The sequence below is a fragment of the Sorangium sp. So ce448 genome, from assembly GCF_051520915.1.
In the GTDB taxonomy this organism is placed as follows: Bacteria; Myxococcota_A; Polyangia; order Polyangiales; family Polyangiaceae; genus Sorangium; species Sorangium cellulosum_B.
Genome location: NZ_CP150343.1, coordinates 2073321 through 2188327 on the forward strand (window position 1 = coordinate 2073321; position 115007 = coordinate 2188327).

Sequence of the window (115007 nt, forward strand, 5' to 3'; positions counted from 1 at the left end):
AGGAGATCGGCGTCATCGAGAAGAGCTCATGGATCGAAGGGCGCGACGGTGGAGACAGCGCTGTCGTGTGGGGCAAGTCGGTCTGGGTCTACGGCGATACCGTCCTCACGCAGGCCGACGAGGCCGGGACCAACTGGCACCATAACTCGTTCGACATCTCGGACGATCTCGACGCGTCCGACGGCATCGGTGGCTTCTCGTCCCCGGCCGACGGCGCGGGGGCGCCGGGGTATTTCATCGCGCCCACCGCGGACGAGCAGGCGTTCAACGACGCTCACGCCGGCGATGACTGCGCCGAGGCGCCGTGCGGCGCCCGCTGGGCGGTGTGGCCCGGGGCGCCGGTGTTCGACGCGGCGCGCGACCGCGCCTTGATCCCCTATGGCCTCATCTATGCGGAGCCGGGCGACTTCAACTTCCGCGGCGTGGGCCAGTCGTTCGCGATCTGGGAGGGCCTCGACGAGGCGCCGGTGCGGCCGATCGTGGACGCGAGCGCGGAGCACCCCGATCTTCTCTTCGGGGAAGGCGAGCCCGGCTGGGGTGCCGCGCTGGTCGCCCACGGCGACGACCTGTACACCTTCGCGTGCGACGGCAGCCTGTCCAAGCCGTGCCGCCTCGCGCGCGTGCCGCTCGAGACGCCCCTCGACCGGGGCGCCTTCCGCTACTTCGACGGCGATGGCTGGAGCGACGACGCCGGGGATGCCGCGGAGCTGTTCGACGGCGCGCCCATCATGTCCGTCTCGCACTGTGAGCACCTCGGCGCGTGGCTGGCGGTCTACTCGCCCCCGTTCGAGCACCGGATCGTGGCGCGCACCGCCCCGGACCTCACCGGCCCATGGTCGGACGAGGCCACCCTCTATACGGCCCCGGAGGAGCGCGCGCCGTACGACTCGGTTCATCACGCGGAGTACGAGGAGGACGGCGGCCGGGTGCAGTACATCACGTACTCGCGGCCGACGAGCGGCTGGTTCGGGTCGGAGTTCGCGCTCGTCCGCGTCGTGCTGAAGTGACGGGCGAGCGCTCGCCCCTGACAAGCAATCTCCTGCGGGAGATCAGCGGGTGAAGCGGCGGATGGCGTGCCGGATCTGCTCGGGCGCCATGGGATCCGTCGACAGGGCGCTGTGCAGCACGAGGCCCTCGATCAGCGCGTCGAGCTCCCGCGCGGTCACCGGGTCGAAGTGGAGCTCCAGCGCGCGCCGGCTCCGCAGCATCCAGGCCTGGGTGACGGCGCGCAGCGCGGGCCTCCGGGCGGCGGCGACGTAGAGCTCGACGCTGAGCACCAGGTCGCGCTCCGAGCCGAGCAGGGCCGTGGTGAGGTGCTCGACGAGGAGCTCGACCGCGGCCCCGCGGTCGCACGCGGCGCGCATCTGCTCCTCGAAGCGGGCGGCCATGTCGTCCGCGTGCCGGGTGAACGCCGCGGCGAGCAGCTCGTCGATCGAGGCGAAGTGGTACGTTGTCGAGCCGAGAGGCACGTCGGCGGCCCGGGCGATCGAGCGGTGGGACGCGCCGGCGACGCCCTGCTCGGCGATCACGTCGAGCGCGGTCGCCAGGAGCCGCTCCCGGCGCCCTGGGTCGTGGCGGCGGGCCCGCCGCGCGGGGGCGGCGCGCCTCGCCCTGGCGGCGCTCATCGCGCCTCCGTCACCCTCGCGCCCCGGCCGGTGCCTGCGCGGCCCCCGCGGCGTCGAGGACGCGGATCACGCGGGCGGGGTTTCCGACCGCGACCACGTTGGCCGGCAGGTCGCGCGTCACGACGGAGCCCGCGCCGACCACGGTGTTGTCGCCGATCGTCACCCCCGGAAGCACGATGGCGCCGCCGCCGATCCACACGTTGTTCCCGATCGTGATGGGCTTGGCCGCCTCCCATTTCTGCCGCCGGGGCTCGGGCTCCACCGGGTGGGTCGGCGTGAGCAGCTGCACGTTCGGGCCGAACTGCACGTCGTCGCCGATCGTGATCGACGCGACGTCGAGCGCGACCAGCCCGAAGTTCGCGAAGCAGCGCGCCCCGAAGGTGATGCGCGAGCCGTAGTCCACGCAGAACGGCGGGCGGATCTCGGTGCCCTCGCCGATCGCGCCGAGCAGCTGCTCCAGCAAGCGGCGGCGCAGCGGGCGCTGCCGTACCGACGTCGCGTTGTACGCCGCCATGAGATCGAGCGCAGCCGCGCTCTGCTCGGCGATCTCGGGATCGTCGGCGATGTAGAGGTCGCCGGCGAGCATCCGCTCGCGCATGGACCGGGGATCGTGAGAGGTCGACATATGGACGAGTGTACACTTCATAGGAACGGGTGTCCACATCGGCGGACGGGACGGATGCGTCGGCGCTCGGGCGAGGAGCTCGAGCGCAGCCAGCCAGCCAGCCAGCGCCTGCCTGGCGGACGACCCTGCTGCGATGTTCCATCAAACCATGTGCGCAGGATGAGCCGGTGGGCGCGGCGCTCGCTCACACGACCGGTGCCTGAGGCGGAGTGCCGGCAGCAACACCTGTCCGGGCGGCGGCTGCCCGTGAGCGCGCCCCCTCACCGCTTCAACGCGCCGGATTCATCAGGGGTAGACATACGGCGCGTCCAGCCCGAGCGGGAGCCCGAGCTGCCAGTACGCGAGCAGGAACAGCGTCCAGGCGACGAGGAAGGTCACCGAGTAAGGGACCATCAGGGCGACGAGCGTGCCAATCCCCGTGCCCTTCACGTACTTCTGGCAGAAGACCACGACGAGCGGGAAATACACCATCAGCGGCGAGATGATGTTCGTCGTCGAGTCCCCGATCCGGTACGCCGCCTGCGTGAGCTCCGGCGAGATGCCGAGCGACATGAGCATGGGCACGAGGATCGGGGCGAGCAGCGCCCATTTCGCCGACGCGGATCCGATGAGGATGTTGGTGAGCGCCGTGAGCAGGATGACGCCCACGATGGTCACCGCGCTCGGGAGCGCCAATGCCTGCAGCCCCGCGGCGCCCTTCAGCGCGAGGAGCGCGCCGAGGTTCGAGCGGTTGAAGAGGTAGATGAACTGCGCGGCGAAGAAGGCCATCACCAGGTAATAGGCCATCGTGCTCATCGTCTTGCTCATGCCGTCGATGACGTCGCGGTGGCCCGTGAACGTGCCGGCCGCGTAGCCGTAGACGAGCCCAGGGACGAGGAAGAAGAGGAAGATGAGCGGCACGATCGCGCTCATGAGCGGCGCGCCGCTGACCGTGAGCTGCCCGCTCGGCGCGCGCAGCGGCGACGCGGCCGGCGCGCTCGCGGCGACCAGCAGCGCGACGCTGGCCGCCATCGACGCGAGGGCCAGCCAGAGCGCGCGCGCCTCGCGGGGCGTGAGCGCCGCCGTCATGCGCTGCTCCGCCTCGGGCGCGGCGTCCACGGGCGTCCGGGCGACGCGCGGCTCGATCACGCGGTCGGTGATGTACCAGCCGACCGCGACGATCACGAGGCAGGAGGCGCTGCAGAAGAACCAGTTGCAGAGCGGGTTCACGGTGCGCTTCGGGTCGAGGATGCTCGCGCCGGCCTGCGTGAGGCCCTGCAGCAGCGGGTCGAGGCTCGACGGGATGAAGTTCGCGCTGAAGCCGCCCGACACGCCCGCGAACGCCGCGGAGATGCCCGCGAGCGGGTGCCGGCCGGCGGCCTGGAAGATGACGCCGCCGAGCGGGATGACGAGCACGTACCCCGCGTCCGCCGCGGTGTGGCTCGCGATGGCCACGAGGATCAGCATCGGCGTGAGCAGCACCCTCGGCGTGACGGCGAGGACCTTCTTCAGGCCGGCGTTGATGAAGCCCGAGCGCTCGGCGATGCCGACCCCGAGCAGGGCCACGAGCACGACGCCGAGGGGCGGGAAGCTCGTGAAGGTCTGCACCATGGTCGAGAGGAACTCCGTGATCGCCTTGCCCGAGAGCTGGCTGTGGATCACGAGCGGCTGCTTCGTGCGCGGGTCGATCTCGCTGAACGTGAGCGTCGCGAGCGCCGCGGAGAGGACCACGACCACCGCGGCCAGCAGGACGAAGAGCACCGCCGGATCAGGCAGCTTGTTGCCGGCGCGCTCCAGCGCGTCGAGGACGCGGCTCGCCCCGCGGAGCTCGGCGCGGGGCAGGGGAAGGGACTGCTCGGGTTGCTCGCTGGACATGCGCTCATCTTAAAGCGATCACCCGGCAGCGCGTGACGCGTTGAGCCGAGATCGGCGGCTCGGGCCGGCGCCGGTGTGCTCGTGCAGGAGCAATGGATCAGCACCGATTGCTGCTGGAGCAGCAATGGGCGCCGGGGCCGCCGCGCAGATCAGAGCAAATGGCGCGCTTTGATCTCGAGATACCGGTTGATGAGCTGCCCGGTGAGCTGGCCGGGTGCGACGTCGAGCACCAGCGCGCCGTGGTTCTTGAGGTCGCGCACGAGCCGATCGCGGAAGCTCGAGAGCTCGGCGGCGGCGCCGCGCGTGTACGGGTCGGCGTCGCCGCCCTCGACCAGCGCGTCGATCTCCACGTCCCGCAGCAGCACCATGAGCGGCAGGTGGCGCGGCATCACCCCGCGCATCAGGCGGAGCAGCTCGCTCGCGGCGACGTCGTCGACGACCTGCGTGAAGAGCACGATCAGGCTCCGCTTGCGCACGCGCAGGCCCACGTGCTGGAACGCCGCGCCGTAGTTGGTCTCGACGAGCTCGGGGTAGAGGTCATAGCCCGCGGAGAGCACGTGCTTGGCCGCGCCCGCGCCGCTCACCGGGGGCGCGTAGCTCTTGATGCCGTCGGCGAAGGCGAGCAGGCCCACGCGGTCGCCGCCGCGCGCGGCGACGTGCGAGAGCATCAAGCTCGCGTTGAGCGCGTGATCGAAGAGCGAGAGCCCCTGCGTCTGCGCGGTCATCAGGCGGCCCGCGTCGAGGAGGAAGAGCAGGTTCTGGTTGCTCTCGAGCTGGTACTCGCGGCTGATGATCTTCTTCTGCCGCGCGGTCGCCTTCCAGTCGATGGAGCGGAACTCGTCGCCGCGGCGGTACTCGCGCAGGCGCTCGAACTCGCTCTCGCCGCCGCGCTTGCGCGAGGCGCGCAGCGCCGACGGATCGCGATCCTGGCGCGCCATGAGCTCGAAGGCGCGCACGGCCTGCACGTCGGGGTACACCTTGACCGGCGTCTCGGCCGGCACCGTGACCTGCCGGATCCAGAGGCCGAACGGCGAGAGGTAGCGCACGTGGTGATCGCCGATCGCGTGCGCGCCGCGGCGGGTGGGCCGCACGTGGTAGCGGGCCGTCGCGCGCTCCCTGGGCGGGAGCTCGAGCCTCACCGGCAGGTCGTCGCTCTCGGCGTGATCGAAGAGATCGTCGGCGACCTCGATCGAGAGCTTGCGGCGCGAGAGCGAGCGGATCTCGAGCGTGATCAGGTTGAGGCGCCCGATGGAGAGCACCGCGGGGGCGTGGCGCTTCACGGTCACGAGCGGCCTCCGCGCGAGGAGCGCGTCGATCGCGGCCCAGAGCGCGATGCCCGCGTCCGCGGCGAGCATGGGCAGGAGCAGCGTGCGATCGACGAGCGTCGCCACCGCGAGCCCGAGGGGCACGATCGCGAGCAGGACGAGGGCGCGCGAGGGGATCATCGCGCTCAGGCCGCCGTCTTCGGCACCTTGGCCTCGCGGAGGATGTCGTCGACGCAGTCGTCGGCGCTCACGCCCTCGATCTCGGCGTCGGGGTGCAGGATGAGCCGGTGGCGCAGGATCGCGGGCGCGAGCGCCTTCACGTCGTCGGGGATGACGTACTCGCGGCCCTCGCTCGCGGCCAGGGCGCGCGCGACCGCGAGCAGGCCGATCGACGCGCGCGGCGAGGCGCCGAGGTAGACGGAGCGGTGCACGCGGCTCCGGCCGACGATGTCGGCGATGTACTCGATGATGCCGTCGTCCACGCGGATCCGCGCGATCCCCTCGCGCATCTCCACGAGCTCCGCGGCGGTGGCGAGGCGCTGGATCTCGAAGCGATCGAGGCGCGCCGCGTGGAAGCCGTTGACGTGGTTCTTGAGGATCAGCCGCTCGACCGCCTGCGAGGGGTGCTTGACGTTGACCTGGATCAAGAAGCGATCGAGCTGCGCCTCGGGGAGCGGGTAGGTGCCCTGCGACTCGATGGGGTTCTGCGTGGCGATGACGAAGAACGGATCCGGCAGCGCGCGCGTGATGCCGTCCGAGGTGACCGCGAGGTCCTGCATCGCCTCGAGCAGCGCGCTCTGCGTCTTGGCGGGCGCGCGGTTGATCTCGTCGGCGAGGAGCAGCTGCGTGAAGATCGGCCCCTCGTGGAAGACGAAGCGGTCTTCCTTCTGGTTGAAGACGTTGCCGCCGGTGACGTCGCTCGGCATCAGATCGGGCGTGAACTGGATGCGCTTGAAGGTGGCGCCGAGCACGTGCGCGAGGGTGCGCACGAGCAGCGTCTTGCCGAGGCCGGGCACGCCCTCGATGAGCACGTGACCGCCGGCGAGGACGGCGACGAGCGTGTGCAGGATGAGATCGTCCTGGCCGAGGAGCACCTTGCCGGCCTCGCGGCGGAGGAGATCGAAGCGATCGCGGAATTCAATCGGGTTCATGTCGTCTTTCGATCGGAGGTTCGCTGACCGGTCGCGTCGAGGAAGCCCTGGAGCTCGCGCACGAGCTCGAGATCGGCGGCGGCGCCGTCGCGCGCGCGAGGCGAGGGCCGCGCGCCGCGCGCGCTCTCGGGCCCGCGGAGCGACGAGGCGGGCACGGCGTCCTCGCGGGCGCCGGAGGCCTCGACCAGCACGCGCATCACCTCGGCCTCGGGGCGGCCGGTGCGCGCGGCGATCGCCTCGGCGAGCGGGATGAGGCCCCGCCGGCCGGACCGGTGCACGCGCTCGCGCAGGCGATCGAGCGCCCAGCTCGCGTAGAGGCCCGCGGCGTGGCGCGAGGCGCGCGCGCGCCGGTAGGCGAGGCCGAGCGCGCGCGCGTGATCGGCGAAGGCGCGCCGGCCCGCGGCGGGCGGATCGCGGAGGCGCGCGAAGGCGCTGCCCTTCCAGAGGTAGAGCAGCGCGAGGAGCAGGAAGAGCTGCGCGATCACGGGCCAGAGGTTCGCCTCGCGCACGGCCTCGAAGGGCGTCTCGGCGCCGACGCCGGTCCACTCGTCGACGATCTCGATTTCGGTCGCGTACGGCGCGAACCGGAGCAGATCGAGGAAGAGCTGCGCGTTGTCGGGGGCCGCGAGCGAGACGTTCGACACGAGGCGATCGTCCGCGACGACGACGACCTTGCCCTCGCCGAGGCGGCGGACGACGCCCGCGGTCGAGGACGACTCGCCCCGGAAGATCATGTAGAGGTCCTCGGGCTCGTCGCCGTTCGCCTCCACGAGGCGCTTGCCGGGCGGGAGCGAGGCGCGGAGCCCGCTCGACCAGTCCGCGGCGAGCGCCGTCGACGTCTCGGCGTCCTGGGCCACGCGCAGGCCGAGCTCGACCTCGTCGGGCAGGCGCGGGAGCCCGGCGAGGAAGAGCGTGCCGCCCTTGCCGCGCACCCACGCGAAGAGGTCCCTCCACGTCGCGTCGTCGATCGCCGCGCCCGGCAGCACCACCAGCGCGAGCGCGCGATCGGGCGCCGTGAGCGCCTCGCCGCGGCGCCGCGCCTTCAAGCCCTGCTCGTCGAGCACCTCGAGCACCGCCTGGGTGCCCGAGGGCGACCGATCGCCGCCGCCCTCGTCGCCGCCGCCCCCGTGCGGCGTGCAGGAGAGCGCGGCGGAGAGGCCGAAGGCGACGAGCGCGAGCGCGAGCGCGCGGCTGACGAGCGGGACGACGCGGTCCATCACGGCGCGGAAGACCGGCTCGGAGGGCGGCGTGACGCCGAACTGCACGTCCTCGACGTCGCGCACGATCGATCGCATCGCGCCCTTGAGATCGGGCCGCTCGCGCAGGCTGCGCACGTAGTCGCCGTTGGTGCGAGAGGGGTGGATCTCGATGAGGCCATCCCCGTCGAGGCGGCGCAGGAGCGCGGCGTACGCGTCGTCGATCGCGCGCGCGTGGTCGCCGCGGGCCGCGTGGGTGCGCGCGCGCGCGAGCAGGCGCTGCACGTCGGTCTCGACCTCGCGCCTCGCCGTCTCCTCGGGCGTGGGGCCGCGCGCGGGCGCCTTTTCCTCCTTGGCCTCGTCGGCGGGCGCGCGATCGCGGAGCAGGTTCTTCAGCAGCGCGTGGATCACCCCCCCGAAGAAGACAACGAGCAGGCCGATGAAGAGCGCCGACGCGAAGAAGCTCATCCCCGAGAGATCGACGCGCATCTCGGGCCAGGGGCGGCGGCGCTCGTCCTCGCTCGGGCCGCGATCGGTCGGCGGGCCGCCCGCGGGGTGCTTGCCGGACGCGTCCCGGCCGCCGCGGCCGCCGCGGCCGGACGCGGCCGATCGCGAGAGCTCGACCGGGGGCAGCTTGCACGCGGCGGGGAGCTCCGGGCACACGTCGCTCGATCCGGCGATGATCGGGCACCACGCGTGCTCCTCGGGCGTGAGCGGGTAGTCGTCCTCGTGGCAGAAGCGGTAGCGATCGTCCTCGAGGACGTCGCGCACGCTGAAGTGAACATTCTCTTCCACGTCCTCCGCCCGGGCGTCCCGCGCGAGCAGCGCGCCGGCGGAGAGGGCGATGAGGGCGGCGAAGAGGCGCGCGCGGCGGCTCACGCGGCGGCCCTCTTCTCGCCTTCGCGCGCGGCGATCGCGAGGAAGCGGAGCTGGATGTCCCAGCCGTCGGCGCGCGTGCGCGCGTCGATGTAGTGGAGGAAGCGCGCGGTCGCGACGTACGGGATGCCCGCGAAGAAGCCCGCGAGCGCGAAGGGCGAGCCGCCGTCGTCGAGGAGCGCGCCGAACGGCTTGCCGAGCTGGAGGATCGCGTCGACGAGCGACTGGCCGAGCAGCTCCGCCGTGAGCGCGACGCCGGCCTGCGCGAGGAGCAGCGCGATCAGCGCGCCGAGGACCGCGGCGACGCGGCCGGCGATGAAGCGGCTGCTGCGCTGGATGGCTTCGCCGGCGTCCGCGGCCTCGAGCAAGCTGGCCTCGTGCACGAAGACGAGGCGCGGCCAGGCGAGGGGGAGGCCGAGGAACATCGGGAGCGCGGCCGCGGCGAGCAGGAGGCGGCTCAAGAAGAGCATCCACAGGTACGACGAGAGGCGCGCCCTGAACAGGCGGAGCACCTGGCCCGCGCCGAGCTCCTCCGAGAAGAGCAGGCGCCCCACCGCGACGGTGAACACGCCTTGCGCGACGCCGCCGAGCGCGATCGCGACGCCCCACACCGCGAGCCACGACCAGCCCGCCGCGTGCCGCAGCGCGAGGCAGCCGGCGAGCATCGGGAGGAAGAGGATCGCCGAGAGTCGCGCGTAGAGGCCGAGCGCGCGCGACATGGAGAGGCGGCAGGCGAGATCGAGGATCTCGGAGAGCGCGCGCGGGCGCAGCACGATCGCGGAGGCGCCGAGGTTCATCGCGGGGCCTCCTTCGCGGGGCGACCCGCGAGCGCGAGGTAGAGGACGATGAGCAGCGAGGAGACGCCCGAGGCCGCCCACTTCACCGGCGGGGGGAGCCCCGAGGGGGACCAGAAGCCCTCGATCCCCGCGGCGATCAGCAGCATCGCCGCCGCGCCGAGGACCTGGCGCACGATCGACGGCGCCGCGCGGCGCAGCGAGCCGACGCGCGTGCGGCCGCGCGTCTCGACGAGCGCGTAGCCCATCTCGAGCCCCGCGCCGCCGGCGATCACGATCGCGGTGAGCTCGAAGGGCGCGTGGCTGCACATGAACGTCCAGATGTTGCCGCCGTGGCCCACGCTCATCACGTGGCCGACGACGGTGCCGGTGAAGAGGCCGTTGTAGATGAGGAAGAAGATGCTGCCCGCGCCGAAGAGCACGCCGGTGGCGAAGCAGCGGAAGGCGATGCCGACGTTGTTGAAGACGTAGAACCCCGCCATGCCCGTGTCGGTGCCCGCGTCGCGCCCGTCGAGGCCCTCGCTGTACATCTGGGCCATGCCCTGGAGCACCGGGCTCGGGAGCACGTGGGAGGCGAACTCGTCGGAGGCGAGCGCGCCCGCGATGCCGACGAGCGAGGGGAGGAAGAAGAGCGCGCAGGCGATGGCGAAGAAGCGGCCGTTCGCGCGCAATGCGCGCGGGAAATCGCGGGTGAAGAAGGAGACGATGTCGGGGAGGCGGAAGGGCTCCGCGCCGTAGAGCGCCGCGTGCGCGCGCGCGGCGAGCGCGTCGAGGTACGCGGTGAGATCGGGCGTGTAGCGCGCCGCGCGCGCGCGCATCAGATCGGTGCAGAGCGAGCGGTAGAGCGCGGCGAGGCGCGAGATGGCGGCGCCGTCCTTCTTCGCGAGCGAACCGCTGTCGTGGAGGAGGAGGCCATCGAGCTCCTGCCAGTCCGGCCTGCGGGCCGCGACGAACTCGTCCTGGGAGCGGGCGCCGATCACGCGCTCACCTCCTTCTTGCGCTTGCGGCGGGGCCTGGGGTCGCTCGCGGCCCCCTCCTGGCCGCCGCGGTGCGCGTGCGCGCGGTGGTGGAGGACGCCGAGGAAGCGCGTGGCGTCCTTGTAGCGGACGCCCATGCGCCGCGCGAACACGGGCGCGGTCATCTCCGCGAGCTCGCTCGCGCGCGCGGGCGAGAGGCGATCGAGGCGGCGGAGGAAGAGCTCGATGGCGTCGAGCTCCTCGCCGGAGAGCGGGAGGCGCGCGGGCAGGCTCGAGAGCTCCGCGGGGCTCGGCGCAGGTCGGAGGAAGAGCGGGCCGGCGACCGTGTGGCGCGCCTCGACGATCACGAGGGTGCCGCCCACGAGATCGCCGAGGCGGCGGAAGCGCGGATCACGGCCCATGACGGCGAGGCCGACCGCGTACGTGCCGAGGAACGAGAGCGGATCGATGAACGGGGGGAGGAGATCCGCGGCGCGCAGCAGGTTGCGCAGCAGGCTGTCCCCGAAGCGGAGCGGCTGGCCGCCGTCGGTGACGACGCGCAGCGAGAGGGCGCGCTTGCCGGGCGTGCAGCCGCTCCAGAGGGTCTCGAAGAAGACATAATACCCCCACTCGATCGCGAAGAGGACCAGCAGCACGAAGCCCGTCGACGCGCCGCGCAGCGCTGGCCCCACGGCGATGCCGCCGATCGCGGCGAGCATCCCGACCGCGAAGACGATGACGCCGCGCACCACCAGATCGATGAGGTACGCGAGCGCGCGCCGCGCCGGGCCCGCGATCTGGTGGCGGAACCGCACGTGCTCCGGCGTCTCGATCTCGGCGCTCGTGTCGAGCGGCTCGCGGAGCGTCTCGCGGCGGATCATGCGGCGAGGAGGGCGATCAGGATCCCGCCCTGGGCGGGGCGAGGACGACCTTGGTGCCGGCGATGCGATCGTGCAGGCAGCGGCGGTCGTCGTCGAAGATCATGAGGCCGTTCATCACGTTGAAGATCGCGTGGAGCAGCCGGCCGACGCCGGGGACGAGGCCGGGGAGCGCGATGAGCCAGTTGCGGAGGACGACGCCGGACGCGAAGTCGACGCGCGAGCCATCGGTCTTGATGATCTTGATCTTCGTCCACTTCTTTCCGAGCGTCTGCCCGCGCGTGGCGATGAGGTACCACTGGTAGATGACGAGCGGGAGCGGGCCGAGGAGCGCGCCGACGCTGAGCACCAGGTAGGCCCTCTCCTCGTTGTGCGCGGCGTAATCGAGCGCGCCGGTGGCGAGGAGGAGGAGCACGGCGGGGATCATGGAGCCGACGAGCAGCAGGTTGTCGAGGATCCGCGCGCCGAGCCGCGTGCCGCGCTCGGCGAGGACGTGCTCGTCCGGCTCGTTCTCGCCATGGGAGTGCGCGTCGCCGGTCGTCGGCGCAGCGTACGGGTTGTACTCGTGCCTGGGATCGTCGAGCTGCATGCCCCCTCCTCCTCGTCGGAATTGCATCACCCGAGCGGCAGCGCGTCAATCGGCCGAGCCGCTCGGCCCCACACGGCGCGCGCGGGATCGCGGGGCGCGCCCGGCCACGGCCTTCCCTGAAAGACGAGCACCGTCGGCGAGCCGAGGGCCGTCGCCCCCGCCGGTCGCCGTGGACGACCTCCTGACTCCACCGCATGGGATCACGTGTCGAGATCGCCGACGATTCCACAGGTCGTCGATCGGCCCCGCCGGCTGGGGACATCGATGGTTCATGCAACCACGGAGTCCTTCGCGTGGACTCCGTGCCATGGCATCAGGGGCCCACGCAGGCCGCGGCGCGCGATTTGCGCTCTGCGCCTGCTAGGGCGGATATCGGTCGGGCGCGCTCACCCCTTGTTCCGCCCACCCCGCGACCTCCGGTACTCGTCGAGCTCCTCGCGGCCCGCCTTCCCGTTTCGCTCGAGCGTCTTCAGCCAGCTGTCGCGGTATTCCCGCATCGTCTCCGCCACGGTCTCGGCGACCACGAGGTTGCGGTACCACTTCGCGTCGGCCGGCACGACGCACCAGGGCGCGTGCTTGGAGGAGCAGCGCCGGAAGACCTCGTCGTAAGCCTCTGTGTACTCGTCCCAGTGCTCCCGCTCCTTCCAGTCGTTCACGTTGAGCTTCCACGCGGTCGACGGGTTCTCCTCGCGCTCCAAGAGCCGCTTCTCCTGCTCCTTCTTGCTGATGTGCAGGAAGAACTTGATCACGATGGTCCCGTGCTCGGCGAGCAGCTCCTCGAAGTCGTTGATGTGATCGTAGCGCTCCCCCCAAAGCGACTTGGGCTCGAGGTCGTGCACGCGCACGACGAGCACATCCTCGTAGTGAGAGCGGTTGAAGATGGCGAACTCCCCCGCGCGCGGCGCCTGCCGGTGGATACGCCACAAGAAGTCGTGCTCCCGCTCCTCCTTCGTGGGCACGCCGAACGAGCTCACCGTGACGCCGCGCGGGTTCAGCGCGCCGACGACGTTCTTGATTGCCCCGTCCTTGCCGGCCGCGTCGCGGCCCTGAAGGACGATGAGGATGCTGTGCGTCCTCGCTCCCCACATCAGCTCCTGCAGCTCGAGCAGCTCTTCGCCGAGCTCCTTGAGCCGCTCCGCTGCCTCCTGCTTCGTCGCGTCCCGAGGCGGATCGGTCGAGACGTCATCGAGGCGAAACTTCGAATCAGGCTTCGTGAGTCGCGTGATGGGCATGCCCGCGAGCCTACACGATCCCGCAGCGTCGCCATCGCCGGAGTGACGCGCGACGTCATGGCGCCGCGGCGGCGGCGAGCAGCCGGATACGGACGAGCGGGGCGCCAGCGTGGAGGCGAATGCGACAATCCCCTTCACGCTTGGCGAGCGAGCCCTCGCGCTCCTTGCCATCCGCGCGGAGCGGCGGAGACCGGAGCAGGCCGCCGGGCCGATGACGGGGTGGCCGGTGACCGGTGACCCGGTCGACCCGTTGACGTGTGACCCCGCTGACGTGTGACCCCGCTGACACGTGGACCCGTTGACGCGTGGACCTGTTGACGCATGGACCCGTTGCCGATGACGCGACGAGCGGACAGCCACATCGGCGATGCGCGAGGAAAATCCTGTTGCAGAAATGAAATGAACTACGTACCGTCGAGGTCGGAAGGGCATCGCCATGCGCCTGTCCTCGTCCCTCGGATGCTTCCGATGGTGCGCCTGGCGAAGCTTCTGCCGTGGAGGGGCGCGGATGACGCACGCTCGTGGATTCGACCATTTCTTGGCTCGGATACGGCCTGCCGCCCCGAGCGCGTGATGCTGGTCTCTCCCCCTGTCTCCCGGCCCCCAGCGGCTCACCGGCGGCGCTCCGGTGTTCACCTCGGCATCGGGGTCAAGCTCGCCGCAGCGACCGTGGCGGTCCTCACCAGCGTCACCGTGCTGGTGGCCAATCAGGTGATCCAGAAGACACGAGATGATCTCGTGTCGGCGAAGGCGAACGCCGCGTCGATGATGGCGGATCTGCTGTCCGGTTCCCTGACCGCGTCGCTCGATTTCGGCGATCGGGACACGGCGCAGGGCGACCTCGACCAGCTCCGGTCGAACCGCGCGCTCATCGCCGCGGTCGCGTGGGGCAGCGACGCCGAGCCCGTCGCCAAGATCGGTCAGCCGGAAGGCGGCCTGTCGGCGTTCACCGCGCGTGGCGCCGAGAACCAGGTCCTGGAGCGCGAGATTCGCGTCGCCCGCCCGGTCGTGCGCGACGACGGGCGGCGCCTCGGGACGCTCGTCCTCGTCTTCTCCCTCGAGCCCGAGAACGCCGCGTTCGCCGCGGCCCGCCGCAACATCCTCGAGTTCGCGGGCATCGTCGGCGCGATGACGGCCTTCCTGCTCCTCGCGTTCGCAAGGTGGCAGATCGTGCGTCCGCTCTCGCGGCTCGTCGACGCCGCGCGGCGCGTCGGGGAGGGCGACCGCGCCGTCCGCGTGAACGTCCGCACGAACGACGAGCTCGGCCGGCTCGCCGACGTCTTCAACGCGATGAGCTCCGCCATCATCGAGCGCGAGGGCAAGCTCGAGATGGCCACCGAGAGCCTCCGCGAGCTCTTCGACAACATGCGCGAGGCCATCGTGGCCTTCGGCCCCGACGGCCGGCTGGGCAGCGAGGCCTCGAAAGAAGCCAGGCAGCTCTTCGGCGACCGCGCCGCGGAGGGCAACCACGTCGCGGAGCTCCTCTACCGCGGCGGGCCGCTCTGCGTCGAGAGCCAGGCGCTCCGGCAATGGGTCGACGCGGCGTTCGACGCCGAGGTCGACGCCTTCCCGGAGGTCGCCGAGCTCGCCCCGCGCGAGGTGTGGTTCGAGCGCGCGCCGGGCGACCGGAGGTTCTTGCGGATCGAGTTCTGCCCCATCGTCTCCGGCCAGAAGATCGCGCGCATCATGCTGCTCGCGACCGACCAGACCGAGCTCAGGCGCCTCACGGAGAGCGTCAAGACCAAGGACGAGGAGCACGCCCGCCAGATCGCCGCCATGCGCCGCCTCATCGCCGGCGGTGGCCAGGTCTTCGTCCGCTTCATCGAGATCTCGCGCGAGCGCGTGGCCCGGTGCAGCGAGATCCTGAGGCCCGGCGGGGAGCTCTGCCCCGCGGACATCGACGAGCTCTTGCAGCAGCTGCACACCATGAAGGGCGAGGCCCGGTCGTTCGACCTGGAGCGCCTCGCGGACGAGATCATGGCGCTCGAGGACGAGCTCTCCAGGGTCCAGGGGCGCGCGCGCTCGGAGGACAGGCCCTCGGTCGAGGGGCACGCGGCGTCGTGGCGCTCGCGGCTCACCCGCGTCGCGGACGAGCTCACGCGCGCGCAGGAGACGTTCGTCGACGCCTCGCCCGTGGGCAGCGCGATCCTCGACCAGATCACGGTCCGCCGCACGGACGTCACCCGGCTCGGCGAGCTCGTCGGCCCGCAGGGCGGCGAGGCCGCCGAGATCGTCCGCCGCCTCGCGGCCCGGCCGTTCGGCGAGGTGCTCGCGCCGCTCGTCGAGCGCGTCCCCCGCTGGGCCGAGCGGGAGGGCAAGCGCGCCCGCCTCGAGATCGACGGCCGCGAGGCCTCCATTCCCTCGGATCTCGCCCGCTTGCTCCCGGGCGTGTTCCTCCACCTCGTGCGGAACGCGATCGCCCATGGAATCGAATCCCCCGACGCCCGCACCCGGGTGGGCAAGCCCGAGGTGGGCGTGATCCGCGCCAGCTGCATCGAGGACCGGCCGCTGCCCACCCTCCTCGTCGAGGACGACGGTCAGGGCATCGACTTCGACGCCCTCGCGACGAGCGCCGGCGTCGATCCGAAGGATCTGCGCCGGACACGCGAGCTCCTGTTCACCCCCGGCGTGAGCACGAAGGGCGACGTGAGCGACCTCGCGGGCCGCGGCATCGGCCTCTCCGCGGTCCGCGCCGATCTCCTCTCGGTCGGCTGGCTCATCGAGGTGGACGCGTCGCGCCAGACCGGCGCGGCGTTCGTGATCCGCCCCCAGGCTGCCCCTCTCAGCAACGGAGAATGACTCGATGTCACACGGCGGACGCATCCTGGTGATCGATGACAGCGAGATCGTGCTGATGCGGATCCGCGTCGAGCTGTCGAGCGCCGGCTACGAGGTGGTCACGACGACGCAGCTCGTGGGCACGGCCCGTCACCTGCGCGGCTGCGATCTCGTCATCGTCGACTTCTTCATGCCGGGCCTCGACGGCGCCGCCGTCCTCCGCTCGCTCAAGGCCGCGGTGCCCGAGGGCGAGAGGCCGCCGCTCTTCTACCTCTACACAACGGACGCCGAGGCCGGATCGCGGTACGCGGAGCTCGGCTTCGACGGCGTCTTCAGCAGGAAAGGCGATCTGCTCGCCCTCACCCCGCAAGTGCAAGCGGCGCTCCGCATCCGCAAGCTCGCCGGCCTGTCGCGCGGCAAGGAACGCAAGACATGACGCCTCGCCGGCGCGCCCTCGTGCTCGGCCTCTTCGTCGCGGCCGCCCTCGCCCCATTCCATGTCATGGCGGAGCCGGCGACGGCGCCCTTCGCCGTGCAGGCGGAGATCGTCACGCGCATCCTGCCGTACGACAGGGGCTTTCCAGAGCGGGTGAAGGGACAGGTCTCTTTCCTCTTGCTCTCTCGCGCGGGCGACGCGGATTCGGCGAGCGCCGCGCTCCAGATGAGGAGGGCCTTGAACGACATCGGCAAGGTGCGTGACAAGCCGATCCGCGTGGAGAGCGCCGAGTACTCGGGCGCGTCCGAGCTCGCCGCGACGTGCCGCGCGCGCGACATCAACGTCGTGTACATCTCCTCGGGGCTCGGCAGGGAGGTCGCCGCGATACGCGGCGCGCTCACGGACACGGGCATCCTGAGCTTCGCGGCCGTGGAGCCCTATGTCTCGCAGGGGGCCGTGCTCGGCGTCGACGTCGCGGACGGCAAGCCGCGCATGAGCATCAACCTCGCGCAGGCCCGGGCCCAGCACATCGACTTCCCCGCTCCCATCCTCAAACTGGCAAGGATCTATTGACGTGAGCTCGACCCGTCTCGCACTGATCTGCGCCGCGTCGCTCGCGTGGTCGACCGCCGCCCCGCGCGAGGCGCGGGCCGAGGACGTCAGCTCGCTCCTCGAGATCCTCGAAGAGAACGTCGTGTCCGGCGCCTCGCGCTCCGCGGAGCGCGAGAGCGACGCGCCCGCCATGTCGTCGGTGATCACGGGCGCGCAGCTCAAGCTCTTCGGCATACGGCGCCTCGCCGACGCGCTCACCTTCCTCGCGAGCGGCGTCTTCGCGCACGACCGCATGTCGGTCCCGGAGGTCGGCGCGCGCGGGGTCGCCCTGACCCGGGACGCGAACAGCCACGTGCTGATCGTGCTCGACGGCATGGTCGTGAACGAGCAGGGCGGCGGCGCCGTCTTCCTGCACGATATCCCGATCGAGATCGTCGACCATATCGAGGTGGTCCTGGGCCCTGGCTCCGTGCTCTACGGCGCGCAGGCCATGCTGGGGGTCATCAACGTCGTCACGAAGAAGGCCGCCGATCACCAGGGCATCCGCGCCTCCCTGACGCTCGGGGCTTCGCCGCCGCTCGATGAATCGGGCGACATCAAGGCGCCTACCGTCAAGGGCGTCGGGGGCGAGGGCACGGTGGCGCTCGGCTTCGGGCGCCGTCTGACGCTGCTCGGGCAGCCCGCGGGTGTGGTGGCGGCGGTCGACATGCACCGCTTCGAGGGGCCCGAGGTGACCTTCCCGAAGCAGCGGCTCCCGGTCCTGGCGGACGGCGTGTCCGTCATGGATCTCGGCTCGCACGCCGAGCCCGGCTTCTGGGGCGGCACGGTGGAAGAGCAGTGGTTTCGCCGCAAGGCAGGCGCCTTCGTGCGCCTCGACGTCGGCGACCTGAGCGCCGTCGCCCAGGCGACGCGCTCGTCGTGGGCCGCGCCCTTCATGGATCTCCACGAGAACCGCGTCGGGGCCTTTGACGACGCGCGCAACGACAACACGCAGTCGCTCGTCCTGACCAGCGTGCGTTACCGCGACCGCCTGAGCGAGCGGCTCGAGGGCGTGGCGCGCGGGTACTTCGGGTACAGCCGGATCGAGCGCTCGCGCTACGTGGTGGGCCACGACCCGCTCGTGCCGCACGTCCCGCTCGACGTGCTCGATCCGGAGCAGTGCCCGCGCGGCCCGTCCGGGCCTTGCCGGAAAGAGGCGCTGTTCCTCTCCCGCTGGTTCGGGCTCGAGCTCCAGGCGCGGTACGACTGGGCGGGCGACGGCGCCTTCACGACCATGGCGGGCCTCGATGGGCGCCTCCGCACGTCGGCCTACGAGTTCGTCGCGTTCGACGAGCTCACGGGGAAGAGTTATGGCTCCGACCCGGCGCGCACGCGCTGGCACGGCGGCGGACACCGTCTCGAGGACGAGGCCGCGCTCGGGGCCTATGTGCAGCAGACGCTCCGCCTGTTCCGGCCCCTCTCGCTCAACGCCGGGATCCGGGTCGACCTCGACTCGCGTATTCCCCTCGAGTACGTGGCGAACGCGATCTCGCCGCGCGCAGCGCTGATCCTCACGCCGGACGAGCGCGTGTCGCTCAAGCTCATCTATTCGAGCGCGTTCCGCGCGCCCAGCTTCGTCGAGCTCTACACCGTGAGCGGCAGGCTCCTGCCGAACCCGGACGGCCTCAAGCCGGAGAAGGTCTCCTCCCTGGAGGCTGTCTCGTCGTTCCGGAGCGGCGCGTACTCCTTCACGGCCGGCGGCTTCTACTCGGACTGGAAGGATGTCATCGAGCTCCAGATCCTGAGGGCAAAGGCGCCCAGCGTCTCCAGGTACAACAACGTGCCAGGCATCGAGAACTACGGCGCCAACCTCGGCTTCGAGACGAGCTTCCTCGAGCGGAAGCTGCGCGTCGGCGTCAACTCGACGTTCGCCGCGACGCGACGCCGCATGTCCGCCGAGCAGATCACCCGGAACGCGCGGTTCGGCACCGGCGACGATGTCCCCATCACGGTCGCGCCGCAGGTGTACGGCAACGCCCGCGTATCGTACGAGGTCGGCGCCGGCGCGGTGTCCCTGGCGGCCGCCTACATGGGCCGGCGGATCGCCGACCAGGCCTACTATGGCGGTGATCCATCCAACATCGCCCCTCGCCCCGAGGTGCCGCCGCAGGTCGAGCTCCGCGCGGCGGTGACGGGCGCGATACCCGGGGTGAAGGGCGCCGGGTACATGCTCGGCGGGCAGTACGCGTTCTCCGCCCATGAGCCCTACGTCGTCGGGCCCAACCAGGGGCAGCCGCGCTACCTCGTCGAGAGCGGCCCCACCGCGGATTTCGCGTTGAGGAACCGCCTAACGCTCTTCGCCGGGATCGAGCTTCACCTCGACGACGACGCCGCCGCGGGCAGCCCGGCCGCGGCGGCCAGGCCCTCCTCGATCGCGACCGTCGGGCGCGCGAGCCACGGAGCTTCACCGTGAAGAGCACACGTTTTCCCGCGCTCCTCCTCCGCTTGTCGGCCACGACAGGCCTCCTGGCGGGGGGCTGCATCGAGGTCGGCCACCCCATCGAGGTGGGCTGCTTCGTCGAGGACGACAACCCGAACTGCTTCGACACGGGCGTCTCCGCGAGCTCTTCTCAGGCGAGCGGGACCACCGGGGCCGGCGGGGCGGGTGGAGGCGGCGCGAGCGCCGATGGCGGAGGCGGCGCAGGCGCGAGCGCCGACGGCGGGGGCGGCGCAGGCGGTGACGGCGGCTCCGCGGGCTCAGGCGGCGCTGGGCTGTGATCGCGGGCGCTCTCTCGCTCCATGACGCTCGATTGCGTCAGCCTGTCCGCCGGATGAGGGGCCGAATGGTCCACCGTGGAGTCATCTCCGACGGTACCCTACTGGTGACTGGCATGCTCTCCTGCTGGAACTGCCACGGTCGGCATCGTCATGAACGAGGACGGAAAAGGCATTGACAGCCGATTCTGGTTCACCTAGTCGTAATAATGAAGCCGAGCTGGAGCGCCGATCAGGCTGGAGCCAGAGAAGCGAACCGCCAAGGCGCCAAAAGACGCCAAGAGACGCCAATATTTATGTTTTTCTTGGCGTCTTTGGGCGCCTTGGCGGTTCAACTTCTTGCCGTTCTGCATGCGGTTTCAACCAGCTTGTCGCTCTAGACCGTTGTAGCGCCATCATGGAGGGGGATCGTGCGCTATCGAGATTTGTCTGATGGCATTCAGGACGACCGGACGCCTCTGACGAAGTGCGACCTCTTGCCCTGACCGGGCAGAAAGCGCTCGATGGAAGTTCCTGTGATGCCCGCGATGAACGAGACCGAGGCCAGCCGGATGCAGGGCGCGACGATCTCGCGAGCCCAGCGGATACTCGACGCCTTGCCGGCGATCGTGTGTGTCCTGGACCTCGCGGGACCGCGGCTCACGGGGCACAACGCCGCGCTCGTCCGGGCGCTCGGCTGCACGGAAGAAGAGCTCCTTTCGCGGGGCGTCGAGGCGCTCTCGGCGCGCATTCACCCCGACGATGTCGCTGGCCTCTCGGCGCGCGCGGCCGAGCTCGCCGCGGCGCGCGACGGCGGGGTCGTCGAGGGCGAGCTGCGGGCGCGGAGCATCGAGGGAGGGCGGTACGAGCGCGTCTTCGCCGTGCGCGCGGAGGTCTTCACGCGAGGGGACGACGGCGCCGCGCGCGAGGTCGTCCTCTTCGCCGAGGACGTGACCGCGCGAAAGCGCCGCGAGCAGGGCGGCCGCAGGAGAGACGCGGTGCTCGCGGCGCTCTGCGACCGCGCCCCTGTCTTCATGTACGCGAAAGACCGTGACGGCGCCTTCCTCCTGGCGAGCCGCTCGACGGAGGAGCTCGTCGGGGCGACCCCGGGCAACATGCTCGGAAAGACCGACAGCGACTTCTGTCCGGCGGAAGTTGCGTCTATTTACAAGGACGTCGATGACCTTGTGCGCAGGACCGGCGCCCCGTTCGAGGCCGAGGAGATCGTCCCGCAGGCCGAGGGCGATCGGACCCTGTACACGATCAAGTTCCCCCTCCGCGGCGAGGGCGTCCCGGAGGGCGCGGTCGCCGGTGTCTCTGTCGACATCACGCGGGTCAAGGCGGCGGAGCGCGAGCGGGAGGCGGCGCGGGACGAGCTGATCGCGGCGCAGCAGGACACGATACGTGAGCTGGTGACGCCGCTGTTGCCGATCGCCGAGGGGGTGCTCGTGATGCCGCTCATCGGGTTCTTCGACGGCGCGCGGGCGAGCCGTATCATCGAGACGCTGCTGCAGGGGGTGGAGAGGCACGCGGCCCGGATCGCGATCATCGATATCACCGGGGTCAAGGCGGTGGACGTCCAGGTGGCCGAGATGCTCGTGCAAGCCGCGCGCGCCGTGGGGCTGCTCGGCGCGCAGGTGGTGCTCACCGGCATCCAGCCGGCGATCGCGCGGACGCTCCTCGAGCTCGACGTCGACCTGCGGGGCCTGGTCACGGCGGGGACGCTGCGGGGCGGCATCGCGGTTGCGGTTCCGGTCGGGCAAGCTCGCGGCGGACAGGAGCCGCGCCACTTGCGCCGTGAATGAGGGCGAGGCGCGCCGAGCGCGCGCCATCGCGGGGGTCCCGGAGGTCGGCGCGCGCACAGCCGCGCTGAGCCGTCAGGGGACGCTGAAACGGGTCGAGCAATATCGAGAAGAGGAGGGGATTCATGGTCGATCGCGCCATCATCGGGGGCATCCTTCTGGCGACCAGCGTGCTTGCCTGCAGCTCGAGCGAGAGCACGGCGGAAGCGCCGCTGACCATCGCTTACATCACCCACAACAAGTGCAATCGGTTCCACGATCTGGGTCGCGCGGGCGCCGCGCAGGCGCAGAGCGAGCTGTCGACGACGAGCGCGCGGCCGGTCAACGTGATGGTCCTGGACCCTGAATGTCCGGAGCTCACGGACGACGGCAAGCCGCTGGACCCCGACGACGCCTGCTACCTCTCCCGGCCGCAGATGGCGGTGCTGCAAGAGGTCATCGACATGAAGGTGGACGCGATATCCATCGATGTCTTCAGCGGGGAATGCGAGAACGACCTCATCAACAAGGCGGTGGACGCCGGCATCAAGGTCGTCACGTACGGCGGCGACGCTCCGGCCAGCAAGCGCCACACCTACTACGGCATGGACAACAAGGCCGCCGCCGCCTTCCTCATGGATGCGCTCGCGACCATCAACGGGAAGACCGGCAAGATCGCCTTCCAGACGATGATGGATGATGACGGTCACGGAGGCTACACCCCCACCCCCGCGGGGACCTTCATCGACCGGCTCGCCGGCTTCTCCGAGGCGCTGAAGAAGTACCCGGACATGAAGAACGTCGTGAACCTCCCTTGCGTGTGCTGCGATTACGCGATCCCTTTCTGCGCGGGGACCGCGGAGGAGGCCTTGGAGAACGACCCGGAGATCACGGGCTTCTTCTTCTCCTACAGCAAGCTCCTCGGCGAGCCCGACCTCGCGGCGAACGCGAAGACGCTCACCGCGAGAGCGAAGGAGAAGACCATCCACTCGGTGGCCTTCGACACGCTGCCGGAGTACATGGATCGCATGCGCGCGGGGTACGTGGACGTGCTCCTCGGCCAGAAGCTGTTCGGCTGGGGCTACGATACCGTCATGCTCGCGTACGATCTGGCCACCACCGACCGGCAAGTGAGCGCCTTCACCGACGCTGGCTGGTACGTCGTCTGTCCGAACAACCTGGAGGAGTTCGAGCGCAACACCCAGGCGATGGACTACCGGACGCCCCTGTCGGAGTGCAGCTTGCTCCACTGAGCCCGGCGTTGCTCAGCGCGGCAGGCCGCGTTGCGTGACGCGCGCCGCCGCTGTCGCTTGCGCGGGTAGGCCAGACTACTGCGCTGCGCCGGCCGGCCAGCCGCGACAGCGAGGCGGCGCAGCGTCTTCGGTTTCGCCGCGCGCGCGCCGTGGCTATCATGGGTCGAGCTCTGGTCCGCGCGTCCGCCGCCGGGCCTGGAAAGAGCCGCCATGAGGAGAGGCCTGCCGCGATGAACGAGACCAGGGCCAGGGAGCAGCAGGACGCGCTCAGCGCGCGAGCCCGGAGGATGCTCGACGCGGCGCCGGCGATCCTGTGTGTCGTGGGCCTCGACCAGCGGCGGCTCATCGCGCACAACGCCGCGCTCGCACGCTCGCTCGGCTGTACGGGCGAAGAGCTCTCGACACGCGGCGTCGAGGCGCTCTCGGATAGGATCCACCCGGACGACATGGCCGGCCTCGCCGCGGGCGCGGAGCGGCTGAAGGCGGCGCGGGACGGCGAGGTGATCGAGGGCGAGCTCCGGGCGCGAGGCCGAGAGGGAGACGAGCGCATCTTCGCGGTGCGCGCGGAGGTCTTCGGGCGGAGCGAGGATGGAACCGCGCGCGAGATCTTCCTGTCGGCCGAGGACGTGACAGAGCGAAAGCGCCGCGAGCAGCGCCTCCACAGGAGCGAGGCGCTGCTCGCGACGTTCTGTGATCACGCGCCGGTCCTCCTGTATGCAAAGGACCGGGAAGGCGCCTTTCTCCTGGTGAGCCGCTCGGTGGAGGCGCTCGTCGGGGCGACCCCGGGCAGCATGCTTGGAAAGACCGATAGAGACTTCTTTCCATCGGAAGTTGCTTCTATTTACAATGACGTCGATGACCTGGTGCGCAGGAACGACGCCCCGTTCGAGGCCGAGGATCCCGTCCCTGACGCCGGAGGCGAGAAGACGTTCTACTCGATCAAGTTCCCCCTCCGCGGCGAGGGCATCCCGGAGGGCGCGGTCGCCGGTATCTCCATCGATATCACGCGGGTCAAGGCGGCGGAGCGCGAGCGGGAGGCGGCGCGGGACGAGCTGATCGCGGCGCAGCAGGACACGATACGTGAGCTGGTGACGCCGCTGTTGCCGATCGCCGAGGGGGTGCTCGTGATGCCGCTCATCGGGTTCTTCGACGGCGCGCGGGCGAGCCGTATCATCGAGACGCTGCTGCAGGGGGTGGAGAGGCACGCGGCCCGGATCGCGATCATCGATATCACCGGGGTCAAGGCGGTGGACGTCCAGGTGGCCGAGATGCTCGTGCACGCCGCGCGGGCGGTCGGGCTGCTCGGCGCGCAGGTGGTGCTCACCGGCATCCAGCCGGCGATCGCGCAGACGCTCATCGAGCTCGACGTCGACCTGCGAGGCCTGGTCACGGCGGGGACGCTGCGGGGCGGCATCGCGTACGCGCTGAAGCGAACGTGACAGCACGGCGCCCCGCGCCTGGCCCCGCTGCGCGGGCGCCTGCCGGACAACGGGTCGCTCGATCTGGCCGCGCCGGTCGGCGCGTCATTGCAGCGTGCAGATGAGCCGCTGGCCGCGCACGGAGTAGGCGCCGTCGCGCTGCTCGATCCAGGCGACGAGCAGCTTGACGCCGAGCTGCGCCACGGTCGAGCCGAGGATCTGCGCACCGCTGCCGTCTGGAAGAGAAAAGATGAGCTGGTTGGGGAGCACGTTCTCACCTGTTCGCGTGAACCAGCCCAGGCTCACGCTCTTTCCAGGGGGCGGCACCAGCGTCAAATACACGTTCTCGCCGTCGCTCGCGACGGGGCCCGGGGGGTTGTACTCATTTACATTCTGGAGCTTGAAGACAGGGGTGAAGCCGGGCGGGGGAACCTGGCCGAGCGACAGGAAGTCCCTTACGACGCCTACCTCCGCCGAGAGGGCGAGCCTCGGCGGAGGGACGAGGTGCACCATCAAGAGCGTGACGCCATCGCCCTCGGGCAGCGGGAACGCCCCGAAGAAGGACTCCACCTCGTCGGGAGATGGGCTGAACTGGATCTGGTGCGCCACGCCGAGATCGGCCCGGGAGGCGCCCGTTCTGAAGAACGCCTCTCCGGTCGCGTTGTCATCCAGCAAGAGGAGGTGCCGGCCGTTCGTGACGGTGTAGTAGCGAACGTTGAGCGAGGCATCGGTACGTGCGCCCTGGGCCACCAGGGTCGGCGCAGGCTCGGCCGATCCACCGACGACGAGCGCTCGCGTCGAGCCGCCCGGCGCCGCGCAGGTCGCGGCGTAAAGGGTGTTATCGCCCGCCGGGACGAACGCCATCGACGTCGCCACGCTGGGGCTCGAGCACTCCGGTGCGAGCGCGGGAAACCGCTGGAACGTGCCCTCGGGCGAGACGCCGTCGGCGGTCGTGGGGAAGACGAGCTGCCCGATCTCGTACCCCACCCTGCCCTGAAGGATCACTCGCCCTCCGGATTCGCGGCCGGTGACGAACGCCGCGCCGTCGGTGAACGGGAACTCCGCCTTCGACCCGGCTGGCTCCCCGATCTCGTGCACCGTCCCGATCACGAGCCGGCTGGCAGTCTTGTCGATGATCGAGGCAAATACGCCATCGGGTCCGCTTGCCAGCACGAGCGAGGAGGTGTCGACCTCGTGGCCGCCGAGGTCGTCGGACGTGAGGATGTCGAACGGCTCGAGGTCGAGCGCGCACTTCGCCTCGGCCGGCTTGCAGACGCCGTCCTGACAGACGCCGCTCGGGCACCCGTGAGAGACGCTGCACGCTTCGCCGCCGTCGCCTCCTTGGCTCAGCTCCGCGTCGGTGCGCACGCCCGCGATGATCTGGCAGCCGGCGACGAGCAATGCGCCCCCGGCGACGACGAGCCCCCATGGTCGCATCTCTCGCATCTCAAAAGGTACCTCGCAACGACAGCCCCGCTGTTCCCAGCTCGGCCGGAGGCCCCAGGCGCACCTCCAGCGCCGTCGACGGCACGGCCTCGCTCGACGGCGCGGTCAGGAACACGACAAGGCCTGTGATGAGCGCCGCGCCTCCCGCCGCGAACGCCACATTGGAGATGTTGGCGGTCGTGTTGGCGTCCTGGTGGAGCTTGACCCCCTCGGCGCCACAACGGGGAGGGTCGTCGTCGGTACACCCGTGCTGATTGCGCGCCTCGCTCATCTTCGAGAGCGTCTCGACACCGAACACAGCGCCTACCGCGATCCCGGCCAAGCTCACCCCGCCCAGCACGAGCCCGACGGTCCGCTGCGCGCTCCACGAGCTCGCCGCGGGCGCTGCGCTCGTGGCCGCAGGCACGCGCGCTTCCCGCCGTGGCGCGGGCGCGTCTTCGAGCAGAGGGACGTGTACCGTTCTCTGCCCTGGCTTCGGCTCGACGACCACCTCCGTGCTCCATGCCTTCTTGCCAGGCGCCACCACCTCAATCGTATGCTCGCCCGGATCGACCGGGATCGCCGAGCCGAACATCGCCGCATCGAGCGGCTTCGCGTTGCGCCGCACCTCGAGCCCCTCGACCCGGGCCTCCGGCGCCACCTCGATGACGAGCCTCGAGAGCCGCGGCTCGAGGAGGCTCGCCCGCCGTCCCGCTTCCCTCGAGCGCGGCCGATCGCCCGCTTTGCGCGCCATTGCCTCGGCGTCGTTGAAGGTCGCCCAGGCGCTCGCCGTCTCACCATTGAGCTCATAGCAATCCGCCAGGGCGAGCAGCGTCCCGGCCATTGGGTCCAGCTTCTGGCTGGCGACGAGCTTCGAGCACCCCGGAGCGTAGCTGCCCTGCTTGACGAGCGCGCGCCCCTCGCGGAAGAGCACATCGGCGGCCGCCCGGTCCTCGGCGGTCGGGTCCGCGAGGGCGCGCGGCGCGAGCGATAACGATAGGATCAACGCACCCGCAGCGATGATACTGCGCTTCACACGCATCGGTCCTGGGCCACGCACCGATCCCACTATATCGGCACCCCTCGCCGTTGTCCCCGGGTTAGCGACGCTCGTCGTACAAGAACGCCGGCTCAGGCTTCGGGGCAAGACGGTCCTTGGCTGGGGGCTTCGCCCGCGGGGAGGGCTTCGTCGCTTTCCGCGTGGCCGTCGCCGCCGGCGAAGGCGAGGTGGGCTCCGCCTGCGCTTTCGCGCTCGCGGCGGGAGAGGCGGGCGCGGAAAGGGGAGCTTCGGGCTCGACGGGCGCGGGTGGGGCCGCGTTCGGCGCGCCGATGGAGGCAGCGGGCCGGTCTGTCGGTGCCGGGGAGCGCGCGCCCTCCTGTCCCCCCGCATCCTGCCCCCCCCAGGCGATCACCGCCACAGCAGCGCCCGCGAAGAACGCGCCGCCGAGGAGAAGGGGAGCCCGATAGCGCGGCTTCGACATCAGCACAACGAGGGGCGATAGGGCTCTGCAGGGCCATGACGCGGCGGGCGCTGCTTCCGCCATGGCATCCGGCGGGCGCGGCGCGATCGACCTTGCTTCGCCGGCGCTGGCCGGCGGCGAGGAGGCCTCCACGCGGCGCGGCTCCGGCGTGTCTTTGCCTCCCGGCGATGACGACCGCGACATGGAGAGCACCCGCGAAACCCGCTCCGGATAGCTCGGTGCCCGCGCGGGCGCGTGAGGCGCAAGGGCGCCGGCGAACGCCGCGACGTCGTCCCAGCGCTGCTCGCGATCGTGCATCAAACACCGCTGGATCACCGCGTCGATCTCCGGCGGCACGTCGCTCCGGCGCTCGTGGAGCGGCGTGGGCTTGGCCGCGAGCATGCGCCCATAGAACTCCGCCATGGTCTCCGCGTGAAATGGCGTCTGCCCCGCGATGAGCTCGTACAGGAGGACGCCGAGCGCCCAGACGTCGCTGCGCGCGTCGACATCCTTCGGCGAGCTCATCTGCTCGGGTGACATGTAGTAGGGCGTGCCAAGCTGCTGGTCGTCGTCTGTGAGGGCGAGCTCCGCGCCGCTGATCTTCGAGATCCCGAAGTCGAGGACCTTGATGCACGGCGCGCCGCTGACGTCCTGGGTGACGAAGAGGTTCGCCGGCTTCAGGTCGCGGTGCACGATCCCGGCGGCATGCGCCTCGCCGACGGCTTCACACGTCTGAAGAACGTACTCCACGGCGTCGTCGAGCGAGAGACACCCACTTTCCTTGAGCAACGCGGCGAGATCACGCCCTTCGAGGAATTCCATGACGATGTATGGCGCGCCGCTTTCGAGGGTGCCGACGTCGAACACGCGGGCGACGTGCTGGCTGCGAAGCCGCACCGCCGCGCGCGCCTCGCGCAAGAAGCGCGCGCGCGCGTCGGCGCTGACGTGATGGGCCGAGCGCATGAACTTGACGGCGACGTGCTGGCCGAGCTCGACGTGGACCGCCGCGACGACGACCCCCACCGCCCCCGCGCCGAGCAGACGCTCCACGCGGTACTTGCCCGCCACGACGTCGCCGGCCCGGACCGGGGCGTTGATCATGGCTTCCCATGTGGTCTCAGCGGCTCCGGGAGGTCAAGCGTCGCTTGACGGGCTCGCGCGGGTCGGCGAGATCACGAGAGCGTCGTAGTCAACCCACCGCTCGGGCCGAACACGATGAGGGCAAGCGCGCTCATCGTGCCGCCTCCTGAACCGTCCACGTCGCGTGGAGGTCCGTCACGGCCGCCTGAGCAGCCGTTGATTGGCCATCTTCATGCTACCCCGCGCGCGTAGCGACCCGGGGGCTGGCCCACGTGACGGCTGAACGCGGTGCTGAAGGTGCTCGCCGAGCCGTAGCCGACGCGCTCGGCGACGTCGGCGATCCCGAGATCGTGGCGGCGGAGCAGATCCCTCGCGACGGCCATGCGCCAGGCCAGCAGGTATTCCATGGGCGGCAGGCCCACGGTGCGGGTGAAGCGCTCGAAGAACGCCGAGCGTGAGAGGGCCGCGGTCCTGGCGAGCTGGGCGACCGTCCACGAGCGCGCGAGCTGAGCGTGCATCTGCCGTATCGCCGGCGCGAGCCGCGGATCGGCCAGCCCGCGCAGGAGCCCAGGAGGGGCGTCTTCCGCCGAGGTCGACCGCAGCGCTTCGATGAGCAGCACCTCGACGAGCCGCGTGAGCACGAGGTCGCGCCCCGATCGCTGCTCGCTGGATTCGTCGCCCACGAGCCGTACGAGCACCGAGAGGCGCTCGACGCCGCGCACGTGCAGCACCGCTGGCAGCAGCGACACGAACAGGGCCGCGTCGGGCGAGTCGAAGAGGAAGTAGCCGCCGAGCAGCCGCACGTCCGGGCGTCCACCGCGCGTGCCGTGGCGGACCTCGCCCGTCGGCGCGGGCGTCACCTTCGGGTCGACGCGCTCCGGCCTCACCGGCTCGAAGCCCGACAGGGTGAACCCCGGCGTCGCCGGCAGGAGCACGAAGTCGCCCGCCTCGAGCGTCAGGGCGCGCTCGCCGTCGACGGCGAGACGACAGCTGCCCTCCAGCACGGCGCAGAAGCTCGGCTGGCCGAAGTCCGCGTAGCGGACCCCCCAGCGACCGGCGCCGCTGATGCGCTTCGAGAACACGGCGCGCGGCTGGAGCAGCGCGATGACCTCGGAGAGAGGGTCGTTCATGTCTGGACTCTAGCAAACGAAACGTGGACTACCAATGGTAGATAGTCCAGCGCGCCGTCGCTATCTTCCCCTCATGAACACTGTGCTCATCACCGGTTGCTCCTCGGGTTATGGCCTCGAAACCGCGCGCCACTTCCACGCGCAGGGCTGGAACGTCGTCGCCACCATGCGAACGCCTCGAGAGGACGTGCTGCCTCGGTCGGACCGGATGCGTGTCATCGCGCTCGACGTGACGAAGCCCGAGAGCATCGCTGCCGCGCTCGAGGAGAGCGGGCCCATCGACGTTCTCGTCAACAACGCCGGCGTCGGGCTCCTGGGCGCCTTCGAGGCCACGCCGATGACCACGGTGCGCGAGGTGTTCGAGACCAACACGTTTGGCGTGATGGCGATGACGCAGGCCGTGCTGCCCCAGCTCCGCGCGCGGCGATCGGGCGTGGTGGTGAACGTGACGTCGAGCGCGACGCTCGCGCCGATGCCGCTGGTCGCCGTGTACACAGCGAGCAAGATGGCCATCGAAGGGTTCACCGCGTCGCTCGCGTTCGAGCTCGAGGCCTTCGGCGTGCGCGTGAAGCTCGTCGAGCCGGGCTACGGCCCGACGACGCGCTTCACGAGCAACGGGGGATCCCGCATGGAAGGCCTGATCCCCGACGCCTACGCGCCTCTCGCACAGCGCATCTTCGCCTCCTTCGGGCAGCCGGCCCTGGTGACGAGCGAGTCCGACGTGGCCGAAGGGGTGTGGCGCGCGGCGAACGACGCGTCGGGGCAGCTCCGTTTCCCTGCCGGTCCCGACGCGGTGGCGCTGGCTGCGGCCAGATGAGCGACCACGCGGTGTCGGGGTTGCGCTCGATGGGAACGATGGGAACGATGGAGATTCATTCCTCCGGGAACTCGCCGCAGCGGCCGCTCCCGCGGCAGACGCCGCTCGCGCAGCTCTCGTGTCGATGACATCGCCGGCCGGGCGCCAGCTTGCAAGCGCCCGCGCCATTGCAGATCTTGTCGTCCAGCACGCAGTGCGGCTCGTCCTCGACTCCAGGGCCGAGGGGCGAGCACGTGCCCACCGACCGCTCGACGTTGCAGGCCATGCAGGTCTCGTCGCAAGCGGTGTCGCAGCAGACGCCGTCGACGCATTTCCCGCTCGCGCAATCCCTCGGCCCGCCGCACGCCTGGCCGTTCGCGCCCCTGCACGTGCCCGCCCCGTCGCAGACGCGGCCCTGGCCGCACGCCGCGCCTGCAGCCACGACGTGCGTGGCGACCCCGCGTTGACACCCGTCGCTCGTGCATGGGTCGCCGTCGTCGTCGGCGTCGGCGTCGTCCGGCGCAGGATAGGGCTGCCCCCCAGCGCAGGTGAGGATCTGGCAGTCGCCCGCGATCTGCCCGGACGGCAGGGCCGGCACGCCGTCGAGCGGGACGTTGACGCATGCGCCTCTGGTGCACGCGTCCGCGGTGCATGGATTGTCATCGTCGCAGTCGGTCGCCTGCGTCTCGGCGGCGCACGCAGGGGCCTCTCCGTCCCAGCCAGCGCCGGGGTCACCGGCCCCGACCCCGTGATCCCCGCCGCCGCCGGCGCCCGCGCCGCCGGATCCCTGGAAGCTGCGGGCCCTGGGCGAACAGCCCGCCAGCGCGACGACGAGGCACAGCGGCACCGATGTCGCCTGCACGCGGCCCGTGCGGCGGAGCGGAAGTGCTGAGATGTGAAATGTCCACATGCGCCGAACTCTACTGTCGGTCCAGCTCACCCGCTAATCAGACTGCTTCTTTCGAGCGGCCATGGACGAACGGCGCGCGAGGTTTGCTGGCGGCGGAGCTCGCAGGTGGGCTCGCGCTCCGTTCGAGGCGCGTCACCGCCGTCCGGCTCACCACCCCACCGCATCTGCCCGCCGTACATCCGTGCTCCGCGCGCGGCGCACGCAACACCGCTTCTCCTGATCTTCTCTCTGACGCGCAAGAACGGAGAACTTGAGTACGGCCCTCGGACGAGGCGCGGCATCTCGCCGATCTAGCCGCCGCGCCGCGCCGCGAGCGCCTCCACGAACGCGATCCACGCCCCGGGGCCATCGAGCGTCAGGTCGGGCTCGACCGCGGTGTTCGGCCGCTCGGACGAGGCGATGTAGACGCCCACGCCGCCGATCTCCCGGGCATGGGCGATCGCCGGCTCGTCGGTCGTGTCGTCGCCCGCATAGACCACCAGCGTCCCCGGCGGCAGCCGCGTCAGCAGGAACGCGAGGGCGCGGCCCTTGTCGTGCGCGGCGTCCCGGGCCTCGTGGATGCTGCGCCCCCGCATGACCACGAACCCCCGCCGCGCCGCCGCGTCCGCCCACGCCCCGAGCGCGTCGAACGCCGCCGGCCGGGCCTCCGCCGGGACGAGCCGCCAGTGGACCGCGATCGAGCAGCGCTTGCGCTCGACCCACAGCGAAGGGACCCGCCGCACCGCCTCGTCCGCCTCGCGCTCCAGCGCGTCGAGCGCCTTGGTCGGCGACTCCGCCAGGTACACGAGCTCCCCGCCCGGCGCCGCGATCTCCGCCCCGTGCTCGCCCACGCGCCACGCCGCGCCGACCGCCGCCGTGCGCGCCGCGACGTCGTGGATCGTCCTCCCCGTGACGATCGCCACGGTCGTGCCCGGCGCCCGCGAGAGCGCCTCCAGCGCCCCGAGGGCGCCCGGCGCCGCCACCGCCCCGCCCGAGACCGCCGTGATCTCGGAGATGGTCCCGTCGAAGTCCGTCGCGAGCAGCAATGAGGGCGCGGCCGCCGCGCGTTCGACCAATTCAAGAACGTCCATGCTGCACCAGATCTACCACTGGGCAGGCCAGGAGCACGATGGCAAAGCCGGCGCGACCGGGAGCGGCCCGGTGGCCGGCTTTGCTGCTCCACGACGGACAGGTCGCCGCCGCGCGCCGCGCGCGTCAGAACCGGATGATCACCTCGTGGACGCGGCGCCCCTCGGTCTTGCCCTCGGTGGCCTCCGCGGGCGCGGCGTCGCCCGCGGGCGCCCCCTCCGCGGCGGCCGCCGGCTCGTCCGGCTTGCACTCGTACTTCACGCGCCACTCGGTCTTCTGCACCGTGTGCGTGCTCTCCTGCTTCCGCTTCTTCGGCCCGAAGAAATCCTTCTCGCGGCGCTCGTTGGACTCCGACACGGACTCTTCCCCGACCACGGTCTCGCCCTCTTCGACGATCTCGTAGCTCTCGGGTCCGCCGCAGGTCGTGGCCATCGTCTGGCTCGCCTTCTGCATGGCCACCTCGCGATCGCCCAGGATCGCGAGCTCGCCCCCGACCTTCGTCCGCCTCACGACGCGGACCTCGCCATACGGCTGCCACGAGCACGCGGCCGCGGAACAGAGCGTACACGCGGCGATCAATGCATGAATCGCAGGGAATTTCATGCCGTGCATCAGTACCACCCTCGAAATGACGAGGGCAACAACAAAGCGTGGGCGGTTCTGCGCAAAACCTGCTACCGGCGGCGCGCGCGCCTGGTCGATTGGTCGCCTGGTCGGTTGGTCGCCTGGTCGCTTGGTTGCTTGATCGCGTCGCGCCGTCGTAGCGGTCCAACGTTGCGCGGTCGCTCGAGCGCGCGCCTGCTCGCGCCGGGGCACCGGATCACCACCCGCTGCTGCCACGGCAGCAGCGAGGGAGCTCTCGGCCCCGCGTTCCGGCCCGCTCCGGCGCGGCATGGGGGTTGCTGACCGCGGGTGTTCACCGGCGCGGATCAACAGGCTTGATCCGCGCCGTGCACCGAGGTCCAACTGCGCTCCTTCATCGACAAGAACCGCTTCCTGCTGGTGTTCGCGGCGCTGTCCTCGGTCATGGGCCTCAGCGTCGGCGTGGCCAAGCATGGCCTTGCCGGCGGTCCCGTCTCCGGTGTTCCTGCTGGCCTTCACGACGGCGATCAGCTTCTTCATGCCGATGCGCTTCGTCTCGCTGAGCACCGTGTTCATGCAGCAGCTCGAGACGGTGGGCGAGGGCAAGGCCGGCTGGTACCGCGGCACCCAACTGGTCGGCATGTTCCTGCTCGGCCCCATGCTCGCGGCCAGCCTCACGAAGGCGCTCGGCTTCTCGGGCACCTACCGGCTCATCGGGCTCTCGTTCCTGATCACCGTGCTCATGTCGCCGATCGTCTTCGGCCCTTACACGGCGCGGTCCGCGCACCCTCGATCGCTCCGCCTCTCCGGCGTCCGCTCCGACCTCGCCCTGCTCGCGCAGGACGTCGAGCTGCGCAGCGTGTGCCTGATCGAGTTTGCGGCCCAGTCGATCAACTCGTTCTTCATGTTCTTCATCATCCCCATCGGCATCGCGGTCGCCCACCTGACGGCGGCCGAGGCGTCGGGGCTCCTGGCCTGGCAGGGCGTGACCTTCATCTTCGCGCTGTTCGCGCTGGGGGGCCTCGTGGGCCGGGTGGGGCACGAGCGCGTCTACCTCGCGAGCCTTGTCCTCGTCCCGAGCGCGCTCCTCCTGCTCGGCCTCTCGCGCGATCTCCTGCTCCTGCGGGCCGGCGGCCTGCTGCTCGGCCTCGGGCTCGGCATCCTCCAGATCGCGAACCTCACCCGCATCGCCCGGATCGGCGCGCGGGCGGGGCGGGGCAAGGTGGCCGGCTTGCAGGCGCTCGTCGGGCCGTCCGGCGGCCTGTTCGGCAGCGCCGTGGGCGGCCTCCTGGGCCCGAGCCTGGGGCTCCAGGCGATGTTCCTGCTCCTGTCCGTGTTCTTCGGCGTGCTGCTCGCCGTGGCGCGCAGGACGTCGCTCGCGGCGGCGGCCGCGAGCCCCGCGCCCGCCGAGCCCGCCGCCGCCGAGTAACGGCCGAGGAGAGACAACCACCATGCGAGAGCTCGACAAGCCATCTTCGATCGCCACGACGCGCCGCAGGCTCGCGGCGGCCCTCTGCGCCGCGCTCGCGCTCGCGGCCTGCTCGAAGGGAGACCACGGCAGCGGCGACGGCGCCGCCGGCGACCACGAGGTGCAGGAGCTGCGCTATCAGGGGTTCTCGGGCATGGTCTCGGTGCCCGAGCTGGCGGAGGATCTCGGGTACCTCGCCCCGATCAAGCTGAGCTACGTCGGCAACACGATCAGCGGGCCGCAGGACATCCAGGCCGTGGTCACCGGAGACACCGATCTCGGGCAGGCGTTCAACGGCGCGGTGATCAAGCTGATCGCCGCCGGCGCGCCGCTCCGGGCGGTGGTGGGCGGCTACGGGATCGACGCGAAGCGGTGGAGCGGCTTCTACGTGACCGAGGACAGCCCCATCAAGTCGGCGCGGGACCTGATCGGCAAGAAGGTCGCGATGAACACGCTGGGCGCGCACCACGAGCTGATGCTGAAAGAGTACCTGTCGCGGCAGGGGCTCACGAGCGCCGAGATCGCGCAGGTCACGCTGGTTGTGCTGCCGCCGGTGAGCGCGGAGCAGGCGCTTCGACAGGGGCAGGTGGAGGTCGCCGTCCTCGGCGACATCCTGCGCGACAAGGCGCTGGAGCGCGGCGGCGTCCGGTCGCTGTTCTCGGATCATGAGCTGTTCGGCGAGCTCACCGCCGGCAGCTACGTGCTGAGCAAGCGATTCTTGAAGGAGAGCCCGAACAGCGCCCGCAAGTTCGTGGAGGCCGCGGCGCGCGCCATCGAGTGGGCCCGGAGCACGCCGCGCGAGGAGGTGGTGGCCCGCTTGCAGCGCATCATCGAGCGGCGGGGCCGCAACGAGGACGCGTCGCTCGTGAAGTACTGGACCAGCCTGGGCGTCGCCGGCAAAGGCGGGCTCCTGTCGGCCGGGGAATACCAGATCTGGATCGACTGGCTCGTGAAGGACGGCGATCTTGAGGCGGGGCAGATCAAGGCCGAGGACCTGTTCACGAACGAGCTCAACCCGTTCGCGGCGACACAGGCACCGTGACGGCGCCTGCCCCGGCGCGTCCCTCTCGCCACCGCTTGTGGTAGAGGAGGAATTTACCGTGGTTCACGGCCCGCGCGCGGTGGCGCTCTCCTCTCCTACGATCGCCGCCGGAGGATGTGCTGGAGCAGCTGGCGCGAGACGTTCAGGAGCTTTGCCGCCTTCCGGCGGTTTCCCCCGGCGCGCGCGAGCGCCTCGTCGACCATGACGGTGCGCACCTGCTCCTCGACGTCCTGGATCGACGCCCGCCCCACCGCGGCGCGCACCTGCGGCCGGAGATCGGGCGGCCGGGCCAGCGCGTCGTCGATCGTGCGCTCCAGCTCCTCGAGGCGCAGCGGCTTCTCCAGGAACGAGCGCACTCCCATCTGGGCGAGCCGGAACGAGACGGCCGGGCTCGCCGAGCCGCTGATGGCCACGATGGTCGGCGCGACAGCGCAGGTCATGGCCCGCTCCACGACGTCGACGGCGTTCCCGTCCGGGAGCATCACATCGGCGATGATCCCTTGAAACGCCCCGTCTGCGAGCGCGCGGTGCGCCTCGGCCACCGACGCGCACGCGACGACCTCGGCGCCGCGCGCCTCGAGCGCCTCGTGCAGAGCGCGCCTGAGCCTCGCGTCATCCTCCACGACCAGCCAGCGTAGCATCGTGTGGTAGCATGCCCCCGGTTCATGGGGGCGCATAGTCTCAAGAGGGCGGAGCTGGCCAGCCTCCCGGCGGTGTCGGCGGTATCGGCGCTGTCAGCCGTGTCGGCCGTGTCGGCGGTGTCGACTGGCGCGCAGCTCGACGCCCTCATCACGCGCGAGGCGCTGCGGGGTGAGCGCACCGCCTCGATCGCGCGGAGCGTCTTCTGCGCGGCCCTCCTCGCGCGGTTCCTCGCCGTCGGGGGATTGACGCCGTCAGGCTCTCACGCGCGCTCGCTCATCGAGGTTCCCCTGCTCCTCGGCGCCGTTGTCGCCTCGCTGTACGTGTGGTGGCGGAGCCGGAGGACCGATGCCCCTCCTTACCTGATCCTCGTCTCGGTCGGCCTCGACGCGCTCCTGTGTTTTCTGGCGCTGCTGCCGAACGTGCTCTGGCCCTGGGACGGCTACCCGGGAATCTTGCACCTGCCCGATATGGCCGCGCTCCTGATCACGGTGTCCGTGAGCGCGTTCCGGCTCGTCCGCCGGGCGGTGCTCCTCGCGACGGCGGCGAACGCGCTCTCCGCGCTCGTGCTCATCGCGCTCGACCGCGCGCTGAACGGCGGTCACCACGGCGACTTCTGGGCGCCGGCGTCGCTCTTCTTCATCCTGCTCCTGACGGCGGCCAGCGCGGCGCTCCTCGCCACGATGCGCACGGTCCGCGTCGTCGAGCTCGGGGCGCGCTCCACGCTGCGCGCCGAGCGCGCGCAGCGGAACCTGAGCGTCATGCTGCACGAGCACCACGACGTGAAGACCTCGCTCTCGGCCGCCCTCATCGACACCGATCTCCTCCGGCGCGAGCTCCTCCGGGTCGAGTCCGCGAGCGCCGAGCGCATGTTGCGAAAGCTGGAGCAGCTCCGCGAGAGCATCGAGGATGTCGCGTCGACCATGGGGCACATCCGCGATCGGACGATGCGTGAGCTCGACGCGCTGCGCGCGACCGCACCCGCCGAGATCGGCGAGGCGACCCGCGGCGCGCTCCGGGTCGTCCGGCGGCGCTACCAGGCCGTGAAGGTCGACGTCACGGATCGCGCGGAGCGCACAGCGGTCCTGTTCGCGGGGGGGCACGACGTGCTGGAGCGCGTGCTCCTCAACCTCCTCGTCAACGCGTGCGAGGGGACGGGCGAGCGCGGGGCGTCCAGCGTGACGCTGGACGCGCGCCCGCTGGGCGGCGGACGGGTGGCCATCGAGGTGAAGGACGACGGCCCCGGGTTCCACGACACGCCGAGCCCGAAGCCGGGCGGGTCCGGACAGGGGCTCGGCTTCGTTGCCGGCATGGTGGAGTCGAGCGGTGGGCTCGTCCTGCGCGCCAACCTCCCGGAAGGCGGCGCCAAGGTCACCATCGAGCTGCTCGAAGCGCCTGTGTGACGGCGGAGCGCGCGGCGCGCGGACAGGGTGGCAAGAAGATTTGCCCTCATCGCGCCGCCGGCCGTGCGGTACGCCTCGATGGCGAAGTGGGTGCTCGCGTGGGCTCCGTCGCTCGCAACCCTCGGGAGGATGACTCGGTATGAAGAGAACCAGCCCAATGACAGGTCCTGCATTGGCTCCGACCTGGATTGCGATCGCCGCGGCCGCAATGACGTGCGCGGCCTCCGGCCCGGCGGGCGCGCAGGCGCGGCGCTCACCGATCTTCGATTCCGCGCTCAACGCTCCCGGCCGGCCGCTGCGCGGGTTCGCCGATCTCCACACCCACCCGATGGCGCACCTCGGCTTCGGGGGGCACGTGCTCCACGGCGCTCCCGACGTCGACGTGCTCATGGCGCCGGGGACCCTCTACGACCCCAGCGGTCAAGGCGTGTCAGGCGCCACGTGCAATGCATCGGCGCGCCGCGCCGCCAGCATCGCGGAGGCGCTGGGGACCAGCTACAGCACCCACCGGGGTCACGATTTTCTCACGAACAAGTGCGGCAATCATGTCCGCCAGCTCGTGCTCGGGGAAATGGCGAAATCCCACGGCATCCGCTCGTTCGAGGTCGAGCGCCCCGTGGGCTATCCGACGTTCGCGCACTTCCCGGCGCACAACGATATCTTGCACCAGCAGATGTGGGTCGACTGGATCCGCCGCGCGAAGGAGGGTGGCCTCCGGGTGATGGTCGCGCTGGCCGTCAACAGCCGCACGCTCGCCCACGGCATCGAGGCAAACCCGCCCATCGACGACAGGGCGTCGGGCAATCTCCAGATCGAAGAGCTCGTCCGCTTCGTCGGCAAGCACGACGCGTGGATGGAGATCGCGCGTTCAGCCGCCGATCTCCGGCGCATCGTGGAGAAGGACAAGCTCGCGGTGATCGTCGGTGTCGAGCTGGACGACATCGGCAACTTCGTGTGGAACAGAGCGTCGCCGACGGAGGCCCAGATCCGCGCGGAGATCAAGCGCCTCCACGTCCTCGGCGTGCGCTACGTGTTCCCTGTCCACCTCACCGACAACCTCTTCGGCGGCACCGCCGCTTACGAGGACGAGGTAGCGCGCGCCAACCGCTTCCAGACGGGGAAATGGTGGGACCTCGAGTGCTCCCGTGGAGAGGGCATCACGAAGCAGATCCAGTCGGGGAACGACCTCTTCAAGCTGATGAAGCTCGGCGACGCCGGTGGTCACATCCCGCTCCCGAGCTGCCAGGTGGGGGAAGGCCACAAGAACCGGCTGGGGCTCCTGCCCATGGGCCGCGTCGCCCTCGACGAGATGATGAGGCTCGGGATGGTCATCGACATCGATCACATGTCGCAGCGGATGGTGAGCGACGTGCTCGCGTTCACCCGGACGACGCCCGGCGGCGCGTATCCGCTCGTCTCGGGGCACAACGGGCTCCGCGGATCGAGCGGCAACGAGAACGGCCGGACCAGCGCCCAGTACACGGAGCTCGCCGCGCGCGGCGGGCTCGCAGGCGTCGGCTTCGGCGACTCCGATGCGCGGACCTTCCTGCGGAGCGCGGCCGCCGTCGCGGCGATCACGTCAGGCGGCAAGGCGCTTCAGATCACCCTCGGATCGGACATCAACGGGATGGTCGTCATGCCGCGCTCTCCCGAGTGCCAGGCGCCCCGGGACCAGGTGGTGACGGTGCCAGGCGACGCCTGGAACCACCCGTCCGCGCAGCTCCGGTGCACAGGGGCCGAGATCGACGTGCGCTCCGCGCGCATCGGCTGCCTCGACATCCAGACCAGCGGAAACCTGACGGGCCTCGTCGGCCGCGCCTGCAATGACAGGACGTCCTGCTCCTACAAGGCGCCGACTCCCGACGAATACAGCCGCGCCGGCGTCCAGGCCGCCACGCGCGCGTTCTGTACGCAGGCCATGGAGATCGTGTACAGGTGCGTCGATCCGGCGGCCGAGGCGTGCGTCGATTACTCCAGCTTCCCCAGGGCCCGGATGGGGAGCCGATCGTGGGATTACAACGAGGAGGGGGTCGTTCACATCGGGCTCTTCCCCGATTTCCTCAAGCACGTCGAGGCGCTTGCGGGCGGAGAGCAGCTCATCGACCGGCTCTACGGCGGAGCCGAAGGCTTCGCGCAGATGTGGGCGAAGGCCGAGACGGTCGGCCGCTCCGTCCCCTGAGCCGCGCACGTCCGTCCCGGGGTCGGGGGAACCCGACCCCGGTTGGCCCCGCGCGGTAAAGCTGCGCCGCGCCGCCGACCTGGGTCGGGACCTCGTCCCGCTCTTACTGGCGCATCCACGCCACGAGGAACTTGGTCGTGTTCGCCCCCGGGTTGAACGCGTCGCCCTCGCGGATGCTCGCCGAGAACTCGATGGTTTTGGGCCCGGTCTGGGACGCGCTGAACCCGACGGCGCCGTTGTGGCCATCGACCTGCACGGTGATCGTGCCGGCGACGATGTTCGTCGCGCTCGTGATCTTCTTGAAGCAGCCCCGCGTGCCCGGCCAGCCGCTGTTGCAGGTCACCGACGTGAGGCCGATCTGGAGCGCCTGCTCCGCCTCTTCCACGGTCTCCTCGCTCAGGTCCTCGTCGCTCAGGGCCTCGTCGCCCTCCTGCGCGATGCAGCCCGCGAGCGCCATGGAGGCGAGGACCGCGATCATCCCGCCGAGCTTCGCGAGAACCCTCATGCCTCGGCCCTTCCCGCCCGACCGAGCTCGCCGGTCATCTTCGGGTCGGGCCGCGGCGCAGCCGTCCTGGCCTTCGAGGAGTGTGCCTTGTGCGCTCTTGATGTCGTGTGTCATGTTCCGCCTCCATTCATGCTTTCGGTGTCTGTCGCTCCGGCGGGGTGGTTGCGCTGCGGAGCTCGTACGACGACCGTGACCTGGTACGGAGGTGGTACCGCACGGTCAGAGACGCGATAAGGGCAAACGTTCTTGCCCCACCTGGCAAACTTCCTTGCCCCTCGAAGGCAAATGCATTGCTTATCCGCCACGCGCGGCGTGCGCCATCGAATGGGCCCGGAGCACGCCGCGCGAGGAGGTGGTGGCCCGGCTGCAGGGGTTCGGCCCGCGCGTCGTCTCCGCGGGCCGGGTCACCAGATGATGGACCCGTGGACCTTGTTCATGACCTCGAGGGCCCGGATGTCGTTGATCATCCAGTTGAACTCCGGCCACTCCATCTTGCCCGTCCCATCGACGGTGAACTCGTCGAACTTCGGCAGCCCGTGGTTCGTCAGCAGGATCGCGAACATCTCGCGGCGCGGCTCGGGATCGATCACCATGAGCGTCCCTGCGCCGCCCGTCTTGCTGTAGGCGACGCTCGAGGTCGCCTCCCCGCCGGGCCACGAGCCCCCGTCCCACATCTCCCAGCCGTACCCCTTGCGCGAGTAGAGCAGGTTCTCGGAGTACGTCCAGGCCGGCCTGAGGAGATGGAGCGAGCCTGTCCGGATCGTGCTCATGTCGAGCACGGCCTGGGCAGTGAGCAGGGTCGTTTCGCAGATGGAGGTAGAGCCGGGGGTGCACGGGTAGCGGTGCTTGCCCCGGTTCAACATCATCTGGGCGAACTTCGCCAGATCCATCGCGGTCGAGAACAGGCCGTCGCACCCGGTGAGGTGATCTGCGGGGGCGGGGCCGTCGCCTTCGAGGAAGTAGTCGGTCTCGTCCTGCACCTCGCCCCGGAGGTACCGCCCGCGCGTCGCGGACCATGCCGTGCCGACGAAGCGGTCCTGCTTCGCCGGCATGTTGAGCCACGGCTGAAAGCCGGTGTCCGTCATCTGCAGCGGGCCGAAGATGTAGGTCTGCATCAGGTCCTGGAGCGACTCGCCCCCGACCGTCTCCAGCACGTGGCCCAGGATCCGATAGCCGAGATCGCTGTAGACGACCTTCGTCGCCCGCGGGTGGGCCAGCGGCGCGTCGAGCAGCGTGTGCCACGGGTCGGCGTCGTCGAAGATTCCACCCGGGTCGGTTACGGGGGGGAAGTAGTCGAGATCTTCGCCCGAGATGTAGGCCATCAGATCCTTGACCGTGACAGAGCTCTTGTTGTTGACCGAGGAGACGGCGAACTCCGGGAAATACGTCGCGACCGTGTTGTTGATGTTGAAGCCCGGGTAATTCCCGGACTCCTGCATCTTCATCGCGAGAAAGACGGTGAACGGCTTGGTCATGGATTGGAGATCGAAGATCCCGTCGGCCGGCATGGGCACCGATGGCATGCTCGGGTTGTTCTCGTTCAGGCCATCTCTCGTCCCCAACGAGTTATAAAGCACGATCCGGCCCCGGCGGGCGACCAGGAGGACGGCGCCCTTGATGTCCCCGTCATCGACCGCCTCCTGCAGCTCCCCGAGGGCCTGATCGAGCATGATGCTGGCCAGACCCACCGATGCCGCTGTGTCAGGGCGGAGGTGTTCGTTCTGCGTCGACGCCAGAGGGTACGTGTGCGGTGTCACCTGCGCGTGAGCCGACGGCGCCATGCCGACGAAGGCGGCGGCCGCGGCTCCACAGAAGATCAAGCTACTGGCTCTCATGTTCGCGATTCCTTCCTTGAATGGTGCTGCGGCCTCCGCAGCGCGGGGCGGGGCGGGGCGAAGGGCCGTCGGGATCATCGGCTGAGGTCTCGGAGCGCCTCTTCGCCCGCGCCCCGTCAGGGGCTTATCCACCCTTCGTGCCAGCGGGCCGCACGGCGCTCCGGCGAGCAGCGCACCCCGCGCGGCGCGCGCGTCGTGATGGCCGCGGCGACGGCCGGGCGCCCCTCAGGGGCGGCCGCGGCGCCGCCTGGAGCCGGCGGAAATGCATTGCATATCAGCCACTTGCGCGCTCATGACGCCCCCCCGGCAGCGCCGCGCCCGGCGTCGCCTCCTGGCGCCGCGCCGCGCGGCTCGCGAGGAGGAGGGGAGAGGCTCGGCGCGCCGCTGCGCCGCACGAAGGCACGCTCGCGGAGCGTGACATCGTGACGTTGTCACGGCGTGACATCGTGACATTGTCACGGCATGACATCCAGATCTTGGCGTCTCATGGCGCCTTGGCGACCCCATCGTTCCGGCAAGGTGGGGTAAGTCCCCCACCACCCGGCGTTCTCCAGGGCGCTGCTTGCCCAGGAGATCGACGCGAGCGAGGCTTACTTCAACGGGTAGGTCCGCCCGGAGGCGGGGGCGGCGGGCCTTCAGGGAGGATCTCGACCGCCATCCCCTCGGTCAGCTCCGCGCTCGCGAGCTTCACGATCCGCTCGCTCCCGTCGAGCCCGGTCGACACGTGGATCGTCGCGCCCGTGTCGCGCTCGACGACGATCGGCGCGAAGCGGATCCTGCTCCCGGGGTCGATGACGGCCACGCGGAGCCCCCTGGCGTCGTTGTAGAGCGCCGTTGCCGGGATCTCGAGCACGCGGTGCGGCGTGGGCAAGGTCAGCGCGACCTCCGCGTACATGCCCGTGAGGAGGCGGCCGTCGGGGTTCGGCACCCGCACCTCCGTGTTCATCGTCCGGGTCGCCGCGTCGAGCGCGCCGGCCGTGCGCGCGATCGTGCCCTGGAACGGCTGCCCCGCGAACTCGCGCACCGTGACCTTCGCGGGCGCGTCGACCCGCACGCTGGGCGCGACGTCCTGCGGGACACCCACGAAGACGCGCACGGGGTCGGTCGCCGCGACGGTGAAGAGCGGCGTCCCGTTGCCCGCCGTGACCAGCGCCCCGCGCTCGATCGTGCGCGAGGTGACCGTCCCCGCGAACGGCGCGGCGACGTTCGCGAACTTCTTCTGATCCAGGATGCGCTGGACGTTCGCCTGCTGCGCGGTGATCGCCGCGCGCGCCACGGTGACGCTCGCCTCGGCGACGTGCGCCTGCCCCTGCCGCTGCTCGAGCTCCTCCTGCGGCGCCACGCCCGCGGGGACGAGCTGCTCGTAGCGCTTCACGCTCGACCTCGACAGGTCGCGGTTGGCCTCGGCCTGCACGAGGCCGGCGCTCGCCTGCACCAGCTGCGCGCGGGCCTGCGCGAGCTCCTGATCGAGCTCGGGCGTGTCGATCTCGGCGAGGATCTGCCCCTCCTCGACCTTGTCGCCGATGTCCGCCGTCCACCTCCGCACGTAGCCGCTCACGCGCGGGTAGACGACCGTCTCCGCGAGGGGCTGGATGCTCCCGGGCAGGACGAGCGCCCTGTCGCTCGACACCGGCTGCGGCGCGACGACCCCCACGCGCGGGGCCGCGCCCTCGGCGGCCCGGGCGCCCTGCTCGAGCGCGGCGCGGGCGCTGCGGCGGGGCAGGTAGGCCGCGGCGAACGCCGCCCCGAGCACGACGACGATGCCCACGCCGAGGGCGAGGCCGCGGGTCCTCGTCAGCACGGCGGGCGGCGGCAGATCGAACCCGAGGTCGTCGGCGGGGCTGCCCTGAGGCGGGGGAGCGGAGGTCGGGGGGGCAGCGGAGCGGCGGGCGGGGGAGCTCATAGGTCCTCTGCGAGCAGGTCTCTGGCCGGGGCCTTGTTCCGGAGGAGGCTGTACATCACGGGCACGAAGAAGAGCGTGCTCAGCGTCGCCACGAGGAGACCGCCGATGACCGCGCGCCCCAGCGGGGCGTTCTGCTCGCCGCCCTCGCCCAGGCCGAGCGACATGGGCAGCATGCCGAAGATCATCGCGAGCGCCGTCATGAGCACCGGCCTGAGGCGCGTCATGCCCGCGGCGAGGGCCGCGGTGCCCGCGTCGCGGCCCAGCTTGCGCTGGTCGTTCGCGAACGTCACGACGAGGATGCTGTTCGCCGTGGCGACGCCGACGCACATGATCGAGCCCATGAGCGCGGGCACGCTCAGCGTCGTGTGCGTCACGAACAGCACCCACGCGATGCCCGCCACCGCGCCCGGCAGCGCCATCAGGATGATGAGCGGGTCGAGCCACGACTGGAAGTTCACGACCATCAGCAGGTAGACGAGCACGACAGCGAAGAGGAGCCCGTAGCCGAGCCCCGTGAACGAGGTGTCCATGCTCTCGGCCTGCCCCTTGATGGTCACCTTCGTCCCGCGCGGCAGCTCGGGCCTGAGCTCGTCCACGACACGCGCGACGGCGCCCGCGACCGAGCCGAGGTCGGTGCCGTCGACGTTCGCCTGGACGTCGAACGTCCTCGCGACGTTGTAATGGGTGATGTTCGCCGGCCCGCTCGCGCGCGACATCGACGCGACGTTGGACAGGAGCTGGGGGCGGCCGTCGCCCGTCGACAGCGGCGTGGCGTTCACGTCGTCGATCGACCCCATCGCGTACTGGGGCGTCTGCACGGCGACGAGGTACTGCACGCCGCGCTTGTCGAGCCAGTAGGTCGGCGACGTCTGCCCGCTCGACGAGAGCGAGACCAGCACGTCGCTCGCCACGTCGCGCTGGCTGAGCCCCAGCTGGTCGGCCATGGTGCGGTCGACGTCGATGCGGAGCTGCGGCCTCGCCGGCACCTGCGCGAGGTGGACGTCGACGGCGCCGGGGATCTTCTCCATGCGATCGGCGATCTTCAGCGCGACGGCGTAGGTATCGTCCTCCTTGCCGATCGGGCCGACCACCTGGACGTTGATGGGCGCCGCGAGGCCGAAGTTCAGCACCTGCGTCGAGATGTCGGGGGCGAGGAAGAAGAACGTCGTGTCGGGGTACGCCGCGTTGAGCCTCGCGCGGAGCGTCCGGACGTGGTCCGCGGTGGGCCGGTGGTGCTCCGCGAGCGCGATGAAGATCTGCCCGTCGGCCGACGAGATCTGCGCGCCCTCGCTGAGCGACAGGTTGATGCCGCTCGCCGGGATCCCGATGCTGTCGAGCATCGTGCGGATCTCGCCCGGCGGGAGCGCCCCGCGGATGGTCTCCTGGATGCGGGCGAAGCGCCGCTCGCTCTCCTCGAGGCGGGTGCCCGGCGGGCCGCGCACGTGGAGCTTGATGAGCCCCGCGTCGACGGTCGGGAAGAAGTCGCGGCCGAGGAGCGGGATCAGCGCGACCGAGGCGGCGACGAGCGCAAGGAACGCCCCGACGAACAGGGCGCGGTGCGCGAGCGCCCAGGCGAGCCACCCGCCGTACGCCGCCCGCAGCCGGTCGAAGCCGCGGTTGAACGCGGCGAAGACGCGCCCGAAGAGGCCCTTTGGAGCGGCGTGGCCGTGCGCGTGCTCCGCCGCCTCGCGCTCGAGCAGGAGGCGCACGAGCGTCGGGACGAGCGTCCGCGACAGGAAGTACGACGTGAGCATGGCGAAGACGACCGCCATGGCCATCGGCACGAAGAGCGACCGCGCGGCGCCGGTGATGAAGGCGACCGGCACGAAGACGATGCAGATGCAGAGCGTGGAGACGAGCGCCGGGACGGCGATCTCCTGCGCCCCGTCGACGATGGCGCGGAGGAACGGCTTCCGCTGCCCGAGGTTCCTGTGGATGTTCTCGATGGCCACGGTCGCGTCGTCGACGAGGATGCCGACGGCGAGCGCCATCCCGCCGAGCGTCATCACGTTGAGCGTGTGGCCGAGGGCGTTCAGCGCGATGATCGAGACGAGGATCGAGAGCGGGATGCTGAGGACGACGATGAGCGTGCTGCGCCAGCTCCCGAGGAACAGCACGATCATGAGCGCCGTGAGCCCCGCGGCGATCAGCGCCTCGTGCACGACCCCGGAGACCGCGGCGCGCACGAACACCGACTGATCGAAGAGCAGCGAGACCTTGAGCTCCTTCGGGAGCTTCTCCAGCGTGGCCGGCAGCATCGCGTGGATGCGCGAGGCGACGTCGAGCGTGCTCGCGCTCCCGTTCTTGAGGATGCTCAGGAGGACGCTGCGCTTGCCCTCCACGTGCACCATGTTGGTCTGCGGCGCGCTCCCGTCGCGCACGCTCGCGACGTCGCGGAGGGTGATGGTCCTGCCGTTCACGGTCCTGAGCGGCAGCTTCCCGAGCTCCTCGAAGGCCGCGGGGCTGCTGTTCATGATGACGGGGTACTCGTTCTCCCCCATCTTCGCCGTGCCGGAGGGCAGGATGACGTTCTGCAGCCCGAGCGCCGCGTTCACGTCGCGCGGCGACAGCCCCCAGGCGAAGAGGCGCTGCGGGTCGATGTCGACCATGATCTGGCGCTGCTTGCCGCCGTAAGGGAACGGGATCTGCGTGCCCCGGATCGTGGCGATGTCGGCGCGGATGAAGTTGACCGCGTAATCGAAGAGCTGCTGCTCGCTCAGCGACTCGCTCTCCAGCGCGGCCTGGAGGATCGGCACGTTCGAGGCGCTGTAACGGATGATGAGCGGCGGGCTGATCCCGGGCGGCATCTGGCGGATCGCGGTCTGCGAGATCGCCGTGACCTGCGCCGTCGCGGCCTCGATGCTGGCGCCGGGCTGGAGGAAGATCTTGATGATCGAGATGCCGGTGAGCGACTGGCTCTCGATATGATCGATGTCGTTGACGGTCGTGGTGAGGAAGCGCTCGTAGTTGTTGACGATGCGCTTCTCCATCTCCTCGGGGGGGAGGCCGCCGTAGTTGAAAATGACGGACAGGACCGGGATGTCGATGTCCGGGAAGATGTCCGTCGGCATCCGGGCGACGGTGAACACGCCCAGGATGACGATCAGCATCGACATCACGATGAACGTGTACGTGCGTTGAAGCGCGATCCGGACGAGCCACATGGGCCAATTCCCGTCCCCCTCCGGAGCGCCCCGGCCCGGGGTGGCGCCTGAGGGCAGGCTCCGCATTTAGGGTGCCCTCGACGTTCGTCCAATCTATTCTTTCGTATCACACGATACCTTCAAGGTATGGATCTACGCCACCTCCGGTACTTCACGGCCGTCGCCGAGGAGCGGCACTTCGGCCGCGCGGCGCAGCGGCTCGGCATCGCCCAGCCGCCGCTGAGCCGGCAGATCCAGGATCTCGAGTCCGAGCTCGGGTTCTCGCTCTTCGATCGCTCGCGGCGGCGCGTCGAGCTGACGCCCGCGGGCGCGGTGCTCCTCGCCCATGTCCGGCGGGTCTTCGACGCGCTCGAGCTCGCGGTGCACGAGGCCCGGCGCGCGAGCGTTGGCGAGACCGGGCGCCTCGTCGTCGGGTACCTGTCGTCGCTCGCCTACAGCGGCATCACCGAGCTGGTCCGCACCTTTCGCGGGGAGCTCCCCGCTGTGGAGCTCGCGCTCCGCGAGATGCCGCCGCAGGAGCAGATCGAGGCGCTGAAGGACGGGCGCATCGACGTGGGCTTCGTGAGGGCGCCGCTCCACGACGCCCGGCTCGCGTCCGAGTGCGTCCGGCGCGAGCCGCTCCTCGTCGCCCTGCCGGCCGATCACCCGCTCGCCGCGCGGAAGCGCATCCCGCTCGAGCTCCTGTCGCGCGAGCCGTTCGTCGTGTTCCCGCGCCAGCGCGGGTCGGCCTTCTTCGACCTGGTGATGGGGCTCTGCCGCGCGGCGGGCTTCTCCCCGCGCATCGCGCAGGAGGCGCTGCACCTCGACATCCTGAGCCTCGTGGCGGCGGGCTTCGGCGTCTCTATCCTGCCGGAATCCATCAAGAATGTCGGTCGCAAGGGGCTCGCGCTGCGGCCGATCGTCGGGGCGCCGTCGACCGATCTGCTCGTCGCGTGGCGCGCCGACGACGCCTCCCCCACGCTCGAGCAGTTCCTGTCGTTCGTGCGGCGGGTCGGCGTCAGCAAGGGCAAGCCGCGCGCGGCGCGCGGCGCGCCGGGGGAGCCGGGGGAAGGCAAGCGCGGCCGCCGTACCCGCGGGTCCGCCGCGGCGCGGCCGGACGCAGCGGAATAGCGGCGCCGAGGCGCGGCGCGCGCCGGGGGCTCAGGCCCGGGGGACCCGCGGCGCGTCGAGCGGCTGCCGCTTGCGGCGCAGCGCCGAGAGCGCGCTGCCGAGGGTCTGGTGGAGCGTCATCCCCTGGAGGTCGATGCCGAGGCGGATGAACCCCTGCGCGACCTGCGGCCGCATCCCCACGACGATGACCTCGGCGCCGAGCAGGAGGGCGGCGCGGGTCGTCTTCATCAGCGACGCCGCGACCTGCATGTCGGCGAAGGGCACGCCGGTGATGTCCATCAGCAGCACCTCGGCTTCCTGGCGGCCGAGCTCCGCGAGCACCACCTCGAGCACGTGGCGCGCGCGCTCCAGATCGATGGCGCCGACGAGCGGCACGAGCAGCACGCCCTGCTCGAGCGGGATGACCGGGCACCCGAGCCGGCGCACGTCGTCCGCGAGGGCGCGCTCGCGCTCGTAGGCGGCGCGCGCCTGCTGCTCCTGCGCGATCAGCGACTCGATCAGCGACGCGCGCTCGAGCGCCGCGGTGAGCATCGCCACCCACATCTCCATGTCCCGGTGATCCAGCCCGAGCGGGCTGCTCACCGGCGCGCAGACGGCGAGGATGCCGCGATCCTCGCCCTCGCTGCGGAGCGGGATGAGCCGGAGGACGTGATCGTCGCGCCGGGCGGCGGCAGGCAGCCAGTCGCCGCGCGGGAACGCCTCGGCCGCGACGCGCGCGCCCGCTTCCGGCGTGGCCGCCGCCGCGCCGGGGGAGCAGCTCTCGACGACCCGCAGCAGGGGACCCGTGTCCCCGGGCGCCTCCCATACGGCGAGGCAGCCCCAGCTCATCTGCACGGCGGAGAGCCAGCTCAGCTTGCTCCCGCCGCCGCCCGCGTCCTCCAGGAGCGTCTCCCGGATGACGAGGTTGATGTCGAGCAGGCCGTTCAGGTAGTCGGCGCGGGCCGCCTCGATCGCGACCCGGCCCTCCATCACGGCGCGCCGGGCCGCCCGGATGTACACAGCGACGCGCCGCTCGGCGGCGGCGTCGCGCGCGCCGCGGAGCATCTTCTGGCCGGCCCGCTCCAGCCGGTCGACCATCTCGAGGAGCTGGTCGATGTCGGGCATCTGCTCCGCGGCCTCTCGCCAGGCCCTCTCCAGCGTCGCGGCAGCGGGGCCGGGCCTGCCCCAGACGGCCGCCTCGAGCCCGAGGACCACCTCCATCGCCCCGGGCCAGGCCTCTTCCGGCGGCGCGCTCGCCTCGAGGGCCGTCGAGGCGCTCGCGAGCGCGGCGAGCTCCCGCGCGAGCGCGCCGGCCAGCGCACCGGCGCTGCGGGCCGACGCGGGCGCGCTGGCCGGCGCCGCGGCGCTGCGGGACGACGGGGGCGCGTCGCGCTGCGCCGGGGCGGGGGAGCAGCCGCAGGAGCGGCGCAGGACCAGGGTCGTCGGCGCGATGTGCCCCGCGCAGGGGAGCTCCCGTCCGGCGAGGAGGTCGAGGAGCAGCTCGGCGGCCGTCCCGCCGAGCCGGTCGAACCGCTGGCGGACCGTCGTCAGCGGCGGCGAGGCGTACCGCGCCGCCTCGATGTCGTCGAACCCGACGAGCGCGATGTCCTCGGGGACGCGGATGCCTGCCTCGGCGAACGCGTCGAGGACCCCGAGCGCCTCCTTGTCGGCCGACAGGAACATCGCGGTGCAGGTGACGCCCTCTTCCAGCAGGCGCCGCACGGCGAGCCGGCCGCTCGCCCGCTCGTTGTTCGGAAGATCGAAGACGAGGTCGGGGTCGAACGAGATGCCGCGCTCCTCGAGCGCGTCCCGGTAGGCCTGGAAGCGCTGCCGGATGTCCTCGTGCGCCATGTGGCCCGCGAAGACGATCCGCTCGTGGCCGTGGTCGAGCAGGTGGCGTACGGCCGAGAGGGCGCCACCGTGGTTGTCGGGCAGGACGTAGGGACAGCGCGCGTCCTCGTTTGCGCGCGCGCTGAGGGTCACGACGGGCCGGCCGTCGTCGAGGAAGGGCTCGAGTTCCGCCGCGTCGATGAGCGCGATCCACCCGTCGATCTGGTCTCGCGCGAGCCGCAGCCTGTGGACGTCTCGCGGGGACGCCCGGATGGCGATCACCCGATATCCGGCGCGCGCGGCGGCCGACTGGATACCGCCGAGAAGCTCGCAGACGTAGCTGCCCCAGATGTCGGGGCACATGATGCCGATGGCTCTATCGAGCGACATGGTGGCAGCATCCTCGGTGGTCCTCAGCGCCCGCGTTCCGTCGTGACGCGATCACAAGCGCAACCTGGTAGCACGCGACACCCGTGTGGCCATGCGGCTCGCGGCGGGAGCGGATGCTCGCCGTCTCGAGCTCCGGCGTCCCCGCGTCCTCACGTCCGGCTCCCGGTCGCCTGCTGATGGCCGTGCTGTGCGGCAAGCGGCGCGAGTATCGGATGGATGGCGAGGCTTGTCAGCCCCGATTGTCGCGCGCCGGAAGGGCGCCGCGGCGGGCGGCCTCATGGGGCCGGCGCCCCCGCCGGCTCATGTCATGGTCTCCCCTGCCCGGACTCCGGACCGCACGTGTCGTCCTCGGACGAGCACACTTTGCCTGTGCGCAGGTCCACGAAGTACCACGCGAGCGTCATCAGCATCGGGGAGGTGTTGCACGGGGGGGCGAGGTGCATCCGGACGTGCGCGCTGGCCCTGTCGACGCTCTCGGGCCGGAAGGCGATACAGGCGGCGCCGGCGGGCCCTCGTTGCTTCAGCGCCCAGGCCCTGGCCAGGACGACGGCCCTTTGCCCCTTCCGCTCCAGGTCCTGAAGAAACCGCTCGATGGGCACGTAGGCCTTGCCGTCGTGCCACATCGCCGCGCCGCGCCGCATATCGACGCGGAATCGCTCCGTGGCGCAGATGCGGCTCGCCGGGGAGCACGTCTCTCCCGCCCGGGCGACGAGATCGAAGACGTGGCCGTGTGACGCCTCCAGCGTGAGCGAATCGACGCCGGACCACTTCCATTCGAGCATCTGGCCGAGCGCGGTGACCGCCGGGGGATGGTCCCGGTACCAGCTCGCCTTGAACGCCGCGTAGTCGCGGAGCTCGCCGTTGTCGTCCCACGCGAGCTCGTGCGTGCGCCTGTCGACGCGGAAGCGCGCGAGCCGTTTGCGGCTGTCGGGCGAGAGCACGGACACGTGGAGGTGCGTGGCCGTCTCGTCCTCGACGTGCAGCGCGGTCGTGCCTCCCCAGGCGATGGCGTCGTCGATGAAGCGCTTCTCCAGCGCCGAGACGGCTGCTCTCAGGGACTCCTCGCGCGCGGCGAAGAACTCGCGCATCGGCCGGGGCGTAGCTTCGTCCCACCAGCGCACGGTGCCAGCGCGCCTGTCGACGGCGAACGTGGCGAACGGCGCGAGGCGCGCGCTGAACGGAGCGCACTGGACGGGGCCGCGCTCGCGCCGGTGCAGCGCGACCCTCGCCAGTCCGGCTGCGTCCTGCTCCGGCGCGAGCTCCCAGCACTCCGCCGGCAGCTTCTCCACGCTCACCCGCGGCGTCAGCCACGTGTCCTGATCGTCGGCCGTGCCCGATCTCGGGGTGGCGAGGAACGAGGCGAGCGCCTCTCTCACGAGGTCCGTGGCGTCGTCCGCCGGGGGGGCTGTTGGGGGGGCCGTTGAGAGGGCTGTGGGAGCGATGTGCTGGATGGGTCGCGCCATCGTCCGCGGCGCCAAAGGTCCTCTCGCCTCGGGCGCGGGTGCCGCGCACGCCGTGAGCGCGAGCGACAGGCACGCCGCGCAGGAGAGGGCCAGTCCGCGCAGGCGCCGCCACGCCGGCCGCTCGATCGCCGCCGCGACCCTCCTGCTTTCGACCGAGCCGCTGCCCGGACCTCTCATGGCTTCACCCTCGACAACACGCGCTCGACGCAGCGGTCCGCGCCCTGCTTCGCCAGGAGGACGTGGGTGGTCGCGTTGGACCGGGCGAGGCCCGGGCGCGTCAGCCACAGCTCCACGTCCTCGCACTTCGTTGGATCCTCCCCGTCGGGGCCCCCGCACGCGCCGAGCTGCGGTGTGGACGCGAGCCCTGGCAGCGCTGCGCGCAGCTCGCGGTGCCAGCGCTGGCCCGCGGACGGCGATGCCGCCGGGCAGAGCCAGCGCTCGGCCTCTGCCCACTCGAGCCCGAGCCAGGCGTACACGAACGACTCCGCGTCAGGCGCGAGGGGCGGCGCTCGACGCACGCTGTCGCCTTCCACCGTGTAGCGCGCGGCGAGGGCGTCCCAGCGCGGGTACCATGGGAGGAAGGTCGGGTCGCCTGTCCAGCCCAGCGTGAAGCCCCCGGCGGACACCGCGAGGGTGTAGCCGGCCGGCATGTGGAATCGGAGGCTGTTCGCGAAGGCCGCGCGCGGGTGCAGCGGGTCAGTTCCCTCCAGCAGCACCCTCGTTGTCAGCGTCCTCCAGAGCGAGACACAGGACGACTCCGCGCTCGAGACGGCCAGCGCCCAGCGCCCCTTCGGTCGGCCCGCAAGGAAGCCATAAGACAGCCGGTTTCCCTCGGACGTCCACTCCGACGGATCGCTCTCGTGAGCGAGCGCGAGGCGAAAGCCCGCCGGGCCCCGCTCGAAGACGTAGAGAGACGCGTCCTCGCCGCACGGGACCGCGAGCGTGAGGAGCGCGACCCGGAGCTCGGGGTGCGCCGCGGGCTGCTCGATGCGGAGGTCGAGCAGGCTGCCCCACCGCCGTTCCTCGCCGGCGGGGCGGACGCCGAGCCGCTCGAGCTCCGCCATCGCGCGCGTGCGTGCGGCGGCCGGCGCGCCCTCGGCCGCGTCGAGCGCGCGCCCGACGACGCCTCGGAGCTCGGCCTTCAAGGCGCGGAGCAGCGCCGGAGCTCCCGCGGGGGGCGCGCTCAGCCCGATGCCGTCCGCGCTGGTGTCGAGCGCGGCGAGCGCCTGCATCGTGGACACGACATCGGGCGGAGGCTGCGCTTCGGTCGCGGCTGGCTCCGGCGGCGGAGCAGGCGTCCTCTCGCGCTCCGCGGGCAGCGGGCGCGGTGGTGTCGCGTCTTCCTGCCGAGGCGGCGCGGGTGACAGGCGCGCTCCGGTCACGGGCAGAGTTCCGGGTGGAGCTCCTGCCGTGCAGGCGAGTTGCCAGAGCAGCGCGGCGGCCAGAGCGCCGCCTCCGGCGCGCAAGCGAGGAGTTCGGGACGGGCTCGGGGACATCGGCGCAGCCTAACGCCGATCCCGGGTCTCCGATTCCTTCGGCAGCGCCCTGGTCGCGGCTCAGGTCCCGTGCGGCGGGTGCTGCTCGGAGTCGCTCGAAAAGAGAAACGCCTGCTGCTCGAGGGCCACCCGCCCCTTGCGCTTCGGCCGGCGCGGCGGCGCCCCGGACTCCGCCGGCTCGCCCTCGGTCTGCTCGGCGCAGCGCGGGCAGACGGCGGGCGGCGCGGGCGGCTCCGGCGCCGCGAGCTCGAGCCGGGGCGGCGAGGGGGGTTCCGGCTCCGCCTCGGGCAGCGGCGGTTCGACCGGATCCGCCCGCTCGATCTCGGCGCGACCGCGCGCGTGCTCGGCGGTGACCAGGGCGCGGAGGGCGCGGGCGGCGGCGCGGTGCTCGGCGGCGGCCCGGCGCAGGCGCGCGACGAGCTCGATCGCTGCCCGCGGCGGCGCGTGGAAGCGGGCGCGCTCGCGGTGCGCGCAGCCGTCATGACCGCGGCCGCTGCTGCCGCAGTCGATGCAGAGGAGATCGAGCGCGAGCGGCTCCCGGACGGCGGAGCTCGGCTCGTCCGCCGCTGTGTCGTCGGGCGGGAATGCGTCGATGGGTTCCTCGACGGGCGGCAGCTCTTCGACGACGGCGGCGGCGGCCTTGCGGGGGCGCATGCCGATCGGCTAGCAGATCATTGAACGGATGTACAGGTGTGCCTGGTGCTCGCGGCGTGGTGGGCCGTCCGGGCTGGCGGATGCCCGGGGAAGGCGGACCACGTCACGAACCGGACGAGGAGGCGCGCCATCTCCTCCGCTTCCTCCACCTGGCAGAGACGCTCGTGATGAGGCGGGGTGGAGGGCTCTATCTTGCGAGCGGAGAGAGATTCAACGCAAAGACGCAAAGGCGCAAAGACGCAAGAAGGCATGGAACTTGTTTTTTTATTGCGCCTTTGCGTCTTTGCGTCTTTGCGTTGAAATTTCTCCTCGGAGCCCTGGCTGGACTCCTGATGGGTGCAACTACGCGCGCTTCGCCGGGCTCGAGCCCGATCTCTCGCCGACGAACTCTTACGCCTGCTATCAGGGCTACTTCAACACCAAGCGGTTCTATCCGGGGGCGGTTGAGACGTACGGCAGGCTCGGGAACCTGTACCGCGCAATCTCTCCGAGCGCGTGACCCCGACGCCGTCGCGGCGCTGCGTCCGGCTGGGAGCTGACGTGGTAGCCTGCCGGCATGATCCTCCCCCTCGCACAGAGGAGCGCGCCACCCCCGCAAGCCCGCGGCGTCCGGTTCGCGCGCGGGGCCTTCCTCGCCGGGGCGGCCGCGGCCTGTCTCGCGCTCGGCTGCCAGGGCATCCTCGGCATTCACGACGTCTCGCGCGACGGGGCCGGCGGTGACGGCGGCGCCGGGGCCGGTGGGGCCGCCGCGTCGGGCGGAGGCGGTGGCGGCGACCTTTCCGCGCACGGCAGCGGCGGCGGGGCGCCGCAGGCGGGCTTCTCGATCGCGCTCGACCCGGCGGCGGCGCGCGTGGTGCGCGGCGGCTCGACGTCGCTCACCGTCGCCGTCACCCGCTCGGACGACTTCGTGGGCGACGTCGCGCTCTCGCTGTCGGGCCTGCCGAGCGGCGTCACGGCGAGCCCGGTCGTGGTCTCGGAGGGCGAGGCCTCGGGCGTGCTCACGCTGACCGCGGAGCCGCTCGCGGAGGTCGGTGGTGCCGCGCCCTCGCTCGTGGCCAGCGCACCCGGGCTGGAGGATCGGGTGGTGCCCGTCTCGCTGCTCGTCGCCGATCCGCCGGGGACGCTCGATGCATCGTTCGACGGCGAGGGCATCGCCACCAGCGGCACGCCCCACGAGGCGCGCGCCGTCGTCGTCCAGGAGGACGACAGGATCCTCGTCGCAGGGGTCGACGGGGACACCTGGGGGCTCGCGCGCTTCCTGCCGAGCGGCGTGCTCGATCCGGAGTTTGGCACAGGGGGCCTCGTCGTCGGCCAGAAGGGGACGATCGAGTCGCTGGCCCTGCAGCCGGACGGGCGCATCCTGGCGGTGGGGACGCGCGACGAGCAGCTCGCGGTCGTCCGGTTTCACGCGAACGGGGGGATCGATCAAGCCTTTGGCGCCAGCGGGGTCGCGAGGCTCGAACCTGCCTTGATCAGCGGCTCGGACGGGTTCGATGTCGCCGTCCAGAGCGACGGCGGGATCATCGCGGCCGGCGTCGGCAAGCCGGGCAACCGTGGCATCGTCGTGCGGTTCTCCGCCACGGGCGACCTCGATCGCGATTTCGGCGGTTCGGGCATCTTCTCGATGGATGAGCGGCCGCTGCACTCCGTCGCGATCGATGGAGACGACCACATCATCGCCGGAGGGACGGAGCGGGACGCGGGCCCCACCTTCCTTGCGGCGCGGCTCGATGGCGACGGGGTCCTCGATCCTGGCTTTGGAACGGGCGGCATCGCCTATCTCACGCAGACGCCCTACAACGACTCCGACCTCGCCCTCGGAGGCGACGGTGAGCCGGTCCTCGTGGGATATGCGCTCGACGGCGTGAATCACTATGCCTTCGCGCGCTTCAACGCGGACGGCTCGGTGGACACGACGTTCGGCGGGACTGGCATGGTGAACGCGAGCGGCGAGGAGAAGCCCTATGTGCGGGGCTACGGTGTCGCCCTCCAGGCCGACGGCAAGATCCTCGGCGCGGTCGCGGGTGGCACCGTGAACTCGGGCATCACGGCCTCGATCCTGCGGCTCCTGCCGGACGGCTCCAGGGACGCCGGGTTCGGCGCCTCGGGCGCCGTCGTGCTCGACGACCATCCGGACCAGAACTACCTCTACGCCGTCACCGTCCAGCGCGACGGCCGCATCGTTGCCGCGGGGAAGCGGTCGAACCTCGGGCTCATGGTCGTGCGTATCTGGGATTAGCCCCCTCGCTCGGCGTGGGGCGGCTGGTCGCGGGCGCCCTGTTCACGCTGGCCTGACCCTCACTCCTTCCGCAAGAGCCCGTATCGCGCGAGCTTCCGGTACAGCGTCATCCTCGGGATCCCGAGGCTCCTCGACACCTCGCTCACGTTCCAGCGGGAGAGCTCGAGCGCGGCGCGGATCCGCTCCTCCTCGGCGCCCTGGTGCTCGGCGCGCGACCGGCCCCGCGGCGCGGGCGCCGCCGCCGGCAGCTGGATGTCGGCCGCGCCGATCTCCGGGCCCGGCGAGAGCACGCACGCGCGCGAGAGCACGTTCTCGAGCTGCCTCACGTTGCCGGGCCAGCCGTACGACGAGAGCCGCCGGAGCGCGCCCCGGGACAGCCGGAAGGCCGGGCGGCCCTGGCGCGCCGCGAGCTTCTCGACGATCGCCTGCGCGATCGCCGGGATGTCGTCCGGCCGGTCGCGCAGCGGCGGCAGGCGGATCTCGATGACGCTGACCCGGTAGTAGAGATCCTCGCGAAAGCGCCCCCGGGCGACCTCCTCCCGCAGATCCCGGTTCGTCGCGCAGACGACCCGCACGTCGGCCACCGAGACGCTCCGGTCCGACCCCACCGGGCGGATCGAGCGCTCCTGGAGCGCGCGGAGCAGCTTCGCCTGCACGCCGAGCGGCACCTCCCCGAGCTCGTCGAGGAACAGCGTCCCGCCCCGCGCCGAGACGAACAGCCCGCCGTGATCGCGGACCGCGCCGGTGAACGCGCCCTTCACGTGGCCGAAGAGCTCCGACTCGAGAAGCGCCTCCGGCAGCGCGGCGCAGTTGACCGCCACGAACGGCCCGTCCCGCCGGGGCCCGCCCGCGTGGATCGCGCGCGCGACGAGCTCCTTGCCCGTGCCGCTCTCGCCGGTCACCGTCACGGTCACGTCGCTCTCCGCGACGCGCTCGCAGAGCGCGAGCACCGCGCGCATCGGCGCGCTCCTCCCCGCGATCTCCGGGAAGTCGCGGCGCGCGTCCGCCCGGGTCCGCTCGAGCTCGTGCGAGAGCCGCTCGATCTCGTCGGCCTGCGAGCGCATGAGCTCCGCGACCCGCCGCTGCTCCTCCTCCAGGGCCCGCGTGCGGTCCCGGAGCTCGGCCATCAGCCTGCCGTTGTGCAGCGCGACCGCGATCTGGTCGGCGAACGCGCCGAGCAGATCCGCGTCGCCCTCCGCGAACTTGCCGCGCTGGAACCGGTTGTCGAGGTAGACGGCGCCGAGCACCGCGCCGTGCGCGCGGATCGGCACGCACACGATCGACCGGAGCCGCAGGCCGTGCACGGACGCGTTCCCGTGGAACCGCTCGTCGGCCAGCGCGTCGACCGTGAGCACCGCCTCCCCACGCTCGACCACCCGCTTCGCGATCCCGTGGCTGAACTTGAGCTGGCTCTTGCCGACGCGCTCGCGATCGAGGTTCCGCGCGACAGCGACCTCGAGCTTGCCCTTCGCGTGGCCTCCCGGTTCCGGCGACGGCGACGGCGACGGCGAGGCGAGGATCACGAACCCCCGCTCGGCGCCGGTCAGCTCGATGGCCGCGTCCATGGCGAGGCGGAGCACCTCCTCCGCGTCGAGCGTCGAGCTCAGGCGCCGGTTCACCTCGAGCAGCTTCAGCACGAGCTCCATGCGGGCCCCCGGCGGCGCGGGCCCGCCGCGGAGCGCGGCCCGCCGGGGGTGCCGCCAGAAGACCTCGGCGAGCTCGGCGGGGAGCGTGCTCCCGATGCGCTCCCAGCACTCGAGCGCGGCCGTGCGGTGCCGCTCCGCCAGCGCCGTCGCCGACCGGAGGCGGAGCACCGCGGCGGACACCTCCTCGTGCTTCGCGTGGAGCTCGAGCTGCGAGACCCTCGCCACGAGTCCCGCGCCCCGCTGCACCTCGGCGAGGGCCGCGTCCGTGTCGCCTCGGGCCAGCGCGAGCTCCGCGCCCGCCGTCGCGTGGCGCAGCGCGAGGTCCGCCGCGTCGGTCTCCCGGAGCAGCGCCGCGGCCTCGGCCAGCCGCGCGCCCGCCGCGGCCCTGTCCCGCGCCGCGAGCGCGACCTCCGCGGCGTGGATCACCGCCTCGCACGCCTCGCGCTTCGATCCGCGCGCCGCGTGGCCGGCGCGGGCCTCCTCGAGCAGCCGCGCCGCCTCGCCGAGCGCGCCGCGCGCGGCGGCGATCTCCGCGGCGAGCCCGAGCGCCGCCACGGCGATCTCCTCGGGGGCCCTCGGGCCCTCGGGCGCTCGCATCCGCGCGACGGCGAGCTCGGCGCGCTCGAGCAGGCCGACGTCCGCGTGGATCTTGGCGAGGTTGAAGCGCAGCGTCGCCTCGGTCCGCTCCTTGGCGAAGGCGATCGCCGCCCGGAGCCCGCGCTCGTAGCAGCGCAGCGCCGCGCCCCAGTCGCCGAGCTGGTGCCTCGCCGTCCCCAGGTTGAGCGCGGCCGTCGCGAGCAGGTCGCCGAGGCCCTCGGCCTCGGCCAGGTCGAGCGCCTCCTGGAACCCGCGCGCCGCGAGGGCCGCGTCGCCGGCGCGGTAGGCGTGGAGCGCGTGGTAGCTGAGCGTGCGGGCGCGGGCGCGGGGCGAGCCCGACGCCGGCCGCAGCGCGACGGCGCGCGCCAGGCTCTGGAGCGCCCCGGCCTGGTCGCTCAGGTACCCGAGCGCGAGGCCCAGCGTCTCGGCCAGCTCCGCGGCGGTCTCGCGCGCCTCGCCGCTCGCGGGCGCGCTGTCGGCCTCGCGCGCCTCGCGCGCCTCGCCGCTCGCGGGCGCGCCCTCGACCTCGCGTGATCCGAGCGCCGCGAGCGCCCCCTCCGCCTCGCGCCGGGCCTCGTCGTAGCGGCCGAGGCGCAGCAGGCAGCGCGCGGAGAGGCTCGCGAGCCGCCCGCCCCAGGGCCCGGGCGAGAGGGCCCGCGCGCGCCCGAGCTGCCAGAGCGCCCGCTCGACCTTCCCGAGCTTCTCGTAGCAGCGCGCCGCCCGGTACGAGAGCTCCGCGCCGACGTCGGCGGGCGGCCGCGCGCGCCTCGCCCGCGCGAGCAGCGAGAGCGCGCGCCGCGGGTCGCCGGCCGCCTCGATCGCGGACGCCGCGGCCACGAGCGTCCGTGGCGCCGGCAGGACCTCGCAGGCGGCGTCCGCCGCGCGCACCCAGGCGCGCGGCGCCCACTCGAGCATCGGCCCGGACGCGGCGAGCGCCCGCCGCGCCGCCTCGTGGTCGCCCGCGAGCACGAGCGCCCTCGCCCGGTCCGCCGCGCGCTGGCTGCGGACCGCCGGGCCGAGGGCCGCCTCGTCGGCGCCGGCGAGGTGGGCCGCCATCGCGGCCGCGACCTCGCGCACGACGCCCGCGTCGAGCCAGGGCAGGATCGCCCTGGCTTGCCCGGGCTGACCGAGGCGGAACCCCTCGCCGTCGAGCCGCGCGAGCCCCGCGGCCTCGAGCGCGTCGAGCGCCGCGCGCCCCACGCCGAGCGCGGCGGCGGCCTCGGGCCCGAGCGGGTCCGCGACCGCGAGCGCCGCGAGGGCGCGCGCCTCGCCGAGGTCGAGCGCCGCCACGCGCCGTCGCCAGAGCTCCGGGGTGCCCGTCGTGTGGACGAACCTGTCGAGCTCCGCCTCGCTCAGGCCGCGCTGCGCCAGCGCGGCGCAGAGCTCCTTGAGCGCGCGCGGCCGGCCGCCGCTCGCGCGCAGGAGGTCCGACGTGCGCGCCGCCGTGGCGAGGGGCGCTGTCCAGACCCGGACCGCGTCCTCGCCGAGCGGGCCCAGCGGCAGCTCGACGACCGCGCCGCCGCCCACGTCGAGCCGCTCCGCGGAGGCGATCAGCCAGAGGACGGCGTCGGTCGGCCCGGTCGATCGCACGAGCGCCTCGAGCAGCGCCCGGTCGTGCGCGCCCAGCCTGTGGGCGTCGTCGATCGCGAGCACGCGCGGCCGGCGCGGCGCGGGCAATCCGTACGGATCGCGCAGATCGCGCGAATCCCGCAGATCGCGCGGATCCCGCGGCGCGCGCCCCGCCTCGCCCTCGCGCCCGCGCGCCCCCGCGAGCTCGCCGCGGGCCCCGAGCAGCGCGTCGACGCCGGCCGGGAGCGCCGCGCCGCCGAGCGCCCGGACCAGCAGCGCGCGCAGCGGATCGTCGCCGCGGGGCGCGCCCTCGACGACCTGCGCGCGGAGCTGCGCGCGCCACTTGAGCTCGCGGAACAGCCGCGATTTGCCCGCGCCTTCCTCGCCCGTGACGATCACCGCGCGCGGCCCGCGCTCGCCGCGGAGCAGCGCCTCGAGCGCCGCGCCGAACGCCTCGACCTCGCGCTCCCGGCCGACGATCTCGCCCGGCTCGCTCACGACGGCGGGCGCGCGCCGCGGCAGGCCGCCCGCGGAGAGGGCCTCGAGGACCTCCTCGACCCCGGAGGGGCGGCTCGCCGGATCCTCCGCGGTGAGCCGCTCGGCGAGGCGGCGAGCGGCGGCGGGCGGCGCCCCGGAGAGGAGCGGGAACAGGGCCTCGAGCGTCCGCCCCACCGCGAAGAGGTCCGAGCGCGCGCTCGGCGGGGCCCCCCGGAGGAGCTCCGGCGCGAAGAACCGCGCCGTCCCCGAGAGGTCCCCCGCGCCCGCGCGCATCCTCCGCGCCGCGCTGAGGTCGATGAGCACGCCCGCGCCGTCGTCCCGCACGAGGACGTTCTCGGGCTTGAAGTCGCCGTGGACGATGCCGGCGCCGTGGAGCCACCCGAGCGCGTCGAGCGCGTCGAGCAGGACGGGCAGGGCCGCGCGGAAGGCGCGCCCCCGCGCGTGCTCGGCCAGCGTCCGGCCCCGGATGAGCTCCGTCGTGGCGTACGTGAGCGGCTGGCCCGGCGCGCCGCCGGACGTCGTCCGGGCGAAGTCGTACGCGCGCGGGAGGCGCGGGTGAGCGCAGGCCGAGAGCAGCGAGAACTCCCGCCGGAACGCCTCGAGCGCGCCCGCGGAGCCGAAGCTCAGCGATTTCATCGCGACGTCGCGATCGAAGAGCCGGTCGCGCGCCTCGTAGACCGAGGCGAGCCCGCCGCGCCCGAGCGCGCGCACCACCTCGTAACGGCCATCGACCACGGCCCCTGGCGCAATGCCGTGGTGTACCATCGGTACAATATGGTACAGAATGGTACAAAAGGGGCCCACGATCTCCGCGGAACGCAGCGGATCCCATTGGCGCGACTCTTGAACAGAGGGGCGGCGTGATGCGCTGGCTTGCTGTCCTTCTCGTCGCGTGCGCCGCCGGGTGCGGGGTGAACCCCATCCCGGAGCCGCCCTTCGAGCGGCCGCCGGCGCTCGCCGGCGACGTCGTCGGCGCGGTGTGCGACGAGTGCGACGGCGCCCCGCTGGAGCTCACCGGGGCGCCCGGGAGCGTGACCGACGCCGACGTTGTCTGGGCGGTGAACCTCGATGGGACCGCGCCCCCGGTCGTCGCGCCGGTCGCGGGCGACGGCAGCTTCGCGCTCGACATCGACGGCCTCCGCGGGAACGAGCTGCGCCTCCAGGCGCGGCGCGGCGCGCTGCGCTCCGAGCCGGTGGACCTCGTCGCCGGGGTCGGCGCCCTCGATCCGTCGCCTCGCCCGCTCGCGGACTGCTTCGAGGTCGAGCGGGAGCTCGCGCTGCCCGAGGCGGCCTCCGGCGCGACGTCCAGCAGCGCCGTCGCGCTCGCGCACGCCTGCGGCGCGCCGCTCGCGATCGACAGGATCGCGCTGCGCGCCCCCGCGCCCGAGTACAGCCTCGAGGGAACGGCGGCCCCCGTGGTCCTCGAGGCGGGGAGCGCCGGAGAGCTCCGCGTTGTGTACCGGCCGACCGGCGCCGCCGCGCGCGAGGAAGTGGCGCTGATCGAGGTGTCTTCACCGGAGGTCTTCCGGAGGGCGGTGACGCTCTTCGTGCCCGGCGCTCCCTGAGTCGATTCCAGCTCTCCGCTCCTCCGGGAGGCTCGAGACGGGCCTCGAGGGGGAGCTCGCATCTCCCAACCCACACGAGAAAGATACGGAGATCACCATGCGAACCTGTGCCTTGTTGCTTCTTGCGGCCTCTTCGATCGTCGGACTGCTCGGCTGTCACCCTCCCACGGGCGGCGGCGGCGGGGCGTGCCCGGATCCGGACGATCCGGGCGTCCACTACGTCTCTCAAGATCCGGACGAGTGCGCGCTCATCGACTTCGTCTGCGCGGAGGGACAGCGGCTGATGACCGAGCCAGGGTGCGGCTGCGGCTGCATCGACGAGGAGTCTCCCCCCGCGTGCCCGGACCCGGGTGATCCAGGCGTCCGTTACGTCTCTCACGATCCGAACGAGTGCGCGCTCATCGACTTCGCTTGCTCGCCGCCAGAGGAGCTCTTCGGCGGCGAGTGCGGCTGTGGCTGCGTCGGCCCCGCGCCGGAGACCTGCCCTGACGCCGCGGATCCGGACGTCCGCTACGTCTCTCACGATCCGGAGTACTGCCACCTCGTCGACTTCATCTGCGCGCCGGGAGAGGCGCAATTCTCCGACGCGTGCGGCTGCGGCTGCGTCGGCCCGGCGCTCCCCGTCGGGCGCACTCAAGGCAAGTGACCGCGCCCGCGGCTACCCGCCCTGGCCGACGCGCTCGCCCGGCCGGCCGGCGCGCTCCGCAGGGAGAGCCCGCCGCGCCCTGAAGCGCCCCCCGTCTCCGCCCTCGCCTCTCGCCTCCTGCGTAGGGCTCCCCACAATATCGATTCACGGCTGGCCCGCTCGGCCCGCGCCGCGCGGAAGCTGCTGTGGAAGCGAGCGCTGCGGGGCGGCCGTGTGGAATTGATTACATGCGCGCACCTGAAGCGCGCTCCGGATCGATGTCCGACCGGTTGCTCGGAAGTTCTCCAGTTGTTTCGTCGACGACGGTGATAGGCTCGCCTGTGCGACGTGGGGGGAGGACGCGACCGGGATGAAGAGTGGGCCTGTCGAACAGCGCACGTCGAAGGCGATCGGCGTCGCGGCGGTCTTCCTGGACAACTCCTTCAACGCAGCGGCCTTCGCCGGCATGCACCGCGCCGCGCGCGCGCGCGGCTACGAGCTCCTCCTGATCCGCGCGACGCCTCGGGACGTCCTCGCGCGCGGGATGGCGCTTCACCACGTGGCCGGCTGGATAACGATGTACACCATCGACGGCCTGGAGGAGCTGCTCTCCGATGGGAAGCCCGGCGTGATCTTCTGCGCGCCCGCGCTCGGCCCGCGCTGCCCGGTCGTTCGGGCGGAGAACCACGCTACGATTCACCAGCTCGTCGACCACCTCGCCCGCCTCGGTCATCGCCGTATCGCCTACATCGGCAAGGCGACGTCGGACGACTTCATCGAGCGGGCCGGCGCGTTCGAGGAGGCGCTGCGCGCGCGCGGCCTCGAGACCGGCCTCAACCTGCTCTCCGAGTTCCAGGAGTGCACCATCCTGTACACCGAGCAGCGCGTGCGGGCGCTCATCGAGCGCGACGGCAAGTTCTGCACCGCGCTCGTGGCAGGCAACGACGAGATGGCGATAGGCGCCATCAACGCGTTTCGGGCGCGCGGATACCGCGTGCCCGAGGACATCGCCGTGGTGGGGTTCGACGACATCAGCGCCGCCCAGCACTGCCAGCCGCCGCTCACCACGATACGGCAGGACCCGGTGCTCCTCGGGAGCACGGCTGTCGAGCGCCTCATCGATCTCCTCGACGGCCGCCCTCCTCCGCAGCTCGTGACCCGCGTCCCCGCCGAGCTCGTGGTGCGGCGCTCGTGCGGCAGCGCTGCGTGGGAGGCCGCGCCGTCCGTGCCGGAGCTCGACGCGCCGCCCTGCGACTGGGAGCGCGAGCTGCCCCGGCAGCTGAGCGGCCTGATCGAGGGGCCGAGGTGCTCGCAGCCCGCCGAGGCGCCCCTCGCCTGGCCGGAGGCCGAGGTGATCGTGCGGGGTCTCGGCGCGGCGCTCACCGGGGCGGAGCTGCCGGACGTGGAGACGCTCGATCGCGCCTTCGGCGCGGCGGTCGCGCGCAACAACAGGATCGACGTCCTCCTCGCGGTGGTGAGGCACATCGAGGCGACCGCCGCGCGGCAGCTCGCCGGCGCCTCGGATCCGGACGCCGCGCGCCGGCTGGAGACGTTCCTCGACCGCGTGCGCCTCTCGCAGCAGCGGGCCCTCGTGGCGGCGGAGCGGTACAGCGTGAAGAGCCTCGAGCGGCTGGTTCGCGCCAACGTGAACATGAGCAGGCTCCTTGTCTCGAAGCAGGTATGGACCGACGAGCGCCTCGGGTGGCTGGCGCACACCACAGTGCGCGTCGCGTGCGTCGCGCGCTGGGCGGACGATCCGGGCGCGGACGGGCCGGAGGCCGTCATCGAGAGCGTGCACACCTGCGATCCGGACGTGGCCGCGCTCGTGGGGCGACGGTATCCGGCTGGCCTCTTTCCGCCGCCCGCCCTGCGCGCGGCCGCGTTGCCGGACGAGCCGAGCGGTTTTCTCGTGATTGTCCCGATCGTGAGCGCGCAGCGCGACTGGGGGACCCTGGTGATGGGGGGGCTGCACACGGAGAGCTTCGCGGACAACCTCCACCCGCTGTCCATGTGGGTGTCGCTCCTGATCGCCGCGTTCGAGCAGCAAGAGATGGCGGTCGCGCTGCAGGCGGAGCGCGACATGCTGGCCGCCGCCTACGAGCGCGAGCGCGCGCTGGCGAGCACGGTGCGGGAGCTCGGCTGTCCCGTCATCCCGCTGCTGCCCGGGGTGCTGCTCATCTCGCTGATCGGCGCGATCGACGCAGCGCGGGCGCAGCAGATCACGGCGGCCGCGCTCTCGGGCGTCGCGCGGGAGGGGGCCCGGTGGGTGCTGCTCGACGTGACCGGCGTGCCGTTCGTCGACGAGGCGATCGCGGCGGCGCTGGTGCAGACGGCGCAGGCGACCCGGCTGCTCGGCGCGCGCGTGAGCCTCGTCGGCGTCGGGCCCACGATGGCGCAGGGCATGGTCGGCCTCGGGATCGAGCTGCGCGGCATATCCATCTTCCAGTCGCTGGCGGCCGCCATCAGCGAGCTGACCAGGCCAGAAAAGAAGACGAAGACGAAGGCGAGGCGGGCAGAGTAGCGCCGCCTCGCGCCATCCTCGGACGCTCGTCCGCGCGCTGCGGCCTCGCCCGTTCGATCGCTTGATGGCGCGATCGCTCGAATCACTTCATCAGGAGCGTCACCGCCGCGCGCCCGGCGGCCTCGGTCAGCCGCCGCATGTAGTCCCAGTTGAGCTGATCGACCCGGTCGCAGCGCTGGTGGTAACAGGGGTTGCCGTCGTCGCCGAAGAAGTCCTGCGATATGGCCACGGCCGGCGCCCCGTAGCGCCAGAACGCCGCGTGATCGCTGCGGTTCGTGCAGGCGTCCACCCGGGTCAGGCCGAGGTCGCCGCGCGACGCGGCCTCCTCGACCAGCGCGGCCAGATCGGACGACGTGTTCTCGTTGCAGTGGATGACGTGATAGTGCCCGTCGTCGTTGGAGTCGTAGCCTGTCATCTCCAGATCCAGGACGCCGACCACCTGCTTCATCTGCCCGTTCCGGTAGAGCTTGCTCGCGTAGGCCCGTGAGCCGAGGAGGCCGTCCTCTTCTTGGTCGAAGGCGACGACGCGGAGCCCGATGCTCAGCTTCACGTCCTTCAGCGCGTGGGCGATGGCGAGCGACGACACGATGCCTGAGCCGTCGTCGTCGGCGCCCGCGTTGCTCATGGAGTCGTAGTGCGCCGAGAGGATGAGGACGCGCGACGGATCGGCGCCGGGCCTGTCCGCCGTCAGGTTGACGCCCCGGCTCCAGCCGCTCTGATAAGCGTGCTCCTCGACGGTGAGCCCGATCGCCTCGAATTGCTGGCGCATCCAGGCGCGGGCGAGCGCGCGCCCGTCCTCGGAGCCGCGCTCGCGGATGACCGCCGAGCGGCCGCCGACGGTCACGGGCGCGGCGCCGGAGAGCTCCTTGAGCCGCGCCTCGAGGAACGCGGCGTCGATGTGGAGCTCGGGGAGATCGGCGGCGTCGCGCCCGTGATCGTCGCGCGGCGCGCGCGTCCCGGCCGGAGCGCGGTCCGCCTGTCGTCCCGGAGCGCGCGACAGGACCACCTCCTGCTCCCCCAGCGGCTCCGGGTGAAGGCGGTGCGAGCCGAGCCAGTCATGGGGGTCTCGGCCCGTCGGGACGGCGACGGCGGCGATCCCGCCGACGCGCGCGCGCTCGCCCGGGAGCGCCGCGCTGGGCAGCGGCCCCTCCACGAGGTAGAGCGAGGCCCCGCGCTCTTCTTTCAGAGTGACGCTCTGCCAGGCGTCATCGACGCTGGCGCGGGTCACGACGACCTGGCCAGTCTCCGTCGCGAGCCGGTTCAGGAACGTGCTGACCGTATCCTTGCCCACGTGCGAAACGTGGATCTCTCCGGCCGCCGGCGCGCCCGGATCTCCGGACGCGCACGACGTCGAGGCGAGCGCAAAGGCGGCGCCCAGCGCGGCGAGGGCGCTCGAACGATTGCGGCAGGTTGTCATGGCGTCTTCCCCTTTCGGCGACACCGTACGGATCTCAAACGAATTATCCAAGCACTATCTCGCGGTGAGTCGAGCTTTGGATCGAATCGCGTCAAATGCAATGAGGGACACACGCGCGCTCCACCGGAGCTCTGGAGTCATGGTCCAGCTCGTCAGTCCGTGAGTGATGACGAGGCCGCTCGTCCTGTTCGCGCAGCCGCGCGGCCCGCCGTCTCGTGGTCGCTTACGTGAACGTTGACGCGAACGTTGGTTCGGTCACTGTTCGGGGGGGGTTCCGTCTCGCAGCGCGAGCTGCCCTCGACGGCAGGTATCGATGGCCGACGCGAGGATGCGCATCGCCTCCTGCGGCGCGTGGAAGCCGGACGAGTTCTCCGCCTCCGCGAAGTCGACGAAGAACTGACATTTCCGCTGCGCCGCGCGCGGCCCCGCGAGCGCTTCTTCGGCCATCCCGGCCTCCTTCGCCCGGCGGATGTCGCCGATGAGCGCGGTCACGGCGTCCATCGCCCGGTTGCGCGCCTCGAAATGGCGCGACTGGATCGTCTCCACGCGCTGCCGGAGCTCGTCCTCGGGCCACTTGTGGCACGTCTGGCACGCGCGGTTCACGTTGAGGAGCGGGCTCTGCACGTGGTGATCGCTGATCTTCGTCGCGCCGACCCGCTGGTAGGGCATGTGGCAGTCGGCGCAGGCCACGCCGGAGCGGGCGTGGATGCCCTGATTCCACATCTCGAACTCCGGGTGCTGCGCCTTCAGCACCTTCGCGCCCGACTCCGCGTGCGTCCAGTCCGAGTGGCCGTTCTCCTCGTAATAGGCGTAGATCTCGTCGACCTTGAGGCCCTTCGCCCACGGGTACACGAGGCGCTTCTCCGGACCCTTGAAGTAATACTCCACGTGGCACTGGCCGCAGACGTACGAGCGCATCTCCTGGCGCGTGGCCATCGTGTTGACGTCGTAATTGGCCTCACCCGTCGACGCCTTGAGCGCGCGGATCCCCTCGATGAACCCGGGCCGCGTCACCCGGAGCTGCATCGACTCCGGGTCGTGGCAATCGATGCACGAGACCGGGTGCGTCACCAGCTTGCGCGCCTCGGGGAAGGGCATCTGGTTCATCGCCTCCCACCCGCGCATCAGGTCGCCGCCGCCGAGCTTCTTGTACGGCACGTACACGGACGCATGGCAGTGAATGCAGGTGCCCGGCTGCTTCGTCGCGACCTGACGCTCGGTGTACACCTGATCCTCGAGCATGTGGGCGTGCCCGCGCTCCTCCCGGAAGTCGCGCGCGAAGGCGTAGCCGGCCCACATCGTCTTCAGCCGACCGTCCTCCTCGAGCTTCGATTGCGCGACCACGCTGCGCGGATCGGCCTCCGTCGGCGTGCGCGGCACCGCCTCGCTCCCGCCGAAGCGCGTGCGCTTCTGGTCGACCGTGCGCCGGTAGCCGTCGTACTGGAGGGGGAAGTTCTTCCCCCAGACGGCCGGGTCGTCTATCGTGTCGTCAAGCTCGACGACCCGATAGAACGGGCTCTTCGCCTCCTGCTTGTGCTCAAAGATGTTCACCAGCAGCGCGGCGATCCCGGCGGTCGCCGCCGCCGCGGCGAGCGCCGCGAGCGGCAGGTAGCGCCAGCGCGCCGGCGGCCTGCCGGCGCGCTCGCTCTTCTGCGTGGATCCTTCGTCCTTCGGCTCCGTCATCGATTCCATCCCTCGTGCAGGGGGCGCCCCTCAGTGCAGGTGGCCCACCGATTCATGGCAGCGCACACACGAGAGCCCCGCGGCGCCGTGGTGCTCGCTGTCGATCGCATCCACGACGTCGCCGTGACACCCGCGACAGGCCTCCTCCGTGATGCGTAGATTGCTGGGCTTGATCCGGATCGGGTCCGGGAAGCGGCCCGAGGTGAAGGCGAAGGAGTGCCAGAACCCGTTCGACGCCTTCGTGGCATATTTCCCCAGGAACGTGTGCGGAGCGTGACAGTCGTTGCACCCTGCCACCGCCCGGTGGCTGGAGCGCTGCCACCCGGCGAACTGCTCGTTCATGATGTGGCAGTTGGCGCACGCCGACGGATCGCTCCCCAGGTACGAGGCCCCCTTCGCATAAACGAAGGTGTACCCGCCGAGCCCGGCGGCCACGCCGAGCGCGACGCAGAGCGCGAGGAGCAAGGCTCCTGTGGAGCCACGCCCGCCGCGCGCTCGCTCGCGCGCCCGCGGCTCCGGCGGTTCATCTCGCCGTTGCGCTTCCGTCATGGGATCTTGTTCGTGGGTCATCTATCGCCGGACCGGTTCATCGATTCTCGATCCTCGACCCGCCGCTTTGCAAGGCAGGTGCCGCTGCGTCTCGGCCGGAGCGGCGATCGATGGCCCGGCGGCGGGACGAGCCGACTCGGCGCGAAGGGCGACCGCGGGACGCCGCGGCGGGCCGGCGCACGCGGCCGCAAGGCGTGCGCAGCGGCGCAGATTCCGCGCTGGCGGGCGCTCCCTGCGGCCGCTGTTCCCGCCGCGGCCCGTCTGCGCTAGGGAGCTGGCCAGGAGACGTCACGTGACCCTCGACGAGCACGGGTTCCACCAGAAGACGCCGTTCACGCCGTACCAGCGGCGGCTGTTCTGGTTCCTGAGCGTGGCCTCGTTCTTCGAGGGCTACGACTTCCTGGCGCTCACGCAGATATTGCCCAACTTCGGCGCGCAGATGGGCCTCTTGCCCCGCCACGAGGGGCTGCTCGTCGGGGTCATCAACTCGGGCACGATGATCGCGTATCTCCTCGTGCGCAAGGCCGACCAGTGGGGGCGGCGGCGGGTGCTATCCGTCACCATCGCGGGGTATACGATCTTCTCCGTGCTGACGGCGTTCGCGCCGAACGTCTATGTCTTTGCCGTCTTGCAGCTCCTCGCGCGCATCTTCCTGCTCGGGGAGTGGGCGGTCAGCATGGTGTACGCGGCCGAGGAGTACCCGAGCGATCGGCGCGGGATGGTGATCGGCGTCATCCAGGCGTTCTCGAGCCTGGGATCCATCGTGTGCGCGGGCGTCGTGCCGCTGCTCCTCGCGACGCCGTACGGGTGGCGAAGCGTGTACCTCGTCGGCGGCATCCCGCTCGTGCTCATCGCGGTCGCGCGGCGCGGCCTGCGCGAGACGGCGCGGTTCGAGCAGGTGGCGGCCGAGCGAAAGGGGGAGGGGACGCCGCCGTTCACGCGCATCCTGCGCACGCCGTACCGCAAGCGGATGCTGCAGCTCGCCTTGATCTGGGGGCTCACGTACGTTTGCACCCAGAACGCGGTGACGTTCTGGAAGACGTTCGCGCTCCGGGAGCGCGGGCTCAGCGACGGCGAGGTGGGCGGCAGCATCACCTTCGCCGCGCTCGTCTCGATGCCGCTCATCTTCGCCTCGGGCAAGCTGCTCGACGTGGTGGGCCGCCGCAAGGGCGCGGTGATCATCTATGCGCTGGCGGCGGCCGGCGTGCTCGGCGCTTACTCGCTGGGCTCGCGGGGCGCGCTCACGGCCGCGCTGGTCTTCGCCATCTTCGGCGCGAGCGGGGTGCTCCCCGTGCTGAACGCCTACATGACCGAGCTCTTCCCCACGCACCTCCGGAGCGACGCGATCGCCTGGTCGAACAACCTGCTCGGCCGGATCGGCTACATGCTCTCTCCGATCGCCGTCGGCTTCGCCGCGGAGGAGATCGGCTGGGGACCGGCGGTGTCCGCGACCGCGCTCTTCCCGCTGGTCGCGCTCGCGCTCATCCTGTGGCTCCTCCCGGAGACGCGCGGCAAGGAGCTCGAGGAGACGGCGCGGGTATAGCCTAATTTCGTGTGTCAGAAATCCGGCCAAGGATCGCCGAGACGCCACGAAGAACACAAAAATCCTGGCGTCTCGTGGCGCCTTGGCGGTTCCGGCATCCTGGCAGGGCGGGGCAGGTACCACACCACCGGGCGGTGAGGGCAAACGAGCGGGCTGACTGAAACGTGCTTGCTGTCGCGGGCTCACCGGCCGCGGGCCGGCTCGGCGGGTGATCGTGTCATGACGGAGCCCGCCCGCGGAGCTCAAGCGGTCGCCGCGGCGCCCGCGCGGTTCCGCACCAAGCAGCAGCTGTGGAGTTCCTGCGGTCTGGAGTTCGTCACCAGTTAATTTGGTGGGAGCGCTGGGCTGAACTAGATCCGCCCCGTCCGAACGATCCCGATCGGTCTGTACGGAAGAGCCTCACCAACGCGTCGTCGTACGTCTGCGTGCGAGCGGCCGAGGTGCGTCCGGAATGCGGACCGCCAAGACATTCAGGTCGCCCGCGTCGCCCATACCGACGTCGCGCGCGAGAAGTCAGCGAATATGCAACCTTTCACGCTGCCCGACTTCTACATGCCGCATCCGGCGCGCCTCAATCCGCACCTCGAAGGCGCGCGCGCGCATACCAAGGCCTGGTCCTACGAGATGGGTATCCTGGAGGAGAACCCGAAGGAAAAACCCATCTGGACCGAGAGCGACCTCGACGCGCACGACTACGCGCTGCTCTGCGCGTACACCCACCCCGACGCGCCCGCGCCCGAGCTCAATCTGATCACGGATTGGTATGTCTGGGTGTTCTTCTTCGACGACCATTTCCTCGAGATTTACAAGCGCACCAAGGACATGCGCGGCGCCAAGGCGTACCTCGACCGCCTGCCGCTCTTCATGCCCGTCGTGCCCACGGGGACGCCGCCGGAGCCGACGAACGTCGTCGAGCGCGCGCTCGCGGACCTCTGGGCGCGGACCGTCCCGCTCACCTCGGTGCACTGGCGCGAGCGCTTCCTCGAGGCGACGAAGAACCTGATGCTCGAATGCATGTGGGAGCTCGCCAATATCCAGGAGAACCGCGTCGCGAACCCGGTCGAATACATCGAGATGCGCCGCAAGGTCGGCGGCGCGCCCTGGTCCGCGGGCCTCGTCGAGATCGCCGTGGGCGCCGAGGTCCCGGCCGCCGTCGCCGCGACGCGCCCCCTCGAGGTCCTGCGCGACACGTTCTCGGACGGCGTCCACCTGCGCAATGACCTGTTCTCGTACCAGCGGGAGGTCGAGGTCGAAGGGGAGAACGCCAACTGCGTGCTCGTCCTCGAGCGTTTCCTCGGCGTCCCCACGCAAAAGGCGGCCGATCTCACGAACGAGATCCTGACGTCGCGGCTCCAGCAATTCGAGAACACGGCGCTCGTCGAGGTGCCGGCGCTCTGCGTCGAGTACGGGCTGACGCCGGCGCAAGCCCTCGACGTCGCCAGGTACGTGAAGGGGCTGCAGGATTGGCAGTCCGGCGGCCACGAATGGCACATGCGGTCGAGCCGCTACATGAACGAGAACGCGGACAAATCCGCGGACGTCCCCGATTTCCCCGGGACGCCGACGGGGCTCGGCACCTCGGCGTTCCGGATCAGGCTCACGCCCGCCGCCCTCGGTTTGCAGCGGATCAAGACCCTCACCCACGCCCCGTTCCAGCCTGTGGGCAGGATGCCGCTCCCGAAGATTCACATGCCGTTCAAGCTCCGCTTGAGCCCGCATCTGGCCGCGGCGCGCCGGAACACCCTCGAGTGGGCCCGGAAGTTCGCGATGCTCGACGTGGTGCCGGGCGTCTTCGGGTCCGGGATCTGGGACGAGCGCAGGTTCATCGGCTTCGATTTCCCCATCTGCGCCGCGGGCATTCACCCGGACGCGTCCCCGCACGAGCTCGACCTGAGCTCGGCCTGGCTGACGTGGGGGACGTACGGCGACGATTATTTCCCCCTCGTGTTCGGCGCGACGCGGGACATGGCGGGCGCGAAGCGGTTCAACGCCCGGCTCTCGATGTTCATGCCCCTCGACTGCGCGGGCGCCCCGGTGCCCGAGAACCCGGTGGAGAGCGGCCTGCTCGATCTCTGGATCCGCACGGCCTCCCCCATGTCGATGAATTCGCGGCAATCGCTCCGCCGCAGCGTCGAGACCATGACCGGGAGCTGGCTCTGGGAGCTCCTGAACCTGACCCAGAACCGGATCCCGGATCCGGTCGATTACGTCGAGATGCGCCGCAAGACGTTCGGCGCCGATCTCACGATGAGCCTGTCCAAGCTCACGCTGGGCGATGTGGTCCCGGCCCCGATCTTCCGCACGCGGACGATGCGAGGGCTCGACAACACGACGGCCGACGTGGGCGGGTGGATCAACGATCTCTATTCGTACCGCAAGGAGATCGAGTTCGAGGGCGAGCTCAGCAATTTCGTGCTGGTCGCCGAGCGGTTCCTCGAATGCGACGCGCAGCGGGCCAAGGAGGTCGTCAATGACCTGCTCACGGCGCGCGTGCTGGAGTTCGAGCACATCGTCGCGACCGAGCTGCCCCGCATCCTCGACGAATTCGAGCTCGACAAGGCGGCCCGCGAGGCCGTGCTCGGATACGTCGAGAAGCAACGATTGTACATGGCTGGCGTCCTCAACTGGCACGTCGTGACGAGCCGGTACGTGGACGCGGAGCTCGAGCGCCAGCCGATCGAACGGGCGATCGATGGCGCGCGTGGGTTTGGCGCCTCTGCGGCGCGTATCAGCAGCTTCTTCGGCGCCGGAAGAGCCGGCGCCGGGGCTCCTGCTGCGAAGGCGGATCTTTCAATGGGTACGGCGCGGTCCGTGCCGGTGAAGCAGGGGCGGCCCTAGCCGTCCGGGAGAGAGGGACTCATGTCTATCACAGGGAATCTGGGTTCGATCGATCAGCACCAGACCAGCCTCGCGACGGCGGCCGCGAGGCAGCTCGCGACGACGACCAAGTCGGCGCCGCAGATGCAGGGCATCTCGTCGCGGTGGCTGGTCAAGCTCCTGCCGTGGGTGCACGTCAACGGCGTGTACCGCGTGAACCGCCGCCTGAGCTATGCGGTGGGCGACGGGCGGGTGACGTTCACGAACACCGGCGCGAAGATCCAGGTCATCCCGCAGGAGCTCTGCGAGCTGCCGCTCCTCCGCGGTTACGAGGACGTCGAGGTCCTCACCGCGCTGGCGAACCGCTTCGTGCAGCGTGAATTCAAGCCCGGCGACGTCATCACCGAGCGCGGCAAGGAGGCCGATCACATCTGCCTCATCGCGCACGGCAAGGTCAACAAGATCGGCGCGGGCAAGTACGGCGATGAGACGGTGCTCGCGGTCCTCGCGGACGGCGACCATTACAGCTACCAGGCGCTCCTGGAGACGCAGGATTACTGGGCGTTCACGGCCAAGGCCGTCACGGCGGTCACGGTGCTGACGCTCCAGCAGAACGTCTTCGATGAGCTCGTCGCCCAGCACCCGTCGCTGAAGAAGCACATCGACAGCTTCAAGGCGCTCGCCGCGAAGAAGCAGGACAACACGGGCGAGGCGGCGATCGAGATCGCGGCGGGCCACTCCGGCGAGCCCGTCCTCCCCGGCACGTTCGTCGATTACGAGACCTCGCCCCGCGAGTACGAGCTCAGCGTGGCGCAGACCGTGCTCCACATCCACACGCGCGTGGCGGATCTGTTCAACGAGCCGATGAACCAGACGGAGCAGCAGCTGCGCCTGACCATCGAGGCCCTGAAGGAGACCCAGGAGCACGAGCTCATCAACAACCGCGAGTTCGGCCTCCTGCACAACGCCGACCTGAAGCAGCGCATCCACACCCACAGCGGCCCTCCGACGCCGGACGACATGGACGAGCTCCTCGCCACGGTCTGGAGGGAGCCGTCGTTCTTCCTCGCGCCCCCGCGGGCCATCGCGGCGTTCGGCCAGGAGTGCAGCCGCGTCGGCGTCTATCCGCAGAGCATCGAGGTGAACGGCCACCGCGTCCCGGCGTGGCGCGGCGTGCCGATCTTCCCGTGCAACAAGATCCCGGTCTCGGACACGCGGACGACCTCGATCCTGCTCGTGCGCGCGGGCGAGAAGAACCAGGGCGTCATCGGCCTGCACCACGCCGGCATTCCGGACGAGGTCGAGCCGAGCCTCAACGTGCGCTTCATGGGGATCAACGACAAGGCCATCATGTCGTACCTCGTCAGCCTCTATTACTCGACGGCCGTGCTGGTCCCGGACGCGCTCGGCGTCCTGGAGAGCGTCGAGATCGGGCGCGCCCACGAATGATCCGCGAGCGGTAGGCGCTCCGCGTGTGCCCCGTGCAAACGCGGGGGACACGCGGAGCGCTCTGCTCTCCGAAGCCCGCAGAAGGAAAGGTACATCATGGCAAACGCCGAAAACCCTGGGATCGGGAACGATGGTGAGCGTTCGAGCCTCGGGACGCTGGGGGCGCGAAAGCTCGCGACGACGACCAAGTCGCAACCGCAGACGCAGGGGATCACGTCCCGGTGGCTCCTGCGGGTCTTGCCCTGGATCGAGGTCACGGGCGGCACGTATCGCGTGAACCGCCGCCTGAGTTATGCCGTCGGCGACGGGCGGCTCAGCTTCGGCAACATCGGGGCGAAGGTGCAGGTGATCCCGCAGGAGCTCTGCGAATTGCCGCTCTTGCAAGGCTTCTCGGACGACGCCGTGCTCGACACCCTGGCGAGCCGGTTCATCCAGCGGGAGTACAAGCCCGGCGCGCTGATCGCCGAGCGCGGAAAGCCGGCGGAGACGATCTTCCTGCTCGCGCACGGAAAAGCCCAGAAGCTCGGCGCAGGCAAGTACGGCGCCGACACGATCCTCGACGTCCTCGCGGACGGGGACCATTTCGGGGACCAGTCCGTCATCGAATCGAACGACGTATGGACCTATTCGGTCAGGGCCGTCACGCCGTGCATCGTGCTCGAGCTCCCGCAGCGCGTCTTCGAGGAGCTCATCTCGCGATCCCCGGCGCTCCACGCGCACGTCGAGTCGCTCAAGGAGCGGCTGAAGAAGCCGCAGGACAAGCTCGGACAGGCGGCGATCGCCCTCACCGCCGGTCACAAGGGCGAGCACGCGCTCCCGAGGACGTTCGTCGATTACGAGACCGCGCCGCGTGAATACGAGCTCAGCGTCGCGCAGACGGTCCTCCGGCTCCACACGCGCGTCTCGGATCTCTTCAATGATCCGATGGATCAGCTCCAGGAGCAGCTCCGCCTGACCGTCCAGGCCCTGCGCGAGCGTCAGGAGTACGAGCTCATCAACAACCGTGACTTCGGCCTCCTGCACAACGCCGACCTGAAGCAGCGCCTCCATCCCCGGAGCGGCCCCCCGACGCCCGACGACATGGACGAGATCCTCTGCCGGCGCCGCAAGTCGCAGTTCTTCCTGGCGCACCCGCGCACGATCGCCGCCTTCCACCGGGAGTGCAGTCGTCGCGGCATCTACCCGACCACCGTCGAGCTCTCCGGCACGCCGGTCGCGGCGTGGCGCGGCGTCCCGATCCTGCCTTGCGACAAGATCCCGATCAACGAGGACAAAACGAGCTCCATCCTCGTCATGCGCACGGGGCAGGAGCATCAGGGCGTCATCGGCCTCCACCGCACGGGCCTCCCCGAGGAGATCGAGCCCGGCGTCTCGGCCCGCAGGATGGAGACCGACGGCAAGGCCATTACCTCGTACCTCGTGAGCACCTATTACTCTGCCGCGGTGCTGGTGCCGGACGCTCTCGGCGTCCTTGAGAACGTCCAGATCGGGCGGTAGCCTCGGCGGCCTCGATGACGCTGCATCTCGACCTGCTCCTCCACAACCTCGTCGCGCTGTGCATCGCGATCGTGGCGCTCCTGCTCCTCTCGGAGCTCGTGGTCAGGCTGATCCATCGGGGCTACGCCTTCGCCTTGCGCTCGCCGACGCTGGAGCACGTCACGGCCGACGAGCGCAAGTCGTTCCGGCGTCGCGTCCGTCGCCGCGCGCTCGTCTGGGTCGCGCTCGTCGGGGTCGTGCTCATGGGCGGCGCGGCGTTCGCCGTGGTTCGCGGAATTCGCGCCCTCGACGTGGTGAAGAGCGCGCTCGTCGGGCTCGCCGGAGACGATCCCGCGCTCGCCAGGATGCGGTTGCTCACCGCGCTCGGGATCGCCGTCGGCGCGCTCTTCGTCGACGCCCTCGCCCGGGGGCTCGCCGACGCGCTGGGAAAGGCGGTCGCGCGCTGGGACTGGCTGGAGAAGCGGCGCGTGCCGGTCGCGGAGGTCACGAACCGCCTGCGCAAGGCGCTCCGCGTGGTCGTCCTCGGCGCCGCCGCGGTCCTCCTCACCGAGAAGCTCGCGCTCGCGCCGGGGACCCAGCGCGCCGTATTGCTCGCCAGCTACACGCTGGGCGCGTTCTACGTGAGCCGCCTCGCGACGGGGATCGGGTACCTCCTTCTCGACGTCCTCTTCGACAACTCCACGAGGCTCGCCCGCCTCGAGAGCCCGCTCAGGTACCTCGGGAACCTGTCGCACCTGCTCGGGATCACGAAGCGCGTCGTCGATTATTGCGTGTACATCACGGCGGCGACGTGGGTCGCCGACGCGCTCACGCCCGACACGTGGCTCTCGCAGGCGGGGCGGGTCGGGCTCCGGATCATCGCGATCGTCTATGCGAGCCGGGTCCTCGTCGAGCTCTGCGTGCTCCTCATCAACGACCTCTTCCTCGGGAAGGTGGCGGAGGAGAACCCCCAGACGCTCCAGCAACGAAGGACCCTGGTCCCCGTGGCCATGGGCTTCGTCCGGTACGCGATTTACTTCTCGGCGCTCGTGATGGGTCTGCGCGAGGCTTCCATCGATCCCACGCCGCTGCTGGCCGGCGCCGGCGTCATCGGCGTGGCCATCGGCTTCGGCGCGCAGACGTTCGTGGGGGACATCGTGGCCGGCTTCTTCATCCTCTTCGAGAACCTGCTGCTCGTCGGGGATCTCGTGGAGATCGGCGGCATCCAGGGGCGCGTGGAGGAGATCGGCGTTCGTATCACGAAGATCCGCGACGAGATCGGCGTGCTCCATTCGATCCCGAATGGCGAGGTGCGCAAGGTCGCGAACCATTCGCGATCCTACGTGAACGCGGTGGTCGACGTGCACGTGCCTTACGAGGAGGACGTGCAGCGGGTGCGTGAGCTCCTCGCGAGGGTCGCCGAAAAAGAGGTCGAGCTGCAGACGGGCGCTCCGGGGCAGGTGGAGGTCGGCGTGGAGGAGCTCAACGAGGGTTCGATCGTCCTGCGGATCAGCGCGCGCGTGCCACCCGGCAAGAACAAGGAAGTGAACGATGCGCTGCGCGGCCGCGTCGTCGAGGAGCTTTGCAAAGCTCAGGTCAGCGCGCCGCGCCCGCGTCGAGCCGTCCTCATCGACAGCCAGCTCTCCGTCAAGAACCCGCCCAGGCGAGAGATCGAGGAATCCGCGCCCGTCACGCCTTTCTCGCCCACGAACGACGACTGACGAGCGGTCCGTCTCGCGGCCGCGCTCAGGCCCCGACAGCGCGAGGCGCGCCGTGTCCTCGATCGGGTCCCTCCGTGCCAGGAGCACGAAACCGGCGGGAAGAGGAGCCAATCAACGGAGGTCGAGGGCGTCCCTTCGTCCATCGAGGAGCTCGAATGGACCTTGCCAGATCTCTTGTCCGCCCGGGAACGTGGCTCGTTGCCGTCTTCCTGGCGTCGTCGGTGGCCGCGTGCTCGGGCGCCGATCCCGCCGCTCCAGGGCAATCGCCGCCCGACGACACGGAGCTTTCGCCCGAGCCTCCGACCGAGCCCGAGCCTCCGCCAGGCGCGCCGATCGACGTCCAGCGCTACGAGGTGACGGGAGAGTTCGACTGGAGCCGGGGGCGGCTTGTCGCGACGGTCGCGGTGACGCTCCTGCCAGGCGACGACGGCCTGCGTTCGCTGCGCCTCGACAGCGCGGTCGCCGAGGTCAAGGCGGTCCGGCTGGCCGGGGGCACGGACCTGCCTTATACGGTCGACGCCGAGCTCCGGGCGCTCCTTATCGATGTCTCGCGCGTGCCTGACATCGCGGCGGATCAGGCGATCACGCTGGAGATCGACTACGAGGCCGCCGAGAGCGACGCGCTCCGCGCGATCCCCGCCCGCCGGGGGGACCCTGCCGCGTCGCGCGCTGTCTACACGCTCTCGGAGCCGCTCGACGCCGCGCTCTGGATGCCGTGCCACAACACGCCCGAGGACCGCGCCGTCTTCTCCATCGACCTCGGGATGGGCGCACAGGAGACGATGATCGCGAACGGCACGCTCGTCTCCGACGAGCAGGGCGCGTCCGGCCGTCGCATGAAGTACGCGACGGACTACACGGTGCCCATCTACCTCATGGCCTTCGCGATCGGCGACTTCGAGGTCGAGGGCACGATGAAGGGGAGCCTCCCCGTCTCTGTCTGGCACCGGCGCGGCGTCCCGGGCGATTACGACCGTCTGCTCGACGAGGTGGTCCGCTCGATAGGCCTCTTCGAGGAGCTGCTCGTGCCGTATCCCTTCGAGAAGTACGCGCTGGTGCTCGTACCGGAGTACGGCGGCGGCCTCTGGATCGCGGACGACGGCGCGACGCGCTCGCCGCGGGGCCGCCCTTCGCGCGCTGGACCGAGTTCACGCCGTGGCTGGAGTACGGGGCGTGCGGCGAGGTCGTCGACGCGCTGGCGCTCTACGCGGACGAGTGGTCGGCGCTCGCGGCGGGGCCACCGGCCGGCGACCTCTCCGACGCGCAGCTGCTGTTCCTGTACAACTTCGAGCTGCCGCTCGAGACGGTTGTATCGGCGTGGGGGAACGTCGCCAGGCAGTCCAGCTCGCTGCGCGCGCGCTCGCTCGCCATGACAAGGATCCGCCTCGACATCGATCGCGCTCAGCCGGAGCACGTCCCGGCCCTCCGCGCCTTCTTCGCCGAGATCGTCGCGTCCACGGAGGTGGTTGATCCCCTGTTCCAGGCGCTCGACGGGCTGAGTCGCACGAAGGCGCCCACCGCGACGGAGAACGCGGAGGCCCTGGCCGCCCTGAGCCAGCAGCTGCGCGCGGCGTCGACGACGCCGCTCGACGGTTTTGCGGTGTGCGTCGCCCGCGAGCTGACCCAGGGCGACGCCGCGGCGTGGAGCGAGTTCGTCGGGGGCCTCGACGGCGTGGAGCTCTCTGCCGAGGCCGTCGCGATGCTCGCGGACCCGTCCAGCTGCTGAGGACGACGCCGGGCCTCGACCCATCCGACACGTCACCTGCAGGCGCCGGGGCCCGCCGGCGCCGCGCGGCCCTGCGCCCCGCGACAGCCGCGGCCACATGGCGCGGCTCCTCGGGGCCATGGACAATGAGCGTATGCCTCCCGGCGCTCCCGCGTCCGCCTCCCCGCGCCCCGGCGCGATCACCGACGTCGCCGGCATCGAGGTCGGCCATTTCACCGACAGCCGCCGCCCCACGGGCTGCACGGTGGTGCTCGCGCGCGAGGGCGCCGTCGCCGGCGCGGACGTGCGCGGCGCCGCGCCGGGCACGCGCGAGACCGACGTGCTCTCGCCGTCCAACGTTGTCGAGCGCGTGCACGGCGTCCTGCTGGCCGGCGGCAGCGCCTGGGGCCTGGACGCGGCCTGCGGCGTGATGCGCTGGCTGGACGAGCGCGGCGCGGGCATGACCGTCGGCCCCGCCCGCGTGCCCATCGTGCCCGGCGCCGTGCTGTTCGACCTGGCGCTGGGCGACCAGCGTATCCGTCCCGACGCCGCCGCCGGCTACGCCGCCTGCGAGGCCGCGTCGACCACGCCGCCCGCCGAAGGCAACGTGGGAGCAGGGGCCGGCGCCGTGGTCGGCAAGATCTTCGGCTTCCACCGCGCGATGAAGGGCGGCATCGGCGGCGCCTCCGTCACCGTCGGCGGCGTGACCGTGGGCGCCATCGTCGCCTGCAACGCGCTGGGCGACGTCGTCGACCCGGAGACGGGCCAGGTGCTCGCCGGCGCGCGCACGGAGCGCGGCACGCGCCTTCTGGACACGCGGCGCGCGCTGCTGCGGGGCGACACGCCCAGGCCCATGCTCGCGGGCAGCAACACGACCATCGGCGTGATCGCCACCGACGCCGTGCTCACCAAGAGTCAGGCCTGCCGCCTCGCCACCGTGGGGCACGACGGCCTGGCGCGCGCGATCAACCCGCTGCACACGCTCTCCGACGGAGATGCCCTCTTCGCGCTGGGCACGGGCGCGTCCGGCGCGACGCTCGGCATGATGACTCTGTGCGTCATGGCGGCCGAGGTCTGCACGCTGGCCGTTGTGCGCGCCATCCGCGCGGCGCAGGGGGTAACGCTCGGCGCTGCGTACCTTCCGGCGGCGGGGGACCTGGGATGAAGCCTGTCGACGTGGGCGATCCTCTCATCACCCGAGGCGACCGCGAGCTTCATCGCGAGCCACGCCTGACGCTCAGCTGAAGCGCGCCCGGATAGGCGCCGGGCTCTCGCAGATCGGGCACGCGTCCGCGCGCTCGGCGATCTTGCCGCAGTCCTTGCAGTCGACGCGATAGCCGTGGAAGCCGGGGTCGTGCAGCTCGACGCTCGTCTGTGCCCTGTCCGCGCGCTTTCCCTCGTATTTCACGCGCATTGGCACGAACGCGATATAACGCACCTCGATGTGCTCGCACCGCGAGCACCGCTCCGGCACCGCGTACGCGTTGGTCGTCGTGAGCCCGCGCGCGAGGCCCCCTTCGGCGTGGCACCTCGGGCAGCGGTCGTCGGTGAACACGAGGTGCTGGCACGCGCCGCACGTGATCTCGTACAGCCCGTCGACGAACATCTCGCCCTTGTAGACCCACTTGACCGGCCCGACGGGCTCGCCCTCCATGAGCGGCACGAGCCCGTCGACATACGAGCGCAGGTTGAGCTTCTGTCCCCCGCACGCGGGACACCCCGCCTCGACCATCTCGGCAAACGCACGTTCGGAGAGCCTGCTCATGGTCGTCGCCTTCTACCACGCCTCGTCGGCGGGAGGACCGAAATGGCGGGGCCGCGCCAAAGCCGGCCATGAAGGCCCCGGCGCGTCGCGCTGGGGGGGACAGCCTCCACACCTGGAGGCCCCGGCCTCCAGGGCATGACCTCCGAGCGGGGCCCGGACCATTCCAAGAGGCGCCCGGGCATCACGCGAAGCCGGCGCTCGCTCCACGCACGAGCGCTGCGAACTCGGGGGTATGCCGCCCAGCGCGCGGCCTCCGGCGGCGCCGCGCAGGGCCGCCCAGCCGTGCCTTCAGCGCATGGCCTGACGATTGCAATTACGTTGATCCGTTGATCCGTCCGGTCAGGCGATTCCCACCATGACGTCGAGGGATGGGAAGAGCGCCTGCCCAGCATCGATATCGCGCTCGCGTGAGACAAGCGCGCAGGCCTGCCGGCGCGGAGGCGCTGCGGCCGCGCGCGCCGCCCTGGGGGCGAGAGCGCCCCGACACGAACCGAACCCGAGGTGAACCATGTCGTCGGTCTCGATCAAAACAACGATGATCTTCATTCTCATCGGCGCGGCCGCGGGCTGCGCCATGCCTGCCGAGAAGGACGCGCCGGAGGAAACGGCTGTCGAGTCGCAGGCCATCGAGTGCAGCAAGGAGTGCATCCTGGCGATGGTGAACAGGCAGCTCTCGCTGATGGGCGAGTTCGGGAACGAGGAGGAGTTCACGCGGGCGCTCCGGGAGCTCGTGGCCATCGGCCCGGCGGCCGTCCCCGTGGTCGCGGAGGTCTACAAGGCGTGGTCGCTGTCCGTCCCGCCGGACAAGGCCGAGTCCGCGAGGCCCGGCGAGATGCGCTGGAGGGCGGCTCACCTCCTTGGCCTGCTCGGCTCGCGCGACGGCATCAAGCCGCTGAACGAGATCGCCACGACGAAGCTCCCCGACCCCGAGGCCGACGAGCAGCTCTTCGCGGATGAGTACCGTGTTCGCCTGCGCGCGATCGCCGGGCTCGAGGCGCTCGGCGCCGCGGCGGAGCTGAAGGCCATCTACGCCGCGGGCGATCTCCTGCGCAACCCGGCGGCGGCGAGCCTCTACGCCCTCGGGATCGACGTCGGTGGGATCCAGCTGATCGACGCGCGCAAGGCGCTCGCGGAGGACGTCGCCGACGTCAAGGATTACAACCCGAACAACGGTCGACCTGCGCAGCCGGAGAAGCCCGGATCGCGGGTATTCAAGGTGGCTCCTCGGACCGACACGCCTGCCATCACTCGTTGAGGGATCGATCATGAAAAGCACGATCAGCGCCGTTCTTGCGTCTTGTTTGCTCCTCGGCGTCGCCTCCGAGGCCCGCGCCGACACCTGCGACACCGTGCGGGGGACCGATCCGGGGGTGATGACGAGCTTCTGGTGCACGCAGCCGTGGATCGACTTCTACTGGGATGCGTACGACTTCGACAAGGGGGACTGGGACGACGGCTTCGGCTGGGAGGCCGCGTGCGACCGGAGGCGGCCGCTGGCGCGCACGTTCCAGGCCATCCAGCTCCTCAACTATGCGTCGCCGAACGAGGCGCTCAAGACGAACGACTTCAACGGCAACATCCTGCGCTGGGGCGGCAACTACACGATTCGTGAGTTCGACGAGCTGGACGCGCGGTGCGGGGACGGGTCGAAGCGGGCGTACACGACCTGGGGCGGGTTCGACGACTACACGGAGCTCTACATCCCGTTCTTCTACAACGAGAACGTCGTGGAGCGCGCCGGGACGCTGATCCACGAGGCGCGGCATTCGGACTGGTGCGGCCACAGCGGCAATGACGGCAGCAACAAGTGCCCTGCGAAGAGCGAGTCGTGCGACGAGAAGTACCTGGATGGGTGCTCGGGGATCGGGTCGCCCGGCGGCCGGGGCGCGGACGGCTACCAGGTCCTGTGGCTGTGGTGGTACGCTTTCGAGGCCGACGCGCAGCACAGCTCGTCGACGATGAAGGCCTTCGCGAGGGACGAGGCGAACCGGATCCTGAACACGATGTTCGACGTCAACCCCTGCTTCAACATCACGAGCAATGGCAGCAAGATCATCACGTGTTAGGAGGGGCGTGCTCGGCGGCCTCCTGTGGGGCGCGCTGTGCCTCGCGGGGTGCGCCGGGCACCCTGGCTCGGACATCCCGCCGGCGCCCTGGGCGCAGCTCGAGGTGAACCGCGGCGCAGGCGAGGAGACCGTCGTCTGGATCGAGCTGAGCGGCACGTTCGAGGGGCACCAGGGGAAAACGGCGCTCCGCGGGAAGCTCACCGCCGAGCAGATCTCGGGTCTTCGAGAGCTGTTCCGGGACGAGCGGCTCGCGATCTACCGGAGCGACGCGCTGCCCGCCGACGGCAGCGTCGACCTCGCGGGCACCGCCGAGCGGCCGATCTTCCGCGTCGTGGTGCGCGAGGAGAGCGACGCGATCCGGGCGGGCTCGGAGAAGCTTTCGGCGTATTTCGCCGAGGGGGTGCAGCGCGCCGAGACGACCGAGATGCTGCGGGAGGTCAAGGCGATCCTCACCGCAGCGACGCAGGTCCCTTAGAGCGACCGACGACGTCCGGCGCGCCCGTGTCGTTAGCGTCTACAACGGACGCTCGAGCCCTCTGCGCGCCGAGCCTGACCGCAGCGTGCCAGTGTCAAGGACAATGGCCAGGCTCATCGCCCGTCGCCGCTGCTGTCCGACCGTCTCGACGGTCGCGAGTCGTCGTCACGGACGGAGCTGCGCGCATCCGAGACGTGCAGAACGAAATACGGAGGGTATCCGGACGTCTGCATTATGGCGGTGCGCTGGCCTACCGCCAGGCCGGTTCCGGTGTACAACCCGCGGATGGAGCTAGCAATTTTCCTCGTCGCCCACTCCACGTTCGCGGTCTTCTTCCAGACCTTCTTCCTGCACCGGTACGCCTCGCATCGGATGTTCACGATGTCGAAGCGCTCCGAGCGAGCCTTCCATCTCCTCACGTACCTGACGCAGGGCTCCTCGTACCTCGTCCCCTGGGCCTACGCGATCTTGCACCGCATGCACCACGCGTACAGCGATACGCCGAAGGACCCGCACTCGCCGCGGTACTTCGCCGAGCCCGCCTCGATGATGTGGCGGACCAAGAAGCTCTACGACGCCATCTGCGACGGCACCGCCGACGTGGAGCCGCGGTTCCGCGGCGGCTACCCCGAGTGGCGCACGCTCGACCGCATCGGCAACTCGTGGTTCAGCCGCATCTCGTGGGGCGCGGGCTACGCCGTCATCTACATCGCCTTCGCCTCGCACTGGTGGCAGTTCCTGTTCGTCCCGCTGCACTGGACCCTGGGCCCGCTGCACGGGGCGATCGTGAACTGGTGCGGCCACCGCTACGGCTACCGCAACTTCAACAACGACGACGACTCGCGCAACACGCTGGCGCTCGATCTCGTGACGCTCGGCGAGCTCTTCCAGAACAACCACCACAAGTACGCGATGAGCCCCAACTTCGCGGTGCGGTGGTTCGAGATCGACCCGGCCTATCAGGTCATCCGCGTGTTCGCCTGGATGGGCATCCTCCAGATGCCCGACAAGCGTCAGGTCGCCCGCCTGGAGCCCGACGCCACGCGGGCCGACGGATAGGCAGCCCGCTCCGGAGCAGCGCATTCTCGGCGTCCTCGGGCGATACCTGAGAAGCTCACGGGAAAGCCTTGCATCAGCGGGCATATCCGCAAAACCGGCGCCCGCTTCATGGATTTCTCGACGATGAGATCGGGCGTGGACCTCGAACCTTCACCAGGCGATCACGCACAACCATTGCGACATGCTAGAGGCATGTCCCCATGACGCCCTCAGATCGTCCTCACGTGCCGTCGAGCCTCTCACGCAGTGAGCCGATGCCAGCCGGCGAAGCGCTGCGCAGGCTGCGCGACGGTAACCGCCGCTTCGTCCAGAACGTGCGGAGCGTCGACACCATGCTCAGCCAGGCCGCGCGCAATGCGCTGGTCGCAACCCAGGTGCCGATCGCGATCGTCCTGTCCTGCTCGGACGCGCGCGTCCCGGCCGAGCTCGTGTTCGACCAGGGGCTCGGGGACCTGTTCGTGGTGCGCGTTGCCGGTAACGTCGTCGCCCCGACGCTGGTCGGCAGCGTCGAGTATGCGGTCGGTGCGTTCGGCACGGCGCTGGTGATCGTCATGGGGCACACGCACTGCGGCGCGCTCGCCGCGACGCTGGACTGGATGACGGAGCGCGGCGCCACGCCCTCCGGGGCTGTCCACGAGATCCTCGCGCGGATCAGGCCGGCGGTCGAGGAGGCGAGGCAGCCCGGCCTCGACCGCGCGGCGATCCTCGCCGCGGCCACGCGCGCCAACGTGCGCGCCTCGGTTCGGGAGCTCAGCCAGAGCGGGCAGCTGCCCGAGATGGTCGCGCGCGGCGACGTCGTCGTCATCGGCGCCGAGTACTCGCTCGCGACGGGCGCCGTGGATTTCTTCGACGACGTCCCGACATGAGCGCCCGGCGCGTCCTGCCCGGCTCGGACTTCTGGTACGAGGCGTTCGCGCTGCAGGGCGCCGTCGCAGCGCGGCTCCTGCCGCGGATGCTCGTCTTCGCGCTGGCGGCCGTCGCCTCCGTGCTGGTGTACCAGCGGGCGCCTTCCGTCGCCCTTCGGCCGGAACCGATCGAAGCGTCGACCGTGGTGCTCGGCCTGCTGCTCGTCTTCCGCACCAACGCGGGCTACGCGCGATGGTGGGAGGCCCGCACGCTCTGGGGCAGCATCGTGAACCAGGCGCGCAACCTGACCGTGTCCGCCTTCGCCTACGGGCCGGCCGACGCTGCGTGGCGGCAGGCGATCCCCCGGTGGGTGGCCGTCTTCGCGCATGTCACGCGCCGCAGCCTGCGCGCCGAGCGGACGCTGCCTGAGGTCGTGACGCTGGTCGGCGCGCCCGACGCCGCCGCGGTCGCGGGGGCGGAGCACATGCCCAGCTACGCAAGCGCCCGCCTCGCACTGCTGCTGCGCGATGCTCGTGACCAGCACCACATGGACCCCTTCGCGTTCCTGCAGCTCGATCGCGAGCGGGTCAGGCTGCTCGAGCACGCCGGTGGGTGCGAGCGGATCCTCGCGACGCCGATCCCGAGCGTTTACTCGTTCACGACCCGCAGCTTCATCGCCGTCTACCTGCTGGCCCTGCCGCTGGCCCTCGTGTCATCGATCGGCTGGTTCACGCCCATCGCCGCGCTCTTCATCACGTATCCCATCCTGGCGGTCGAGCAGATCGGCGCTGAGCTTCAGATCCCGTTCGCGCTCACGAGCCTGAGCCATCTGCCCCTCGACGAGATCTGCGGTAAGATCGAGCGCAACGTGCTGGCGGCCGCCGTCGAGGCGCCGCTGCCGCCCGGCAGCGCTCCGACGCGTGGGCAGAGCGACACTCCGCCGCGCGAGCTCGTCCGTTGATGCCGGCGCGCCCACGATCCTTTGAGGCCTTCTGCCCTCGACAAGGTGAACGAGCTGGTGCTCTCGTCCTCCGGATCCGCGTCACTTCTCCCGGATCAGCGCCTCGATCGCCTCGAAGACGCGCGGCACGACAGGCAGGCTCGGATCGGTGTACGCGTCGGCCTGCGACGCGTTCGACAGCGTCGCCTCCTTGAGCGTGTGGCTCATTCCCTCGACGATGACGAGCGTCGCGTCCGGCCGCGCGCCGGCGAGCCGCTCCGCGTCCTCGACCTTGGTCTGGAGATCGGTCGTCCCTTGCAGGAGGAGGATCGGCGCCGTCACGGCCGCGAGCTCCACCGCGGGGTCGTGCTTCATCCAGGAGATGACGAACGGCTGCACGCTCGGCCGAAACAGGCTCATGAACACCCGACTTTGCGGGATGTCCGTGACGAGCTCCCCGGCCTCGAGCTGGTCGAGGATCGCGTTTGCCCTCTCGCGATCCTCGTCCGGGAGCCCTTCGAGCTGATCGCGCAGGACATCGCCGATGGGCCGGCCCGCGCCGGCGATCGAGACGAACCCGTCGATCGCGGTCTCCCGGGCGACCAGCATACCGAGCAGCGAGCCCTCGCTGTGCCCCACCACCGTGATCGTCGCGAAGCGCCCGTCCGCCCGGAGCTTCTTCACCCACAGGCCGGCGTCGTCGGCGCCCATCTCGAAGAGCAGCTCCTGCTCCGTCCCGGGAGCCGCGGAGACGCTCGCGCCGATGCCGGCCTTGTCGTAGCGAATCGACGCGATGCCCCTGTCCCGGAGCCCTTCCGCGAGGAGCCTGTACGTGTCCGGCTCGATGCCCGCGGCGACCTGATTGCCGTCCCGGTCGGTCGGCCCCGAGCCGGGGATGATCACGACCGCAGGGAACGGCCCGCACCCGGCCGGCACCACGAGCGTGCCGACCAGCGTGCCTCGCGCGTTCTCGACCGTGGTCCTGGCGCTGGACGCCGCCGGACACCCCGGCGCGTCCGGCGTTGGCGGCGTCTCCGTGTCAGGCACGTCCGTGTCGTCAGGGAGCGCGCCGCTCCCGCCAGTCGACGCGCGCTCTCCGGCGCCGCAGCCCGCGCAGAGGGGCGACGACGCGAGCGCGGCGGCACACGAGACGGCGAGCGCGGCGCGGCGCGCCGGGACCACGAGAACCGATCGCAATGACATGACGAGCCCTCCGAGGATGAGAGAGAGGTGCAGCCCCGCCCGGGGCGCACCGGTGCGCCCTCGCGGTCGCGCGAGCACCGCAGAGCGCGCCGCGCGGCGCGCCGGGGAGGTCGATGACTCAGCCGAGGTGCGCGAGCGCGACCTTCGAGAGGATCTCCGACAGGAGCACGAGGCCGATGAGCCCCGCGATCAGAGGCGCGCCCCGCAGGCCAGAGGCGTTCCTGAAGCCCCCGACGAGGAGCGTCAAGGACCACACGAGACACACCGTCCCGAGGACGGCGATGACGGCCAGCTCGGGGGTGAACGCGGGCGCGCCCGCCGGCAGCCGCGGGGCCAGCAGGCCGAGCGCGACGGCGGCGAGCGCGAGCGGCGCGCGCGACAGCCCGATCACACCGAGAAAGTCGATGAGCCGCACGCGGCGCCGCAGGAGCCGCGCATACGTCCAGAAGAGCAGGGCGGGCAACGGCCACGCGACGACCTGCTCGAGGAGCGCCGTCCGGTACGGGATGACGGCAGGCGCCGCGTGCAGGTCGAGGAAGCCGTCGAAGCGAACGCCGAGCCGCGTGACGGCGACGCTCAGCGCGGCGACGGCGAGCCCCGCCGCGGCGGCGAGCCCCCCGCCGAAGCGCTCGAATGGATTCAGCGCGAGCCGCCATCCGCGCAGGGGAGGCTGCGGCGACATCGTGGCGAGCAGCCGCTCACCTTCAGCGGGCTTGATGACATTGTCGCGCACGAGCGCGCGCACTCTCTCGTCGGGCGTGGTCATCATCATAATCCCACCTTGCGCAGAGCCTCCTCGGCCTCCTTCGCGGAGAGCCTCCCCTTCTCGAGCGCATCCAGGATCTCGTGCCGGCGCCGCGCGACGCCCTGCTCCAGCGCGTCGAGCCGGCCAATGATCTCGTCGAGGCGATTTCGCACCGTCGGATAGCTGATCTGAAGGACCTGAGCCATCGCCTTCAGGCTGCCTGAAGAGCGCACGAACGCGGTCACGAAGGCGAGATCGTCCGGCGACAGCTGGAGCAGCGCGGGGATCTCGAACTGACCGTCCAGGTGGGTTCCGCAGCTCTGGCAACCGAGCCGCGTCGCGCGCAGCTCCCCATCACAGCTAGGGCATCGGACGACAAATCTTGCCACGGGATGAGTGGATTATCCTCACCGAGGTCAATATTGTCAATGTTGAGGTGATGAAAATTGATCCGAAAATCAATTTTGTTTAAGAACCGCCCTCGTCATGCGTTCGGCGCGGCTTCGGCCCGCCCGGGGCGCTGCGGCTCGCGCCGCTCGCGACGGCTCAGCGCCGCTCGCGACGCCGCGCGGACGCGAGCGCCGCGATGAGGCCGAGGCCGGCGAGGGCCATGGGCGCGGGGGCCGCGGGCGAGCCGGCGGCGCGGCAGCTGCAGCCGCCGTCGTCGCCCTCGGCCACGTCCACCTCGTCCGTGCCGCCGGTCCCCGCGCCGGTGGAGCCGGCGCCGGAAGCGGCGGAGGAGGAGCTTGAAGCGCTGGGGCCGGGCGCCACGTCGCCGCCCGCGCCGTCGCTGCCGCCTGTGGCGCCGCCGCCGGCGGCCCCGGTGCCCCCGCTCCCGCCGGAGCCGTCCGCGCCGCCGGCGCCGCCTTCACCGCCGGAGCCGCCCGCGCCGCCGGCGCCGCCTTCCCCGGAGGAGGGCAGCGCGGGGCGGACGTCCTCGAGGGTGTCCCCCTCCACGGCGTCATCGAGGACGATGACGGGGCTGTCCGTGAACTCGGACGGGTTGCGCAGCAGGCCGATCTGCGTGAAGTGCGCGTTGTTGTCGGCGAGCGTCTGCGCCTTCCCGCCGGTGACGACCTGCTTGCCGTCGAACCACACGTCGACGGAGCCCTGGTTCGGGTTCGTCGACCACCGGATGTGCAGCGCGATGCGGTGCCACACGCCGGGCTTCACAGCGCCGTCCGCCTCCCAGTGCACCTTGTTGTCGGGCTTGCGGGTGGCGAAGCTGATGTGCTGTCCGACGACCTCGAACGACATCATCTGGTTATAGCTATTCTCGGACTCCCAGTATCCGATCTGCGTCGGCGGGTCCGCCGCGAGCGCCTCGGGGAGATAGAAGCTCCAGGCGAAGTAGGTCTGGGCGCCCTCGGCCGTGCGCCCGGCGGCCGGCTTGTGGTTCAGCTCGACGCGCTTGATGCCGTTCGACCACCTCGCGTCGTTGGTGAGCTGGACCTTCCCGGCCCTCGTGCCCTGGAGGACAGGCGACGTCACCACGGAGATGTGCTCGCCGTTCAGGGTCGTGTTCCACTGGTTCAGATTGCCCGTCTCGAAGTCTCCGGTCCAGACCGGCGCCGCGGAGGCGCCCGCGGTGAGCGTCGTCGCCAGCGCGGCTGCGGCCAGGGTGGAGAGCGAGCGGCGAGGTCGCCGCCCGAGGAGCGCTCGGGAGGGGGCGAGCAGGGATCGATGTGCGGTAAAGAGATCGGTAGAAGTCATGGCGGGATTCGACGCGTTTTCCGGCCGGCAGTCAACCGAGAAGCCGCGCGCCGCCGACGCGGCGCGGCTCCTCGGTCTCTCCGGCGCGTCGCGCGCGCCCTGCAGCGCGTCGCGCGCGCCCGTCATCCCTTCAGGCGGAGAGCTCGATCCAGAGCGCCCGAGTCTCGCGCGACCGGAGGTGGATGAGGCGCTCTCCGGTGTTGAGGGCGTCGCCGGGGCAGGTCCAGGGCTCGAGGCAGACGAAGTCCTTGCCCTGCAAGGTCCACACGACCCAGTGGGTGAACTCGGGCGAGGCGCGGACGGCGATCCTCACCCCCGGGTCGCCCTCGATCGAGAGCGCGCTCTCGGTGGAGCCGTGGTCGAGCAGGTGGAGGTCGACCTCGGGCCGGGTCAGGTCGAAGCCGGAGAACGGCGCTTCCTGCTTCGTCGTGTTGTCGAACGCGCGCGTCGCCCGCGTCTCGATCGAGGCGCGGGCCTTGTCCGCCTGGGAGACGGCGAAGTAGGGGTGAAACCCGGCCCCGAACGGCATCGGCGGCGCGCCGTCGGCGGTCTCGTTGGTGATGCGCAGATCGACGCGGAGCGCCCTGCCGCGCAGCGTGTAGGTGAACTCGGCGCGGAAATCCCAGGGGTACTGCGCGCGCGTCGCCTCGCTCGACCGGAGGACGAGGCGCGCGTACGCGCCGCCCGACTCGAGGGTGCCATGGTCGTCGAGCGACCACGGCAGGGTGCGGGCGAAGCCGTGCTGGCGCATCTGGCCCGCCGCCCCGGCGGCGGACCAGGCGTCGCCGGCGAGCTTGCCGGGCGAGGGGAAGAGCACCGGGTTGCCGCCGCGCACGTTGGCGGCGCGATCGTCGAACGTGCCGCGATCGAGGTAGAGCAGCGCGCGGCCGCCGACGGTCAGCTCGGTCAGGATGCCGCCGCGGGCCGGGGCCAGCACCGCGCGGCTCGCGGCGTCGCTGTCGGCGAGCTCGATGGTGGGAATCGCGCCTTCGACTTCCTTCACGCTGAACATGACTCCTCCGGTCTCTTCAGTTGCTTTGCAGCCACGCGAGCAGCCCGACGACCAGCGCGAGCGCCGCGATGGGCAGCGCGATCCACCCGAGGACGGTCGCCCAGCCCCGGCGGAGGGAGCGGCCGCCGCGATCCTCGCACGCGAGGCAGATCGCCCAGACGCGCGCGCCGCCCTCCGTGAGCACGCAGCAGTCGCCGCACACGGGCGCGCCGCAGCGCGCGCACGGCCCCGCCGCCTCGGCGCCGCAGCGCGTGCAGCGCGCGACGGCCCCGCCGCCGTCGTGGAAGATCAGGCCGCCGGACATGAGGCTGCGCCCTCCGGCGGCGGGGGCGAGCGCGTCGATGACCGCGGGCGCGCGCGAACGGGGGGCTCCTCGTAAACGGGCACGGACGTCTCCTCCGCCGCGATTCTGCAAGCTTTGCGGGCTCGAGACAACGCTGGAGACCGCAAGGCGCGCCGGGCCCTCGGCAGGACGGCGCGCCGCCCAGCGCTGCGCCGCGGGCGCCCGCGGCGCAGCGCAGCGAGCGTGCCCCCTGTTAGCAGTGCACCGACCGCGGCTTCCGCTATCCTTGGGCCATGATCGTCGGCGAGGAGCTGGAGCAGCTCCGGTTGCTCCTCTGGAACAGGGAGGATCGCGCAATCACGGAGGAGGAGGCCCTCGCGCTGTACGAGGCGAACCGGCAATGGGTCGATCGCGCCTCGATGAGCGAGCGCGAGCGGCGCTTCTTCGACGATCTCGTCGCGCGGTACGGCCGAGGGGTGTTCAATGGCTGAGCGCGACGAGCACCGGCGGATCCTCGACCTGCTCACGTCGCTGGATGCAGCCTTGCTGAGGCAGTCCGAGTGCTGGTTTGCGGGCGGGACGGCGATATCGCTCCGCTGCGACGAATTCCGCATCTCGCGTGACGTCGATTTCCTCTGTGCCTCCCGCGAGGGGTACAGGCAGCTGCGGCAGCGCGTCTACGAGGCTGGCGTTCGCGGGCTCTTCGTCGCCGACATGGCGGTCCGACGCGAGCTGCGCGCCGATCGCTACGGTATTCGCGTCGTGCTCGACGTGGGCGGCGCACCGATCAAGCTCGAGATCGTCAGCGAAGGCAGGATCGAACTCGCCGGGGTCGAGGATCCGGAGCTGCCGGTCGCGCGCCTGGCCGACGAGGATCTCGTCGCCGAGAAGCTCCTCGCCAACGAGGACCGTTTCCTCGACGACGCCGCGCTCGCACGCGACGTCATCGATCTCATCTTGCTCGAGCATGTGCTCGGCGGGCTGCCGCAGGCCGCCTGGGACAAGGCGCGCGGGGCCTACGGGCCTTCGGTCGAGGACGCGTGGAGCCGCGCGCTGAGGAGGCTGTGCGACCAGCCTGGGTGGCGTGCGCGAGCGCTCGAGGCGCTGTGCGTGACGCCCGAGGCGAGGGCCGTGGTCGAGGCGAGGGTCGAACGGGAACGATGACGCGCGCGAGCGCTCGAGGCGGCTCGCTCGCTCGTCGCTCGCGGCAGCCCTCCTCAGCGCAGGCCGGGGAGGGGCAGGCCCGGGAGCGAGTTGCCGATCGCCGTGACGAGCTGCTCGTGCGTGATCGTCCCCGCGAGGCGGAACGGCACATCCACGTTGAGCGTCTCTCCGCCGATCGAGACGGTGCCGCTCACCTGGTACGGGATACCGCGGCTCTGCGTCGCCAGCGCGGCGATGCTCGTGAGGTCCTGCCACTTCACCGAGATCGGCGCCTCGATCCGGGTCCACTTCTTCGCGGGCAGCTCGAGCGGCGTGAGCGCGGTGACCGTGCCGACGTCGTACTTGCCGTCGAGCAGCACGCTCGCCTTCATCGAGCGCGTCGAGAGATCGATGCTGTTCGGGTTGTACGCCTGGATCTGGACCCGCAGATCGATGCCCTGAACGGTGACGGCGGTCACCGTCGCGAGCTCGGGCTTGAGCGTCGGCGGCTCGGGGCGCGAGCACGCGACAAGGGCGACGGCGGCGGCGAGGAGAGGCGATCGCACGGCGGGAGATGTGGCGCGGATCTCCATGGAGCTCAACGGAAATCGGGCGCGCCACCGGGCCTCGTCCGCGTCCCGCCGATCGCTCGACGGCCCCCCCGCGCGCGAGCGCTTCCGCCCCCGCAGGAACCCTTTCGATCTGCTATGCCCGGCGCATGGGCATCCTCCCGCTCGCCGAACGCCTCGCCAAGAAGGCGCTGAACAGGTCCGGGGTGCAGAGCCGCTGGGTCGACACGTCGGTCTGCCGGCTGCACCTCTACGATGCTCCGGGCACGGGCCCGCTCCCGACGGTGGTCCTGCTCCACGGCATCGGCTCCTCGGCGCTCCCGTACGCGCCGGTGCTGCAGCGACTCCGGGGGCGCGCCCGCCGCGTCATCGCCGCGGAGTCGCCGGGGCACGGGTGGAGCGCGGCGCCGGCGTCGGCGTTCACGCCGGAGTGCCTCGCCACCGCCATGCACGAGCTGCTCGACCGCGAGCTCGACGAGCCGGCGATCGTCGTCGGCAACTCCCTCGGCGGCGCGGTCGCTGTGAGCTACGCGCTGAGCTCGCCCGGCCGCGTGCGCGCGCTGGTGCTCGCGTCGCCGGCCGGCGCCGGCATGGAGCAGGCCGAGCTCGCCGAGCTGCTCGCTGTGTTCAACCTGCGGTCGCGGGCGGACGCCCACGCGTTCTTCGCGCGCCTCTACCACCGCGTCCCGTGGTTCACCCCGCTCATCGCCGGCGACGTCGTGCGGACGTTCTCGTGCGAGACCATCCTCTCGTTCAGGCGCTCGGCCCGGTGCGAGCACGCGTTCACGCCCGAGCAGCTGGGCGCGCTCTCGATGCCGATCCTGCTGATCTGGGGCCGCTCGGACCGCCTGATGCCGAGCGCCAACCTCGAGTACTACCGGCGGCACCTCCCTCCGCACGCGGAGATCGAGGAGCCCGAGGGCATCGGGCACTGCCCGCAGGTCGACGACCCGCGCCGCTTCGCCGAGCGGATCGCCGCGTTCGCGTGGGCGGCGCGCTCGACGGTGTCCCAGGGCGCGGCGCCGTCGCCCTCGAGCGCGGCGCCGTCGCCCTCGAGCGCGGCGCCGGCGGCGTAGGGGGCGGCGCCGGCGCCGGGAGGGGCGCCTGCGTCAGGCGTCCTCGGGGAGCGCGCCGTGCCGCTTGAGCAGGGCGCGGGTCAGGCTGCGGCGCAGCGGCATGATGCGCTCGCCGTCGCTGCCTGCGCCGACGAGCACGGTCGCGAAGAAGTACGTGTCTGCGCCGCGCTCGACGTAGCCGACCAGCCAGCCGGTGCTCGATCGCTCGTCCATCTCCATCCCCGTCTTGCCGCGCAGCGTGTAGGCCGGCGTCTGCTCCAGCACGAGGATCCGCTTCACGATGTCCACGCTCCGCGCGGAGCAGGGCAGCGCGCCGGCGTGGAGCCGCCGCAGGAAATCGATCTGCTCGTGCGGGGAGATGCGGAGCCCCCCGGTCAGCCAGAACTGGTCGATGCCCCCCGAGATGTCGCGGTTGCCGTAGCCGAGCGCGTCGAGGTGCGCCTGCATGCGCTCGGGCCCGATCCGGCGCGCGACCTCCTGGTAGAACCAGACGACCGAGTGCTTCATCGCCGACGCGAGATCGTGATCGCGGTTCCAGTCGGGCACGCGGCGCTGCACCCCGTCCCACCGCAGCGTGAAGCGCTCGTCCGGGATGACCCCGGTCTCCAGGCCGATGATCGTGTTCGGGATCTTGAAGGTCGAGGCGGGCACGTACCGCGCCGCCGCGCGGTCGGGGTTCACGACGCGGGTGACGCCCCGCGCGGCGTCGAACAGGACGAACGCGCCGTCCACGCCCTCCGCGCGGAGGAGCGCCGCCCCGCCCTCGTCGATCTCGGTCCGCGCCGCGGCCGGCGCGCTCGCGGCCGGCGCGCTCGCGGCCGGCGGGGCCGCCACGCCGCTCGCCGCCGGGGGAGCTGACGGCGGTGGCGGCGCCGTGGCGCAGGCGCTCGCTGTCGTGACGATCGCGAGGAGCGCGCAGGAGAGCAGGGGACGCGCCGAGGCGAGGGCGCGGCGCGAGAGGCACCCGGGGAGCGGAGAAAGCATGGTGCCCTCAACGCGGCCGGGGGCCGCGCGCATTCCCGAGCCATCGCCGCGGTCGTCACCGCCGTCGCCGCCGCTCATTCCCGAGCCATCGCCGCGGTCGTCGCTGCCATCGCCGCCGCGGTCGCTGCCGGCGCCGTCCGCTCGCCCTCCGCGAAGTCGACGTCGATCCCGACGATCTTCATGAGCCGCAGCGCGTTCGCGCTCGTCACCACGCCGGGCTTCAGCTTGTAGTCGAAGGTCATCCTGTCCTCGACCACGAGCTCCTCGAAGTGCATGTTGCGCACCCGCCCCGCGGTCTCCTGCTCCAGCACGGCGAGCCCCATGTCGTGCGACGAGACCGCGCCGATGGCCCCCCGCGCGACGAGGTGCCGCACGACCGCCCTCGCCCCGATCTGGCGCTCCCGCGCGTTCGTGCCGTGGAGGATCTCGTCGAGCAGGAACAGCACCCGCTCGCCGCCGTCCGCGCCGTCGACGACGCGCTTCAGGCGGGTCAGCTCGGCGTAGAAGTGCGAGACGCCGTGCTCGAGCGAGTCCTTGATCCGCATGCTCGTCCGCACGCGGACCGGCGAGAGCGACAGCGACGACGCGCAGACCGGCGCGCCCGCGAGGGCGAGGGCGGCGTTCACCCCGACGGCGCGCAGCAGCGTGCTCTTGCCCGACATGTTGGACCCCGTCACGAGCAGCGCGGCGCCCGCGCCCTCCAGCGAGACGTCGTTCGTCACCCGCCGGTCGCGCGGCAGGAGCGGGTGGCCGAGCCCCGCCGCCGCGAAGCGCGGCTCGCCGTCCTTCACGTCGGGGTACGCGTAGTCGGGGTTCTCGTGCGCGAACGTCGCGAGGCTCGCGAGCGCCTCCATGTGCCCGAGCGTCCGCATCCACGCCTTCACGTGCCGGCCCGCGCGCAGCTTCCACCGCTCCAGCGCGAGCGCGCACCACACGTCCCAGAGCAGGAAGAGGTTGGCGACGATGTGGACGAGCCCGCTGTGGCGCAGGTCCGAGTAGCCGACCCGGCTCTCGAGCGCCGTCATCTCCCGCGAGGCGAGCACGCCCGAGGGCCCCGCGAGCTCGGCCTTGAGCTCGCGGAGCAGCGCCGACGAGAACGCCTGCTCCTCGACGCGGGCGAGGATCGGCCGGTACCGGGCGAACGGCGCCTCGCGCGACGAGGCCGCGGCGACGATCGGTTCGACCGCGGGCCGCAGCAGGACCAGCACGAGGATCTGGGCGGCCAGCGGCAGGAGGTAGGCGTGGCGGAGCAGCCCGAGCTGCTCCGCGGGGATGAACCGCGGCGCCGCGAGCAGCGCCAGCGTCAGCGGCACGAGCACCTTCGCCGCGGTCAGGAGCGCGCTCACCGGCAGGCCGCCCGCGCGGGCCTCCGGGCCGAGCAGCGCCGGGGGCGCCTCGGCCCACGCGATGAGCGGGCCGGCCTCGCGCCCGCGCGCCCCCGCCTGCATGCCCACCACCGCGAGATCCTCCCGGAACGCCCCGATGCCGGCGAGCTCGCGCACCGCCTCCTGCCGCGCCGCCACGGCGGGCGCCGGGGCGGGCTCCGCGAGGAAGGCCGCGAGCGTGGCCTCGCCCTCGCCCGTCTGCGCCACGTTGAGCAGCTGGAACAGCGACGCCTGCCCGAACACGTCGAGATCGCCCGCGTAGTCGTGGTCCGGCGCGGCGAACCGATCGCCGCGCTCCGGGAAATCGGCGAAATCGCCGGCGACCCGCCGCTTGCCGCGCACGTAGAGGCCGATGCGCTGCTCGAGCTCCGTCATCCGGGTGACGAGGCGCGCGTGCGCGACGAGCAGCCCGAGGAACACCGCGGTGACCGCCCCGGCGGCGTACGTGACCCACCGCGGCACGTCGCCGAAGAGCGCATACCCCCCGGCCACGGCCGCCGCCAGGAACGAGACCCCGCGCAGCAGCGAGAAGGTCTTCGAGCGGCGCTCGAGCGCGCCGGCCTCGGCGCGCAGGACCGAGAGGCGATCATCGTAGGCGGACAGGACGCGCTGGGCGACGGCGTTGGGGGGCGGCTCCACGGGGCCCTCTCCATAGGCCACCGCCGGCCGTGCATCCAGCCGGAGGGGGGTCCTCACACGAAGGCCACGAAAGCTTTGAAGCGTCCTGGCTGGCTGCTCGTACAATGCCGCCCATGGACCAGAACCTGCTGGAGCGCCTCAAGGCGTACACCGTCGTCGTCGCGGACACCGGCGACATCAACTCGATCGAGAAATTCCGCCCCCAGGACGCGACGACGAACCCGTCGCTCATCACGGCGGCGGCCCAGATGCCCGAGTACGCCGACATCGTGAGCGGCGCGCTCGCCTGGGGCCAGAAGGAGGCGGGCCCGGGCAAGGGGCCGGACGACGTCGTGGGCCTCGCGTTCGAGCGGCTCGCCGTCGATTTCGGCCTGCGCATCCTGAAGATCATCCCCGGCCGCGTCTCGACCGAGGTCGACGCGCGCCTCTCCTTCGACACCCAGGCGACCATCGAGAAGGGCCGGAGCATCGTGCGCCTCTACGAGGAGGCCGGCGTCTCGCGCAAGCGCGTCCTCATCAAGATCGCCTCGACGTGGGAGGGCATCCGTGCGGCGGAGGTCCTCGAGAAGGAGGGCATCCACTGCAACCTCACGCTGCTCTTCGGGCTGCACCAGGCGATCGCGTGCGCCGAGGCAGGCGTGACGCTCATCTCGCCGTTCGTCGGGCGCATCCTCGACTGGTACCTGAAGGACACCGGCCGCACGAGCTACGCGCCGGCCGAGGACCCCGGCGTCGTCTCGGTCACGAAGATCTACAACTACTACAAGAAGCACGGCTACAAGACCGAGGTGATGGGCGCGAGCTTCCGCAACATCGACGAGATCAAGGAGCTCGCCGGCTGCGACCTGCTCACGATCTCGCCGAAGCTGCTCTCGGAGCTCGCCTCCGCGCGCGGCGACCTGCCGAGGAAGCTCGACCCCGACGCGGCGCGCTCCCTGCAGATCGCGAAGATCCCGATGGATGAGGCGGCGTTCCGCGCGATGCACGCCGCCGACCGGATGGCGAGCGACAAGCTGAGCGAGGGCATCGACGGCTTCGCGAAGGCGCTCGCCTCGCTCGAGGTCCTGCTCCGCGAGCGCCTCCAGCAGGGGGCCGCCTCCTAGCGCTGGTGACGCGCGACCGCGACGTGCGCGCGCGCGGCGGAGCTCCGGGGAGCGGGCCCGGGCGCAGCGCGCCGCGCGGGCGCGGCGACCCCCGCCGCGTAGGTGCCCCTGCGTGCGCCTGCGTTGAGGAACGGAGGCGCGGGAAGAAGGCGGAGGGCCGGCTTGCATGTGAGCCGGCCCGTCCTCTAGGATTCGTCAAAACTGGACGAATTTCGGGCAGCATTCGATCGCCCGCGCCGCGCGTGGTCGACTGCGGTTCTCCGGGAGGCTCCTCATGAGCCGCCCTTTTTGCGATGGCATGGAGGAGGCGACGTTGAAGCTCACGTCACAGGAGTACTGGGAGAACCATTGGAAGGGCTACGTCGGCACCGACGATCTGGGTGGCGGCTGCGAGATCTACGACGACGTCGCTCCGTTCCTGCCGCGCGGGGAAGGGGTGTCGTTCTTCGAGATCGGCTGCGCACCAGGCCGTATCCTTGTCGACTTCTGTGGGCGCCTGGGGTTCACCGCGTACGGCCTGGATTACGCCTGCGACCCGGAGGTCGTCGAGCAGGAGATCCGGAAGCGCGGCATCAAGGTCGGCAAGATCGAGAAGGGGGATTTCTTCAGCTGGAAGCCCCAGCAGAAGTTCGATATCGTCGCTTCCTTCGGGTTCATCGAGCACTTCGATGACGCCGGGGCGGTGATGGATCGGCACTTCGAGCTGGTGAAGCCGGGAGGCACCGTGGTCGTGGGCATGCCGAACTTCGCCGGCGGGCAGAAGGCGCTCCACTGGCTGTTCGATCGCAAGAACCTGAAAGGCCACAACACCCGCATCATGAACCTGCCGTTCCTGGAGGCCGCCGCCCGCCGCAACGGCGCCGAGATCATCCAGGCCCGCTACACCGGCGGCCACTTCGATTTCTGGCTGGACGACGAGACGCCGCTCCTGGCGCGGCGTGTCGTGTGGAAGGTCGTCCCGCCGCTCAAGGCGATCGCGCGCCGGGTGGTCCCCGGCGAGACGAACCCCTGGTTCTCGCCCTTCCTGTTCGCCATCTACCGGGCGCCCCTGCTGCCCGCAGGGACAGCTGACGCTTGATCCTTTCCCCGATGAGCAAACCGAGCCAGAGCGTCGCCACCCCGCCGGCCGTCCGCGACGCAGACGCCGATCACCGCTTCCGCGAGAGCGCGCGGCGCCACGGCTGGGATCCCGACGACCCGTGGGTCGGGGGGTATGCGGCGCTGGAGTGGCGCCGCAGCCGCCACGCCTACGACGACCTCTTCACGTCGGTCCGCGGCAAGAAGGTGCTCGAGTTCGGCTGCCACTTCGGCGGGACGTCGATCGTGCTCGCGACCCTGGGCGCCGAGGTGACCGCGCTCGACGTCGACCCCATGTATGTCGAGCTGGCGCAGCTGAACGCCGACCGTCACGGGCTGTCGGACAGGATCCGTGTTCATCACGTCCCCGACACGACAGCGATGCCGTTCGCCGACAGGGAGTTCGAGCTCGTCTCCTGCAACAGCGTGCTCGAGTACGTCCCGCCTGAGCGCCTGCCGGCCGTCCAGCGCGAGATCGATCGGGTGCTCGGGCCGTGGGGGTTCATCGTCATCCTGGGCACGAGCAACCGCCTCTGGCCGGTCGAGTGCCACAGCCGCCGCCCCCTGATGAACTACGTGCCTCGGGTGCTGCGCCCGCTGTTCCCGGGCAGGTCGATCTACAGCGTATTTCCCTGGCAGCTCCGGCGCGGGTTCGGCGATTATGTCGACATCTCGCAGCAGGATCGGGGCCGGCTGATCGTCGACCTGAAGGCCAAGATGGGGCTGTCCGGGCCGCGGCTCATGGCCTTCTCGGCGGCGAACCGGCTGCTCGGTCCGCTCGGGATGCACGTGGGCTTCGTGTCCCCGACGATCACGATGGTTCTTCAGAAACGCGGTGAGGGAGGAGCTGGCGATGGCTGACGGGAGGACGCGGGTATACATCACCGTGGACGTGGAGTGCGCCGAGGAGCGCATCCTGGGCGATGCCAAGTCTCCCGCGATGGGCTACGACCTCCGGATCTGGGGCCGCTTCGTCAACCAGCGCGATCCCCTCGGTATCGAGCTCATCATGCGCGAGCTCGAGGCGTACGGCCAGCGCGGGACGTTCTTCGTCGAGGCCATCGGCTCGTACAGCTTCGGGATGGACGGGCTGACGAGCGTGTGCCAGGCGCTCCACGGCCGCGGCCACGACGTGCAGCTGCACGTGCATCCGGTGCAGCGGCGCGCTGACTGGCACACCCGCGGCGAGCCCCGCGTCTCCGACGACATCGCCGACTACCCGGTCGAGGAGCAGACGCGGCTCCTCCTCGAGGGGCGCGACCTGCTCGTGCGCGCGGGCGTCCCGGCGAGCGAGCTGCTCGGCTACCGCGCCGGCAACTTCGGCGCGAACAACGACACCTGGCGGGCGATGAAGCGGGCGGGGCTCGTGCTGAGCAGCAACTACAACCCCTGCTACTTCAGCAAGAACTGCAAGATGCAGTATCCGGGCGCGCGGCTCGGGCTCTTCGAGACGCCCGAGCCGGGGGTGTACGAGCTGCCGGTCACGAACTTCATCGAGCCCACGAAGCGCTTCAGGCACCTTCAGATCACGGCGGTGACCCTCGACGAGATCAAGCACTGTCTCCTCCGCTACCGCGCCCTCGGGGTGAAGGAGGTCACGCTGGTGACCCACTCGTTCGAGTTCTATTTCCTCGACTCGGCGGAGGCGCGCCGCGGCTTCCCGAACCGGCTCAACGTCGAGCGGCTCCGCGGGCTCTGCCGCTTCCTCGACGAGAACTCGAAGGACTTCGAGGTCGACACCGTGGGCGCCCTCGCGCGCCGGCTCTCGGACGCGGCGTCTTCCACGCAGGGCTCCACGCACGGCGCGCACGATGTCGACGAGGGCGCGCCGCCCTCGCTGCAGTTCCCCCACTCCAACGCGATCCACCACGCCCGCCGCGTCGTCGAGCAGGCGTACAAGCGCGTGGCGCAGCGGTTCACGTTCGGCTGAACGGGTCGGCCAGGGGCGGCCGGGCTCCTGCGCGGTGCTAAGTAGCGCGTATGCGGCTCATCGGACAGATCCACGTTTCGCTCAAGGGCAGCATCATCCAGCGCAACCCCACCGTCTGGGAGAAGCTGAAGCGCAGCTTCGGCGCCACGGTGGATCTCGACACCGATCGCGTGCGCGTCGAGCTCGAGGCCACCGCCGTGGTCGATCAGGTGCGGCGGGCGCTCGTCCAGCTCGGGGTCACGAACGCCCTCTCGCTCGTGATCGATGACACAGTCATCTTCCAGGACACCGACGGGAAGCCGGACGATCTTCCCGACCTCGTGCTCGCGCTGTCCGAGCATTCCGCCGTCTTCGGGCGCGGGTTCAGCGAGCTCAGGTTCGCCGCCGAGCACGAGGAGGCGGGGCTGCACCTGGTCATCGAGACGCGGGCGCGCACCGAGCACGCCGACGACGAGCCGGCGGGGCTCGTCTCCATCGGCGGGCGCCTGCGGGATCTCGAGCCGCGAGCCGGCGAGTCCGGGGAGGACTACCGCCGCCGCGTCGAGCCCCTGGCGAAGGATCCGGCGCTGTTCGAGGCGGCGCGGCTGCAGTTCGAGTCCTTCGTCGGGCGGGTCGAGGGCGCCCTCAAGGCCACGATGCCGGAGGCGCGCGTGGACCATCACCACGCCGACGCGCGCGTCGTGCACGCGCCAGCGGGTGACGGCGCGGGTGACGGCGCGGGCGCCGAGCGGCCTCCCGTGAGCCCCACGCACCCCGGCTATGACCCGTTCGTCGTCTATTACCCACCCAGCCCGCTGGGGATGATGCTGGACGTCATGCTCATCACCTCGTTCATGCACATGCTCACGCCTCCACACGTCCTCTTCGTGAACCCGGCGGGCACGATGCTCGGCACAGCGCAGGAGGCCGCCGAGAATCCTGACCTCTTGAACGGCGCGGATCGCGGCGGCGACGACCCCTCGGCGGGCGACGAGGGGGACGGGGCGGATGACGGCGATCCGTGGGGTGATGACGGCGGCGGGGTCGATGAGGGCGGCGGGGTCGATGACGGCGGCGGATTCGATGACGGCGGCGGGTTCGACGGCGATTTCGGCGATTGAGCCGCTCGCGCCGGGCCGCGGCGAGGCGTCGCGGCAGGGCCTCGCGCGTCTGTCGCGCGCAGGTTCCGGCGCGCAGCGCGCGAGCGCGCCCGCGACGCGCTGACCTCGCGGTCGAGCGGGCTCGTCCGGCCATGGACGACGACTGGCGATCATGGTACGTCGCGCTACGGCCGTGACCGGCGCTGGCATGAGCATCTATCGCGCTGGCGTGCTGATGGTCGCGCGCGCCGAACCCTGGACTGGAGAGCGCGATGAACAAGAGCGAGGCGGCGCTTCGGAAGCAGCCGCAGGTGGCGGGCGGTGGAGATCCGGAGATCGCCAGAGAGGTCCGTACCATCATTGCAGAGCGATGTGGGATGAGCGTCGATGCCGTGACTCCCGACCTGTCGCTCGAGAGCGGCCTCGGCGTGGATTCACTGGCGCTCATCGAGGTCAACGTCGCGCTCGAGGAGCGATTCCAGATCGTGGCGCCCGATTTCGCGGCGCCCGATCAGGCGCAGATCAGCACGGTCGGCGACGTCATCGCCTTCGTCGAGGCGCAGATCGCGGCGCGGGGCGGCCGGGGAGGGGCGCCTTGACCGCCCCGCGCACGCGCGCCGAGCGCGAGGCCGCCGTCCGGACGCCGGAGGAGCAGCGGGAGCACGAGCGGCGGGAGGTCGCCGCTCATTACCAGAACGACCCGGAGATATTCTCCATGGTCCTCGACAGCCGCCTGGCCTACGCGACGGGCATCTTCCTCGATCCCGCCGAGAGCCTCGAGACGGCGCAAGAGCGGAAGTACGACTGGGTCCGCCGCGAGCTCGACATCCACCCCGGAGAGCGCGTCCTCGACGTGGGGTGCGGCTGGGGCTCGAACCTCATCTATCTCGCCGAGCGCACAGGCGGGAGCTTTCAGGGCGTCACGCTGAGCGACAAGCAGCGGCAGGAGGCGCTCCGCCGCGCCGACCGGGCGGGCGTCGCCTCGCGGGTCCGCATCGACCTCGCTCATATCGAGGACATCGATCTCGCGCCCGAGTCGCTCGACGCCGTGCTCTTCGTGGGCAGCATCGTGCACATGCACAACCGCGAGCGGATCCACCAGAAGATCGCCGCCGCGCTGCGCCCGGGCGGCAGGCTGCTCATCTCCGACTGCTATTTCCCGGCGCGCGCCCGCGGGGACCGGGAGAGCTCTGCGACGCAGTACATCTTCGTCGAGGCGCTCGGCTATTGCCGCCTGATCTCGCTGGCCGAGGAGCTCGGGATGATCGAGCAGGCCGGCCTCGATGTCCGGCGCGTCGAGGATCTCACGAGCTCGTACGTGCACACGGTCGCCCGGTGGATCGACAACGTGCGCGCGAACCGCGCCCGGATCGACGCCCGCGCGCCCGGCTTCTCTCGGCTGCTCCAGACGTACATGACCGTGGGCCGGCTCTCCTTCGCGCGCCGCACCGCGCTCGAGTACATGATCGTGGCGACGAAGGGCGGCGGCCGCGAGCGCCTCGGCGTCGCGCCCTCGCCCGAGCCGGGGCGCGCGCCGTGAGCGGCGGGCTCGCTGCGCGGACGGTCGCGGGCCTGCTCAGGGCGCGCGCCGAGGCGACGCCGGATCGATTCGGGTTCTATCACAAGCAGCAGGGCGAGTTCGTCGGGTGGTCGTGGGCGGAGTACTGGCGCCGCGCGTGCGCGGCGGCGTCGGGCCTGCTCGCGGCGGGGGTGCGCCCGGGCGACCGCGTGCTCCTGCTCGTGACGGACGTGGAGGTGGCGGTGCCGTGCCTCTTCGGCGTCTGGGTGCTCGGGGCGGTGCCGATCCAGGTCGGGGTGCCTTACCGGCTCACGGACGTGGCGGCGTTCCTCGGCGAGCTCCGGCGGACGGCCGCCCGCGTCGGCGCGCGCGCGCTCGTTGTCTCGTCCGCGCTGCTCGGCTTCGCGCAGGGCGAAGAGGGGGCGGACGGCCTCCTCCAGCTCGCCGCCGAGCCGCTGCTCGACGCGCCCCTCGCGGGCTCGCTGCCCGATCCGGAGCGCGCGCCCGGGCCCGCGCTCATCCAGCTCACGAGCGGCAGCACCGGGCACCCGCGCGGCGTGGTGATCCCGCACGAGCGGCTGATGCTGCACCTCGACGCGATGAGCCAGCGGCTCGCTGTGCGCGGCGAGGGCGCGGGGGGCGTCTCGTGGCTGCCGCTCCACCACGACATGGGCCTCGTCGGCGGGCTGCTCTTCCCGCTCTTCAACGATTTCCCCGTTCACATGCTCTCGCCGCTCGAGTTCCGGACGCGGCCGTTCTCGTGGCTCGCGGAGATGTCGAGCATCCGGGGCGTCATCTCGCTCGGGCCGCCGAGCGCCTATGCCATCTGCATCGGCCTCGCCCGCCGCGCCGTCGAGGCGGGCCTCGACCTCGGCGCGTGGCGGTGCGCGATGATCGGCGCCGAGCCGATCTCCCCCTCGTTGCTCCGCCGCTTCGCCGCGGCGTTCGCGCCGTGCGGCTTCCGCATCGAGGCGTTCTTCCCCGTCTACGGGCTGGCCGAGGCGACGGTCGCCGTGACGTTCCCCGACCTCTACGCCGAGCCGCGCGCCCTCACGGTGGATCGCGGCCTATTGGAGCGCGAGGGCCGCGTCGAGGAGGCCGCGCCTGGCCCCCTCTCGCTGGAGCTCGCCGGCGTCGGCAGGCCGATCCCCCACACGGAGATCCGGATCGTGGACGCCCAGCGCAGCCCCGTCCCGGAGCGCACGGTGGGGGAGATCGAGGTGCGCTCGGAGACGGTGATGGAGGGCTATTTCAACGAGCCCGAGGCGACCGCCGAGGCGCTCGTGGGCGGGTGGCTGCGCACGGGCGATCTCGGGTTCATCGATCGCGGGACGCTGTTCGTCACCGGCCGGAAGAAGGAGGTGATCATCAAGGGCGGTCACACGATGATCCCCGCCGTGATCGAGGAGCTCGCCTCCCGGGTCGACGGGATCCGGGCCGGGTGCGTTGTCGCGGTCGGGCTGTTCGTCGAGGAGCGCCAGACCGAGTCGGTCTACGTGGTGGCCGAGACGCGGGCCGAGGCGTCCGAGCACCCCGGCCTCGTGGAGCGCGTGCGGGAGGCGCTGCGGGCGAACGGGGTCACGGTCGACCAGGTCGTCCTGGTCCCGCCGGGCGAGCTGCCCAAGACGACGAGCGGCAAGCTGCGACGCCGGGAGGTCGCTGAGCGGCTGCGCGCGGGCGGGCTTCGCTGAAGAGCGCGCCGGCCCCGCCACTCCATCCTCCGTCACCAACGTGAGTGTGAACGTGAACGTTCGGGTGTAGGAGGACGCGGCGGGGAACGGCCGATTTCGCGGGCGCTGCAGGGCGGTGCGCGATAGATCCCGGAATCGCTCTCCGGAGCACAACCGAACGGGACCGTCCATGTTGAGCAGCCTGAGAGACCACGAGTCCACCTGTCCCGCCCCGCTTTCGCCCGAGGCGCGCGCGTGGGAGCGGGAGCAGCTCCGGGCGCTCGGCCTCGAGGACGACGACTGGTGCTCGGACGAACAATGCCCCTTCTGTGCCGGGCGGCCCCTGTCCGTGGAGAGCAAACGAGCGCACGGGTGAGCGGCGCCCTCGGTCGGGGCCGGGTCACCGGCGCGAGCGGCCGGTGACCCTTACGGGGATCACTCTGCCATCTTCCCCTTCACCCACTTGCCCGACTCGGTGAGGTCGTTGTCGTTCCAGTTGCCCATCTGGTTTGCGTTGGGCCTGAGCGCGGAGCACGCCTCGGCCTTGTCGCCCAGCGACCAGTTGGCCCAGCTGATGTTGTGCGCGTCCAGGAAGTCGAGCCAGGTCTGCGACTCGCCGAGGTTGAGCTGGCCGTTGCCGTCGGCGGAGCAGGTCCCCCACTCGGTCACGAAGAGCGCCAGCTTCTTGTTGATGGCTTTCTGGGCCTTGTCGCGCAGCGACGCCTTGTGCGTGTTGGCGTAGAAGTGGAGGGTGTACGCCACGTTCTGATCGCTGAGGGGATTGTCCGCGGCGATGTCGACGTCCTGCGACCAGTTCGGCGAGCCGACGATGACCAGGTTGTTCGCGCCCTGGCCGCGGATCTCGGAGATCACCGCCTCGGCGTAGGACTTCACCGCCGGCCAGGTGTTCGTGTTGAGGGGCTCGTTGAAGACCTCGAAGATGACGTTGGGCGAGTTCTTGTAGGCCTGCGCCACCTCGCGGAAGTAGTTCTTCGCCAGGTCCAGGTGCTGGTGCGCGTTGTGATCGTGCCAGTCGAGGATGACGTAGATGCCCTTCGCGATCGCCGCGTCGGCGATGGTCTTCGCCTTGGCCTTCTGGGCGCCCGCGTCCTGGAGGTACCCGTCCTCGCCCTCGATGCCCATGGCGGCGCGGACGACGGTCGCCTCCCAGTTGTCCGCGATCGAGTTGACGACATTGCCGTTGTAGTAATTGCTCCACTGGCTCCAGAACAGGCTCATGCCCTTGAGCTGGACCGGGGACCCGTGCTCGCCGACGATGTTGCCGTTCATGACCCGCAGCCGGCCATGACGCTCGACCGGCGTGCCGTCCGTGGGGATCCCCCCGGTGCTCGCGCTCGTCGTGGACGAGGCCGATGTCGTCGCCGCGGTCGTCGAGGCGCTCGAGGTCGTCGCGCTCGCGGAGGTCGTCGAGGCGCTCGAGGTCGTCGCGCTCGCGGAGGTCGTCGAGGCGCTCGAGGTCGTCGCGCTCGCGGAGGTCGCCCCGCCGCCGCCGCCAGCGCCGCCCGCCCCGTCCTCCGTCCCCGCGTCACCGCAGCCGATCAGCACGGTGGCTTGCAACGCAACCACCGCGAGGCCGAATGACCACTTCGACCCGCCAAGCACACCGCGAAGCAAAACACTTTTCATCATGTCCTCCAAGAGAAGTATCCGGATGGCGCGGCATTAAAAGGGCAGTTCAGCGCCATGGCAAGCCCTCTGCGTGCCTCGGATGAGGGGATAAAATCCACGCTGTATGTATGGTGGAATACAGTGTCAGTGCGCGAAGGTCACAGCTGCGGCCGGTGGTCTTCAGCGGGACCGTAAGGCGAAGCCTTCACGGGCGCCGATCTGAGGGAGCTGTGGTGTGCAGGCGACAGAATTTCGCAAAAAATATGCCAGTTGGCGGAGCCCGTGGAGCGGACGCTGATGCGCTGCGTCTCTGGTCTGGGCGCGGGGGCCGTCCCGCGCCGGTCCACGCAGGCTACAGTGTTCCCCTTGGTGGTCGGGTGACCACCCTGGGCAACCGCCTATCCATGCGCAGGGCGTCAATATCGCTCAGGAAATTGCGAGCGACCGCCCCCGGAACGTCAAGCATCGAGCGCCGCGCCGTCGAGGCGCTCGTCACGTCGGCACCGGCACTGGCGGCGGCTCGTCGTCCGGCGCGATGCAGGCGGACAGGTCGAACAGCATGAAGAGCAGCGCCTTCTCCTGGGCAGTCAGCTCATGCATCTGCCCGCCGCGGTGTTCACAGCCGCTCGGGAAGGGCGCCCCGGCGACGTCGCTCGCCGCCACGTGGATGTCCGTGTACACGAACCTGCCGCACTGCTCTGCTTCCGGCGCGCCGATGGGCGTGTTGAACGTGAAGTATTTGACCCCCGCGGGCGCGTCGTAAGCGGTGTTGGCCTCGTTGTAGAGCCACCGCGTCGCGATCTCCTCGTTCACCGAGTCGACCCAGTGCTGCGGATCGTCGATCTCGATCTGCCCGGGCACGGTCGACGCGCCCACGTTGGCGAGCCAGTCCCGGAGCGCCAGGCCCTTCGGGAACGTGGTGTCGACGAGCACGGGGAGCCCGTCGTCGGGATCGCTCTCCTCGTCCCATACCGCCGTTTCCGGGAACCGCTCCGGCCCGAGCCGGAGCCAGGTGTTGTGCCAGTGCGACGCGAACACGCGGCCTCCCGCGGAGGCGTAGTCGAACATCGCTCGCAGCGCGGCCTCCGGCTTGTCGTCCCCGAACTCGGAGCCTTCGCACGACAGGATCACCATGTCGTATCGACGCAGGTTGTCGAGCGAGCCCCAGAACTCCCGCGCGAGAGAGAAGGGGACGCCGCCGTTCAGGCCGTCTCGGTACCTGCTCGTGGCGCTGTCGCCCTCGATGGCGCGCCCGGCGAACAGGTTCACCCGCCCGTCGCCCGCCTCCGGCGTGAACTCCGACGCGTCGATTCCCATCTTGTACAGCAGGCACTCCAGCACGTCCGAGCCGCCGGTCGTCAGCGCGATCTTCGGGAGGTGGCCCTCCGCCTTGCTGCGCGGCAGGCGGACCGTCGTGTCCACCGTCGGGTTGTCGACGCACCCCTCGACCTTCGGAAGCGTGATCTGGCGCCGCCATTTGCCGAGCTGGACGACCAGCGGGATGTCCACCCCGACGGGCACGTTCTCCAGCACGAAGCGCCCGTTCGTGTCCGTCAGCGCGGTCGCGATCGGAGCGCCGGAGAGCGTCACATCGCACCGATCGCAGCTCGCGCCGTCGGTGATGGGCTCAAGCTCCCTGTTCGGGACGTACACCGTGACGTTGTACAGCGGGAGTTTGCCCGCGGGCTCGTACACGGTGCCGCTCACGGTGGTCGTGCCGCCGCCTGGACAGGCGATCTGCTGGCACTCGAGCCCTTCGCACCCGCCGCTCGTGACCCCTGACCCGCCGCTCCCCGCCAGGAACCCGCCGCTCCCCGCCAGAAAGGGGATTCCCCCGGAGCCGCCGCCCCCCGCGCTCTGGTCGGCTCCGCCCCCGGACGTGACGCCGATCGTCCCGCCGGAATCGCCGCAGGAGCATCCGCCAGCGACAGCCGGCGCCATGGCCGCCGCGGCCAGGAGCCATCGGGCGCTGCTGTGCACTATCCCCATTTGATCCTCCAGGCGCAGAGAGGCGAGTGTGCCCTGCTCCGGCCATTCCCAGAGTAATCGATACGCGGGGATACGGGAAGGGACAACCATGCAAGGATGCGAGGGAGAACACGCTCTTCCGTGCATTGACGGGAGCCCTCCTCTCCGTCTGCGCCGGCGGGAGCGGCGCGGGGCAGTCGGGTGTCTTTCGCGCGGTTTCGCTCTGCCTCGCTAGGTTTCGGTGCGATCGAGCGGATCGTGAGGAGATAGGCGACAGAGGCACCAATCTTCGTTCCGCATACCACCGCGCCCCGCGGCCGCGCGACCCCACAGCGGGGAACAGCGGGGAACAGCGGGGAACAGCGGGGAACAGCGGGGAACAGCGGGGAACAGCGCAGAACATCGCCGGACCTCGCCGAGCTCGAGGAGCTTCCCGAGACCGCGCGACGGCGCCCGTGTGGCCGTGCTCCGACATGGCGAGGTGCCCCTTGGCAGAGTAGGATGCGGCGCTTTGCAATCGGTCCTACCTGCACCCGCTCTCCCTCGCCCTCGTTTGCTGGAGATCACCTGGCCCATCTTCAGCGAGAACCTGCTGCACATGCTCGTCGGCGTGTTCGGCGTATGGCTGGTCAGCCGCCTCTCGGACGAGGCCGCCGCCGCGTACGGGCTGTCCAACCAGATCATGTTGACCTTCATGATCACCTTTCGCTTCGTCAGCGTCGGCGCGAGCGTGGTGGTCACCCAGTATCTCGGCGCGCGGGACCGCGCCGGCGCGGAGCATGTCGCGCGGGCGTCGCTCGCGGCCAATCTCTGGCTCGGCGTCTTCAGCTTCGTCGTCATCGCGATCGGCGCGAGGCCGCTGCTCGAGCTGATGCGCCTGCCGCCTTCCCTGTTCCCGATCGCGGAGCCTTACCTGATCGCGGTCGGCGTGATGCTGGCGTTCGACGCGGTGAATTTCTCGATGGGCTCGGTGCTGCGCGCGCACACCTACACCCGCGACACGCTGCGCCTCATCGTCGTCATGTACATCGTGCAGCTCGCGCTCAGCCTGCCGCTCATGTTCGGTGTCGCCGGGGCTCCGGGGCTCGGCATGATGGGGCTCGCGGTCGCCGCGGTGATCGGGCGCGCGCTCTCGTTCTGGATGCACCGGCAGCTGTGGATCTCGCGCCTCGGCATCCGCCCGACCTTCGAGGATTTCTGGCGCATTCGCCCCGATCGCCTCCGCGAGATGCTGCACATCGGCCTGCCGGGGGCGGGCGAGAACGTGGTCTATCGCATCAGCTTCATGATCATCCTCGCGATGGTCGCCAACATGGGGCAGACGGCGCTCACCACCCATACGTACACGATGCAGATCGTGCACTTCCTGCTCCTGTTCGGCATGGCGATCGGCTTCGGGACCGAGATCGTGGTCGGGCACCACATCGGCGCCGGCGATCTGCAGGGCGCCGATCGCCTGGTGCGCGGCGGCCTGGCGATCGGGTTCTGCGTGTGCGTGAGCCTGGTCATCGCCACCGCGCTGCTCGGCCCCCACCTGCTCGGCCTCTTCTCGCGCGATCCCGAGGTGATAGCCACCGGCTCCCGGCTGCTGTGGCTGACGCTCCTTGTCGAGCCGGGCCGCACGCTCAACCTGGTCGTCATCAACGGGCTCCGCGCCACCGGCGACGCCCGCTTCCCTGTCGGGTTCGGCGTCTTCTCGATGTTCGCCGTGGCCGTCGGGCTGTCCTGGCTGCTCGGCGTCCACCTCGGCTGGGGGCTCGCCGGCATCTGGGTCGCCTACGCCGCCGACGAGTGGGTCCGCGGGCTGGTCATGGCCGCGCGCTGGCACTTCCAGGGCTGGGTGCCCCACGCGCGGCGCACCTTCCGCCGGGTGCGGCTGAGCAGCCGCCCCGCGTGAGCGCTCGCGCTCGCTGATCGACCGCCCCGAGCCAGGGTGAAGCGCCGCCCGGCGGAAGGCGGCCGGGGAGGCCGGGCGCCGCTCATCCCGCGGGCGCGCCCACCTTCTCGGTGACGGCCATGCACAGCGCGGCCACGCCGCGCCTCGGGACGGTCACGAGCTTCTCGCGGAAGCTGGCGCGCTGATCGGTGTAGAGCTTCGACACCTTGTGCGAGAGGATCGTCGAGCTCCAGACCGCGACCACGTCCGCCCAGCGGAGATCGGCGTCGGCCTTCGCCGCATTGCGGTGACCCTCTCCGTCCACGATGCGGATCTCGACCTCGCCCGCGAGCAGCTGCCGCAGGTCCTCGGACGTGCCTGGCCCGCCGCCGACCACGAGCAGCCTCCGCAGGCCGCGCGCGTGGAACGCGCCGATCATCGCGAGCGCTGCCCGCTTGTTCGCCGAGCTGCCGCAGAGGTCGCAGACGGCGTCGGCGCCGACCTCGACAACGCGGAGCCCGGCCTTCGGCGGCAGCTTCGCGCACTCGGCGCAGCGGCGCTCGACCCGCTCCTCCGCCGGAGCCGACGGCGGGGAGCGACCGAGCGCCTGCTGCGCCCGGCCCGCGAGCTCCGCCGGGAGGAAGTCCGCGGGGTGGCGGAGCTCCGTCGCTGGCGCATGCTCCGCGAGCCAGAGGAGCAGATCGGTTTCTGAAATATTCAGAGATTTTGCGAGGTTGCGCACACGGACGGATCGCGCCATTGCGACGCGACTGTGACATGTGCAGCACCGCTGCGCCTTTTCTATCGCAGGGGTGGTGGCCTCCGGCTGGCGCCGATGCGGCCCGGCACGGGCGGTGGCCCGTGCGCGCGCGGCTCAGTCGAGGGCGGCGGCGCGGCGCAGCCCGTGGCGCTGGAGGAGGCGGTGGAGGTACATCCGGTCGAGCCCTGCTTTGCGCGCGGCGCGGCTCACGTTGCCGTTCGACCACTCCAGCAGGGCGGCGAGGTAGCGTCGCTCGAACTGGTCGATGATCGCGTCCTTCGCCTCCTTGAAGGGCATCTCGATGTTCGCGGCGGGCTCCTCGGGCGCGGAGCCCGGCGGCGCGGCGCCCTGCGGCGCGGAGCCCGGCGGCGCGCCGCTGCGCTCGGGCGGCGCCGCCCCCATGGCGGCGCCCTCGCCGAGCACGACGCGGCGCTCGACGTAGTTCCTCAGCTCTCGCACGTTGCCGGGCCAGTCGTAACGCTTCATGTCCTCGATGACCTCGGGGGGGAAGAGGTGCACCTTGTCGACGGCGCCGAGCTCGTTCAGGAAGCAGTGGACGAGGAGGCCGATGTCCTCCTTGCGCTCCCGCAGCGGCGGGACGCGCACGGTGAGCACCGAGAGGCGGTAATAGAGGTCCTCGCGAAACCTGCCGCTGTTCACCTCGCGCTCCAGGCGCCGGTTCGTGGCGGCGATCACCCGGATATCGACCTTGCGCACCCGGCTCTCGCCGAGCCTGCGCACCTCGCGCGAGGCGAGGGCGCGGAGGAGCTTCGGCTGCATCTCCAGCGGCAGCTCGCCGATCTCGTCGAGGAAGACGGTGCCGCCGTCGGCCTCCTCGAAGGCGCCGGCGCGGTCGCGCGTGGCGCCCGTGAACGAGCCGCGCACGTGGCCGAACAGCTCGCTCTCGATGAGGCTCGGCGAGATGGCGCCGCAGTCGACGATGACGAGCGGCTTGTCGGCGCGGGCGCCGCGCTGGACGAGCTCGGTGGCGATGACCTCCTTGCCGGTGCCGTTCTCGCCCTCGATCAGCACGTCGGGCGCGCTCTTCGCCACGCGATCGAGGATGGGGAAGAGGCGCCGCATGGGGACCGACACGCCCTGGAGCGCCCCGAAGCTGACCGCGCGCGCGAGCTCGGTCTCGGCGACGGCGTCGGCGTCGCGGATGCGCACGACCGACTCGCCGAGCTCGATGCGGCACTCCGGCAGGATGGCGTCGGCGTCCCGCACGCGGACGCCGGCGATGGTCGTCCCGTTGAGCGAGCCGACGTCCGTCAGCCGGAACGTGGACTTCACGCGCTCGAGGATGCAGTGGAAGCGGGACACGGCGCGGTCGGCGAGCACCAGGTCGTTGCTCTGGTGGGAGCCGATGCGGATGAAATCGCCGTCGAGCACCATGGCCCGGTTCGCGGGCTTGCCCGCCTCCCGCTCGACGCACAGCTCGATCCGGGGCACCGCGAGCACCTCGCCCTTCGCCATGCGGGGCTCCGTGGAGGCCGCGAGGCTCGGCGGGCCGGGGTCGTCGGGCGTGGCGGGGGGGCGCGGCATGCGCGCCATCTTACGCGTGAGCCTGTGCTCGTCCAGAGGCGGCCCTGCCGGCGGCTCAGGGCGAGAGGTCGCCGCCCGCCGGCTTGAGCCACACGACGGTGGCCCCCCACCCGCCGCGGGAGGCCGGGGCGTCGCGGAAGCCGTCCACGGCCGGGTGGCGCGAGAGGACGGCCCGGACGACGCGGCGCTGCACGCCCTTGCCGCGGCCGTGGATGATGCGCACCTCGCGGAACCCGCGCAGCTGCGCCTCGTGGAGGTACTCCTCGACGACGGAGGCGACGTCGCGCGGGGCGAACGTGTGCAGGTCGATCGCGTCCTCGATCGGCATGACCACGACGTCGTCGTCGCCGGGCGGCTCGGGCGCTCCGTCGGGGGGCCCGGCCTCGGGCGCCTCGAGCGCGGCGAGATCGGGGGGCGCGGGCGCGCGAGGCGAGAGCGCGCGGTCGAGCCATTCGCGGAGCCGGCGGAGCATCGGCGCGGTGTAGCCGAGCCGGCGGGGCACGCCACCGCGGCCGGAGCGCCGCGCTTGCAGGGGCGGGGGGCGTTTGCGCCGGTGCCGCAGCGGGATCACGGGTCGTCCCCACGAACGGGCGGTCCGCTCGCAGGCAAGCTCAGTCGGAACGTCGCTCCGCTCCCGGGAGGGGAGCTCACGGCCAGCGTGGCGCCATGGGCGGCGGCGATCCTGCTCGCCAGGTACAGCCCAAGGCCGATCCCGGACGCATGGCCGTCCGTGACGAAGCGGTCGAAGATGCGGGGAAGGATCTCCGGCGGCACGCCGGATCCGCGGTCGACGACGTCGACGTGGGCGTACTCCGTCCCCTTGACCAGCTCGCTGGTGAGCTTGATGAGGACCCACTTTCCCGGGGGCGAGTGCTTGATCGCGTTGCCGACGAGGTTCTCCAGGGCCTGGCGAAGGCGATCCCTGTCCGCAACGACGACGAGCTCCGGGGGGGCCTCGATGCGGATCTCGACGGTGGGTGTCCCGAGCGCAGCGGCGATGTCCCGCGCCAGCGAGACAAGGTCCAGCTGCGCAGGCGCGATCTCGAAGAGGCCCTGCTCGATGCGGCCCACGTCCAGCAGATCCGAGATGAGCTGGCTGAGCCGGGCGACCGACTCGGTCGCCCGGTCGGCGTCGCGCACGTCGTCGACCCGGCCGTCGAGCTCCGCGCGCCGGTGGAGCAGGCCAAGGCGGCCCATGAGCGGGGTCAGGTAGTTTCGCAGATCGTGCGCCAGCACGGTGATGAGCTCCTCCGCGGCCTGGCGCCTGCCTTGCGCGAGCGCGGCGGAGGTGACCTGCTCGACGAGCTCCGCCCGGTGCGTCAGGGCGCCGATCCAGTGCGCGACCGCGCTGAGGAAGCGGAGATCCTCGCCGGAGAAGAAATCCGGCGCGGCGGAGTGAGCAGAGACGACGCCGCGCCGCTCGCCGTCGACGACGAGCCGGACCGCGATGTGGGACCGCACGCCGAGCTCGTGGACCAGGCCGGGCAGCTCGCCGGGCTCCTGCTCCGAGTGCCCGGTGATGTGAGGATCGCCGGTCGTGAAGACACGGGCGATCGACCCGCCGTTCGCGACCGGGTGGATGTCGAGCCCGAGCGATCGCTGCAGCCGGCCCATGGGCGTCTTGCTCGTCCCCAGGGCATGCAGCGTGTTCCTGCTGGGGTCGAAGAGGAAGATGTCGATCTTGTCGGCGCAGAGCGCGCCGGCGAGGAGGTCACTCGCCTGGTTGAGCGACTGCCTCAGGTCGGCCGCCGGCAGCTCGAGCAAGCGCTGGAGCGTCGATATCAGCCTACCTTCCTTCGAGCAGGCTTCCTTTCCAGACATGCTGA

The 115007-nt window shown here is 71.2% G+C and carries 94 protein-coding genes (1 of these 94 only partly in view); 47 read left to right on the forward strand and 47 right to left on the reverse strand.

Going from position 1 to position 115007, the window contains the following annotated elements; genetic code table 11:
• A protein-coding gene (locus WMF45_RS07890; protein WP_437716331.1) for a DUF4185 domain-containing protein crosses the window boundary here: on the forward strand, positions 1-1007 show its 3' portion. The gene continues 112 nt to the left of window position 1, outside the view; only the last 1007 of its 1119 coding nucleotides appear in the window; the start codon falls outside the window, past its left edge; the stop codon is at positions 1005-1007.
• A gap of 42 nt (positions 1008-1049) precedes the next feature.
• Here WMF45_RS07890 and WMF45_RS07895 read toward each other — a convergent pair whose 3' ends face one another.
• The 11 genes from WMF45_RS07895 to WMF45_RS07945 form a co-directional block, all read right to left on the reverse strand.
• Positions 1050-1625 (reverse strand): TetR/AcrR family transcriptional regulator, encoded by a 576-nt coding sequence (locus WMF45_RS07895; protein ID WP_437550599.1) that lies wholly within the window; start codon positions 1623-1625, stop codon positions 1050-1052.
• Positions 1626-1635: 10 nt separating this feature from the next.
• Positions 1636-2250, reverse strand: coding sequence for a sugar O-acetyltransferase (locus WMF45_RS07900; RefSeq protein ID WP_437716332.1), 615 nt, complete (start codon positions 2248-2250; stop codon positions 1636-1638).
• Between the two features lie 285 nt (positions 2251-2535).
• Positions 2536-4104, reverse strand: coding sequence for an AbgT family transporter (locus tag WMF45_RS07905; protein ID WP_437716333.1), 1569 nt, complete (start codon positions 4102-4104; stop codon positions 2536-2538).
• Positions 4105-4253: 149 nt separating this feature from the next.
• Entirely contained in the window at positions 4254-5549 is a 1296-nt protein-coding gene (locus WMF45_RS07910; protein WP_437716334.1) for a DUF58 domain-containing protein, read from the reverse strand.
• 5 nt (positions 5550-5554) lie between these two features.
• Complete coding sequence (locus tag WMF45_RS07915) at positions 5555-6520, reverse strand: AAA family ATPase (protein ID WP_437716335.1); 966 nt, start codon at positions 6518-6520, stop codon at positions 5555-5557.
• Positions 6517-8595, reverse strand: coding sequence for a DUF4350 domain-containing protein (locus WMF45_RS07920; RefSeq protein ID WP_437716336.1), 2079 nt, complete (start codon positions 8593-8595; stop codon positions 6517-6519). The genes WMF45_RS07915 and WMF45_RS07920 overlap by 4 nt, the downstream gene beginning before the upstream one ends.
• Positions 8592-9389, reverse strand: coding sequence for a hypothetical protein (locus WMF45_RS07925; protein ID WP_437716337.1), 798 nt, complete (start codon positions 9387-9389; stop codon positions 8592-8594). Before WMF45_RS07925 ends, WMF45_RS07920 begins: the two co-directional genes overlap by 4 nt.
• On the reverse strand, positions 9386-10366 hold the full coding sequence (locus WMF45_RS07930) for a stage II sporulation protein M (protein ID WP_437716338.1): 981 nt from the start codon (positions 10364-10366) through the stop codon (positions 9386-9388). The genes WMF45_RS07925 and WMF45_RS07930 overlap by 4 nt, the downstream gene beginning before the upstream one ends.
• Entirely contained in the window at positions 10363-11223 is an 861-nt protein-coding gene (locus WMF45_RS07935) for an RDD family protein (protein ID WP_437716339.1), read from the reverse strand. The genes WMF45_RS07930 and WMF45_RS07935 overlap by 4 nt, the downstream gene beginning before the upstream one ends.
• 16 nt (positions 11224-11239) lie before the next feature.
• Positions 11240-11809 carry an RDD family protein gene (locus WMF45_RS07940; RefSeq protein WP_437716340.1) on the reverse strand — a complete coding sequence of 190 codons (570 nt, stop codon included), beginning with the start codon at positions 11807-11809 and terminating at the stop codon, positions 11240-11242.
• Positions 11810-12195: 386 nt separating this feature from the next.
• Positions 12196-13041, reverse strand: coding sequence for a PPK2 family polyphosphate kinase (locus tag WMF45_RS07945; protein ID WP_437716341.1), 846 nt, complete (start codon positions 13039-13041; stop codon positions 12196-12198).
• Positions 13042-13614: 573 nt separating this feature from the next.
• Here WMF45_RS07945 and WMF45_RS07950 point away from each other — a divergent pair.
• The 8 genes from WMF45_RS07950 to WMF45_RS07985 all read left to right on the forward strand — a co-directional run bounded on the left by WMF45_RS07950 (position 13615) and on the right by WMF45_RS07985 (position 24012).
• Positions 13615-15840 (forward strand): HAMP domain-containing protein, encoded by a 2226-nt coding sequence (locus WMF45_RS07950; RefSeq protein ID WP_437716342.1) that lies wholly within the window; start codon positions 13615-13617, stop codon positions 15838-15840.
• Positions 15841-15844: 4 nt separating this feature from the next.
• Positions 15845-16255, forward strand: a complete 411-nt coding sequence (locus WMF45_RS07955) for a response regulator (RefSeq protein ID WP_012234032.1) — start codon at positions 15845-15847, stop codon at positions 16253-16255.
• On the forward strand, positions 16252-16827 hold the full coding sequence (locus tag WMF45_RS07960) for a YfiR family protein (protein WP_437716343.1): 576 nt from the start codon (positions 16252-16254) through the stop codon (positions 16825-16827). Before WMF45_RS07955 ends, WMF45_RS07960 begins: the two co-directional genes overlap by 4 nt.
• A 1-nt stretch (position 16828) precedes the next feature.
• Complete coding sequence (locus WMF45_RS07965) at positions 16829-19258, forward strand: TonB-dependent receptor plug domain-containing protein (protein ID WP_437716344.1); 2430 nt, start codon at positions 16829-16831, stop codon at positions 19256-19258.
• Positions 19255-19563: a hypothetical protein gene (locus tag WMF45_RS07970; RefSeq protein ID WP_437716345.1), complete on the forward strand. Its 309-nt coding sequence runs from the start codon at positions 19255-19257 to the stop codon at positions 19561-19563. Before WMF45_RS07965 ends, WMF45_RS07970 begins: the two co-directional genes overlap by 4 nt.
• Positions 19564-20078: 515 nt before the next feature.
• Positions 20079-21344, forward strand: coding sequence for a PAS domain-containing protein (locus WMF45_RS07975; protein ID WP_437716346.1), 1266 nt, complete (start codon positions 20079-20081; stop codon positions 21342-21344).
• Between the two features lie 122 nt (positions 21345-21466).
• Positions 21467-22573, forward strand: coding sequence for a substrate-binding domain-containing protein (locus tag WMF45_RS07980; RefSeq protein ID WP_437716347.1), 1107 nt, complete (start codon positions 21467-21469; stop codon positions 22571-22573).
• Positions 22574-22803: 230 nt separating this feature from the next.
• Complete coding sequence (locus WMF45_RS07985; RefSeq protein WP_437716348.1) at positions 22804-24012, forward strand: PAS domain-containing protein; 1209 nt, start codon at positions 22804-22806, stop codon at positions 24010-24012.
• An 84-nt stretch (positions 24013-24096) separates the two neighbouring features.
• On the opposite strand, the gene WMF45_RS07990 is transcribed toward WMF45_RS07985, so the two are convergent.
• The 4 genes from WMF45_RS07990 to WMF45_RS08005 all read right to left on the reverse strand — a co-directional run bounded on the left by WMF45_RS07990 (position 24097) and on the right by WMF45_RS08005 (position 29086).
• Positions 24097-25437, reverse strand: coding sequence for a hypothetical protein (locus tag WMF45_RS07990; RefSeq protein ID WP_437716349.1), 1341 nt, complete (start codon positions 25435-25437; stop codon positions 24097-24099).
• A 1-nt stretch (position 25438) separates the two neighbouring features.
• A complete protein-coding gene (locus tag WMF45_RS07995; RefSeq protein WP_437716350.1) occupies positions 25439-26422 on the reverse strand; it encodes a hypothetical protein in 984 nt (327 codons plus the stop codon).
• A 94-nt stretch (positions 26423-26516) separates the two neighbouring features.
• On the reverse strand, positions 26517-27977 hold the full coding sequence (locus WMF45_RS08000; protein WP_437716351.1) for a serine/threonine-protein kinase: 1461 nt from the start codon (positions 27975-27977) through the stop codon (positions 26517-26519).
• 209 nt (positions 27978-28186) lie between these two features.
• A complete protein-coding gene (locus WMF45_RS08005; RefSeq protein ID WP_437716352.1) occupies positions 28187-29086 on the reverse strand; it encodes a cupin domain-containing protein in 900 nt (299 codons plus the stop codon).
• Positions 29087-29159: 73 nt separating this feature from the next.
• On the opposite strand from WMF45_RS08005, the gene WMF45_RS08010 reads away from it, so the two are divergent.
• A complete protein-coding gene (locus WMF45_RS08010) occupies positions 29160-29903 on the forward strand; it encodes an SDR family oxidoreductase (protein WP_437716353.1) in 744 nt (247 codons plus the stop codon).
• 55 nt (positions 29904-29958) lie between these two features.
• Here the strand turns inward: WMF45_RS08010 and WMF45_RS08015 are convergent, their stop codons facing one another.
• The 3 genes from WMF45_RS08015 to WMF45_RS08025 all read right to left on the reverse strand — a co-directional run bounded on the left by WMF45_RS08015 (position 29959) and on the right by WMF45_RS08025 (position 32463).
• Positions 29959-30792 (reverse strand): hypothetical protein, encoded by an 834-nt coding sequence (locus WMF45_RS08015; protein ID WP_437716354.1) that lies wholly within the window; start codon positions 30790-30792, stop codon positions 29959-29961.
• A 290-nt stretch (positions 30793-31082) separates the two neighbouring features.
• The gene (otsB, locus tag WMF45_RS08020; protein ID WP_437716355.1) at positions 31083-31862 is read right to left on the reverse strand and encodes a trehalose-phosphatase; all 780 of its coding nucleotides are present in this window, start codon (positions 31860-31862) and stop codon (positions 31083-31085) included.
• 124 nt (positions 31863-31986) lie between these two features.
• Positions 31987-32463 (reverse strand): hypothetical protein, encoded by a 477-nt coding sequence (locus WMF45_RS08025; protein WP_437716356.1) that lies wholly within the window; start codon positions 32461-32463, stop codon positions 31987-31989.
• A 451-nt stretch (positions 32464-32914) separates the two neighbouring features.
• On the opposite strand from WMF45_RS08025, the gene WMF45_RS08030 reads away from it, so the two are divergent.
• Both WMF45_RS08030 and WMF45_RS08035 read left to right on the forward strand, forming a co-directional pair.
• A complete protein-coding gene (locus tag WMF45_RS08030; protein ID WP_437716357.1) occupies positions 32915-33871 on the forward strand; it encodes an MFS transporter in 957 nt (318 codons plus the stop codon).
• Between the two features lie 22 nt (positions 33872-33893).
• On the forward strand, positions 33894-34952 hold the full coding sequence (locus tag WMF45_RS08035) for an ABC transporter substrate-binding protein (RefSeq protein ID WP_437716358.1): 1059 nt from the start codon (positions 33894-33896) through the stop codon (positions 34950-34952).
• Positions 34953-35047: 95 nt separating this feature from the next.
• Here WMF45_RS08035 and WMF45_RS08040 read toward each other — a convergent pair whose 3' ends face one another.
• Complete coding sequence (locus WMF45_RS08040) at positions 35048-35593, reverse strand: response regulator (RefSeq protein WP_437716359.1); 546 nt, start codon at positions 35591-35593, stop codon at positions 35048-35050.
• 24 nt (positions 35594-35617) lie between these two features.
• Between WMF45_RS08040 and WMF45_RS08045 the strand changes: the two genes are divergently transcribed.
• Positions 35618-36994 (forward strand): ATP-binding protein, encoded by a 1377-nt coding sequence (locus tag WMF45_RS08045; protein ID WP_437716360.1) that lies wholly within the window; start codon positions 35618-35620, stop codon positions 36992-36994.
• Positions 36995-37133: 139 nt separating this feature from the next.
• Positions 37134-39173 (forward strand): hypothetical protein, encoded by a 2040-nt coding sequence (locus tag WMF45_RS08050; protein WP_437716361.1) that lies wholly within the window; start codon positions 37134-37136, stop codon positions 39171-39173.
• A 103-nt stretch (positions 39174-39276) separates the two neighbouring features.
• On the opposite strand, the gene WMF45_RS08055 is transcribed toward WMF45_RS08050, so the two are convergent.
• The 4 genes from WMF45_RS08055 to WMF45_RS08070 form a co-directional block, all read right to left on the reverse strand.
• Positions 39277-39678 carry a hypothetical protein gene (locus WMF45_RS08055; protein WP_437716362.1) on the reverse strand — a complete coding sequence of 134 codons (402 nt, stop codon included), beginning with the start codon at positions 39676-39678 and terminating at the stop codon, positions 39277-39279.
• Between the two features lie 404 nt (positions 39679-40082).
• Positions 40083-41513, reverse strand: a complete 1431-nt coding sequence (locus WMF45_RS08060; protein WP_437716363.1) for a serine hydrolase domain-containing protein — start codon at positions 41511-41513, stop codon at positions 40083-40085.
• A gap of 595 nt (positions 41514-42108) precedes the next feature.
• Complete coding sequence (locus WMF45_RS08065; protein WP_437716364.1) at positions 42109-43416, reverse strand: efflux RND transporter periplasmic adaptor subunit; 1308 nt, start codon at positions 43414-43416, stop codon at positions 42109-42111.
• Positions 43413-46580, reverse strand: a complete 3168-nt coding sequence (locus WMF45_RS08070) for an efflux RND transporter permease subunit (RefSeq protein WP_437716365.1) — start codon at positions 46578-46580, stop codon at positions 43413-43415. Before WMF45_RS08070 ends, WMF45_RS08065 begins: the two co-directional genes overlap by 4 nt.
• Positions 46581-46706: 126 nt before the next feature.
• Between WMF45_RS08070 and WMF45_RS08075 the strand changes: the two genes are divergently transcribed.
• On the forward strand, positions 46707-47690 hold the full coding sequence (locus WMF45_RS08075; RefSeq protein WP_437716366.1) for a LysR substrate-binding domain-containing protein: 984 nt from the start codon (positions 46707-46709) through the stop codon (positions 47688-47690).
• A 30-nt stretch (positions 47691-47720) separates the two neighbouring features.
• Here the strand turns inward: WMF45_RS08075 and WMF45_RS08080 are convergent, their stop codons facing one another.
• The 4 genes from WMF45_RS08080 to WMF45_RS08095 form a co-directional block, all read right to left on the reverse strand.
• Positions 47721-49889 carry a substrate-binding domain-containing protein gene (locus tag WMF45_RS08080; RefSeq protein WP_437716367.1) on the reverse strand — a complete coding sequence of 723 codons (2169 nt, stop codon included), beginning with the start codon at positions 49887-49889 and terminating at the stop codon, positions 47721-47723.
• 305 nt (positions 49890-50194) lie between these two features.
• A complete protein-coding gene (locus tag WMF45_RS08085) occupies positions 50195-51265 on the reverse strand; it encodes a hypothetical protein (RefSeq protein WP_437716368.1) in 1071 nt (356 codons plus the stop codon).
• Positions 51266-51525: 260 nt separating this feature from the next.
• A complete protein-coding gene (locus WMF45_RS08090) occupies positions 51526-52593 on the reverse strand; it encodes a hypothetical protein (RefSeq protein WP_437716369.1) in 1068 nt (355 codons plus the stop codon).
• Between the two features lie 315 nt (positions 52594-52908).
• Positions 52909-53502 carry a hypothetical protein gene (locus WMF45_RS08095; protein ID WP_437716370.1) on the reverse strand — a complete coding sequence of 198 codons (594 nt, stop codon included), beginning with the start codon at positions 53500-53502 and terminating at the stop codon, positions 52909-52911.
• Between the two features lie 556 nt (positions 53503-54058).
• Between WMF45_RS08095 and WMF45_RS08100 the strand changes: the two genes are divergently transcribed.
• Positions 54059-55741, forward strand: coding sequence for a hypothetical protein (locus WMF45_RS08100; protein WP_437716371.1), 1683 nt, complete (start codon positions 54059-54061; stop codon positions 55739-55741).
• 59 nt (positions 55742-55800) lie between these two features.
• On the opposite strand, the gene WMF45_RS08105 is transcribed toward WMF45_RS08100, so the two are convergent.
• Positions 55801-60816 (reverse strand): sigma 54-interacting transcriptional regulator, encoded by a 5016-nt coding sequence (locus tag WMF45_RS08105; protein WP_437716372.1) that lies wholly within the window; start codon positions 60814-60816, stop codon positions 55801-55803.
• A 98-nt stretch (positions 60817-60914) separates the two neighbouring features.
• Here WMF45_RS08105 and WMF45_RS08110 point away from each other — a divergent pair, with 98 nt between their 5' ends.
• The 3 genes from WMF45_RS08110 (at position 60915) to WMF45_RS08120 (ending at position 64762) form a co-directional block, all read left to right on the forward strand.
• The gene (locus tag WMF45_RS08110; protein ID WP_437716373.1) at positions 60915-61616 is read left to right on the forward strand and encodes a hypothetical protein; all 702 of its coding nucleotides are present in this window, start codon (positions 60915-60917) and stop codon (positions 61614-61616) included.
• 97 nt (positions 61617-61713) lie between these two features.
• Positions 61714-62262, forward strand: a complete 549-nt coding sequence (locus WMF45_RS08115) for a hypothetical protein (RefSeq protein WP_437716374.1) — start codon at positions 61714-61716, stop codon at positions 62260-62262.
• Positions 62263-62611: 349 nt separating this feature from the next.
• On the forward strand, positions 62612-64762 hold the full coding sequence (locus tag WMF45_RS08120; RefSeq protein ID WP_437716375.1) for a substrate-binding domain-containing protein: 2151 nt from the start codon (positions 62612-62614) through the stop codon (positions 64760-64762).
• A gap of 82 nt (positions 64763-64844) precedes the next feature.
• Here the strand turns inward: WMF45_RS08120 and WMF45_RS08125 are convergent, their stop codons facing one another.
• From WMF45_RS08125 to nrfH, 3 genes are all read right to left on the reverse strand, one after another.
• The gene (locus tag WMF45_RS08125) at positions 64845-66179 is read right to left on the reverse strand and encodes a M28 family metallopeptidase (protein ID WP_437716376.1); all 1335 of its coding nucleotides are present in this window, start codon (positions 66177-66179) and stop codon (positions 64845-64847) included.
• 255 nt (positions 66180-66434) lie between these two features.
• A complete protein-coding gene (locus WMF45_RS08130) occupies positions 66435-67862 on the reverse strand; it encodes an ammonia-forming cytochrome c nitrite reductase subunit c552 (protein ID WP_437716377.1) in 1428 nt (475 codons plus the stop codon).
• A 30-nt stretch (positions 67863-67892) separates the two neighbouring features.
• Positions 67893-68411: a cytochrome c nitrite reductase small subunit gene (nrfH, locus tag WMF45_RS08135; RefSeq protein WP_437716378.1), complete on the reverse strand. Its 519-nt coding sequence runs from the start codon at positions 68409-68411 to the stop codon at positions 67893-67895.
• Between the two features lie 292 nt (positions 68412-68703).
• Between nrfH and WMF45_RS08140 the strand changes: the two genes are divergently transcribed.
• The 8 genes from WMF45_RS08140 (at position 68704) to WMF45_RS08175 (ending at position 80287) form a co-directional block, all read left to right on the forward strand.
• Positions 68704-69954 carry an MFS transporter gene (locus WMF45_RS08140; RefSeq protein ID WP_437550695.1) on the forward strand — a complete coding sequence of 417 codons (1251 nt, stop codon included), beginning with the start codon at positions 68704-68706 and terminating at the stop codon, positions 69952-69954.
• Between the two features lie 522 nt (positions 69955-70476).
• Positions 70477-72792 (forward strand): family 2 encapsulin nanocompartment cargo protein terpene cyclase, encoded by a 2316-nt coding sequence (locus tag WMF45_RS08145; RefSeq protein ID WP_437716379.1) that lies wholly within the window; start codon positions 70477-70479, stop codon positions 72790-72792.
• Positions 72793-72813: 21 nt separating this feature from the next.
• Positions 72814-74220, forward strand: a complete 1407-nt coding sequence (locus WMF45_RS08150) for a family 2B encapsulin nanocompartment shell protein (protein WP_437716380.1) — start codon at positions 72814-72816, stop codon at positions 74218-74220.
• A 96-nt stretch (positions 74221-74316) separates the two neighbouring features.
• Positions 74317-75717, forward strand: a complete 1401-nt coding sequence (locus WMF45_RS08155) for a family 2B encapsulin nanocompartment shell protein (RefSeq protein ID WP_437716381.1) — start codon at positions 74317-74319, stop codon at positions 75715-75717.
• A gap of 14 nt (positions 75718-75731) precedes the next feature.
• The gene (locus tag WMF45_RS08160) at positions 75732-77417 is read left to right on the forward strand and encodes a mechanosensitive ion channel family protein (RefSeq protein WP_437716382.1); all 1686 of its coding nucleotides are present in this window, start codon (positions 75732-75734) and stop codon (positions 77415-77417) included.
• A 155-nt stretch (positions 77418-77572) separates the two neighbouring features.
• A complete protein-coding gene (locus WMF45_RS08165) occupies positions 77573-78790 on the forward strand; it encodes a M1 family metallopeptidase (protein ID WP_437716383.1) in 1218 nt (405 codons plus the stop codon).
• Positions 78787-79143 (forward strand): hypothetical protein, encoded by a 357-nt coding sequence (locus WMF45_RS08170; protein ID WP_437716384.1) that lies wholly within the window; start codon positions 78787-78789, stop codon positions 79141-79143. Before WMF45_RS08165 ends, WMF45_RS08170 begins: the two co-directional genes overlap by 4 nt.
• 118 nt (positions 79144-79261) lie before the next feature.
• The gene (locus WMF45_RS08175) at positions 79262-80287 is read left to right on the forward strand and encodes a P1 family peptidase (RefSeq protein WP_437716385.1); all 1026 of its coding nucleotides are present in this window, start codon (positions 79262-79264) and stop codon (positions 80285-80287) included.
• Between the two features lie 72 nt (positions 80288-80359).
• Here WMF45_RS08175 and WMF45_RS08180 read toward each other — a convergent pair whose 3' ends face one another.
• Complete coding sequence (locus WMF45_RS08180) at positions 80360-80887, reverse strand: hypothetical protein (RefSeq protein ID WP_012234081.1); 528 nt, start codon at positions 80885-80887, stop codon at positions 80360-80362.
• 508 nt (positions 80888-81395) lie between these two features.
• Here WMF45_RS08180 and WMF45_RS08185 point away from each other — a divergent pair.
• The 6 genes from WMF45_RS08185 (at position 81396) to WMF45_RS08210 (ending at position 86294) form a co-directional block, all read left to right on the forward strand.
• Entirely contained in the window at positions 81396-82142 is a 747-nt protein-coding gene (locus tag WMF45_RS08185; protein WP_437716386.1) for a hypothetical protein, read from the forward strand.
• A 10-nt stretch (positions 82143-82152) separates the two neighbouring features.
• Positions 82153-82953: a hypothetical protein gene (locus tag WMF45_RS08190; RefSeq protein ID WP_437716387.1), complete on the forward strand. Its 801-nt coding sequence runs from the start codon at positions 82153-82155 to the stop codon at positions 82951-82953.
• A 7-nt stretch (positions 82954-82960) separates the two neighbouring features.
• Positions 82961-83428, forward strand: a complete 468-nt coding sequence (locus tag WMF45_RS08195; protein WP_437716388.1) for a hypothetical protein — start codon at positions 82961-82963, stop codon at positions 83426-83428.
• Positions 83429-83713: 285 nt separating this feature from the next.
• Positions 83714-84487: an acyl-CoA desaturase gene (locus WMF45_RS08200; RefSeq protein WP_437716389.1), complete on the forward strand. Its 774-nt coding sequence runs from the start codon at positions 83714-83716 to the stop codon at positions 84485-84487.
• Positions 84488-84741: 254 nt separating this feature from the next.
• A complete protein-coding gene (locus tag WMF45_RS08205; protein ID WP_437716390.1) occupies positions 84742-85353 on the forward strand; it encodes a carbonic anhydrase in 612 nt (203 codons plus the stop codon).
• Positions 85350-86294, forward strand: coding sequence for a bestrophin family protein (locus WMF45_RS08210; protein ID WP_437716391.1), 945 nt, complete (start codon positions 85350-85352; stop codon positions 86292-86294). The genes WMF45_RS08205 and WMF45_RS08210 overlap by 4 nt, the downstream gene beginning before the upstream one ends.
• Before the next feature lie 81 nt (positions 86295-86375).
• On the opposite strand, the gene WMF45_RS08215 is transcribed toward WMF45_RS08210, so the two are convergent.
• The 6 genes from WMF45_RS08215 to WMF45_RS08240 form a co-directional block, all read right to left on the reverse strand.
• Positions 86376-87476 carry an alpha/beta hydrolase gene (locus WMF45_RS08215; protein WP_437716392.1) on the reverse strand — a complete coding sequence of 367 codons (1101 nt, stop codon included), beginning with the start codon at positions 87474-87476 and terminating at the stop codon, positions 86376-86378.
• 118 nt (positions 87477-87594) lie between these two features.
• The gene (locus WMF45_RS08220) at positions 87595-88248 is read right to left on the reverse strand and encodes a YIP1 family protein (protein ID WP_437716393.1); all 654 of its coding nucleotides are present in this window, start codon (positions 88246-88248) and stop codon (positions 87595-87597) included.
• The gene (locus WMF45_RS08225) at positions 88245-88610 is read right to left on the reverse strand and encodes a DUF2089 domain-containing protein (RefSeq protein ID WP_437550717.1); all 366 of its coding nucleotides are present in this window, start codon (positions 88608-88610) and stop codon (positions 88245-88247) included. The genes WMF45_RS08220 and WMF45_RS08225 overlap by 4 nt, the downstream gene beginning before the upstream one ends.
• A gap of 157 nt (positions 88611-88767) precedes the next feature.
• Positions 88768-89934, reverse strand: a complete 1167-nt coding sequence (locus WMF45_RS08230) for a polysaccharide lyase (RefSeq protein WP_437716394.1) — start codon at positions 89932-89934, stop codon at positions 88768-88770.
• A 130-nt stretch (positions 89935-90064) separates the two neighbouring features.
• Complete coding sequence (locus tag WMF45_RS08235) at positions 90065-90946, reverse strand: galactose mutarotase (RefSeq protein WP_437716395.1); 882 nt, start codon at positions 90944-90946, stop codon at positions 90065-90067.
• A 16-nt stretch (positions 90947-90962) separates the two neighbouring features.
• The gene (locus WMF45_RS08240; protein WP_044968017.1) at positions 90963-91250 is read right to left on the reverse strand and encodes a hypothetical protein; all 288 of its coding nucleotides are present in this window, start codon (positions 91248-91250) and stop codon (positions 90963-90965) included.
• A 272-nt stretch (positions 91251-91522) separates the two neighbouring features.
• Here WMF45_RS08240 and WMF45_RS08245 point away from each other — a divergent pair, with 272 nt between their 5' ends.
• Both WMF45_RS08245 and WMF45_RS08250 read left to right on the forward strand, forming a co-directional pair.
• Positions 91523-91720, forward strand: a complete 198-nt coding sequence (locus tag WMF45_RS08245) for a hypothetical protein (protein ID WP_437716396.1) — start codon at positions 91523-91525, stop codon at positions 91718-91720.
• Positions 91713-92393, forward strand: coding sequence for a nucleotidyl transferase AbiEii/AbiGii toxin family protein (locus tag WMF45_RS08250; RefSeq protein WP_012234091.1), 681 nt, complete (start codon positions 91713-91715; stop codon positions 92391-92393). The genes WMF45_RS08245 and WMF45_RS08250 overlap by 8 nt, the downstream gene beginning before the upstream one ends.
• A 53-nt stretch (positions 92394-92446) precedes the next feature.
• Here WMF45_RS08250 and WMF45_RS08255 read toward each other — a convergent pair whose 3' ends face one another.
• Positions 92447-92938, reverse strand: a complete 492-nt coding sequence (locus tag WMF45_RS08255) for an LEA type 2 family protein (protein WP_437716397.1) — start codon at positions 92936-92938, stop codon at positions 92447-92449.
• A 152-nt stretch (positions 92939-93090) separates the two neighbouring features.
• Here WMF45_RS08255 and WMF45_RS08260 point away from each other — a divergent pair, with 152 nt between their 5' ends.
• Positions 93091-94017, forward strand: coding sequence for an alpha/beta fold hydrolase (locus WMF45_RS08260; protein WP_437716398.1), 927 nt, complete (start codon positions 93091-93093; stop codon positions 94015-94017).
• A gap of 33 nt (positions 94018-94050) precedes the next feature.
• Here the strand turns inward: WMF45_RS08260 and blaOXA are convergent, their stop codons facing one another.
• Together blaOXA and WMF45_RS08270 are read right to left on the reverse strand one after the other, a co-directional pair.
• Positions 94051-95001 carry a class D beta-lactamase gene (gene blaOXA / locus WMF45_RS08265; protein ID WP_437716399.1) on the reverse strand — a complete coding sequence of 317 codons (951 nt, stop codon included), beginning with the start codon at positions 94999-95001 and terminating at the stop codon, positions 94051-94053.
• A 74-nt stretch (positions 95002-95075) separates the two neighbouring features.
• On the reverse strand, positions 95076-97025 hold the full coding sequence (locus WMF45_RS08270; RefSeq protein WP_437716400.1) for a MutS family DNA mismatch repair protein: 1950 nt from the start codon (positions 97023-97025) through the stop codon (positions 95076-95078).
• Between the two features lie 113 nt (positions 97026-97138).
• Between WMF45_RS08270 and WMF45_RS08275 the strand changes: the two genes are divergently transcribed.
• The 9 genes from WMF45_RS08275 to WMF45_RS08315 all read left to right on the forward strand — a co-directional run bounded on the left by WMF45_RS08275 (position 97139) and on the right by WMF45_RS08315 (position 105779).
• Positions 97139-98128: a transaldolase gene (locus WMF45_RS08275; RefSeq protein WP_437716401.1), complete on the forward strand. Its 990-nt coding sequence runs from the start codon at positions 97139-97141 to the stop codon at positions 98126-98128.
• A 274-nt stretch (positions 98129-98402) separates the two neighbouring features.
• Positions 98403-99206: a class I SAM-dependent methyltransferase gene (locus WMF45_RS08280; RefSeq protein WP_437716402.1), complete on the forward strand. Its 804-nt coding sequence runs from the start codon at positions 98403-98405 to the stop codon at positions 99204-99206.
• Positions 99207-99217: 11 nt separating this feature from the next.
• Positions 99218-100066, forward strand: a complete 849-nt coding sequence (locus WMF45_RS08285) for a methyltransferase domain-containing protein (protein ID WP_437716403.1) — start codon at positions 99218-99220, stop codon at positions 100064-100066.
• On the forward strand, positions 100059-101135 hold the full coding sequence (locus WMF45_RS08290) for a polysaccharide deacetylase family protein (protein WP_437716404.1): 1077 nt from the start codon (positions 100059-100061) through the stop codon (positions 101133-101135). Before WMF45_RS08285 ends, WMF45_RS08290 begins: the two co-directional genes overlap by 8 nt.
• 50 nt (positions 101136-101185) lie before the next feature.
• Complete coding sequence (locus WMF45_RS08295) at positions 101186-102235, forward strand: hypothetical protein (protein WP_437716405.1); 1050 nt, start codon at positions 101186-101188, stop codon at positions 102233-102235.
• Between the two features lie 251 nt (positions 102236-102486).
• Positions 102487-102813, forward strand: coding sequence for an acyl carrier protein (locus WMF45_RS08300; RefSeq protein ID WP_049876196.1), 327 nt, complete (start codon positions 102487-102489; stop codon positions 102811-102813).
• Positions 102810-103754, forward strand: a complete 945-nt coding sequence (locus WMF45_RS08305) for an SAM-dependent methyltransferase (protein WP_437550744.1) — start codon at positions 102810-102812, stop codon at positions 103752-103754. Before WMF45_RS08300 ends, WMF45_RS08305 begins: the two co-directional genes overlap by 4 nt.
• The gene (locus WMF45_RS08310) at positions 103751-105424 is read left to right on the forward strand and encodes an AMP-binding protein (RefSeq protein ID WP_437716406.1); all 1674 of its coding nucleotides are present in this window, start codon (positions 103751-103753) and stop codon (positions 105422-105424) included. The genes WMF45_RS08305 and WMF45_RS08310 overlap by 4 nt, the downstream gene beginning before the upstream one ends.
• Positions 105425-105593: 169 nt before the next feature.
• Positions 105594-105779, forward strand: coding sequence for a hypothetical protein (locus tag WMF45_RS08315; protein WP_437716407.1), 186 nt, complete (start codon positions 105594-105596; stop codon positions 105777-105779).
• Positions 105780-105838: 59 nt separating this feature from the next.
• On the opposite strand, the gene WMF45_RS08320 is transcribed toward WMF45_RS08315, so the two are convergent.
• Positions 105839-106693 (reverse strand): glycoside hydrolase family 5 protein, encoded by an 855-nt coding sequence (locus WMF45_RS08320; RefSeq protein ID WP_437716408.1) that lies wholly within the window; start codon positions 106691-106693, stop codon positions 105839-105841.
• A gap of 40 nt (positions 106694-106733) precedes the next feature.
• Here WMF45_RS08320 and WMF45_RS08325 point away from each other — a divergent pair, with 40 nt between their 5' ends.
• The gene (locus tag WMF45_RS08325) at positions 106734-107090 is read left to right on the forward strand and encodes a hypothetical protein (RefSeq protein ID WP_437716409.1); all 357 of its coding nucleotides are present in this window, start codon (positions 106734-106736) and stop codon (positions 107088-107090) included.
• 434 nt (positions 107091-107524) lie between these two features.
• On the opposite strand, the gene WMF45_RS08330 is transcribed toward WMF45_RS08325, so the two are convergent.
• The gene (locus tag WMF45_RS08330) at positions 107525-109021 is read right to left on the reverse strand and encodes a carboxypeptidase regulatory-like domain-containing protein (RefSeq protein WP_437716410.1); all 1497 of its coding nucleotides are present in this window, start codon (positions 109019-109021) and stop codon (positions 107525-107527) included.
• 532 nt (positions 109022-109553) lie between these two features.
• Between WMF45_RS08330 and WMF45_RS08335 the strand changes: the two genes are divergently transcribed.
• Positions 109554-110897, forward strand: coding sequence for an MATE family efflux transporter (locus WMF45_RS08335; RefSeq protein ID WP_437716411.1), 1344 nt, complete (start codon positions 109554-109556; stop codon positions 110895-110897).
• An 82-nt stretch (positions 110898-110979) separates the two neighbouring features.
• Here WMF45_RS08335 and WMF45_RS08340 read toward each other — a convergent pair whose 3' ends face one another.
• The 4 genes from WMF45_RS08340 to WMF45_RS08355 form a co-directional block, all read right to left on the reverse strand.
• Entirely contained in the window at positions 110980-111618 is a 639-nt protein-coding gene (locus WMF45_RS08340; RefSeq protein ID WP_437550755.1) for a hypothetical protein, read from the reverse strand.
• Between the two features lie 132 nt (positions 111619-111750).
• A complete protein-coding gene (locus WMF45_RS08345; protein ID WP_437716412.1) occupies positions 111751-113181 on the reverse strand; it encodes a sigma 54-interacting transcriptional regulator in 1431 nt (476 codons plus the stop codon).
• Between the two features lie 55 nt (positions 113182-113236).
• A complete protein-coding gene (locus tag WMF45_RS08350) occupies positions 113237-113653 on the reverse strand; it encodes a Smr/MutS family protein (protein WP_437716413.1) in 417 nt (138 codons plus the stop codon).
• A gap of 95 nt (positions 113654-113748) precedes the next feature.
• Positions 113749-115002 carry a GAF domain-containing sensor histidine kinase gene (locus WMF45_RS08355; RefSeq protein WP_437716414.1) on the reverse strand — a complete coding sequence of 418 codons (1254 nt, stop codon included), beginning with the start codon at positions 115000-115002 and terminating at the stop codon, positions 113749-113751.
• Positions 115003-115007 lie beyond the last annotated feature (5 nt).

What these genes read in the sequence shown, in the direction of transcription:
- WMF45_RS07895 (WP_437550599.1), bottom strand. Translation starts at nt 1,625, where the DNA reads ATGAGCGCCGCCAGGGCGAGGCGCGCCGCCCCCGCGCGGCGGGCCCGC.
- WMF45_RS07900 (WP_437716332.1), bottom strand. Translation starts at nt 2,250, where the DNA reads ATGTCGACCTCTCACGATCCCCGGTCCATGCGCGAGCGGATGCTCGCC.
- WMF45_RS07905 (WP_437716333.1), bottom strand. Translation starts at nt 4,104, where the DNA reads ATGTCCAGCGAGCAACCCGAGCAGTCCCTTCCCCTGCCCCGCGCCGAG.
- WMF45_RS07910 (WP_437716334.1), bottom strand. Translation starts at nt 5,549, where the DNA reads ATGATCCCCTCGCGCGCCCTCGTCCTGCTCGCGATCGTGCCCCTCGGG.
- WMF45_RS07915 (WP_437716335.1), bottom strand. Translation starts at nt 6,520, where the DNA reads ATGAACCCGATTGAATTCCGCGATCGCTTCGATCTCCTCCGCCGCGAG.
- WMF45_RS07925 (WP_437716337.1), bottom strand. Translation starts at nt 9,389, where the DNA reads ATGAACCTCGGCGCCTCCGCGATCGTGCTGCGCCCGCGCGCGCTCTCC.
- WMF45_RS07935 (WP_437716339.1), bottom strand. Translation starts at nt 11,223, where the DNA reads ATGATCCGCCGCGAGACGCTCCGCGAGCCGCTCGACACGAGCGCCGAG.
- WMF45_RS07940 (WP_437716340.1), bottom strand. Translation starts at nt 11,809, where the DNA reads ATGCAGCTCGACGATCCCAGGCACGAGTACAACCCGTACGCTGCGCCG.
- WMF45_RS07945 (WP_437716341.1), bottom strand. Translation starts at nt 13,041, where the DNA reads ATGCCCATCACGCGACTCACGAAGCCTGATTCGAAGTTTCGCCTCGAT.
- WMF45_RS07950 (WP_437716342.1), top strand. Translation starts at nt 13,615, where the DNA reads ATGCTGGTCTCTCCCCCTGTCTCCCGGCCCCCAGCGGCTCACCGGCGG.
- WMF45_RS07955 (WP_012234032.1), top strand. Translation starts at nt 15,845, where the DNA reads ATGTCACACGGCGGACGCATCCTGGTGATCGATGACAGCGAGATCGTG.
- WMF45_RS07960 (WP_437716343.1), top strand. Translation starts at nt 16,252, where the DNA reads ATGACGCCTCGCCGGCGCGCCCTCGTGCTCGGCCTCTTCGTCGCGGCC.
- WMF45_RS07975 (WP_437716346.1), top strand. Translation starts at nt 20,079, where the DNA reads ATGCCCGCGATGAACGAGACCGAGGCCAGCCGGATGCAGGGCGCGACG.
- WMF45_RS07980 (WP_437716347.1), top strand. Translation starts at nt 21,467, where the DNA reads ATGGTCGATCGCGCCATCATCGGGGGCATCCTTCTGGCGACCAGCGTG.
- WMF45_RS07985 (WP_437716348.1), top strand. Translation starts at nt 22,804, where the DNA reads ATGAACGAGACCAGGGCCAGGGAGCAGCAGGACGCGCTCAGCGCGCGA.
- WMF45_RS07990 (WP_437716349.1), bottom strand. Translation starts at nt 25,437, where the DNA reads ATGCGAGAGATGCGACCATGGGGGCTCGTCGTCGCCGGGGGCGCATTG.
- WMF45_RS08000 (WP_437716351.1), bottom strand. Translation starts at nt 27,977, where the DNA reads ATGATCAACGCCCCGGTCCGGGCCGGCGACGTCGTGGCGGGCAAGTAC.
- WMF45_RS08005 (WP_437716352.1), bottom strand. Translation starts at nt 29,086, where the DNA reads ATGAACGACCCTCTCTCCGAGGTCATCGCGCTGCTCCAGCCGCGCGCC.
- WMF45_RS08010 (WP_437716353.1), top strand. Translation starts at nt 29,160, where the DNA reads ATGAACACTGTGCTCATCACCGGTTGCTCCTCGGGTTATGGCCTCGAA.
- WMF45_RS08015 (WP_437716354.1), bottom strand. Translation starts at nt 30,792, where the DNA reads ATGTGGACATTTCACATCTCAGCACTTCCGCTCCGCCGCACGGGCCGC.
- otsB (WP_437716355.1), bottom strand. Translation starts at nt 31,862, where the DNA reads ATGGACGTTCTTGAATTGGTCGAACGCGCGGCGGCCGCGCCCTCATTG.
- WMF45_RS08025 (WP_437716356.1), bottom strand. Translation starts at nt 32,463, where the DNA reads ATGAAATTCCCTGCGATTCATGCATTGATCGCCGCGTGTACGCTCTGT.
- WMF45_RS08030 (WP_437716357.1), top strand. Translation starts at nt 32,915, where the DNA reads ATGGCCTTGCCGGCGGTCCCGTCTCCGGTGTTCCTGCTGGCCTTCACG.
- WMF45_RS08035 (WP_437716358.1), top strand. Translation starts at nt 33,894, where the DNA reads ATGCGAGAGCTCGACAAGCCATCTTCGATCGCCACGACGCGCCGCAGG.
- WMF45_RS08040 (WP_437716359.1), bottom strand. Translation starts at nt 35,593, where the DNA reads ATGCTACGCTGGCTGGTCGTGGAGGATGACGCGAGGCTCAGGCGCGCT.
- WMF45_RS08045 (WP_437716360.1), top strand. Translation starts at nt 35,618, where the DNA reads ATGGGGGCGCATAGTCTCAAGAGGGCGGAGCTGGCCAGCCTCCCGGCG.
- WMF45_RS08050 (WP_437716361.1), top strand. Translation starts at nt 37,134, where the DNA reads ATGAAGAGAACCAGCCCAATGACAGGTCCTGCATTGGCTCCGACCTGG.
- WMF45_RS08055 (WP_437716362.1), bottom strand. Translation starts at nt 39,678, where the DNA reads ATGAGGGTTCTCGCGAAGCTCGGCGGGATGATCGCGGTCCTCGCCTCC.
- WMF45_RS08060 (WP_437716363.1), bottom strand. Translation starts at nt 41,513, where the DNA reads ATGAGAGCCAGTAGCTTGATCTTCTGTGGAGCCGCGGCCGCCGCCTTC.
- WMF45_RS08065 (WP_437716364.1), bottom strand. Translation starts at nt 43,416, where the DNA reads ATGAGCTCCCCCGCCCGCCGCTCCGCTGCCCCCCCGACCTCCGCTCCC.
- WMF45_RS08070 (WP_437716365.1), bottom strand. Translation starts at nt 46,580, where the DNA reads ATGTGGCTCGTCCGGATCGCGCTTCAACGCACGTACACGTTCATCGTG.
- WMF45_RS08075 (WP_437716366.1), top strand. Translation starts at nt 46,707, where the DNA reads ATGGATCTACGCCACCTCCGGTACTTCACGGCCGTCGCCGAGGAGCGG.
- WMF45_RS08080 (WP_437716367.1), bottom strand. Translation starts at nt 49,889, where the DNA reads ATGTCGCTCGATAGAGCCATCGGCATCATGTGCCCCGACATCTGGGGC.
- WMF45_RS08095 (WP_437716370.1), bottom strand. Translation starts at nt 53,502, where the DNA reads ATGCGCCCCCGCAAGGCCGCCGCCGCCGTCGTCGAAGAGCTGCCGCCC.
- WMF45_RS08100 (WP_437716371.1), top strand. Translation starts at nt 54,059, where the DNA reads ATGATCCTCCCCCTCGCACAGAGGAGCGCGCCACCCCCGCAAGCCCGC.
- WMF45_RS08105 (WP_437716372.1), bottom strand. Translation starts at nt 60,816, where the DNA reads ATGGTACACCACGGCATTGCGCCAGGGGCCGTGGTCGATGGCCGTTAC.
- WMF45_RS08110 (WP_437716373.1), top strand. Translation starts at nt 60,915, where the DNA reads ATGCGCTGGCTTGCTGTCCTTCTCGTCGCGTGCGCCGCCGGGTGCGGG.
- WMF45_RS08115 (WP_437716374.1), top strand. Translation starts at nt 61,714, where the DNA reads ATGCGAACCTGTGCCTTGTTGCTTCTTGCGGCCTCTTCGATCGTCGGA.
- WMF45_RS08120 (WP_437716375.1), top strand. Translation starts at nt 62,612, where the DNA reads ATGAAGAGTGGGCCTGTCGAACAGCGCACGTCGAAGGCGATCGGCGTC.
- WMF45_RS08125 (WP_437716376.1), bottom strand. Translation starts at nt 66,179, where the DNA reads ATGACAACCTGCCGCAATCGTTCGAGCGCCCTCGCCGCGCTGGGCGCC.
- WMF45_RS08130 (WP_437716377.1), bottom strand. Translation starts at nt 67,862, where the DNA reads ATGACGGAGCCGAAGGACGAAGGATCCACGCAGAAGAGCGAGCGCGCC.
- nrfH (WP_437716378.1), bottom strand. Translation starts at nt 68,411, where the DNA reads ATGACGGAAGCGCAACGGCGAGATGAACCGCCGGAGCCGCGGGCGCGC.
- WMF45_RS08145 (WP_437716379.1), top strand. Translation starts at nt 70,477, where the DNA reads ATGCAACCTTTCACGCTGCCCGACTTCTACATGCCGCATCCGGCGCGC.
- WMF45_RS08150 (WP_437716380.1), top strand. Translation starts at nt 72,814, where the DNA reads ATGTCTATCACAGGGAATCTGGGTTCGATCGATCAGCACCAGACCAGC.
- WMF45_RS08155 (WP_437716381.1), top strand. Translation starts at nt 74,317, where the DNA reads ATGGCAAACGCCGAAAACCCTGGGATCGGGAACGATGGTGAGCGTTCG.
- WMF45_RS08160 (WP_437716382.1), top strand. Translation starts at nt 75,732, where the DNA reads ATGACGCTGCATCTCGACCTGCTCCTCCACAACCTCGTCGCGCTGTGC.
- WMF45_RS08165 (WP_437716383.1), top strand. Translation starts at nt 77,573, where the DNA reads ATGGACCTTGCCAGATCTCTTGTCCGCCCGGGAACGTGGCTCGTTGCC.
- WMF45_RS08170 (WP_437716384.1), top strand. Translation starts at nt 78,787, where the DNA reads ATGACAAGGATCCGCCTCGACATCGATCGCGCTCAGCCGGAGCACGTC.
- WMF45_RS08175 (WP_437716385.1), top strand. Translation starts at nt 79,262, where the DNA reads ATGGACAATGAGCGTATGCCTCCCGGCGCTCCCGCGTCCGCCTCCCCG.
- WMF45_RS08180 (WP_012234081.1), bottom strand. Translation starts at nt 80,887, where the DNA reads ATGAGCAGGCTCTCCGAACGTGCGTTTGCCGAGATGGTCGAGGCGGGG.
- WMF45_RS08185 (WP_437716386.1), top strand. Translation starts at nt 81,396, where the DNA reads ATGTCGTCGGTCTCGATCAAAACAACGATGATCTTCATTCTCATCGGC.
- WMF45_RS08190 (WP_437716387.1), top strand. Translation starts at nt 82,153, where the DNA reads ATGAAAAGCACGATCAGCGCCGTTCTTGCGTCTTGTTTGCTCCTCGGC.
- WMF45_RS08200 (WP_437716389.1), top strand. Translation starts at nt 83,714, where the DNA reads ATGGAGCTAGCAATTTTCCTCGTCGCCCACTCCACGTTCGCGGTCTTC.
- WMF45_RS08205 (WP_437716390.1), top strand. Translation starts at nt 84,742, where the DNA reads ATGCCAGCCGGCGAAGCGCTGCGCAGGCTGCGCGACGGTAACCGCCGC.
- WMF45_RS08210 (WP_437716391.1), top strand. Translation starts at nt 85,350, where the DNA reads ATGAGCGCCCGGCGCGTCCTGCCCGGCTCGGACTTCTGGTACGAGGCG.
- WMF45_RS08215 (WP_437716392.1), bottom strand. Translation starts at nt 87,476, where the DNA reads ATGTCATTGCGATCGGTTCTCGTGGTCCCGGCGCGCCGCGCCGCGCTC.
- WMF45_RS08220 (WP_437716393.1), bottom strand. Translation starts at nt 88,248, where the DNA reads ATGATGATGACCACGCCCGACGAGAGAGTGCGCGCGCTCGTGCGCGAC.
- WMF45_RS08230 (WP_437716394.1), bottom strand. Translation starts at nt 89,934, where the DNA reads ATGACTTCTACCGATCTCTTTACCGCACATCGATCCCTGCTCGCCCCC.
- WMF45_RS08235 (WP_437716395.1), bottom strand. Translation starts at nt 90,946, where the DNA reads ATGTTCAGCGTGAAGGAAGTCGAAGGCGCGATTCCCACCATCGAGCTC.
- WMF45_RS08240 (WP_044968017.1), bottom strand. Translation starts at nt 91,250, where the DNA reads ATGTCCGGCGGCCTGATCTTCCACGACGGCGGCGGGGCCGTCGCGCGC.
- WMF45_RS08245 (WP_437716396.1), top strand. Translation starts at nt 91,523, where the DNA reads ATGATCGTCGGCGAGGAGCTGGAGCAGCTCCGGTTGCTCCTCTGGAAC.
- WMF45_RS08250 (WP_012234091.1), top strand. Translation starts at nt 91,713, where the DNA reads ATGGCTGAGCGCGACGAGCACCGGCGGATCCTCGACCTGCTCACGTCG.
- WMF45_RS08260 (WP_437716398.1), top strand. Translation starts at nt 93,091, where the DNA reads ATGGGCATCCTCCCGCTCGCCGAACGCCTCGCCAAGAAGGCGCTGAAC.
- blaOXA (WP_437716399.1), bottom strand. Translation starts at nt 95,001, where the DNA reads ATGCTTTCTCCGCTCCCCGGGTGCCTCTCGCGCCGCGCCCTCGCCTCG.
- WMF45_RS08275 (WP_437716401.1), top strand. Translation starts at nt 97,139, where the DNA reads ATGGACCAGAACCTGCTGGAGCGCCTCAAGGCGTACACCGTCGTCGTC.
- WMF45_RS08280 (WP_437716402.1), top strand. Translation starts at nt 98,403, where the DNA reads ATGAGCCGCCCTTTTTGCGATGGCATGGAGGAGGCGACGTTGAAGCTC.
- WMF45_RS08285 (WP_437716403.1), top strand. Translation starts at nt 99,218, where the DNA reads ATGAGCAAACCGAGCCAGAGCGTCGCCACCCCGCCGGCCGTCCGCGAC.
- WMF45_RS08290 (WP_437716404.1), top strand. Translation starts at nt 100,059, where the DNA reads ATGGCTGACGGGAGGACGCGGGTATACATCACCGTGGACGTGGAGTGC.
- WMF45_RS08295 (WP_437716405.1), top strand. Translation starts at nt 101,186, where the DNA reads ATGCGGCTCATCGGACAGATCCACGTTTCGCTCAAGGGCAGCATCATC.
- WMF45_RS08300 (WP_049876196.1), top strand. Translation starts at nt 102,487, where the DNA reads ATGAACAAGAGCGAGGCGGCGCTTCGGAAGCAGCCGCAGGTGGCGGGC.
- WMF45_RS08315 (WP_437716407.1), top strand. Translation starts at nt 105,594, where the DNA reads ATGTTGAGCAGCCTGAGAGACCACGAGTCCACCTGTCCCGCCCCGCTT.
- WMF45_RS08320 (WP_437716408.1), bottom strand. Translation starts at nt 106,693, where the DNA reads ATGAACGGCAACATCGTCGGCGAGCACGGGTCCCCGGTCCAGCTCAAG.
- WMF45_RS08330 (WP_437716410.1), bottom strand. Translation starts at nt 109,021, where the DNA reads ATGGGGATAGTGCACAGCAGCGCCCGATGGCTCCTGGCCGCGGCGGCC.
- WMF45_RS08345 (WP_437716412.1), bottom strand. Translation starts at nt 113,181, where the DNA reads ATGCCGCGCCCCCCCGCCACGCCCGACGACCCCGGCCCGCCGAGCCTC.
- WMF45_RS08350 (WP_437716413.1), bottom strand. Translation starts at nt 113,653, where the DNA reads ATGCTCCGCCGGCTCCGCGAATGGCTCGACCGCGCGCTCTCGCCTCGC.
- WMF45_RS08355 (WP_437716414.1), bottom strand. Translation starts at nt 115,002, where the DNA reads ATGTCTGGAAAGGAAGCCTGCTCGAAGGAAGGTAGGCTGATATCGACG.